Source organism: Vibrio sp. 10N.286.49.E11, from assembly GCF_041469505.1.
GTDB classification, from domain to species: domain Bacteria; phylum Pseudomonadota; class Gammaproteobacteria; order Enterobacterales; family Vibrionaceae; genus Vibrio; species Vibrio crassostreae_C.
Window position 1 is genome coordinate 1 of record NZ_JBFRKQ010000027.1, and the last position, 115,343, is coordinate 115,343.

General features: G+C 44.9%; 112 protein-coding genes and 2 pseudogenes (1 of these 114 running past the window's edge). 63 read left to right on the forward strand and 51 right to left on the reverse strand.

Annotated features, from left to right (window positions below):
* Positions 1-100: 100 nt before the first annotated feature.
* Positions 101-346, reverse strand: coding sequence for a hypothetical protein (locus AB4167_RS04605; protein WP_010432281.1), 246 nt, complete (start codon positions 344-346; stop codon positions 101-103).
* A gap of 301 nt (positions 347-647) precedes the next feature.
* Between AB4167_RS04605 and AB4167_RS04610 the strand changes: the two genes are divergently transcribed.
* The 5 genes from AB4167_RS04610 (at position 648) to maiA (ending at position 7,150) form a co-directional block, all read left to right on the forward strand.
* The gene (locus AB4167_RS04610; RefSeq protein WP_372136204.1) at positions 648-2,696 is read left to right on the forward strand and encodes a DUF3466 family protein; all 2,049 of its coding nucleotides are present in this window, start codon (positions 648-650) and stop codon (positions 2,694-2,696) included.
* A gap of 437 nt (positions 2,697-3,133) precedes the next feature.
* Positions 3,134-4,207: a 4-hydroxyphenylpyruvate dioxygenase gene (gene hppD, locus AB4167_RS04615; RefSeq protein ID WP_004732598.1), complete on the forward strand. Its 1,074-nt coding sequence runs from the start codon at positions 3,134-3,136 to the stop codon at positions 4,205-4,207.
* Positions 4,200-5,375: a homogentisate 1,2-dioxygenase gene (locus AB4167_RS04620; RefSeq protein WP_102454002.1), complete on the forward strand. Its 1,176-nt coding sequence runs from the start codon at positions 4,200-4,202 to the stop codon at positions 5,373-5,375. Before hppD ends, AB4167_RS04620 begins: the two co-directional genes overlap by 8 nt.
* Before the next feature lie 9 nt (positions 5,376-5,384).
* Positions 5,385-6,422: a fumarylacetoacetate hydrolase family protein gene (locus AB4167_RS04625; RefSeq protein ID WP_372136205.1), complete on the forward strand. Its 1,038-nt coding sequence runs from the start codon at positions 5,385-5,387 to the stop codon at positions 6,420-6,422.
* 38 nt (positions 6,423-6,460) lie between these two features.
* A complete protein-coding gene (gene maiA, locus AB4167_RS04630; RefSeq protein WP_372136206.1) occupies positions 6,461-7,150 on the forward strand; it encodes a maleylacetoacetate isomerase in 690 nt (229 codons plus the stop codon).
* Between the two features lie 82 nt (positions 7,151-7,232).
* Here the strand turns inward: maiA and AB4167_RS04635 are convergent, their stop codons facing one another.
* From AB4167_RS04635 to AB4167_RS04675, 9 genes are all read right to left on the reverse strand, one after another.
* Positions 7,233-8,246, reverse strand: coding sequence for a LacI family DNA-binding transcriptional regulator (locus AB4167_RS04635; RefSeq protein ID WP_065676062.1), 1,014 nt, complete (start codon positions 8,244-8,246; stop codon positions 7,233-7,235).
* Positions 8,242-9,114 carry an inositol monophosphatase gene (locus tag AB4167_RS04640; protein ID WP_372136207.1) on the reverse strand — a complete coding sequence of 291 codons (873 nt, stop codon included), beginning with the start codon at positions 9,112-9,114 and terminating at the stop codon, positions 8,242-8,244. Before AB4167_RS04640 ends, AB4167_RS04635 begins: the two co-directional genes overlap by 5 nt.
* The gene (locus AB4167_RS04645; protein WP_081229147.1) at positions 9,104-9,868 is read right to left on the reverse strand and encodes an MBL fold metallo-hydrolase; all 765 of its coding nucleotides are present in this window, start codon (positions 9,866-9,868) and stop codon (positions 9,104-9,106) included. Before AB4167_RS04645 ends, AB4167_RS04640 begins: the two co-directional genes overlap by 11 nt.
* Positions 9,858-10,898 (reverse strand): ABC transporter ATP-binding protein, encoded by a 1,041-nt coding sequence (locus AB4167_RS04650; RefSeq protein WP_102393371.1) that lies wholly within the window; start codon positions 10,896-10,898, stop codon positions 9,858-9,860. Before AB4167_RS04650 ends, AB4167_RS04645 begins: the two co-directional genes overlap by 11 nt.
* A gap of 22 nt (positions 10,899-10,920) precedes the next feature.
* Positions 10,921-11,733: a carbohydrate ABC transporter permease gene (locus tag AB4167_RS04655; protein ID WP_065676058.1), complete on the reverse strand. Its 813-nt coding sequence runs from the start codon at positions 11,731-11,733 to the stop codon at positions 10,921-10,923.
* Positions 11,730-12,599: a carbohydrate ABC transporter permease gene (locus tag AB4167_RS04660; protein WP_102393370.1), complete on the reverse strand. Its 870-nt coding sequence runs from the start codon at positions 12,597-12,599 to the stop codon at positions 11,730-11,732. Before AB4167_RS04660 ends, AB4167_RS04655 begins: the two co-directional genes overlap by 4 nt.
* A gap of 69 nt (positions 12,600-12,668) precedes the next feature.
* Positions 12,669-13,889 (reverse strand): extracellular solute-binding protein, encoded by a 1,221-nt coding sequence (locus tag AB4167_RS04665; RefSeq protein ID WP_372136208.1) that lies wholly within the window; start codon positions 13,887-13,889, stop codon positions 12,669-12,671.
* 167 nt (positions 13,890-14,056) lie between these two features.
* A complete protein-coding gene (locus AB4167_RS04670; RefSeq protein ID WP_102393369.1) occupies positions 14,057-15,541 on the reverse strand; it encodes a ricin-type beta-trefoil lectin domain protein in 1,485 nt (494 codons plus the stop codon).
* A gap of 254 nt (positions 15,542-15,795) precedes the next feature.
* Complete coding sequence (locus tag AB4167_RS04675; protein WP_137001623.1) at positions 15,796-17,835, reverse strand: acetoacetate--CoA ligase; 2,040 nt, start codon at positions 17,833-17,835, stop codon at positions 15,796-15,798.
* 198 nt (positions 17,836-18,033) lie between these two features.
* Between AB4167_RS04675 and phhA the strand changes: the two genes are divergently transcribed.
* The 8 genes and pseudogenes from phhA to AB4167_RS04715 all read left to right on the forward strand — a co-directional run bounded on the left by phhA (position 18,034) and on the right by AB4167_RS04715 (position 23,494).
* Entirely contained in the window at positions 18,034-18,828 is a 795-nt protein-coding gene (phhA, locus tag AB4167_RS04680; RefSeq protein ID WP_017065113.1) for a phenylalanine 4-monooxygenase, read from the forward strand.
* A complete protein-coding gene (locus AB4167_RS04685; protein WP_017065112.1) occupies positions 18,818-19,156 on the forward strand; it encodes a 4a-hydroxytetrahydrobiopterin dehydratase in 339 nt (112 codons plus the stop codon). The genes phhA and AB4167_RS04685 overlap by 11 nt, the downstream gene beginning before the upstream one ends.
* Positions 19,157-19,297: 141 nt before the next feature.
* A complete protein-coding gene (locus tag AB4167_RS04690; RefSeq protein WP_137001624.1) occupies positions 19,298-20,398 on the forward strand; it encodes a Fic family protein in 1,101 nt (366 codons plus the stop codon).
* 135 nt (positions 20,399-20,533) lie between these two features.
* Positions 20,534-21,040 carry a hypothetical protein gene (locus tag AB4167_RS04695; RefSeq protein ID WP_017066729.1) on the forward strand — a complete coding sequence of 169 codons (507 nt, stop codon included), beginning with the start codon at positions 20,534-20,536 and terminating at the stop codon, positions 21,038-21,040.
* A 217-nt stretch (positions 21,041-21,257) separates the two neighbouring features.
* Positions 21,258-21,467 carry a DUF3283 family protein gene (locus AB4167_RS04700; protein WP_008216860.1) on the forward strand — a complete coding sequence of 70 codons (210 nt, stop codon included), beginning with the start codon at positions 21,258-21,260 and terminating at the stop codon, positions 21,465-21,467.
* 96 nt (positions 21,468-21,563) lie between these two features.
* Complete coding sequence (locus AB4167_RS04705) at positions 21,564-22,280, forward strand: YebC/PmpR family DNA-binding transcriptional regulator (RefSeq protein WP_010432326.1); 717 nt, start codon at positions 21,564-21,566, stop codon at positions 22,278-22,280.
* Between the two features lie 161 nt (positions 22,281-22,441).
* Positions 22,442-22,606 (forward strand): annotated as a pseudogene (locus tag AB4167_RS04710) (LysR family transcriptional regulator); the annotation flags it as partial.
* A gap of 12 nt (positions 22,607-22,618) precedes the next feature.
* Entirely contained in the window at positions 22,619-23,494 is an 876-nt protein-coding gene (locus AB4167_RS04715; RefSeq protein ID WP_372136209.1) for an NAD(P)-dependent oxidoreductase, read from the forward strand.
* A 192-nt stretch (positions 23,495-23,686) separates the two neighbouring features.
* Here AB4167_RS04715 and AB4167_RS04720 read toward each other — a convergent pair whose 3' ends face one another.
* Complete coding sequence (locus tag AB4167_RS04720) at positions 23,687-24,367, reverse strand: hypothetical protein (RefSeq protein WP_133151240.1); 681 nt, start codon at positions 24,365-24,367, stop codon at positions 23,687-23,689.
* A gap of 356 nt (positions 24,368-24,723) precedes the next feature.
* Between AB4167_RS04720 and AB4167_RS04725 the strand changes: the two genes are divergently transcribed.
* The 13 genes from AB4167_RS04725 to AB4167_RS04785 all read left to right on the forward strand — a co-directional run bounded on the left by AB4167_RS04725 (position 24,724) and on the right by AB4167_RS04785 (position 40,211).
* The gene (locus AB4167_RS04725) at positions 24,724-25,404 is read left to right on the forward strand and encodes a hypothetical protein (protein WP_102393364.1); all 681 of its coding nucleotides are present in this window, start codon (positions 24,724-24,726) and stop codon (positions 25,402-25,404) included.
* A gap of 66 nt (positions 25,405-25,470) precedes the next feature.
* The gene (locus AB4167_RS04730) at positions 25,471-26,169 is read left to right on the forward strand and encodes an ABC transporter ATP-binding protein (RefSeq protein WP_137001626.1); all 699 of its coding nucleotides are present in this window, start codon (positions 25,471-25,473) and stop codon (positions 26,167-26,169) included.
* A complete protein-coding gene (locus AB4167_RS04735; RefSeq protein WP_372136210.1) occupies positions 26,157-27,434 on the forward strand; it encodes an ABC transporter permease in 1,278 nt (425 codons plus the stop codon). The genes AB4167_RS04730 and AB4167_RS04735 overlap by 13 nt, the downstream gene beginning before the upstream one ends.
* Positions 27,427-28,209: an outer membrane lipoprotein-sorting protein gene (locus AB4167_RS04740; protein WP_372131337.1), complete on the forward strand. Its 783-nt coding sequence runs from the start codon at positions 27,427-27,429 to the stop codon at positions 28,207-28,209. The genes AB4167_RS04735 and AB4167_RS04740 overlap by 8 nt, the downstream gene beginning before the upstream one ends.
* Positions 28,210-28,218: 9 nt before the next feature.
* Entirely contained in the window at positions 28,219-29,511 is a 1,293-nt protein-coding gene (locus tag AB4167_RS04745; protein WP_372136211.1) for a hypothetical protein, read from the forward strand.
* Positions 29,511-30,545, forward strand: coding sequence for a sensor histidine kinase (locus AB4167_RS04750; protein WP_372136212.1), 1,035 nt, complete (start codon positions 29,511-29,513; stop codon positions 30,543-30,545). Before AB4167_RS04745 ends, AB4167_RS04750 begins: the two co-directional genes overlap by 1 nt.
* Before the next feature lie 72 nt (positions 30,546-30,617).
* Positions 30,618-31,448: a LytR/AlgR family response regulator transcription factor gene (locus AB4167_RS04755; RefSeq protein ID WP_372136213.1), complete on the forward strand. Its 831-nt coding sequence runs from the start codon at positions 30,618-30,620 to the stop codon at positions 31,446-31,448.
* A gap of 239 nt (positions 31,449-31,687) precedes the next feature.
* On the forward strand, positions 31,688-34,462 hold the full coding sequence (locus AB4167_RS04760) for a M16 family metallopeptidase (protein WP_372136214.1): 2,775 nt from the start codon (positions 31,688-31,690) through the stop codon (positions 34,460-34,462).
* Between the two features lie 292 nt (positions 34,463-34,754).
* The gene (locus tag AB4167_RS04765) at positions 34,755-35,219 is read left to right on the forward strand and encodes a hypothetical protein (RefSeq protein WP_102320392.1); all 465 of its coding nucleotides are present in this window, start codon (positions 34,755-34,757) and stop codon (positions 35,217-35,219) included.
* A gap of 276 nt (positions 35,220-35,495) precedes the next feature.
* The gene (gene secD, locus AB4167_RS04770) at positions 35,496-37,295 is read left to right on the forward strand and encodes a protein translocase subunit SecD (RefSeq protein WP_372136215.1); all 1,800 of its coding nucleotides are present in this window, start codon (positions 35,496-35,498) and stop codon (positions 37,293-37,295) included.
* Positions 37,296-37,297: 2 nt separating this feature from the next.
* The gene (gene secF / locus AB4167_RS04775; RefSeq protein ID WP_372136216.1) at positions 37,298-38,251 is read left to right on the forward strand and encodes a protein translocase subunit SecF; all 954 of its coding nucleotides are present in this window, start codon (positions 37,298-37,300) and stop codon (positions 38,249-38,251) included.
* 200 nt (positions 38,252-38,451) lie between these two features.
* A complete protein-coding gene (gene rlmJ, locus AB4167_RS04780) occupies positions 38,452-39,318 on the forward strand; it encodes a 23S rRNA (adenine(2030)-N(6))-methyltransferase RlmJ (protein WP_372136217.1) in 867 nt (288 codons plus the stop codon).
* A gap of 548 nt (positions 39,319-39,866) precedes the next feature.
* Complete coding sequence (locus tag AB4167_RS04785) at positions 39,867-40,211, forward strand: hypothetical protein (protein WP_061034023.1); 345 nt, start codon at positions 39,867-39,869, stop codon at positions 40,209-40,211.
* A 47-nt stretch (positions 40,212-40,258) separates the two neighbouring features.
* Here AB4167_RS04785 and dcm read toward each other — a convergent pair whose 3' ends face one another.
* Positions 40,259-41,578, reverse strand: coding sequence for a DNA (cytosine-5-)-methyltransferase (gene dcm, locus AB4167_RS04790; RefSeq protein ID WP_372136282.1), 1,320 nt, complete (start codon positions 41,576-41,578; stop codon positions 40,259-40,261).
* Between the two features lie 115 nt (positions 41,579-41,693).
* Between dcm and AB4167_RS04795 the strand changes: the two genes are divergently transcribed.
* From AB4167_RS04795 to AB4167_RS04815, 5 genes are read left to right on the forward strand one after another with little or no spacing between them, the layout of a single operon-like run.
* Positions 41,694-43,544 (forward strand): DEAD/DEAH box helicase, encoded by a 1,851-nt coding sequence (locus AB4167_RS04795; protein ID WP_372136218.1) that lies wholly within the window; start codon positions 41,694-41,696, stop codon positions 43,542-43,544.
* A complete protein-coding gene (locus AB4167_RS04800; RefSeq protein WP_372136219.1) occupies positions 43,541-45,133 on the forward strand; it encodes an ATP-binding protein in 1,593 nt (530 codons plus the stop codon). The genes AB4167_RS04795 and AB4167_RS04800 overlap by 4 nt, the downstream gene beginning before the upstream one ends.
* Positions 45,130-46,053: a hypothetical protein gene (locus AB4167_RS04805; RefSeq protein WP_372136220.1), complete on the forward strand. Its 924-nt coding sequence runs from the start codon at positions 45,130-45,132 to the stop codon at positions 46,051-46,053. The genes AB4167_RS04800 and AB4167_RS04805 overlap by 4 nt, the downstream gene beginning before the upstream one ends.
* A gap of 54 nt (positions 46,054-46,107) precedes the next feature.
* Positions 46,108-48,048, forward strand: a complete 1,941-nt coding sequence (locus AB4167_RS04810) for an McrB family protein (RefSeq protein WP_372136221.1) — start codon at positions 46,108-46,110, stop codon at positions 48,046-48,048.
* Positions 48,035-49,312 carry an LlaJI family restriction endonuclease gene (locus AB4167_RS04815; RefSeq protein ID WP_372136222.1) on the forward strand — a complete coding sequence of 426 codons (1,278 nt, stop codon included), beginning with the start codon at positions 48,035-48,037 and terminating at the stop codon, positions 49,310-49,312. The genes AB4167_RS04810 and AB4167_RS04815 overlap by 14 nt, the downstream gene beginning before the upstream one ends.
* Positions 49,313-49,439: 127 nt before the next feature.
* On the opposite strand, the gene AB4167_RS04820 is transcribed toward AB4167_RS04815, so the two are convergent.
* The 3 genes from AB4167_RS04820 to AB4167_RS04830 all read right to left on the reverse strand — a co-directional run bounded on the left by AB4167_RS04820 (position 49,440) and on the right by AB4167_RS04830 (position 52,610).
* Positions 49,440-50,549 carry an alkene reductase gene (locus tag AB4167_RS04820; RefSeq protein WP_372136223.1) on the reverse strand — a complete coding sequence of 370 codons (1,110 nt, stop codon included), beginning with the start codon at positions 50,547-50,549 and terminating at the stop codon, positions 49,440-49,442.
* A gap of 48 nt (positions 50,550-50,597) precedes the next feature.
* Positions 50,598-51,836 (reverse strand): MFS transporter, encoded by a 1,239-nt coding sequence (locus AB4167_RS04825; protein ID WP_372136224.1) that lies wholly within the window; start codon positions 51,834-51,836, stop codon positions 50,598-50,600.
* 90 nt (positions 51,837-51,926) lie between these two features.
* Positions 51,927-52,610, reverse strand: a complete 684-nt coding sequence (locus AB4167_RS04830) for an SDR family oxidoreductase (protein WP_372136225.1) — start codon at positions 52,608-52,610, stop codon at positions 51,927-51,929.
* Between the two features lie 173 nt (positions 52,611-52,783).
* On the opposite strand from AB4167_RS04830, the gene AB4167_RS04835 reads away from it, so the two are divergent.
* From AB4167_RS04835 to AB4167_RS04850, 4 genes are all read left to right on the forward strand, one after another.
* Complete coding sequence (locus AB4167_RS04835; RefSeq protein ID WP_372136226.1) at positions 52,784-53,713, forward strand: LysR family transcriptional regulator; 930 nt, start codon at positions 52,784-52,786, stop codon at positions 53,711-53,713.
* 113 nt (positions 53,714-53,826) lie between these two features.
* Positions 53,827-54,219: a GFA family protein gene (locus AB4167_RS04840; RefSeq protein ID WP_372136227.1), complete on the forward strand. Its 393-nt coding sequence runs from the start codon at positions 53,827-53,829 to the stop codon at positions 54,217-54,219.
* Positions 54,220-54,247: 28 nt separating this feature from the next.
* Positions 54,248-54,715 (forward strand): OsmC family protein, encoded by a 468-nt coding sequence (locus AB4167_RS04845; protein WP_017065091.1) that lies wholly within the window; start codon positions 54,248-54,250, stop codon positions 54,713-54,715.
* 169 nt (positions 54,716-54,884) lie between these two features.
* Entirely contained in the window at positions 54,885-55,229 is a 345-nt protein-coding gene (locus tag AB4167_RS04850) for a ribosome recycling factor family protein (protein ID WP_017061272.1), read from the forward strand.
* Between the two features lie 144 nt (positions 55,230-55,373).
* On the opposite strand, the gene AB4167_RS04855 is transcribed toward AB4167_RS04850, so the two are convergent.
* From AB4167_RS04855 to AB4167_RS04930, 16 genes are all read right to left on the reverse strand, one after another.
* The gene (locus tag AB4167_RS04855) at positions 55,374-55,613 is read right to left on the reverse strand and encodes an RNA-binding protein (protein ID WP_017061273.1); all 240 of its coding nucleotides are present in this window, start codon (positions 55,611-55,613) and stop codon (positions 55,374-55,376) included.
* 131 nt (positions 55,614-55,744) lie between these two features.
* Positions 55,745-56,413 carry an SDR family NAD(P)-dependent oxidoreductase gene (locus AB4167_RS04860; protein WP_017065090.1) on the reverse strand — a complete coding sequence of 223 codons (669 nt, stop codon included), beginning with the start codon at positions 56,411-56,413 and terminating at the stop codon, positions 55,745-55,747.
* 311 nt (positions 56,414-56,724) lie between these two features.
* On the reverse strand, positions 56,725-56,988 hold the full coding sequence (locus tag AB4167_RS04865) for a hypothetical protein (RefSeq protein ID WP_017061275.1): 264 nt from the start codon (positions 56,986-56,988) through the stop codon (positions 56,725-56,727).
* A 246-nt stretch (positions 56,989-57,234) separates the two neighbouring features.
* The gene (locus AB4167_RS04870; protein WP_372102607.1) at positions 57,235-57,777 is read right to left on the reverse strand and encodes a DUF3833 domain-containing protein; all 543 of its coding nucleotides are present in this window, start codon (positions 57,775-57,777) and stop codon (positions 57,235-57,237) included.
* Positions 57,774-58,349 carry a chalcone isomerase family protein gene (locus AB4167_RS04875; protein ID WP_372102605.1) on the reverse strand — a complete coding sequence of 192 codons (576 nt, stop codon included), beginning with the start codon at positions 58,347-58,349 and terminating at the stop codon, positions 57,774-57,776. Before AB4167_RS04875 ends, AB4167_RS04870 begins: the two co-directional genes overlap by 4 nt.
* Before the next feature lie 3 nt (positions 58,350-58,352).
* Complete coding sequence (locus tag AB4167_RS04880) at positions 58,353-58,874, reverse strand: DUF2878 domain-containing protein (protein ID WP_017061278.1); 522 nt, start codon at positions 58,872-58,874, stop codon at positions 58,353-58,355.
* Positions 58,852-60,132, reverse strand: coding sequence for a cyclopropane-fatty-acyl-phospholipid synthase family protein (locus tag AB4167_RS04885; RefSeq protein ID WP_102428125.1), 1,281 nt, complete (start codon positions 60,130-60,132; stop codon positions 58,852-58,854). The genes AB4167_RS04880 and AB4167_RS04885 overlap by 23 nt, the downstream gene beginning before the upstream one ends.
* A gap of 105 nt (positions 60,133-60,237) precedes the next feature.
* Entirely contained in the window at positions 60,238-61,044 is an 807-nt protein-coding gene (locus AB4167_RS04890) for a DUF1365 domain-containing protein (protein WP_372136228.1), read from the reverse strand.
* Positions 61,041-62,312, reverse strand: a complete 1,272-nt coding sequence (locus AB4167_RS04895; protein ID WP_102428126.1) for an NAD(P)/FAD-dependent oxidoreductase — start codon at positions 62,310-62,312, stop codon at positions 61,041-61,043. The genes AB4167_RS04890 and AB4167_RS04895 overlap by 4 nt, the downstream gene beginning before the upstream one ends.
* Positions 62,313-62,314: 2 nt before the next feature.
* Positions 62,315-63,046 (reverse strand): SDR family NAD(P)-dependent oxidoreductase, encoded by a 732-nt coding sequence (locus AB4167_RS04900; RefSeq protein WP_017061282.1) that lies wholly within the window; start codon positions 63,044-63,046, stop codon positions 62,315-62,317.
* Positions 63,046-63,477 carry a nuclear transport factor 2 family protein gene (locus AB4167_RS04905; RefSeq protein ID WP_102320404.1) on the reverse strand — a complete coding sequence of 144 codons (432 nt, stop codon included), beginning with the start codon at positions 63,475-63,477 and terminating at the stop codon, positions 63,046-63,048. Before AB4167_RS04905 ends, AB4167_RS04900 begins: the two co-directional genes overlap by 1 nt.
* A gap of 14 nt (positions 63,478-63,491) precedes the next feature.
* Entirely contained in the window at positions 63,492-64,907 is a 1,416-nt protein-coding gene (gene phrB, locus AB4167_RS04910; RefSeq protein WP_065583940.1) for a deoxyribodipyrimidine photo-lyase, read from the reverse strand.
* The gene (locus tag AB4167_RS04915) at positions 64,904-65,851 is read right to left on the reverse strand and encodes a DUF523 and DUF1722 domain-containing protein (RefSeq protein WP_017060965.1); all 948 of its coding nucleotides are present in this window, start codon (positions 65,849-65,851) and stop codon (positions 64,904-64,906) included. The genes phrB and AB4167_RS04915 overlap by 4 nt, the downstream gene beginning before the upstream one ends.
* 174 nt (positions 65,852-66,025) lie before the next feature.
* Positions 66,026-66,706 (reverse strand): ChrR family anti-sigma-E factor, encoded by a 681-nt coding sequence (locus AB4167_RS04920; protein WP_102320406.1) that lies wholly within the window; start codon positions 66,704-66,706, stop codon positions 66,026-66,028.
* On the reverse strand, positions 66,699-67,346 hold the full coding sequence (locus AB4167_RS04925; protein WP_017060967.1) for a sigma-70 family RNA polymerase sigma factor: 648 nt from the start codon (positions 67,344-67,346) through the stop codon (positions 66,699-66,701). Before AB4167_RS04925 ends, AB4167_RS04920 begins: the two co-directional genes overlap by 8 nt.
* Positions 67,347-67,456: 110 nt before the next feature.
* Positions 67,457-68,077 (reverse strand): LON peptidase substrate-binding domain-containing protein, encoded by a 621-nt coding sequence (locus AB4167_RS04930; protein ID WP_372083731.1) that lies wholly within the window; start codon positions 68,075-68,077, stop codon positions 67,457-67,459.
* A gap of 252 nt (positions 68,078-68,329) precedes the next feature.
* Between AB4167_RS04930 and AB4167_RS04935 the strand changes: the two genes are divergently transcribed.
* On the forward strand, positions 68,330-68,716 hold the full coding sequence (locus AB4167_RS04935; protein WP_017070218.1) for a tautomerase family protein: 387 nt from the start codon (positions 68,330-68,332) through the stop codon (positions 68,714-68,716).
* 141 nt (positions 68,717-68,857) lie between these two features.
* Here AB4167_RS04935 and AB4167_RS04940 read toward each other — a convergent pair whose 3' ends face one another.
* Entirely contained in the window at positions 68,858-69,655 is a 798-nt protein-coding gene (locus AB4167_RS04940) for a DUF4344 domain-containing metallopeptidase (RefSeq protein ID WP_372136229.1), read from the reverse strand.
* A 326-nt stretch (positions 69,656-69,981) separates the two neighbouring features.
* Here AB4167_RS04940 and AB4167_RS04945 point away from each other — a divergent pair, with 326 nt between their 5' ends.
* Together AB4167_RS04945 and gltS are read left to right on the forward strand one after the other, a co-directional pair.
* Positions 69,982-70,338, forward strand: coding sequence for a YibL family ribosome-associated protein (locus tag AB4167_RS04945; protein ID WP_017060971.1), 357 nt, complete (start codon positions 69,982-69,984; stop codon positions 70,336-70,338).
* A 315-nt stretch (positions 70,339-70,653) separates the two neighbouring features.
* On the forward strand, positions 70,654-71,880 hold the full coding sequence (gene gltS, locus AB4167_RS04950; RefSeq protein ID WP_017060972.1) for a sodium/glutamate symporter: 1,227 nt from the start codon (positions 70,654-70,656) through the stop codon (positions 71,878-71,880).
* Positions 71,881-72,027: 147 nt separating this feature from the next.
* Here the strand turns inward: gltS and AB4167_RS04955 are convergent, their stop codons facing one another.
* Positions 72,028-72,684 carry an NAD(P)H-dependent oxidoreductase gene (locus tag AB4167_RS04955; RefSeq protein WP_017061511.1) on the reverse strand — a complete coding sequence of 219 codons (657 nt, stop codon included), beginning with the start codon at positions 72,682-72,684 and terminating at the stop codon, positions 72,028-72,030.
* A gap of 291 nt (positions 72,685-72,975) precedes the next feature.
* A complete protein-coding gene (locus AB4167_RS04960) occupies positions 72,976-73,842 on the reverse strand; it encodes a hypothetical protein (protein ID WP_017070219.1) in 867 nt (288 codons plus the stop codon).
* A gap of 571 nt (positions 73,843-74,413) precedes the next feature.
* On the opposite strand from AB4167_RS04960, the gene AB4167_RS04965 reads away from it, so the two are divergent.
* The 3 genes from AB4167_RS04965 (at position 74,414) to AB4167_RS04975 (ending at position 78,225) form a co-directional block, all read left to right on the forward strand.
* Positions 74,414-76,306 carry a PTS mannitol transporter subunit IICBA gene (locus AB4167_RS04965; protein ID WP_017072359.1) on the forward strand — a complete coding sequence of 631 codons (1,893 nt, stop codon included), beginning with the start codon at positions 74,414-74,416 and terminating at the stop codon, positions 76,304-76,306.
* A 183-nt stretch (positions 76,307-76,489) separates the two neighbouring features.
* Positions 76,490-77,638 (forward strand): mannitol-1-phosphate 5-dehydrogenase, encoded by a 1,149-nt coding sequence (locus AB4167_RS04970; protein ID WP_017066360.1) that lies wholly within the window; start codon positions 76,490-76,492, stop codon positions 77,636-77,638.
* 50 nt (positions 77,639-77,688) lie between these two features.
* Positions 77,689-78,225 (forward strand): MltR family transcriptional regulator, encoded by a 537-nt coding sequence (locus AB4167_RS04975; RefSeq protein ID WP_017065079.1) that lies wholly within the window; start codon positions 77,689-77,691, stop codon positions 78,223-78,225.
* Positions 78,226-78,486: 261 nt separating this feature from the next.
* Here AB4167_RS04975 and nagB read toward each other — a convergent pair whose 3' ends face one another.
* Both nagB and AB4167_RS04985 read right to left on the reverse strand, forming a co-directional pair.
* Entirely contained in the window at positions 78,487-79,287 is an 801-nt protein-coding gene (gene nagB / locus AB4167_RS04980; protein ID WP_017061516.1) for a glucosamine-6-phosphate deaminase, read from the reverse strand.
* Between the two features lie 606 nt (positions 79,288-79,893).
* A complete protein-coding gene (locus AB4167_RS04985) occupies positions 79,894-80,247 on the reverse strand; it encodes a DUF413 domain-containing protein (protein WP_017061517.1) in 354 nt (117 codons plus the stop codon).
* Positions 80,248-80,401: 154 nt separating this feature from the next.
* On the opposite strand from AB4167_RS04985, the gene AB4167_RS04990 reads away from it, so the two are divergent.
* A complete protein-coding gene (locus AB4167_RS04990) occupies positions 80,402-81,292 on the forward strand; it encodes a LysR family transcriptional regulator (RefSeq protein ID WP_017061518.1) in 891 nt (296 codons plus the stop codon).
* A gap of 183 nt (positions 81,293-81,475) precedes the next feature.
* On the opposite strand, the gene AB4167_RS04995 is transcribed toward AB4167_RS04990, so the two are convergent.
* Positions 81,476-81,679: a hypothetical protein gene (locus AB4167_RS04995; protein WP_017061519.1), complete on the reverse strand. Its 204-nt coding sequence runs from the start codon at positions 81,677-81,679 to the stop codon at positions 81,476-81,478.
* Between the two features lie 236 nt (positions 81,680-81,915).
* Between AB4167_RS04995 and AB4167_RS05000 the strand changes: the two genes are divergently transcribed.
* From AB4167_RS05000 to AB4167_RS05010, 3 genes are all read left to right on the forward strand, one after another.
* Complete coding sequence (locus tag AB4167_RS05000) at positions 81,916-83,292, forward strand: AlkA N-terminal domain-containing protein (RefSeq protein WP_017061520.1); 1,377 nt, start codon at positions 81,916-81,918, stop codon at positions 83,290-83,292.
* A gap of 25 nt (positions 83,293-83,317) precedes the next feature.
* Complete coding sequence (locus AB4167_RS05005; RefSeq protein WP_017061521.1) at positions 83,318-83,800, forward strand: methylated-DNA--[protein]-cysteine S-methyltransferase; 483 nt, start codon at positions 83,318-83,320, stop codon at positions 83,798-83,800.
* A gap of 171 nt (positions 83,801-83,971) precedes the next feature.
* Positions 83,972-84,358 carry a hypothetical protein gene (locus AB4167_RS05010; protein WP_372136230.1) on the forward strand — a complete coding sequence of 129 codons (387 nt, stop codon included), beginning with the start codon at positions 83,972-83,974 and terminating at the stop codon, positions 84,356-84,358.
* Between the two features lie 14 nt (positions 84,359-84,372).
* Here the strand turns inward: AB4167_RS05010 and nhaD are convergent, their stop codons facing one another.
* Both nhaD and AB4167_RS05020 read right to left on the reverse strand, forming a co-directional pair.
* On the reverse strand, positions 84,373-85,812 hold the full coding sequence (nhaD, locus tag AB4167_RS05015) for a sodium:proton antiporter NhaD (RefSeq protein ID WP_017061523.1): 1,440 nt from the start codon (positions 85,810-85,812) through the stop codon (positions 84,373-84,375).
* Between the two features lie 247 nt (positions 85,813-86,059).
* Positions 86,060-86,236, reverse strand: a complete 177-nt coding sequence (locus tag AB4167_RS05020; protein ID WP_017061524.1) for a hypothetical protein — start codon at positions 86,234-86,236, stop codon at positions 86,060-86,062.
* Positions 86,237-86,761: 525 nt separating this feature from the next.
* Between AB4167_RS05020 and AB4167_RS05025 the strand changes: the two genes are divergently transcribed.
* The 4 genes from AB4167_RS05025 (at position 86,762) to AB4167_RS05040 (ending at position 89,512) form a co-directional block, all read left to right on the forward strand.
* Positions 86,762-87,499, forward strand: coding sequence for a nucleoside recognition domain-containing protein (locus AB4167_RS05025; RefSeq protein WP_372136231.1), 738 nt, complete (start codon positions 86,762-86,764; stop codon positions 87,497-87,499).
* On the forward strand, positions 87,499-87,966 hold the full coding sequence (locus AB4167_RS05030) for a YjiG family protein (RefSeq protein WP_004737023.1): 468 nt from the start codon (positions 87,499-87,501) through the stop codon (positions 87,964-87,966). The genes AB4167_RS05025 and AB4167_RS05030 overlap by 1 nt, the downstream gene beginning before the upstream one ends.
* 626 nt (positions 87,967-88,592) lie before the next feature.
* Positions 88,593-88,979 carry an MAPEG family protein gene (locus AB4167_RS05035; RefSeq protein ID WP_017061526.1) on the forward strand — a complete coding sequence of 129 codons (387 nt, stop codon included), beginning with the start codon at positions 88,593-88,595 and terminating at the stop codon, positions 88,977-88,979.
* 8 nt (positions 88,980-88,987) lie between these two features.
* Positions 88,988-89,512 carry a hypothetical protein gene (locus AB4167_RS05040; protein WP_017067247.1) on the forward strand — a complete coding sequence of 175 codons (525 nt, stop codon included), beginning with the start codon at positions 88,988-88,990 and terminating at the stop codon, positions 89,510-89,512.
* Positions 89,513-89,554: 42 nt separating this feature from the next.
* Here the strand turns inward: AB4167_RS05040 and AB4167_RS05045 are convergent, their stop codons facing one another.
* On the reverse strand, positions 89,555-90,190 hold the full coding sequence (locus tag AB4167_RS05045; protein ID WP_017061528.1) for an START domain-containing protein: 636 nt from the start codon (positions 90,188-90,190) through the stop codon (positions 89,555-89,557).
* 49 nt (positions 90,191-90,239) lie between these two features.
* On the opposite strand from AB4167_RS05045, the gene AB4167_RS05050 reads away from it, so the two are divergent.
* A complete protein-coding gene (locus AB4167_RS05050) occupies positions 90,240-90,362 on the forward strand; it encodes a hypothetical protein (protein ID WP_017061529.1) in 123 nt (40 codons plus the stop codon).
* Here the strand turns inward: AB4167_RS05050 and AB4167_RS05055 are convergent.
* On the reverse strand, positions 90,359-90,835 hold the full coding sequence (locus tag AB4167_RS05055) for a YHS domain-containing (seleno)protein (protein ID WP_017067245.1): 477 nt from the start codon (positions 90,833-90,835) through the stop codon (positions 90,359-90,361). The two genes, AB4167_RS05050 and AB4167_RS05055, sit on opposite strands and share 4 nt — an antisense overlap.
* Before the next feature lie 110 nt (positions 90,836-90,945).
* Here AB4167_RS05055 and AB4167_RS05060 point away from each other — a divergent pair.
* Together AB4167_RS05060 and AB4167_RS05065 are read left to right on the forward strand one after the other, a co-directional pair.
* Positions 90,946-91,400, forward strand: a pseudogene (locus AB4167_RS05060) (helix-turn-helix domain-containing protein).
* Between the two features lie 232 nt (positions 91,401-91,632).
* Positions 91,633-92,511 (forward strand): 6-carboxytetrahydropterin synthase, encoded by an 879-nt coding sequence (locus AB4167_RS05065; protein WP_104216219.1) that lies wholly within the window; start codon positions 91,633-91,635, stop codon positions 92,509-92,511.
* A gap of 125 nt (positions 92,512-92,636) precedes the next feature.
* On the opposite strand, the gene AB4167_RS05070 is transcribed toward AB4167_RS05065, so the two are convergent.
* Together AB4167_RS05070 and AB4167_RS05075 are read right to left on the reverse strand one after the other, a co-directional pair.
* Positions 92,637-93,677 carry an acyltransferase gene (locus AB4167_RS05070; protein ID WP_372136232.1) on the reverse strand — a complete coding sequence of 347 codons (1,041 nt, stop codon included), beginning with the start codon at positions 93,675-93,677 and terminating at the stop codon, positions 92,637-92,639.
* Between the two features lie 122 nt (positions 93,678-93,799).
* Positions 93,800-94,756: an AEC family transporter gene (locus AB4167_RS05075; RefSeq protein WP_048610304.1), complete on the reverse strand. Its 957-nt coding sequence runs from the start codon at positions 94,754-94,756 to the stop codon at positions 93,800-93,802.
* A 160-nt stretch (positions 94,757-94,916) separates the two neighbouring features.
* Here AB4167_RS05075 and AB4167_RS05080 point away from each other — a divergent pair, with 160 nt between their 5' ends.
* Positions 94,917-95,510, forward strand: a complete 594-nt coding sequence (locus AB4167_RS05080) for a TetR/AcrR family transcriptional regulator (protein WP_372136233.1) — start codon at positions 94,917-94,919, stop codon at positions 95,508-95,510.
* A 176-nt stretch (positions 95,511-95,686) separates the two neighbouring features.
* Complete coding sequence (locus tag AB4167_RS05085) at positions 95,687-96,535, forward strand: alpha/beta hydrolase (protein WP_076648613.1); 849 nt, start codon at positions 95,687-95,689, stop codon at positions 96,533-96,535.
* A gap of 136 nt (positions 96,536-96,671) precedes the next feature.
* On the opposite strand, the gene AB4167_RS05090 is transcribed toward AB4167_RS05085, so the two are convergent.
* Both AB4167_RS05090 and AB4167_RS05095 read right to left on the reverse strand, forming a co-directional pair.
* Positions 96,672-99,206: a glycosyl hydrolase family 18 protein gene (locus tag AB4167_RS05090; RefSeq protein ID WP_372136234.1), complete on the reverse strand. Its 2,535-nt coding sequence runs from the start codon at positions 99,204-99,206 to the stop codon at positions 96,672-96,674.
* 398 nt (positions 99,207-99,604) lie between these two features.
* Entirely contained in the window at positions 99,605-100,069 is a 465-nt protein-coding gene (locus AB4167_RS05095; RefSeq protein WP_017065063.1) for a DUF2850 domain-containing protein, read from the reverse strand.
* A gap of 307 nt (positions 100,070-100,376) precedes the next feature.
* On the opposite strand from AB4167_RS05095, the gene AB4167_RS05100 reads away from it, so the two are divergent.
* Positions 100,377-100,658: a pyrimidine/purine nucleoside phosphorylase gene (locus AB4167_RS05100; RefSeq protein ID WP_017057600.1), complete on the forward strand. Its 282-nt coding sequence runs from the start codon at positions 100,377-100,379 to the stop codon at positions 100,656-100,658.
* A gap of 208 nt (positions 100,659-100,866) precedes the next feature.
* Here AB4167_RS05100 and AB4167_RS05105 read toward each other — a convergent pair whose 3' ends face one another.
* Positions 100,867-101,739, reverse strand: coding sequence for a pirin family protein (locus AB4167_RS05105; RefSeq protein WP_136982297.1), 873 nt, complete (start codon positions 101,737-101,739; stop codon positions 100,867-100,869).
* A 158-nt stretch (positions 101,740-101,897) separates the two neighbouring features.
* On the opposite strand from AB4167_RS05105, the gene AB4167_RS05110 reads away from it, so the two are divergent.
* Positions 101,898-102,182, forward strand: coding sequence for a hypothetical protein (locus tag AB4167_RS05110; RefSeq protein ID WP_048614058.1), 285 nt, complete (start codon positions 101,898-101,900; stop codon positions 102,180-102,182).
* 25 nt (positions 102,183-102,207) lie between these two features.
* Here AB4167_RS05110 and AB4167_RS05115 read toward each other — a convergent pair whose 3' ends face one another.
* Positions 102,208-103,398, reverse strand: coding sequence for a GGDEF domain-containing protein (locus AB4167_RS05115; RefSeq protein ID WP_136982342.1), 1,191 nt, complete (start codon positions 103,396-103,398; stop codon positions 102,208-102,210).
* 315 nt (positions 103,399-103,713) lie between these two features.
* Here AB4167_RS05115 and AB4167_RS05120 point away from each other — a divergent pair, with 315 nt between their 5' ends.
* From AB4167_RS05120 to manA, 6 genes are all read left to right on the forward strand, one after another.
* Entirely contained in the window at positions 103,714-104,052 is a 339-nt protein-coding gene (locus AB4167_RS05120) for a DUF1840 domain-containing protein (protein ID WP_017061543.1), read from the forward strand.
* A gap of 406 nt (positions 104,053-104,458) precedes the next feature.
* A complete protein-coding gene (uhpT, locus tag AB4167_RS05125; RefSeq protein ID WP_017061544.1) occupies positions 104,459-105,853 on the forward strand; it encodes a hexose-6-phosphate:phosphate antiporter in 1,395 nt (464 codons plus the stop codon).
* Between the two features lie 147 nt (positions 105,854-106,000).
* Entirely contained in the window at positions 106,001-106,609 is a 609-nt protein-coding gene (gene uhpA, locus AB4167_RS05130) for a transcriptional regulator UhpA (RefSeq protein ID WP_372136235.1), read from the forward strand.
* Complete coding sequence (gene uhpB, locus AB4167_RS05135; protein ID WP_372136236.1) at positions 106,609-108,105, forward strand: signal transduction histidine-protein kinase/phosphatase UhpB; 1,497 nt, start codon at positions 106,609-106,611, stop codon at positions 108,103-108,105. Before uhpA ends, uhpB begins: the two co-directional genes overlap by 1 nt.
* A gap of 8 nt (positions 108,106-108,113) precedes the next feature.
* On the forward strand, positions 108,114-109,454 hold the full coding sequence (locus AB4167_RS05140; protein WP_372136237.1) for an MFS transporter: 1,341 nt from the start codon (positions 108,114-108,116) through the stop codon (positions 109,452-109,454).
* A 291-nt stretch (positions 109,455-109,745) separates the two neighbouring features.
* Entirely contained in the window at positions 109,746-110,951 is a 1,206-nt protein-coding gene (gene manA / locus AB4167_RS05145; RefSeq protein WP_136982300.1) for a mannose-6-phosphate isomerase, class I, read from the forward strand.
* On the opposite strand, the gene AB4167_RS05150 is transcribed toward manA, so the two are convergent.
* From AB4167_RS05150 to AB4167_RS05165, 4 genes are all read right to left on the reverse strand, one after another.
* Positions 110,948-111,403 carry an N-acetyltransferase gene (locus tag AB4167_RS05150; RefSeq protein ID WP_136982343.1) on the reverse strand — a complete coding sequence of 152 codons (456 nt, stop codon included), beginning with the start codon at positions 111,401-111,403 and terminating at the stop codon, positions 110,948-110,950. The two genes, manA and AB4167_RS05150, sit on opposite strands and share 4 nt — an antisense overlap.
* A gap of 164 nt (positions 111,404-111,567) precedes the next feature.
* Positions 111,568-111,825: a YdcH family protein gene (locus tag AB4167_RS05155; protein WP_009846137.1), complete on the reverse strand. Its 258-nt coding sequence runs from the start codon at positions 111,823-111,825 to the stop codon at positions 111,568-111,570.
* A 201-nt stretch (positions 111,826-112,026) separates the two neighbouring features.
* Positions 112,027-113,016 carry a rhodanese-related sulfurtransferase gene (locus AB4167_RS05160; protein WP_372136238.1) on the reverse strand — a complete coding sequence of 330 codons (990 nt, stop codon included), beginning with the start codon at positions 113,014-113,016 and terminating at the stop codon, positions 112,027-112,029.
* A gap of 314 nt (positions 113,017-113,330) precedes the next feature.
* Complete coding sequence (locus tag AB4167_RS05165; RefSeq protein WP_372136239.1) at positions 113,331-114,479, reverse strand: PLP-dependent aminotransferase family protein; 1,149 nt, start codon at positions 114,477-114,479, stop codon at positions 113,331-113,333.
* A 115-nt stretch (positions 114,480-114,594) separates the two neighbouring features.
* Here AB4167_RS05165 and AB4167_RS05170 point away from each other — a divergent pair, with 115 nt between their 5' ends.
* Positions 114,595-115,343, forward strand: partial view of a GyrI-like domain-containing protein gene (locus AB4167_RS05170; RefSeq protein WP_372136240.1) — the 5' portion only. It continues 121 nt past the right edge of the window; 749 of the gene's 870 nt are visible here — the first part of the coding sequence; its start codon is at positions 114,595-114,597; its stop codon lies beyond the right edge, outside the window.

Genomic DNA, 115,343 nt, shown 5'->3' on the forward strand with positions numbered 1-115,343 from the left:
CTGATTTAGGAAACAAAGCCAATGAATAGCGAGCTGACAGGGTGCTATACCCCATCAGCTCGCATTGAATTATCACTATTTTAGGATAACCCTCTAACCATTATTGACGTCTTGGTGGTGGTGGCGGAACTTCCTCTTCCGATAGACCACCGCTTCCATCTGCGTCTAGTTTATCAAAGTCATCGGCGAGTGGACCTCTGAGCTCTTCTAATTGTAACTCGCCATCACCGTTTGCATCCATTTCTTCAAAACTTGGCATTTCTCTTGGACCTTCACGGCTTTCAGCACACGCTTGAAGCGCGAATGTCGATGTCAGTAAAAGTAATGCTGTCGTGATTTTTTTCATAATTTAATTCCTATTCGTAACCAAATATAAGTGTATTTCTTTGACGCAAATAGGTTAGCGATCAAATTAGCAGAGAAAATGGATAAATCTAGGAGATGAAAGTTAGCGTTTAACTTTAATAGGGCATCAGTTCATCAGCCCATCAAGTCAGGTTGTTTAAACCTCCATTGTTTCTACATAGTTTCCACATTTTCTATTTTTATCCTAGTCCACTATTGAACTCATGAATTTAATGCCTTTAGCAATAAAGGCAGAAAGCTATCGTTGGTATTGAAATGGATTATTTTTTAGGAGCCGTAGAATGAAGGCAATGGTAAAAAAATCAGTCGTTGTCTCTTCTACGTTGTTGGTTGCTTCTTATAGTAACGCTGCGCTTTATAGGGTGGTTTTGGAGGAATCACCAGTAGAAACTGAATCGGTGTATGGGGTCGCAGTTGAACCAGAGCTTGGTACAACGGATTGCTTTAGTACCAGTTGTGGTGACACCGACTACGCATTCGCAGGGGAAGCTCAAAATGCAGAACCAGGTTTTTCCTTTAAAGAGGAGGTCCCCTTTGGTATCGATAACACGTTCTACTATTTGGATTATGACGATATCTATAGCTACTGCACGAGCGAACTTGGCTACGCGACTTGTGAAGCTTGGAGTTCTTTATTGTGGTATGGCGATGATGATGCGGGCATTGGAGGCTTGAAAAATGAGCGTGATGCGTATTACGGGCTGAGCTATCAGACCAATTCCACGGCTTTTTATGATTCTTCTTCGCTAAGCGAGATCCCAGATGTTGGCAGCAACCCACCTGATGTGAGCAGTTATAGTTATTCCTTTGTTGATGGAACAGAGGAGAAGGTGATCACTAAAGTTGACGAGAATGGTTTTGTTCTTGGTAACACCAGCAGTGGTTACTACAGTTATAACAACCAATATATTCAGTTGTATAGGCAGCGTGGTTACTACGATACAGGCACTGAATTTACGGTTCTCCAACCTGAAGCCGATACCAGCATTACGATCAGCGATGCTGACGGCGAAGCGAATATAATCTCCCAAATGGGAAGAACGATGGCTTTTGACTCTTTCAGTTATGGAGGGGAAAGCTATGTGGTCGGAAGCGCGTCCGTTGCGACTTTTTATTACAGTGATGGATACAAAGATTATGACTCTCCGTACACATCCGACAGTGATGCTGAGGATCTAGATAATTGTATCGATGAAGATATTGAGCCTGCTTTATATCCAGAGTGTCAGAACTTTGCTTTTGCTAATCGAGCTTTTGTCTGGAATATAACCGATGCGAATGGTCCCAATGATGATGGAAACCGTTTTGCAGTATCCGATTGGGAAACCAGTTCGACCTATTACTCTTACAACGATGATGAAGCTTCAGCACAAGCGAGTGTGAGGGCTGCAACGATTTCGTCTAGAGGGACATATAGCTCTTATCCTGTTTTAGTTGGTTACAATACGGAACTAGATGATTCAGATAACTTTCTTATGCAGGCTGCTGTGTTTAGGCCAAGCAGTACGTCAAATTTCAGCGTTTCGGAAAATGCTTGGACGACGACATTTATCGCTAATGCGACGGTAGAAGTGAGTGATTCATACATTCACAGTAATTCTGTCGCAACAGACATTAATGAAAACATGATGGTTATTGGTTATGCAAAAAGAGATGGTGATTATCCGTCGGATCGTGTGTCTGATAATCGTATGTTCGTCGCTGATGCGAATGACACAACGCCAACAGCTACATTCTTCGCAAGTTTAGGTGAAGACATTTTCTTTGATAGTGCAGAAGGAAAAGCAAGTGAGATCAATAATTACAATGAAATTGTTGGTTATGTTGACGCAGAAACTCACTCTGAAGTAGACGGCCATGAAAGGAGGCATCGCGGCTTCATTTTCCCTTACAACGACATTGGTACCGATGCTGATAGACGTGCAAGATATAATGATCAAGCTTGGTGGTTAGACGACCTAACTAACGGTGGTGACTACAGTGATGCCAACAACCACTTTAGAATATTGGACGCAACCGACATTAATGACGCGGGTGTTATCTCAGGGACGGCAATACAATGTTTTGCGAGTGAAAGTAGCTCCTCTTCTATGGCTTATGATTCAACCGCACACTTTGCTTATTGTAATGATGGAGTAGGTGACGAGAGGGTGGTGGCTGTAAAACTTATCCCGATATCTGGAGCAACAAGTGAAGACATTGCTGAAAGAAGTGATGATAGCGCTGAAGATGTTGAACGTAGTGGTGCCGGTACCGGGCTATTGGTGCTTATCAGTTTAATGTCCGTGCTTTCAGTTCGCTTGAAAAAGTCTCGTTCTGTGATTGCCTAAATTGATGACGTGCTCACGAGAGAAACAACCTCTATTTGACCGTCAACCATTAAAGTAATGGGTTAGGTTTGATACTTCGTCCCATAAGAATACCGCTGGGATATGAAGCTTTTTAAAAGAGCATCACCTGTTTTGTGATGCTCTTTTTACGTTCAATATACACTTATCTCTTTCTGCTTTAGCCAAAAAAATCACTTGTAACAATTAAGTAACATCTCTTGCTTTGCTGTAAATCAAACCACCACTCTTCAATCCCTTGATAGCACTCACTTTCCTGTTGTGAGGGTTTGTGTGTAACAATTATTTTACAATTTGACGGGTTTTTAGCGTTATTGCCCATTTCCTTCGATGCATTCCAATCTTTCCGCTTGTGGGCCAAATTTAATTAAGGACAAAAATCACGTAATACAAAACCAATAGGTACAAGGAGAAAGTTCATGGTGGATACATACAACCCGCTTGGCACGGATGGATTCGAGTTTGTTGAATACACGGCCGTTGACCACAAGGGAATTGAGCAACTTAAAGCACTGTTTGTGTCACTTGGTTTTGCTGAGGTCGCCAAGCATCGCTCAAAAGAGGCTTGGCTGTATCGACAAGGTGACATCAACTTCATCGTTAATGAACAGCCACACAGCCAAGCGGAAGCGTTCGCTAAAGTGCATGGGCCATCGGTGTGCGGCATGGCTTTTCGTGTCAACGAAGCGACAGCTGCAATGGAGCAAGCATTCAAGGGCGGTGGTGAAGAGTATAAAACAGAAATAGGGCCGATGGAGCTGAGCATTCCTGCCATTTACGGCATCGGTGAAAGCCTGCTCTATTTTGTGGATCGTTATGGCAAGCAGAGCATCTACGACGTCGATTTCCGATTCTATGACGATGCAGAGCAGCGCATGGCAGAAGCGAATGTTGGCTTGTATGAAATCGACCACCTCACGCACAACGTTAAGCAAGGCAATATGGATGTGTGGTCTGGGTTCTATGAGCGTCTTGGTAACTTCCGTGAGATTCGCTACTTCGACATTGAAGGCAAGCTGACAGGCCTTGTGAGCCGCGCCATGACCTCACCGTGCGGCAAAATCCGAATTCCTATCAATGAGTCTTCAGACGACAAATCACAAATTGAAGAGTTCATTCGTGAATACAACGGCGAAGGTATCCAACACATCGCACTTGCTACGGATGATATCTACAAAACGGTGAAAACCTTGCGTGATCGCGGCATGGACTTTATGCCAACTCCTGACACCTACTATGAGAAAGTTGACGATCGTGTGAAAGGCCACGGTGAAGACACCGAACTGCTGCGAGACCTACGTGTTCTGATTGATGGCGCGCCGACCAAAGACGGCATCTTGCTGCAAATTTTCACGCAGACGGTGATCGGGCCTGTGTTCTTTGAAATCATTCAGCGTAAAGGCAATGAAGGCTTTGGTGAAGGTAACTTCAAGGCGCTGTTTGAATCGATTGAAGAGGACCAGATTCGTCGAGGAGTATTAGACGATGCATAAATGGATCTCGTTTCCTCATCGGGAGGGGGTGTGCTCTAAACAAGCGCATGCCGACTTCCCCGAAGAGGCAATTTATGAGCGAGAGGCGGGCCGAAGTGGATTCTTCGGCCCTGCCGCTCATTTTCATCACCAGCATGCCCCAACAGGTTGGTCGGAGTGGGAAGGTGATTTACGCCCTCGCGCTTTTGATTTTACGCTGGTGGAAAAAGCCAGCCAGATAACCCCTTGGGCGGTGCCTCATCTTTTGCACAACGCTGACTGCAAAATCCGAGTGTGGCGCATGGACGAGAAGATGGATTTCTTGGTGCGTAATTCTGATGGTGATGAGCTGCTGTTCATTCACCAAGGTAGCGCCGATCTCTATTGTGACTATGGTCATCTAGCCGTGAGTGAAGGGGATTACGTGATGATCCCGCGCTCAACCAACTGGCGTTTAGAGCCAAGTGAGCCGATGTTCATCTTGATGATTGAGAACACAGACGCGGCTTACTCCCTGCCAGAGAAAGGCATGGTCGGTAATCACGCGGTGTTTGATCCGGCGGTGCTCGACATACCTTCTATCAATGAGCAATTCCGCGCTCAGTATTCAGAAAATCAAACTCAGGTTCAGGTGAAACGCCACGACAAAGTCAGTGTGATCACCTATCCGTTCAATCCATTGGATGCAATTGGTTGGCATGGCGACTTAGCGGTGGTGAAAGTGAATTGGCGCGATATCAGACCGCTGATGTCACATCGTTACCACTTGCCACCGTCAGCACACACCACTTTTGTTGGCGCAGGCTTTGTGGTGTGCACCTTTGTACCACGCCCGATTGAGAGCGATCCAGGTGCATTGAAAGTGCCGTTCTACCACAACAATGATGACTACGACGAAGTGCTGTTCTATCACGCAGGTGACTTCTTTAGCCGCGATAATATTGAAGCGGGTATGGTGACTTTCCACCCGGCGGGCTTCACTCATGGGCCTCATCCTAAAGCCTTTAAGGCTGGGCAAGCGCATAAGAAAAAGTTCACCGATGAAGTCGCGGTGATGATCGATACTCGCCACGCGCTGCAGTTCTCTGACGAACTCGATAACGTTGAGAACAAAGAATATGTCTACAGTTGGCAAGACACGGGTTTGCAAGAGACAGGTTCTCAAACCATGGCTGACGATAAGAAGTAAGGGGCAAGGATGAAATTAGCAACCAAGAAAAATGGCACTCGCGACGGTCTATTGATGGTCGTAAGTAAAGATCTTAAACAATGTGTAGCTGCCACCGAAATTTTCCATGCGATGCATCTAGCGCCAACCATGCAGGTAGCATTGGATAACTGGGACAGCGTGGCTTCTCAGTTAGAAGAGTTATACACCTCGTTAAACAACGGGCATGTGACTGGCAGTGAAGTGTTTGCATCTCAGTATTGTGAATCACCTCTGCCACGCGCATATCAATGGGCTGATGGCAGTGCTTATGTAAACCATGTTGAACTGGTGCGTAAGGCGCGTGGTGCTGAAATGCCAGAAAGCTTCTGGGTTGATCCATTAATGTATCAAGGAGGCTCAGATGCGTTTATCGGCCCTCGTGACAATATCGAATTTGCCAGCGACGAGTGGGGCATCGATTTCGAGGGTGAAGTCGCGGTTGTCACCGGAGATGTGCCAATGGGTGCTAGTGCTAAGCAAGCGCACGATTCGATTCGTCTGCTGATGTTGGTGAACGATGTGTCGCTGCGTGGCTTGATTCCAGCAGAGCTCGCCAAGGGCTTTGGTTTCTTCCAGTCTAAGCCCTCTTCAGCGTTTTCCCCGGTTGCCGTTACGCCTGATGAGCTAGGTGAACAGTGGAAAGGCAGTAAGGTGCATTTACCGCTGATATCGACCTACAACGACCAGCCTTTTGGTTGCCCGAATGCGGGCGTCGATATGACTTTCAACTTTGCTGAACTAGTAGTCCATGCTGCGAAGACTCGTCCACTGTCGGCGGGGGCTATTATCGGTTCAGGCACGGTATCGAATAAGCAAGGCACTGACCACGGCACCTCAATTGCCGAGGGCGGCGTGGGCTATTCATGCATTGCCGAGGTGCGCATGATTGAGACGATTCGCGATGGCAAACCTTCGACTCAATTCATGTCGTTTGGCGACTCGATTCGCCTAGAGATGTTTGATACGGCGGGTGATTCCATTTTTGGTGCGATTGACCAAAAAGTTAGCCAATATCGAGCGTTATAACCCATATTATAAAGATTCAGCTCGAGCGAGATCATTGTATGAATCAGAACATGACACTTTACGGTTATTGGCGCTCTTCGGCCGCCTATCGGGTGCGTATTGGATTGAACCTAAAGCAACTCGACTATGAGTCTAAATCGGTGCATTTGGTGCGTAATGGCGGCGAGCAGCATGATCCACAATATCGTGAGCTCAACGCCAGTGAGTTAGTGCCTGTGCTGGTGGATGGTGAAGTTAAACTCAATCAGTCGCTGACTATTTTGCAATACTTGGATGAAAGATATTTATGTGAGAGCAGCCCAGACTCCTTGTTGATTCCCGAGCAAACACCATTGCGCTATCAAGCGTTGGCAATGGCGCAGGATATTGCGATAGAAATTCACCCTCTCAATAACCTTCGTGTGTTGCAGTATTTGGAGCGAGAGTTGTCGTGTGAGCAAGAGGCGAAAATAGACTGGCTTCACTATTGGATGAGCCAAGGTTTTTCGGCATTAGAAGAGAAGCTTTCTAAGCATCGTCAAACATACGCTGATTCAGTTTATAGCCTTACCGATTCACCATGCATTGTCGATATTTGCTTGGTGCCACAGGTGTATAATGCGCTGCGCTTTGGCGTTGATATGTCGCCTTATCCGCTGATTAACTCAATTGTCGAAGCGTGCAATCAGTTACCTGCTTTTATTGATGCGATGCCAGAGAACCAAGCGGATGCGAATGTACCGATGTAAGCGAATAGCAACAATTAACAACTGGCTTTACTGCAATAGCTTATACACAGCCTGACATTTAAGAGCCTGAATAAATGCCAAATCAGGTTCTGCGTACCTTCAATATGGGAGAAATGCGGGTGTAGGTTTGAGTACCGTGTTGATTTGACCAGATCTGGTTGAGCTTTTCCATCACGGTCTTGGCTATCTCATTGACCGGTTGGGCAATGGTTGTGAGCTGGTAACCCTGCCACGCCGCTTGGGGAACATTATCACAGCCAACGATTCTTAACTGTTCTGGCACTGGGATACGAGCGATATCGCGACAGCTGTCCAAGACGCCCATAGCGAGCGCATCTGAAGCGCAAAAAATGCCGTCAAGCTCACGAATCGCTTCTATCTCTCGAATAGCCAACTCAAAACCGGCTGAATAGCCGTAGCTGTGCGCGCACAAACGTTCAGGGATAAAGCCAAGCTGCTCTTCAACGACGTTTTTAAAGCCTTGATAGCGTTCATTTGAGGCTGACCCGTCTTGCCGACCAGCAATAAATCCGAGCTTTGTTATACCGAGGCGAATCAAGTGTTCAGCAGCAAGGCGACCAGCTTGAACATTGTCGGTTTGAACAGAGGGAATGATGCCTCGTTCGTCCGCTCGTCCCAGTGTCACAAGGGGTAGAGAGAGCTTTAGGCATTGTTCAAATCCTTCGACAGGGAGAGATCCTGCGACAGCAATTACGCCATCAACCTGATAACCAGAGAGGCGTAATATGGCTTGCTCTAAGTCCTGCTCGTGCTTAACGTTGAGTAGCATAGGCTGCTTGCCATGTTGTTGAAGTATGTTGGAGAGGATCTCAAATAAATGCGACTGATACGGGTTTGAAAAGTCGCTGATCAATATGGCTACTAAGTTTGACCGTTTTTTTTGTGCAGGGGTACTTAAGGTTCGAGCAAAGAAGTTGGGTTGATAGCCCAGTGTTTTTGCCGCCTCAAGAATTCGATCTCGTTTGTCGGCTTGAATGCTTGCACCTTCGGTAAATGCTCTTGAAACAGCGGATCGTGAGACACCTACATGCTCGGCAACATCCAGCGCGGTAACGGTCTTTTTCGTGCTATTAATAAATGGACTCCTTTCGAACTTTCTGGCTTACATCGTGGCCATCAGATGGCTGGCACAATTGTTCCAGTATTGATCCTTTGGGCCATGCCCACACTGGGCCAGTATAAGTGGTGGTGAGTGACGGGGCTACCACTAAGTCTGCTTCGGCGCAGATTAATTGGGCCGCGAGAACATCCCAAATATACACGTGTCCCATGTAGCATCCGTCCAGTTCTCCGCAGGCTACTTGTGTCATTGACCAAGCAGCGGAACCACTCACTCGAACCTGATGGCCGTTCTCAATTAGCCATTCTGTGTTGCGTAAGTAGCCGTTGGCAACCTTTGGTTGGTAATTAAGATTTAGCCCTATGACTAATTCTTTGTCTGAAAGTGGCCTTGGCCTTAAAGGGCGGGTCTCTCCATTTTTAATTTCGTAGGCTCCTTGCCCGCGACTGGCGACGACCACTCGCTTTTGTATTGGGTTTGCGATCACGCCAATACACGCGCCATTTTGGTCTAGAAAGGCGATGCTAATAACAAAGTCGCCATGCCCGTAGAGAAAATTTGTCGTGCCATCAATGGGGTCTATTACCCAGCAAGGGGCGATTAACTTCCCACCAAGCTCCTCGCCAAAGAAGTGATGCGTAGGGTAAGCGTGGCTTAGTGCTTGGCGAATGAACTGTTCTACCTCTCGGTCAGCTTCAGATACCCAGTCGTGGTGTCCCTTTGACTCCACTGACAGGTCATGTCGATTGTTGAACCATGTCATTGCAATGGTTGCCGCGTCGTTAGCTATCTGGATAACGGTGTTTAACATGACATTAAGTTCGTCACGTGATTGAACTCGATTTGGACTTGAGCAGTTTGAACCTGGTTGATTAAGCGACATTACCGTTTCCCCAATGATTGATAGCAACCAGAATCTCGTCTTCTTTTGCCAACTCGAACTCAGTACGATGATGGATTGCAATTGAAAGCGGCGAGCGTACCGCTGGTTCTATATGATAGAGTTTCCACTGACTGCCAGGTTTTACTTCAACACTGGAGAGTTGCGCCCACGATCCGTGACTGGTATGAGGTTCGATCGTCTCGCATTCAGCAAAGACTAGATCGCTCTCGCAGGCCAGTTTTAAGCTCTTCCCAGTTAATTGACCATCCCCAGAGTAGAGGAGTTGATAGCCTAGAGAGGTGGTTAAATGCAGGCTCAAATTACTGACTGCATGCTGTGTCGGTGCGGTTTGAGCATCCCAAGGTCCAATCTTCGTTAACGTTTCACTCTCACACCATTCGATCTCATAACCCAAGGCATCAACAGGCCAATGTGCAAAATGAGCTAAAGGTTCGATAATCGCCTTTTGTTCACGTTGAACAATGATTTTGATTGGTCGTGAGCGTTGCTTTGAGTCCATCCAATTGAGCAGTGTGGTTAACCCCAAGCAGTGATCGGGGTGCGAATGGGTAATGTAGATGGCATCGAGTTCATGGCAACTTATATTGCAGCGAAATAAGGCAGCTGGCACCGTTGGGCCGCAGTCAATTAATAACGAGTAATCGCGTTGCTTGACGATAACACTGGCGTTAGTATGCTCTCCATCATAAGCATCCCCAATCCCAAGTGTGTGTACCTTAAAATCATGCGGCATGAGAAACCTCGATATCGAGTACTCGTTCATCGTTGTCGTCAAACCAATGTTGCACTGAATTAGGCAGGTTGATAGGCAGAGCGTCACCCACGTCATACAGTTCATCACTTTCTACAATGAAGGCTGAACCGTTCAAATGCCCATAATAGAGACGGGCATAACCGAGCGGCTCCATGACTTCTACAGTCATTGTGCAATTTGGGTTAATGGAGTCGACACAAACCTGATTAGGGCGCAGTCCGACGGATACAACCCCTTTTGGCACTAAGCCTTTATGAGTGAGCGCCTCATAGGTGTCAGCTGGCAGAAAGTTCATGACTGGCGAGCCAATGAATGAGGCAACGAATTTGTTCTGTGGTCTGTTATACAGATCCTCAGGCGTTCCTATTTGTTCAACTGATCCTTTGTTAAGCACCACGATTTTATCCGCTAGTGTCATGGCCTCCACTTGATCATGGGTCACGTAAACCATAGTGGACTTGAGCTTCTGATGTAGTTGCTTTAAATAAAGGCGCATTTCACTGCGTAGTTTAGCGTCTAGATTAGATAGCGGTTCATCAAATAGGAAAAGTTCAGGATTTCTTACAATGGCTCGGCCAATGGCTACTCGTTGTTTTTGACCACCTGAGAGCTCACTGGGTAAGCGCTCTAGAAGGGGAGTGAGTTGCAAGCTTTCGGCTGTGGACTGCACCAATGAATCGATGGTTTCTTTGGATTCCCCTGCCATCTTGAGCGGAAAGCCAATGTTCTTTTTTACCGTCATGTGCGGATAGAGAGCGTACGACTGAAATACCATCGCAACTTCACGCTCAGAAGGGTGTACGCGATTCAAAATATGCTCGTTGAGCGTCATGGTGCCCTTAGTAATGCTTTCTAAACCAGCAATCATGCGAAGAAGCGTCGATTTTCCGCAACCTGATGGGCCTACAAGCACGACAAATTCACCGTCGTTGATGGTCAAGTTAACCTCAGGGATCACAATGTGGTCACCGTAGGTTTTATGGATATTTTTTAGTTTTAGTTTCGTCATGATTAATTCCTTATTTCAATCCCTATTTCAGGCCCATCGAAAAGCCGCGCAGCAGGTATTTCTGCATATAGCTGGCAAGAAAAAGCATAGGAACAGAGGAGATAATGCCTATCACCATAAGCTCGCCCCATGCGGTGCCGTCTTCTGTCATGAAGTTAGAAATGAACAGCGGGATGGTAAATTTGTCCGGTGTGTGCACGAAAAGAAGAGAGAATAAAAACTCGTTCCATCCCAAAATCATGGCGAAAATAGACGTGGCAACCAAACCTGGGGCACAGAGTGGAAATACAATATATTGAAGGCGTTTGAACAAGTGAGCGCCATCCATTGAGCCTGCTTCTTCAATCTCTAAAGGGACGTCACGAATGAAGCCTAGCAGCATCCAGATACAAAAGGGCAGGGTGTAAACCTGATACGCCAATACCAGCCCAAGCTTGCTATTTAGTAACCCGAATTGGTTCATTAACGAGTACAACGGAATGGCGACCACAATCGGTGGCATCATTTTGATGATTAACACCGACAATAAAAACAGGTTGTCCAGTTTGGCTGGAAAGCGGTATCGAACCAACGCGTAAGCAGCGAAGAATGCCACAATTACGGAAACCACCGTTGCAGATAGCGATACCAGTACGGTATTACTGATTAGAGTAAACAGCTCCCCTTGCCATACCTTTAGAAAGGAGTCGAAGCTCAGTGTCGAAGGCAATAATGCGGTCCCAGAATGTAAGATTTCCGCGGGTGACTTAAAGGCAGTACCGAACATCCAAATGATCGGAAGTATAAATAGGCCGGTCGCAGCCCAGACGAAAAAAATATGAAGGCGTGTATTCATTTTTGGCCTCCTTTCATTACGCGTTTCGCATAGATAAGAGTCATAGAGAGTGAGATAGCGAGCATGACCAGTGATGAGGCGCTTGCCATTCCTAAGTCAAAGAATCGGAAACCGTATTTGTAGACAAACATCGATAAGGTTTCTGTGGCGTTCCCCGGGCCTCCTCCCGTCATCACGTACACCTTGTCAAATAGCTTAAAGGTGTCTATCGAGCGTAGAAGAAAGGCCAATAATATCTGTTTCTGGATGAGCGGTAAGGTGATGTAAAACGTCGATTTCCAGCCTTTTGCACCATCGACCATCGCGGCTTCATTGATGTCTTTCGGCACAGATTGCAATCCCGCGAGAATGATGAGAAATGCCATTGGCGTCCACTGCCAAGTATCAACCATGGCAATGGCAAATAGAGCTAAGTTAGGGTTAAACAACCACTCTTGTGCAGGCAGCCCAATCGACACCAAAACGGCGTTCAGAAGGCCGAAATCATAGTGGTACCAAGAGCGCCATATAGAAGAGCAAACTAAGGTCGAGATCATCATCGGGTAGATGATAATGGGCAGAGCGAATCGTCGACCAGGAAATTGGCGATGAAACAGCAAGGCTAATGCCAAACCAAGCAGCACCTGAGCGGTTGAGGCTACCAGTGTAAAAACGAACGTGTTTTTTATCGCGGCGATGAAGAAGAAGTCATTGAAGAGTTCGCTGAAGTTCGCGAAGCCAATGAATTGATAGCCGGCACGTTCACTGTCTAAGCTGAAGAACGCATTGTAAAGTACCGACAAAATTGGGTAGACCGTGAGTAAGCCAAGCACAAGCATTGCAGGGAGCAACAAAACAGTGAGCTGCTTACGATTTTCAAACAACATACAAAAGCCTAAAAGCAGCCATCGGCATCAACGACACAGGTCAATACCGATGGCATTCATTATGAGTGATTACGATTTAACAATACGATTGATGCGAGTATGAGCTTGCTTAAGGGCTTGCTCCGGACTCATTTGCCCCATCATTGCTAACTGTAAGAAGTCACCTAAGATACTTTCCACTTCCGCCCAGTTATGGATTCTAGGACGAGCCTTACCAGTTGATAGTGCTTTGGCTTGTTGTGGATACCAACGATACTTGCTCACCACTTCGTCATCAGAGTAAATGCTGTTACGCGTTGGTGGCATGCCGTAGTCGAGAGCGAGAGCTTTTTGAATATCGGCGCTGGTTGCAAATTTTAAGAATGCCTCTGCTTCTTGCTTGTTGTTTGAGTCTGAAGGAATGGCGAGCTGCCAAATACCTAGCATTGGCGCAGGGCTTCCTACTTCTGCTGGCGGTGCCATTATCTCCATATCACCCACAACGTTGGATACGTCAGCGTTATCTAGATTTGGCACCCAGGCTGGCCATACTTCAATCGCCATTGCCGCTGTCCCTTTTTGCAGCGAATCACGTACTTCATCAGCGTTGTAAACATCGACGCCTCTCGGCGCAAATTGCTTCATTGCTAGGAAGGTTTCTAATGCTTCTACAGCCTCTTTAGAGTCGAGAGTTGAACGGCCATTCTCGTCGACCACATCAGCGCCATATCCCCAAAGTACAGGTAGGAAACCCGTCACGATAGGGTTGCCTTTTACGCCACGAAAAACCACGCCATTAGTGTCACTTGATTCACTGATGGTTTTTGCTGAATTGAGCACGTCTGTCCATGACGTTGGCTCTGACAGATCATGTTTTGCAAATTCAGCACGATTCCATGCGAACATCGCAACGTTCCCCACCATTGGCATCGCATAAGCAGGGCCGCTTGCATCTGGGTAGCGGCCAATATCAAATGACGCTTGAACAAAGTCAGTATCCTCTACTGAGCTAGACAGTGGTGCTAACCATTGATTGGTTAAAAACTCAGGTGCCCACGTATCGTCCATAAGGATCACATCGTAATGACCCGTTTGCTCACGCATAGAAAGAACCGTACTTTCATATAGTCCTTTGGTTGGGCGTTTAACCAAGGTTACCTTCGTCTCTGGCTTAACCTTGTTGTACTCACTCACTACAAATTCCATGGCTTCGCCATAGCTGCTATCGCGACTTGCAATGACCAGTTCACTTGCATTGACCAATGGTGTTGTGGCGAGAATTGCCGAGGCAATGATTGCTTTTCGGAACATGACGTTCTCCCTTTCCTTGATAAGTTGAGCGTTATTGCACGCGCGTTCAAACTAATACTTATTACCTTAGTGAAGCTAAATGTCAGATTGATGACGAAGATGTGAAACTTAAAATCGTGATGGCGAAGCGATTTTAAGCTTCACTGAAATTAGATATGGGTTAATATTTATTGGTGAGTGTCATCCCAACGAGTGACTGGTAGCAGTTTGAAGCGAGTATTGGCGTTAAAATCCTGACAGGAGTAGAGGTGCCATTGTGTTCCTGCCCCAGCCCCTTTATTGTCCATGCAGTATCCGTTACCGTCGTCACCACTAGTGTTACTGTGCCAACTAATGAATGCGCTGGTTGGTGTAATACTCCACTTTTCGCTGGTTCCTCCATCACAACTCCATAAGTGAAGGTCTTTGCCGTTCCCTGCTTTCCCTCCCTTGATATCCACGCAATATCGAGAGTTTCCTTTGGGTCTTAGCTGAGATTCAACGGTGTAAACAAACTTTTGATCCTCTGACTTTTGACACTGACTGCTGATTAGCTGAGTTCCGTTACTATATTTAGAGTCTTTGACACTTAAGCACAGCCCGGTTTGTTCGTTGTAAATCTGGAAAAAACCCGCGATTGAACGTCGTACGCCAATAAGTGGAACAGCATTACCCCAAGTCGAAATATCTTGAGGTTTAGATCTTTCTCTATTGATGAACTGCACCCCGTGGCTAACTGAAAGGTAGTTGTATTCAAATGTTTCAGGGCTAACTAGAGAGTCTCCCCAAATATGCATCATTTGCTTATTATTAGCGGCTTCATTTGCGACATTTTGGTAGTGCTTACTCTGACCCATGTTGTTACAAATAAAGCGTTGAGACTCCTCTTTTGATATCCCATTGAGTTGCCCTCCCACCTTAATATGTTCAATAGTGCTACCTTCAGGACACATGAAAGTTGATGGCACCACGCCATGTGTCTCCCATAACCAGTTCCAACCTGATCGGTAGTTTTGGTTCTTGCTCCCTATTTTTCCACCAGTGAGAACAACGATGATTTTGCCTTGAAGGTCGCGTAGTAAGGGCCAGCCAAATGTTTTAGTCAATTCACGAATGTGTTTACTGGGGTTAACTGCTCCTGCGTGTTCCGCTGCTGTTGCTGCTGGCACTAAATGCTCGTTTAAGTACGACGAGAACCGGTACTGGTGTTCGCTCAAGTAGTCACTGATCCATTTGTCAATCATGCCAACTTCATCGTAGTTCCATGCGTTAGCGGGATCCCAACTGACTTTTAGATCGATTAGAACCACTAAGGGGTATTTCGGGTTATTTTGGTTTGTCCATTGAATGATGTCATCGAAGCAATGACCCAGCCGAGTATTGCCAGCTGCTGCGCAGTTTTTGTTGCCGGGGCTTGAGGAGTGAGACACGTAAGGGCCAAACTCTTCGTGTTCCCATCTACCTCTATCGATCACATCCAATTCCACGATACCAAACCCCTGATCTAACCAATCCGTCAGCTTATCTCCATAGTCTTGGGTGTTATGTTGCTGCATGTAATAGATGTCACTGAATGTATGTTTACTTGGATCTACAGGTTCTACCTGAATGACTGATGCCAAGGCTTGAGAGCTTGCCAGTAAAGCTAGCCCTGGCCAAAATAACTTATGCATAATTTCTCCTTAATTTTTGCACGCGCGTTCACTGAGTGTTTACGTTAGAGAATATTGATGACTGATTGATTAAAGATTGGTTAAATATTGTTCGCTTCAATTAGGGGTAAAAATGAGTTGAGCAATTTGTTAGAACCGCTTAAACCTGAGTTACAGTTAATACGAAGATAAAAAAGCCCTCCACGATGTTTATTCGTGGAGGGCTTTCGTTGGAAGTTACTTTCTTCTAATTGAGAGCTTGTGAGATAAGAACACTAAAGCGAAACAACACTCTTTATCTCTTCCAAAACCTCGGCGTTAGCGATAGCCCCGAGGTTTTCTACATTTTTGCCATTGATCACCTGTTTCACAGCCAACTCCACCAGTTTGCCAGAGCGTGTTTTTGGCACGTCGCTGATCGCAAATATCTGGCTTGGCACGTGTCTTGGCGAACAAGAGGATTTGAGTTTGCTTTTGATGGCTGTCAGTAACTTTTCATCTAAACTCACACCTTGCTGCAGCTGAACAAACAGCCATACCTGTTCATTGCGGTCGATGTTTTTACCGACTGCTATCGAATCGATGATGCCGTCAATGGTGTTCACTTGCTGGTAGATCTCGGCAGTCCCAATTCTTACCCCACCGGGGTTGAGGGTGGTGTCGCCTCGACCGTAGAACAGGTAGCCACCATGCACGCTCTGTGCGACTTCATCACCGTGATGCCACACATTATCGAACCTATCCCAATAGGTGCTGTGATAGCGCTCTCCGGTGTCATTCCAAAAGCCAGCGGGGAAGTTGGGTAGGGAGTTTGTACACACCAGTTCGCCACGTTCATGATTAACCTTGTGGCCAGACGAATTGAACACTTTGATGTCGACGCCGAGCCCGGCCTGTTGGCACTCACCGCGATACACTGGCGAGATGGGATTACCTAAAACAAAGCAGCCACAAATATCTGTCCCTCCAGAAATTGAGGCTAAATGCAGGTCTTGCTTGATGTGTTTGTAGACGTAATCGAACTGTTCTGGATAAAGCACAGAACCGGTCGAGCACAGTGTTCTTAAGTGAGGAAGAGAGTGACTGTCGATCGGCGAGAGTTCTGCCTTCTCAATCGCTTCTAGATACTTGGCTGAGGTGCCAAATGTCGATACGTCTGCACGCTGTGCCAAGTCCCACAGTACATTGGGCTGCGGATAAACCGGGCTACCATCAAAGATCACCAAACAAGCACCGCTCGCGAGCGCAGATACGTGCCAGTTCCACATCATCCAACCACAAGTGGTGTAGTAGAACACGCGATCTCTCGGTTTAATATCGCAATGAAGCTGATGCTCTTTTAGGTGGTTGATGGTAGTGCCACCAACCGAGTGAACAATACACTTTGGCTTTCCGGTGGTACCGGAGGAATAGAGCACGAACAACGGTTCATTGAAGCCGACACGAGTAAATCGAAGAGGTTTTGTCTGATAGTGATTAATGATGCTGTGCCAGCTTAGAATCGACACATCATGTTCAACTTTTTTCTTCTCTAAATCGCTCTTCTCTAAGTCATTACTCGGTTTCAAATAACCGATCTCACACACCTGTTTTAATTCGTTTAAGTGTTCGATGATTTCACGGTTCTTGCCCGCCATATCGAACGTTTTGCCATTGAAGGTGTAACCGTCACAGGTGAACAGCACCTTAGGTTTCACCTGTCCGAATCGCTCAATCACACTCTCTACTCCAAAATCAGGCGAGGTCGATGTCCAAATCGCGCCTAAGCTGGTGGCGGCTAGCATGGCTATCACGGTTTGTGGCAGATAGGGAGTATACGCAGCAACTATATCACCTTGTTTCACTCCGCTATCGACAAGCCATTGCTGAACACTAGAGACAGCTTCACACAGGGTTTCCCATGTATAACTCTGTTGTTCGCCACGTTCGTTCTCAAACCAAATCGCAAGCTCGTTTGGCAACGTTTTTGCTGAATGCAGTAAGTTTTCGGCGTAGTTAACTCGAGCATTCGGAAACCACACCGCATCGCGATTCGATTTCGGCTGCTGCCAGCGGCTCCCACCTTGAGCTTTGATGGTCTCGCTTTCTGCCTTGTTAATAGAGTCTTGTGAGCCGACTACTCCACAAAACTGCCATACGTTTTGCCAAAATGATTCCGGATGTTCCACAGACCATTGATGGAGTTCGGTGTAGCTTTTTACGTCCCTATCTAGGTTTAACCCAGACTGTTCAAGGCTATCGATAAATCGGGTTAAGTTGGCATCGGCGATACGCTGCTCGCTAGGGTGCCAAATTGGCTTATTGCTCTCGTGCATTCCTTTACCTTTAACAAAAAGTTAACGATTTCAGTCTGGTATTTAGGTTTTACAAAGTCAAAAGATCAGAAAAATAAGGGTTTGTCGTAATTGTGTAAATAAAATGTTACACGATCGCCCGTTCGAAAAATCGCGCAAATTGGCGCTTATAAGGAGTGGAGATAGGCTTAAAGTGAGACATTCGAAAGGAGGTGTGTAATGACTCAATATCATTCTAAGCCCGTGAGCCAAGAGGGATGGGTTGAGTGGAGCCTCGAAGAAGACGCTATTTGGCACGACTTAGTGAAAAGGCAACTGGACGTGATTAATGACCGCGCATGCGATGCTTATTTGCACGGTTTGACCTTGCTGGATCTACCATTAGACAGAGTTCCCCAGCTGCCAGAGATAAATAAAGTGCTAATGGAAACAACCGGTTGGCAAGTTCAGCCTGTGCCTGCATTGATCGATTTCGACCGATTCTTTGATTTGCTCGCCAATAAGAAATTCCCAGTTGCGACATTTCTGAGAACGCGAGACGAGTTCGATTACTTACAAGAACCTGATTTCTTTCATGAAATTTTCGGCCATTGTGCCATGCTCACTAATGCCGATTTCGCGGCTTTCACTGAGCATTATGGAAAACTAGGCCAAGCCGCCACATCTAAACAGCGCGCTTATCTTGCCCGTTTGTATTGGTTTACGGTTGAGTTCGGTTTAGTAAAAGAAGGCCAACAACTGAAAATCTATGGCGGTGGCATTCTTTCGTCTCCAGCGGAAACTATGTATGCGTTGGGAGGGGATTTGGCCGTTCGCGAGCGGTTCGATCTGCAAACGGTTTTAAGAACGCCTTATCGTATCGACATCATGCAGCCGAAATATTACGTGATCGACGAGCTATCTGAGCTCTTTAAAATCAGTCAGGAAAACCTATTACAGCAAGCTGATCTCGCCATCGATGCGGGGTTACTACCACCACTTTTTGAACCCAAGGAACCAACACATGTTGAATGAACAAAAATGCGAAGCCTGCAGTATCGACGCGATTGCCCTAAGTGAAGATGAACAACAATCTTTACTGTTGGAGTTGTCAGACTGGCAGATCATCGAAAGAGACGGCATCCCGCAGCTTGAGAAGGTGTTCAAGTTTAAGAACTACAAGCAAGCATGGGCATTCAGCAACATAGTGTCAGAACTGGCAGAAGAAGAGTTCCACCATCCTTCGATCTTATTGGAGTGGGGCAAAGTCACCGTCACTTGGTGGAGCCACTCAATCAAAGGCCTGCACAAAAATGACTTCATCTGCGCCTCACGCTGCGATGTGTTCGCGGTGAGTGAATAGTTTTGTAGGTTAGGAGTTACTCTTGCAACCTCTGTGATGCGATTAACTCATTATTCGGCTCATAATGTGAGTTGAATAATTGCCTTAAACAGCTCATAGTATGAGTTGAATAAGTGATACTTTCGCATCATGGGGTGTAATATGTGGATTTGGCAGCAAGATAATTGGCCAAACTTTGTTTGGGATAATCAGAAAATAGGCGTGAGGTTAAGAGAAGTACGGCTTAATCAGGGCATTCTATTGGGCAAGATTACCTCACAGTCGGCAGATCAATCCCAAACCATGCTCGACACCTTATTAGCGAACATAGTCCATTCCAGTGCGATTGAGGGAGAAAAGCTTAATGCTTTCTCGGTCCGGTCTTCTTTAGCCAATAAACTCGGTGTCAGTGAAGATCGACCTTTTCCAACGACAGAACAAACCGATGGCCTAGCTGAAATTATGTTGGATGCGGTGCAGAACCTAACAGAGCCACTAGCGCTTGATAGGATCTTACATTGGCACGATAGACTGTTTCCTCAAGGCTACACCATGTTTAATCCTGTAGTCGGAGGTCAGCTACGAGGTGAAGCTCCGATGCAAGTGGTATCAGGAAGAATTGATCGTCCAACCGTGCACTTTGAAGCACCTAGCCGAGACATTCTTGATGCTGAGCTAGATACATTTATCACATGGTTTAATGATTCACTTACCGACGCTACACTCGATCCCTTACTTAGAGCTGCGATAACTCACCTTTGGTTTATCACCTTACACCCGTTAGATGATGGTAATGGTCGTATTACTCGATTGTTGACCGACTTGGCATTAGCACAGGCCGAGCAGCAGTCGGTACGTTTCTATGCGATGTCGGTGGGGATTCTCGCTAACCGCAAGCATTACTACGAGATATTGGAGCGAACCCAGAAAGGGGAACTCGATATTAGCGAATGGTTGATGTGGTTCTTAGATACGTTAGACGAGACGTTTACAGGCGTTTTCGCTGAGGTCGACCAAACTGTATATAAGACTAACTATTGGCGCAGCATCGATCAAACCAAGCTTACGGCAGAACAAGTAAAAGTGCTGAATAGGATGCTCGATGGTGATTTTTCAGAAGGTATCAATGCCAGTCAATATCAGAAAGTAGCAAAGGTGAGCAGCGCCACAGCAACACGTCATTTGAACGCTTTGATTGAGCATGGCTGCTTAGTTAAATCTGGTTCTGGTGGCAGAAGCACGCGCTATCTGTTGCCGGAGTAGGGCTCACTTCAATTTATATACTTAAAGGTGCTGAGAATGTTGGCAGTTCTTTAGCCACAGAAGGTTGTTAAACGAGCCAACTTATAGGTTAAATCTCGCTCCTTCTTTTTACTACTATTAAAATGTGCAAATACAATGACAAATGAAGAAATACAATTATATAACGATATAGTTAAGTCTGGGTTTCCTGTATTAGGGACATTATGTGGTGGTTTAGTTGGTGCAGCATCAACTTATCTTTTAACAAAGTTGAATAACGACAATGACGAAAAGAAAGACGCTCAAAAGCTGCGGAATGATCTGTTAATGAAAACTGCAAATGATGTAGCAGAATTTGAGCATTTAATGGCGATTTATACGACTACATTAGCGAATTATCTAAGAGATCAAGTCGATGACGGCTCTTTGAAAACAGCTTACCTAAATTCATTCAATAGTAATCTAACTTTGCGTAAGGCTAGAATGAATCTCCATATTCTCGGAATGGAAGCATCGTTAGAGTTATTAGAAGGGTATGTTGAGGCTACAAGAGAAGTGCTAGCTTATGGAAAGCGGTTAGATATAAAAAGAGCTATTGAACTAAATCAGAAGATATCTAAGGGTCCAATTTTATTCTATCAATCATTATCGATCGATCCTTAACGCCTTTTTGTTGTTTAGCAAGCTAACTTTCAAAACTCTGCTTTTCACTTTTTAGTTGCTCTTCACCAAACGCACTTTCCCAAACTAGCTTGACCTGCATCAGCGACTTGCTTGGTTTCTTGTCTCATAAACCCTTTCTGTTACTCATAGTATTGGTTTTATGAGGCTGCTCTATGATATATTTCTCGGCCAAGTGTATTACAGACGAAGGCTAGCAATGTCTATCAACCTTTCACTCCTTCCACCCAGCGAGAAAAATAAAATCGAACTGGATAAGCAAGCATCGTTTCTTGTATGGAAACTGAAGCAAGCGAAATGTGGCCCTGAAGCCATTGTTGAAGAAGCAATGAAGCTAGGTGACCCAGATGAAAAGGTGTGGTTTGAACAGTCTGTAGAAAAATACAAACGGGTAATGGGTGTCGCATAAACGCAGACAAACCTTGCCCAGCAGTGCTGTAGAATTGAAATGACACAGTAATTTGCTAGAATTTGCACCGTTAATTGAATCAGAGAGAAGATCCCGATGGGAAGAAGTTTTGAAGTGCGCAAGGCCTCAATGGCGAAAACTGCAGGCGCAAAAATTAAAGTTTATTCTAAATACGGTAAAGAGATTTACGTACTGGCTAAGAACGGCAGCTCTGACCCAGACATGAACCTACCTCTTAAGCACCTGATTGCTAAAGCGAAGAAAGACCAAGTACCAGCACACGTTATCGAAAAAGCGATCGATAAAGCGAATGGCGGCGGCGGTGAAGACTTCCAACCAGCTCGTTACGAAGGTTTTGGCCCAGGTGGCACAAGTGTAATCGTTGACTGTCTAACTGATAACGGCAACCGTACTTTCCAAGACGTTCGTCAATGTTTCGTTAAGACTGGCGCGAAAATCGGTGTTGAAGGTACTGTGTCTCACATGTTCGCTCACCAAGCTGTATTCCAGTTCAAAGGCGAAGACGACGAGATCATCCTAGAAACGCTAATGATGGAAGACGTAGACGTGACTGACGTTGAGCTAGAAGACGGTGTTATCACTGTATTCGCTCCAACGACTGAGTTCTTCAAAACGAAGACTGCACTAAACACTGCGTTCCCAGAGCTAACGCTAGACGTTGAGGAAATCACTTTCGTTCCTCAAACGACTACACCAGTAGCTGAAGAAGATTCTGAGAAGTTCCAGAAGTTCTTAGACATGCTTGACGACTGTGATGACGTTCAGCAGGTTTACCACAACGCTGAGCTGTAATCTTTACAGTAACAACAGTTATTAAAAAACCGAGCCTAGTGCTCGGTTTTTTTATGAACGTTATACCTGATTTTCCTTGATCATCGTTCCATAATGTACGGCTGACAAAGCGTTCTCTGGTCGCGATTTATCGCTGAACTTCATTATATTGTTCGTCTTATCCCGACATGAATCTGATTTAAGTACTCCCTGAGTATCATCGGGGTGATCGCCAAGCGTATTTAGTGTACAAAGAAAGAAAATATCAGCCAAAGGCTTTGACCCTGCTTATTGATGCACTGATTGAGAGTGTTCGATCTTTTCATAGCGATGGTTTGGTCAAATAAAAGGAGAAAGAAATGAAAGTAAGTTTTATCGGGCTAGGCGTTATGGGTTTCCCAATGGCAGGCCATCTAGTCAAAGCCGGTTTTGAAGTAACGGTATTTAACCGCACTCACACTAAAGCGCTAGACTGGGCTGATAAACACCAAGGTAAAGCGGCAGAATCTGTGGCTGAATGTGTAGCGGAAGCTGACGTGGTATTGGTTTGTGTGGGCAACGATGACGACGTACGCAGCATGACAACCAGCGAAACAGGCGCATTGGCAGCGATGAAGCCAAACGCGATTCTTGTCGATCACACTACAACGTCTGCAGTTCTGTCTGAAGAGCTTGAAGTGGCAGCGAAGCAAGCCGGTATTCGCTTTATGGATGCACCTGTATCTGGTGGCCAAGCGGGCGCAGAAAATGGCGTGCTAACCATCATGTGTGGTGGCGAACAAGCGCTTTTCAACGACCTTCAACCTGTGTTCGAAGCTTACGGTAAGTCGTCAGTTCTTATGGGTAAAGTCGGCCAAGGCCAACGCGCGAAAATGGTTAACCAGATCTGCATTGCAGGAGTGTTGAATGGCTTATCTGAAGGCTTAGTGCTTGCTGAAAAATCAGGTTTGGATATCCCAACTCTGGTTGATTGCCTTAAAAACGGCGCTGCTGGCTCATGGCAGATGGAAAACCGTGCTACCACAATGGCACAAGACAAGTTCGATTTTGGCTTTGCAATTGATTGGATGATCAAAGACTTAGGTTTCTGTCTAGATGAAGCTGAGCGCCAAGGCATCCAGCTTCCACTGACTGAAAAGACCAACAACGCCTACAAGGCACTGTCTGCCGAAGGACAAGGCCGCATGGATACATCAGTATTGATGAAAGCCGTGGTTGAAGAGACAAAGAAGTAGTCGCATCGAAGAAGCAGTAAAAGCTTCGTTTGAAAATTAAAAATAGCCGCTGATTAGCGGCTATTTTTGTTTGGTTTGAGCTCTTTTAAACGTATTGAATTTTCTGTTTGATTCCTAATTCAGCAATCTATGAATTATCAATGGGACGAAAATCGTTAAAATAGATGTCCAAAATTGATGATTTAAATGAGTTTATTCACCTTTATCGATTTGCTCTTTCTGAACTTGATTGGCTTTCTGTTTAACTGCTGATGCTTTCTCTTCGGTTGCTTTCTTGATTTGAGTTGATTTTTCAACGGCTTTTTCTGAGGCTTTTGAAGAGTAGTGTTTCAAGATTACATCTAATGCCTCGAAGCGAGGGTGAAGTTTGTAACCTACAAACATAAAAATGTTTAACGAAATGAAGCCAAGTAGTAAGGCGACAATGCCAATATTTGCGCTTTGTAGAGCTAATTCAATGATCTGTCCCAGTTCACCACCACGACGCCCCCCCATCATTTGCGCCATTTCATTTAAATCACCGATGGCTTGAAACAAGTGGTAATAAAGATACGCTAATGACACTGCACCAATGCCTTTTGCTACGATTTTTGGTAAGCCAAGAGCGCAGGATGCTGAGCCTACAATCATTAGTAAGACTATAGTGAACCCGTAGACATCTAAACCTGTAATTGATTCAGACACTCCCCACATTTTGATAGTAATTGCAGGTAAGAAAGACCCAATTGCAACGAGACCATATGATGCAGTTCCAAGTTTGTTTAGAACTTTTGGCGTTTGAGTTTCGTTAGCATTAACTGTTGTTGCTTCCATGATATTGATAAATCCATAACTAATTTGATATAAACATTGAACCATTTCAATGTGCAACAATATTGTATTAACTTTGTCTCGTATTTTAAAGCTGTAAGTGGTTATGCGAATGATTTATTTCAACAATTACTCATCGATCTCCTGAATCACCGTTTCTATTCCGAAGATTACAAAAACAATACATAGCTCCAATGTATCAGGTGTGTTTATGTCTACCCAGTATGAATAATTAGTAAATATGGGTTGTGCAAAATAAGCACGACTTTTACTGAAATACAATAACTGAATCCTATATCCCCACTCACACCGCCTCTCAACCATTCACTCCTCATTATTACCATTCGTCGCATTGGTAAAACTGCACGACAAATTCTAGTTAACCTTTCAACGTCAACATTTGAAAGGGATTAGAAATCATGACTACTTCACACTCATTTAATTCAGGCTCTACAACTTCTGTGCTTAAGCGTTCATTGCTGATTGCTCTTGTTTCGTTTGCACCGTCGTTAGCTTTAGCGAACCCGAGTTCAGACGTGCTCGATATCTACAACCAAGCGGCGCAAGGCAATGAAGACTTGGTTGAGGTGGCTTATGAACGCCTTAATGACACGCTGCAACAAGACGGCGCTACGCCACTGACTTTAGTTTATTTAGGAAGCACAGAAACCCTGATGGGGCGTGATGCGTTCTTACCTTGGAACAAGATGAAGTATGTGGAGAGAGGCTTATCAACCATTGATAAATCACTGGTGCTGCTGAAAGACGAAGACCAACCAATTCATGAACAACCCCGTGTTCAAGGGCTGCCAGATTCTTACCTAACCCGTGCAATGGCAGCGGTGACTTACACCTCTCTGCCAGACATGTTTAACCATTTCGATCGTGGTTATGACCTGTTCCTCGCGTTACTCGCGGAAGATGATTTCCAACAGCAACATTTCGCTGCGACATCGTGGATTTACCGTTACGCCATTACTGCATCGATTCGTGCTGAGGACTTCGAGCAAGCACAGGTGTGGCTTGAAAAGATGGAAAACACCGATGCTGGCAACATCGAGACAATGACGGCGAAAGCCCTAATAGCGAAAGCCAAATAGCGGTTTACTAAAGCTCATTAACAACTGCGAACGCTTAAAAATTATGGGTCAGCGGAGGACAAAGGAATGATTGAATTTAAAGATATCTGCAAAGCATATGTCACGGGCGGTCAACGTGTTGATGCATTAAGCGGGGTCGATGGACATATCCGGCGCGGTGAAATGGTGGCGTTGTGTGGCCCGTCTGGTTCAGGGAAAAGCACACTTTTGAATATTTTGGGTTTGTTGGATATGGACTATCGAGGACAGATCAATATTGATGGCCAACCGTATCCGACTGAGCAAATCGCCGCTGCGCGTTTTCGTCGTCAGTCGCTGGGTTTTGTGTTTCAGCGCTTCAATCTGGTTCCAGTGATGACGGCACTTGAGAACGTGGCCTACCCATTGATGTTGAACCAATGTTCGAAACAAGAACAGCAGACCAGAGCACAAGAGATGTTGGAGCGTGTTGGGCTAGGCGAATATGTACATCATCGCCCAGACAATCTTTCAGGTGGCCAACAGCAACGTGTCGCAATAGCCAGAGCGCTAATCCACAACCCAAGCTTAGTAATCGCCGATGAGCCGACAGCGAGCTTAGACAGCCACACTGCTAATAACGTGATCGATATTATGCACGAGCTTGGCCACGAGTTTGGCACCACCTTTATTGTTGCGACCCATGATCCAAGAATGGCTAACCGTTGCGACCGTGTGATTGAGTTGGTGGACGGTAAGTTGGTTTCTTCAGTGTCAAACAAGGAGGCAGTCTCATGGGCAAGTTAATGCAGTTTGGCTTTTTGCAATCGCTTCGCTTGGCGTGGCTTAATTTATTTAGAAACGGTCGCCGCAGTTTGTTGTCGGTGTTGATCATCGCCATCGCCGTATTTGCACTCACCTCGGCTGGAGGCTACGGGCTTTACACCTATGAATCTCTGCGTGAATCGACCGCGCGCGATACTGGTCATCTCACATTGAGCACACCGGGATATTTTGAGCAAGATGAAGACATGCCGCTGAGCAATGGTCTAGACAATGTTCAAGCCCTAACCAAGAGCATTATTGGCGACAGTGACGTGCGTGGTGTGCAGCCACGAGTCTATTTTAGTGGTTTGGTGTCTAACGGCAGCAAATCGACCATCTTTATGGGAACGGGCGTCAATGAGCGCGAGTTCGATATGAAAGGACCATTCCTTGATGTGCGCAGTGGTCAAACTCTCTCTGATGTGAAATCACCAAGATACGACAGCCAAGAGCCACAAGTGATGCTCGGAACCGACCTTGCTCGCAACCTCAAAGTGGCCGTTGGTGATTGGGTGACACTGCTCGCCACCACCAGTGACGGCGCTCTCAACGCTTTCGATTTTAAGGTTCAGGGTATCTACTCGACTGGTGTTCCTGAGCTAGACAAACGTCAGTTATACGTACACATCACCACTGCCCAAGAGCTTTTAGCGTCAGATAAAGTCAGCACCTTGTCGGTCTTTGTTTTTGAAACCAACAAGACTTCGACGGTTCAACAACGCATCCAATTGGCTTTGGACAAGCAAGTTGGTCAAGAGGGCTCAGATATTGAGATCACCCCATGGCAAGATCGCGCGTTTTTCTACACCAAGGTTAAAGACCTTTACGACTGTATCTTCGGCATCATGGGCGCAGTGATGGCATTGGTAGTGTTTGTGTCGCTGTTCAACACCATGACCATGTCGGTGACGGAACGCACTCGTGAAATTGGCACTTTGTCGGCACTTGGCAGTTACCCATCTGAAATCGTGGCGGGTTTTCTAAAAGAGGCGGGATTATTGGCTGTGATTGGTAGTGCGATAGGCGCACTAGTGAGCGGTTTAGTGTCGGTGTTATTGCTGGTGGTGGATATCCAAATGCCACCACCTCCCGGCAGAACCGAGGGTTACCCACTCAACATTTACTTCTCATTGGAATTAGTTGGTTACGCCACTTTAGGTGTGTTGACGATATGTTTGCTAGCTGCTTATTTTTCTGCTCGCAAAGGCGTGAATAAGCCAATCACGGAGGCGCTGGTTTATGTATAAATTTACTCGTTCACTCACTGTTTTAGGTTCTGTATTGGTTTTGGTTCTAGCATCGACACCAAGCTGGGCAGTCGATTCACAACAAGTCACAGAGATGATCGCCAAGGCGGATAGCTATCGCTTGAACAGCGAACAGGCGTCTAAAGTGGTTTCTCTGGTGGCGCTATATCAAGACGAGCAACTGGACAAAACCCGTGAATACAACGTCTATACAAGACCAAATCGAGAGTCATTAGTCGTCTTTAAATCAGCCGTCGAGGCTGGTCAAAAGATGCTGATGATTGAAGATAACTATTGGCTGTTGATGCCGAAATCTCGTCGACCAATTCGTATTACACCGATGCAAAAGCTATTGGGTGAAGCCTCGGTAGGCGATATTTCAACGCTCACTTGGAGTGAAGATTACCAAGGTGAGTGGGTTGCCGAGCAACAAGTTGAGATGCCGACTGGCGAGACACTCGATACCCATCACTTAAAGCTCGCGGCGAAAACCAAGGGGGCGAGTTACCAGTCGATTGATCTGTGGTTAACAGCAGACCGTGCATTCCCAGTTAAAGCGGATCTGTATCTGCGTTCTGGAAAACTGGCGAAACAAGCTTGGTTTACTGAAGGCGTGCGTGATGGATTACCAACAGTGGTGTCGATGACCTTGCTCGATAAGATTCAGCCGAGTAAGAAAACCGTGATTGAGTACCGCGAGGTGAGTGAACAAGCCTTGGCTGACAAATACTACAACCCTGCTTACTTATCGCGTAACAGCGTGTCTGGGCTGTAGGTGAGCGTCATGAAAGCTTCCAATTGCCGATTCCACATAAAGCCTTTAATCGTTACTTTCCTTGTGCTGCCTTGTGTGAGTAACACGATTCAAGCGGACGACCTGAGCTTGGCGTGGGATTGGCAACTCAGTGCAGAAGTGATTGAATCGAGAGAGTCACCATTTAGCCCTTTAGCGTCTGATAATCGTCAGTCTTTAAATGGCTTGCTGGATCTAGAGGTTGGATATAACAATTGGCTTGGTCTGTTCGCAGTTAAAGCCAATGATATTCTAAGCAATAACCCTCAACAACAAGACGCGAGCTTTGCATCGGAATTCATTGTGCGTGAGTTGTTTTGGCAAGGGGGCGTTGAGCTGTCGAATTCATTAATCGGCGACCATTACCTCGATGTGACGCTCGGCAAGGTTCGCCTCGATTGGGGTGTCGGTTATGGCTATCGACCGTTAGACATCATCAAGCCGTATCGACAAAACCCAGTGGGCATTGTCGCAGAGGAGGGCGCGGGTGTTGCCTCGGCGTCACTGTTCGATATGACAGGAGAATGGATACTGCTTTACAGTGATTCTTCGTGGACTTCTCAAGACGTAAATGAATTCGAAAAGCAAAACCAGCAACAAGGCTTTGGGCTGCGTCGTTACAACCTAGTGGGTGACCATGAGTATCAGTGGGTTGCTTATTATGACGATGTACGCCACGGCTTGCTTGGGGCGAGTTTAGTGTCGGTGTTGAATCTCGCTTGGGAGTTTCATGGCTCGGTGGTCTATCAACGACAAAGCCTTGGCTACAGCCAGCCTGATTCAATGCTTAAACCTGTTTACCTCGAAGAGCAGGGCGAGGCCTATCAAGCGTTAGCCGGATTAACATGGGCAAATGACACTGGCCATAATGTGGTGTTGGAATATTGGTTTGATAGCCGAGCGTGGAGTGATTCTGAGTGGCAAAGCGCAATAGAAAGTGCCGAGTCATTGTCGGTTAATCCGATGACAGCATTACTGGCTGGTTCTTACGCTCAAGGGTATCAACACGCCAATTTGGTTCAACACAACATTATGTTTCACTGGTCTCTGGATTCGACACATGGCTGGTTTGAAGATATCACGCCGACATTTGATGTGATGTTGTCTCCTCAAGACGGCGGCTTTATTGCGACCCAGTGGCTCAACTATCAGGCTTTAGATAATGGCAATTCATCGTTGGATTTGGAACTTGCTGCACGCTTTCTAGGCGGTAAAAGTGATTCTGCTTACGCCAACTTACCCGATAGTCATATGATTCTTTTAAATATCAAAGGACGATTTTAATGAACACTTTTTCAAACAGTAAGTTTCCATGGATTAAAAGCTTTACGCTGACCACGCTATTTTGTGTTCTTATTGCGATTACAACTCATACGATTTGGGGCGGTGGTTTAACGGTTAACCTGGCAATCAGTTTTGGCTTTGGTTACAGCGCCGTAGGTTCTTCTTTCATCTTGGTTAAGTTGTTTAAGAGGACATCTCGAACGCTTGAAGTGGGTATCTCAATGGTGATCGCGATGACCTTTGGTACCTTGAACGCGCACTATTGGTTGAACGGATATTTTGGAGCCAATATCTCGGACCTTAAATCTGTAGTCTTGCTCGGTGTGATCTTCTGTTCGGTTTGCTATTACTATTTCTACACACGAGAGCAGCAGTTACGTGCCGACAATGAATTAGAAGTGGCCAAGCGTCGCCAAGCTGATCAAGAAAAGGTGGTGGTACTCAGTCAGCTTAAACAACTGCAAAGCCAAATTGAGCCGCACTTCCTGTTCAACACGCTTGCGACCATCAATGTATTGATTGAGAGTGACAGCGCGAAAGCCAAGTTGATGCTCGAAAAACTGACTGACTTATTGCGTGTAACTCTGAAAAACAGCCGCACTGAACAATCGACCATCGCACAAGAGGTCGACTTGTTAGACGCTTATCTTAATATCCAAAAGATACGCTTGGGTGAGCGCTTAACGTTCTCGATTGAAATACACGAGATTAGCGATTTGCAGGTGATTCCACCGTTCTTGATTCAACCTTTGGTCGAGAATGCACTCACGCACGGCATCGAGCCCAAAGCCGCTGGTGGCCAAGTGAATATTCGTATTACTCAACAAGCACAGCAGCTAAAAATTGAAGTGGCTGATAATGGCGCTGGGTTGAAAACGCCTTCTGCGAATACGGGTCACGGTGTTGGGTTAAGCAATATTCGTCAAAGAATCGAAACCCTGTATGGTGATAAGGCGAGCCTAACGATTACTGAACACGCTGAAGGCGGGGTAGTCTCGACGATCTTGTTACCGTTGACTGAGGCAGCCGCCTAGAATTACAGATCAGAAAACACCGAACAGTGACGCAAAATAGACGATTTACAGTGTGAATTTAAAGGACTAACCATGAACAACCCAACAGTACAGCCGAGCGTAACGGCGATAATCGCAGACGATGAAGCACTGTTAAGGCACCACTTAGACAAGAGCCTTGCTGAGGTTTGGCCGGAGTTAGAAATCGTCAGTAAAGCACAAAACGGTTTGGAGGCGATGCAGAGTATTCAGCAGCTTAAGCCCGACGTGGCTTTTCTCGATATTCGTATGCCGGAACTGGATGGTATCTCTCTGGCGAAACAACTCAACAAGTTAGATTCACCGCCATTGATTGTGTTTATCACGGCTTATGACGAATACGCGGTCAAAGCTTTTGATCACAATGCGATGGACTACCTGCTTAAGCCAATCAATGAAGAGCGTTTACTGGCCACATGTCAGAAAGTGCAAGCGCGTCTGTCGAGCAATCAAACACAAACAGGTACCACGCCAGAACAGCCCGATATCACGGCGTTAATGGCTCAGCTTCAACAACTATCCCAGTCGACTTCCCAGCAAAATAAGCAACAGTATCTCACATGGCTCAAAGCCAGTGTCGGAGAAGACATTCATCTTATCGCTGTCGATGATGTGGCTTACTTCAAAGCGGAAGACAAGTACGTGTCTATATTTAAGAAGGGCCAAGGCGGTTCGCTAGAGGAGTATATCCTTCGCGTATCATTGAAAGAGCTGATTGCGCAGCTTAACCCGGATGAGTTTTGGCAGATCCATCGCTCAGTGGTGGTGAAAGTCTCCGCCATTGATAAGGTGAAGAAAGGACTCTCCGGTCAGATGTCGGCTTATGTGTCAGGCGAGAAGCTACCGATCAGCCGTGCCTCGCAAGCGTTGTTTAAGGGTATGTAGAGAACTGGCTGAAATTTATGTAGCTTATTGATTTTAAATAGATGTAGTTAGCGAGTCTAAAATCGATGTATTAGGCTCTTATCTAAATGCCTATTTAAATGAGCATAGCGATCTTACATAACGATTGGTGGTTTATAAAATAAAGATCTAGATCACAAAGATACTCATCAGGTTCAATATTAAATAATAATCGTTAGCTCAATCTGTATATTGTCGATGAATGACATTAAGAGGTTGTTATGAAAACATATTATTTAGCGACGGCTCTATGCCTCACCTTAGTTGGCTGTAGCTCAACATCAAAAACTACCGAAACGCCAATCCAGCCGGATCCGGCATGGACTTCAGGCCAACTAGAAAATGGCCTTACTTATCATGTTTATCCAGATCATGAAGAATCCGTATCTGTTCGTTTAGTCGTGCACGCCGGTTCGATTCAAGAGACTTCTCAACAAGAAGGCTACGCGCACTTCTTGGAACACATGGCATTCAATGGCAGTAAAAACTTCTCTCAGAACGATGTGATTCGTCTATTCGAAGACGCAGGCGCTAGCTTTGGTGCTGATATTAATGCCTACACTTCTTATGAAGAGACGGTCTACCAGTTAGATTTGCCAGATAACATCCAATTGCAGTCTGCTTTGACGTGGATGCGTGACATTGGTGATGGCCTGGATCTATCAAGTTCAGAAGTCGAAAAAGAAAAAGGCGTGGTTCTTGGTGAGTTCCGTATGGCTCGCCTCGATGATAAGTCATTCGGAGATATATATTATGATTACTTCGTTGAAGGCGGCCCGTACGAATCGCAAGATGCATTAGGGACTAAATCGTCGATCGTGAATGCTACTCCTCAAGGCATCAGCAACTTTTATCAGACTTGGTATCAACCTCAAATAGTTGAGCTGGTCGTTTCTGGTGATGTGGACATCAAAACTGTGATTCCACTTATTGAAGAAAAGTTTTCTAGCTGGGAGCGTGGCGATACGCCGAGACCAGAGAAACAGAAAACGACCTCATTCAATGAAGATGATTATGTTGAGTACGCAGGAAGAGAAGCGCCAAGCATCACTCTGACGTTTAACCGCGGTTCAAATATAGTTGAAAATCATGCTCAGCAGAATCAACGCAGGTTAGATGAAACCGCTCAGCAATTGATTCAACGACGATTAGAAGCGGTGTTCAATGATGCCGCGTTCCCGACTCAATGGATTGCATCTGATAGTTATCGAATGGGCGCTTTTTACTATTCGTCAATAAGTGTTGGGTTTCCGGCTGGAGACCGTGAAGTTATCCAACAAGATCTGCTTTCTACATTGGCATCATTGCGTGATTTTGGTGTTTCGGAAACGGATATTGCTGGCGAACTGTACTACTACCAAGACTTGCTGGATAACATCGAGCATAACTGGGATAAAATGGACAGTGTTGAACACGCGAATTACAAAGTGAGTGCGTTAGTCAATGATCGAATAGTCCAATCACAGAAAGATTATCAAGCAAGCTTGGAAGCTTTCATCGCTAACTTGAGCCTTGAAGTGATTAACGACAACATCAAGAATCTACTTTCTGATGATTACTTTATTGTTATTGGGATGGATGACTCCGAAGACAGAACCGCGATCATCAACTCTCTCGATAGTTTAAAAGCCACGTATAGCGAGGCGGGAGTTGCGCCGCTTGCGATTGGAACAGCCAGCGCTTTTGCTGTACCTAGCTCGCAAGGCGAGGTTGTACTTGCTGAACAAATGTCTATTGACCCATACATCCAAAAGTGGACGTTAAGCAATGGCATCGACATGTGGTACCTGCGTGATTATGAGGCAGGTGATGATGTTGGGGTGATGTACATGAGCCTCGGCGGAAAAGCCGCTTTGGATCCGAGCTTGTACCCAGCTGTTGAGGTTGCGTTACCTACCTTCGCTCGAAGTGGTGTCGGTGAGTTTACGGGCTCTGAGCTTTTAGCGTACTTTGATCGTGAAAATATTAGCGCCGATTCTTTCATTGGTAATACTCGTCATGGTATTGAATTTAATATCAATAAAGACGGACTTAAAGATACGTTTGCTGCGCTTTATACCTTCATAACTGCGCCTAAAATTGTTCCCGAGCAGTTAGAGGCAGTGAAACAGGAGTTTGTACAAGGTCAAGAATCTTTCTTGAGCAGCCCTGTCGGTCAGTTTGAGCGCGCAAGAAACCAGAATATCTATCGTCAAGACAGTGGCCACCTCTTTGTTGATAAAGAACGTGTTGAAGCGGTTTCTGTGGAAGACGTCGCTAATCTTCATCAGCAATTGTTTGGTCAAATGAGGCATAACCAATTGGTGATCGTGGGTGACATCGACCCAAGTGAATTAAAGCCTTTGGTTGAGCAATACTTGGCTTCGATTCCATTAGAAAAAGCTGAGGTTCCTGAATTTAAGGTGGCTTACAAGCAGCCATCTGAATCACGCATTGATTTAGCGATCAACAATGTGAATAGTGCAGAGTACATCTTACGAGTCATCTCTGAACCTGAAGCCGAAACCGACCAAGGCGTAACGGCAAAAGATATCTTCACGGAAAACTTGCTAGAACGACTGCTGGCGGCTCGTTTAGATGCTTGTATTCGTGAAGAGTTGAGCTTAGATTACTCGCCATATACGTATTCATCATCCGCAGATAGTGAGCTGAGTGGTGAGTGGGTTATCGGGGCGATGGTAGCGCCGGAGAACGTTGACCAAGTCGAAGTGGCGATCGATAAAGTGATTGCAGACCTTTTACAAGGCGTCTCTGAAAAGGAAATGCACGCAGTCGTGAAACAGTTTGAAGCGGACTTCACGCCTCTCGAGATGAGCTCTATTGACCAAGCATGGTACCTGTCTCGTTATTTACTTCATGGTTACGATATCGAAGCTTTGTCTCAAGTTGAGCGAGTGGCAAGGTCGATCACTGCGGAAGACATGAATCAACTTGTCCAACGCATCTTTGGTGAAGATAGCCGTAAGGTTAAGAACATCATGCGTCCTAAAGCCTAAAGCCTAAAGCCTAAAGCTTGAAACCAACAGAAAGAGACAACTCAAAGCCAAGCGAGCACCGCTTGGCTTTCTTGTTTTCCCACCATTCATAACGTCTATGCCTCACCTGTTGTTAAGCCGTTTTAGATCTATGTAAATCTAAATTTTGAGATCGCTTAATCGGTTGCATCGTATCATTTTCTAAAAAAATGTTTTAAATCAAGACAGCGTTTCATTTGTATTGTAGATTGACGATCTACGAGAATGTTGTTTGGATATTAGATTGCTTAAACTGGGTACCCGATTAGTCTTAATGTTGTTTTTACTGAGCTTTGGCTTAGTGAATTCTAACGGCTATTCGTTTCCTTCTAAGCCATTTCAAATATACTCGGCTCAAGAGCAATCTTCACAGAATGATCTTTGTAAACAAGCTGATACGGATAATCCGTCGAGCTACTTAGAGTGCGATAAGACTCAGTTTGGCACCGTGCCTTCTGGTGACAGTTCTAACTATCACGACACCGAATCAAGCCTTCAAGCAGCAAACTTCAGACGTATGCTCAGTAACGAGCAAGAAAGCGTGGCCGATCTTGAGCCTGCTTATCATCTACTGATTGACTTCTCTCCCCCCTCAATACTGGCTTCCCTGCTCTTCAACACGCCGTTGTTGGATTCCAAGCTGCACTGGACCAGTATTGTGAGTTCTCCGTCTTCCCGGCTTTCGGGGTGGAAAGAGGGCAACATCCAATACTCGCATTTCCGAGAACTTCTTAGCTAATCGTTTGACCCTAAATTGGTCGTATCGATGGTCGCCTAGTGCCCATTGAACTCGCCAGTTAACCAAGACAAACATAGCGACATCAGCTTTAGCATCACTATCTTTCAATCAGCTTGTTCTGGTCGTGATTAGCCATCGCTCGTGTTCGCAAAATATTAGACATACCAATCGTAGTAAATAACTGGTCACCCTAGCTGGTTAAAATGCTCGATCACTGCTTTTTTCTGGTGCTATTTTTGAGCACGTATTTACGGTGATTGGTAGAAAGAAGAGATCTTGACTGTGAAAAAACGCATTCAAAGAAAACAAATTAACCACTACTCAAAGTGGAAATACGCGGTGCTTATCGCCACTATCATCATCATGGTTCTGAGTGCTTTACCTTCTTGGTATGGCGAAGATGCATCGGTTCAAATTAACAACCGTTCTGAACAGGCCATCGATGCGAGTCAAATTACCCAATACCTTGCGAGCGAAGGCATCCAAGCCAAATCGGCATTTCAAAAAGACAACCGTTTGGTTGTGATCTTGGAAGATGCAGAGCAACAAGCGAAAGCCAAAGAGGTGCTGAATGAGCGCCTATTGGACAACGCGACGGTTGCGCTAGCGATGGAGCCAGCAGCTCCTAAATGGCTGACTGACATGGGCTTCGCACCGATTCAGTTAGGCCTTGATTTACGTGGTGGTGTGCAGTTCTTGCTAGAAGTGGACATGGAACCGGTTTACCACGCACAAGCGCAATCTGTGGTCGATGAAATCAACAGCCAAGTGCGTTATGCACGCGGTAAAGTGGTGAACAACCAAGTTGAGTTTAACTTCCGTACTGATGCCGATTTTGATAAAGCACAAAAGCTGATTCGTGAAGAGTTCCCACAATGGCAACGTGACCGTTCAGATAAATCGCTAACGTTAACTCAGTCTGAAGAAGAACAAAGAACGCTACGCAACCTAACGGTTCAACAAAACCTGCAGATCATGCGCAGCCGTATTGAAGAGCTAGGCATCACTGAGGCATCGATTCAACGCCAAGGTGAAAGCCGTATCCGTATCGAATTACCGGGTGTACAAGACCCTGCAGCCGCGAAAGATGTGATTGGTGCTACTGCTTCGCTTGCGTTCTACTCTGTGTACGACAACGCAACGCGCAATACTCAAACTCTGAAAGATTCAGATGGTAATCGTGTCGTGGTTGCTCGCAAAGCGGTGCTGAGCGGTGAACACATTATCGATGCACGCAGTGGCATTGGTGAGATGGGCAGTGCAGAAGTAAACATCACGCTGGATTCTTCTGGTGGTAAGAAAATGTCTGAGTTTTCTCGCCATAACATCGGTAAGCCAATGGCGACCGTTTACAGCGAATACAGCCGTGACAGAGCCGGTAATAGCGAAAAAACCAGTGAAGTGATCAGTGTGGCGAACATCCAATCTCAATTGGGTAGCCGCTTCAGAATCACTGGTGCAGGCAGCATGGCAGAAGCACAAGAGCTTGCTCTACTGCTACGTGCAGGTTCATTAACAGCGCCTGTTACCATCATTGAAGAGCGTACCATTGGCCCATCTCTGGGTGCTGAAAACGTAACGAATGGTTTTGCTGCTTTAGCGCTTGGCCTTGGTCTTACTCTCACGTTTATGGCGCTATGGTACCGCCGCCTTGGTTGGGTCGCGAACTGTGCATTGGTGGTTAACATGACCACGTTGTTTGGTTTGATTGCCTTGCTACCGGGGGCGGTGTTAACTCTGCCGGGTATTGCGGGCTTGGTACTGACCGTCGGTATGGCGGTGGACACTAACGTGCTTATCTTCGAGCGTATTCGAGACAAGATGAAAGAAGGGCGCAGCTTTGCTAGCTCTATCGATCGTGGTTTCGATAGCGCATTCTCGTCAATTTTCGATGCTAACGTCACCACCATGATCGTTGCTGTGGCTCTATACACAATCGGTAATGGGCCGATTCAGGGCTTCGCTCTGACACTGGGCTTAGGTCTTCTAACCAGTATGTTCACGGGCATTTTTGCTTCACGAGCGATCATCAATTTGGTTTGGGGGCGTGACCAGCGCCACGATGTAAGGATTTAAGCATGAGTACTTCAAAAATGACTATTTCAGACCGCTATTTTTCAAATAGCTATATTTCGGATAAGAATATGACTCGCCTTCGTAAGGTGATGTCTGCGATATCTATTGTGCTGTTCATGAGCTCTGTGATGCTGGTGGCGGTGAAAGGTTTTAACTGGGGCTTGGACTTCACAGGTGGTGTGGTTGCCGAGGTTCAGCTCTCTGATCAAGTCACCAAAGATGCGTTAAAAACAAAACTTGATACAGCTTTCCAACAAGACGTGCAAGTGGTTGGTATGGCAGAACAGGATCGCTGGACAATCCGTTATAGCCAACTGACAGACGCTCGACAGCCAAACTTAGTGGATGCTTTGTCTTCTGTTAGCGACCAAGTAAAAGTGCTTAACAGCAGCGTGGTTGGCCCTCAAGTTGGTCAAGACATGGTTGACCAAGGTGGCTTAGCGGTATTGGTGTGTTTCCTAATGATCATGCTGTACCTGAGTGTACGTTTTGAATGGCGTTTAGCTCTCGGCGCGCTTGCCGCGATCATCTATGACGTGACGCTTATCTTGGGTCTGTTCGCTTTTACTCAGTTTGAGTTCAACCTGACCGTATTGGCGGCGGTGTTAGCGATTTTGGGTTACTCATTGAATGACTCGATCATCATTGCCGACCGTGTTCGTGAAATGCTGCGCGGCAATCCAAACGGTGATACTGATAACCTGCTTAACGAATCGGTTAAAGCGACCTTCTCACGCACCATGGTGACTTCAGGTACAACGCTAATCACCGTATCAGCGCTTTGGCTGCTTGGTGGCGCGGCACTGCAAGGTTTCGCAATTGCATTGGTTGTCGGTATTGTCAGCGGTACGTGGTCTTCAGTGTCTGTCGGTATCACACTGCCTAAGCTACTTGGTCTACAGCCTTGTCACTACCAAGTGAAAGCGCCAGTAGAAGTTGAGGGCGAGTACCGTTAGGTTATCTATTGGTTAACAGTACGACTTAGTCAGTAACGTCAATAAGCCCTTCGTTTATAACAAAACGAGGGGCTTTATTTTTTATAAGAGTCAAACAGTTACAGAAAAGAGAGCCTATTTCAAAAAACGATGGATTGAGCAGGCAAGCCCTCATGATATGAAGTATGTTTAGATGACGTTCGTAGAAATGAGGCAAGGGAATGGAATATCGACATCAATGTCATGTAGGCGACCATGGTGATGCGCTAAAGCATCCAGTATTGAGTGCACTTGTTCAGTCATTAATGCAGCAACATTCACGCCTCAATGTTATCGACACGCACTCTGGTACAGGGTGTTATGACCTCACTACTGCACCCAGTAATCATGCTGGTGAGTTTGCTGAGGGGGTCGGGTACTTGTGGCGCAATAAGGCTTATCTTCCTCCGGCATTCGCTTCTTTTATGTCGGTACTGGAATACTACAATCCGAATCAACTTATCACGCTGTATCCCGGCTCGGCGGCGATTACCTATCAACAAGGTCGCAGCCAAGATAGCTTCTATTTTTCAGACATTCAGCAAGATGAAGCCGATTTACTGCAAACCAACATTGAGAAGTTGCAACGTGACCTGGATGTCTCTAGCAAGCTGACCATTACTGCGGGTGATGGACTTAAAGCTCTGCCTGACGATGTTGCGAAACATGACAGCCATCACCTGATTGTGATCGATCCACCTTACGAAACGGATTCCGAATATCTCGCGGTGATCGATGCTTTGGTTAAGGTCTATCAGCAGTCGGAGAGAGTCTCTGCGTTAATTTGGTATCCGTTATACACAGATGATCGAAGCTCTCTAATATTGGACCACTGTGTGACAGCGGTAAAAGATGGCTTGTTGCCAAGTCCGATAAAGTCGGAATTACGATTGCGCGATCCGAAAGGAGATGACCGCCTTATTGGCAGTGGCTTGCTGCTATTTAACCCACCACAAGGCATTGCAGGGACGGTTGCTGACACGCTCGATTATTTACATAGTCAGTTTGCAACCAATGGCGAAGGCTATTGGCAAATGAAAAGTCTATAAGCCTGATATGTAGGGGCTTTTTGGTGGATTAGTAGACACAGTTCACTAATTCACTGTTCTTTGTGTGGTTTAAATTGACCAAACGCTAACTTTTATCGATTGATTAATTGCAGTGAATCATTTAAAAATGGAATATCAATGCGCGCAAGTGCATAATGGCTCATAAGTTAAATAATTAGCCCAAATTAATATCAGATTGTGGTTTACCCCCTAAACTGCATTAGGCTCGCACTAGTCACGCGAGCCTTTCTTTTGACTGAAGGAAATGTCCACGCAGGTTCTTTTCTATTTTTATGATGACGACAGTCACAGTCATTTTATCCTCCCTTACTGTAAATGCGAAGAAGATGAAAAATGCAGGAAAGTACCTCAGTTCACTTTTTTGAAAGATGCTTACTTAGTGCTGAGAACATTTAAGTGTTTTTAACTTTTCTCCCAGAAGCTTTAGGCTATAGAAAGAACGTAAGTGAAGTATGAGGAGGTGACTCTTGATATTTGCTTTAATAGCCCCATCTATATGAAGGATAACGATAAAAGGAATGATTCTAATGATAAAAGCCCTTAGCCTGAACCCTGCATGTATTAAGACACTATCAGCTGTAGAAGCGGAGCCAAATCGCTCTAATCAGCATGAATTAAACGGCGTAACCCAACTAAAAAGTATTCTAGGTTCCGTCAAACAGTCTTTTGATGCTCGTTTTTCTATTCGAGGTCAAAATGGGTACGTGACAAGCAGTGTTACTTGGTATGACGCACGTGTAAATCATCCTACACGCTCTGAGTACCGACTTTACTTTCAAACAAATGCAGTCATGGATTTAGCTAAAGAAGGAAGCACGTTAGCATTGGGTAAGGATCCATCGGGAGATTTTTGGATAGAGTTAATCCAGTAGTTTTTATTGTAGATAAGCCCCAATAGTGGGGCTTACCTTTAAGACCTTTAGCTAGCTTGGCATTGCTCGCCCGCTAATTGGTTTGCGGTCGTGAGCGTGTTGACCATCTGTCCAGCTACGGCATGGATTACATTCATACAAACTGAGTTACCAAACTGCTGATAGACTTGGTTTTGAGAAACAGCATCAACCTTAAAGCTTTCAGGAAAACCTTGTAACCTAGCGCACTCACGGGGTGTTAGCTTACGTGGGTTTCTATTGAGATGGACTTGGTCAATGAGTATCTCTGAACCATCTTTATAGTATCGAGCACTAATGGTATTTGTGTACTCACTCTCGGCATTGAAAAGTGAATAACCAAAGCCATTGCCCTTAGTCTTATGCTCCGATTTACGTTTTTGGTGTCCTTCCCACAGCTTATCTGAGATAGTAAAACGGTCTTTACCATACTCTTTATGGTCTGCAGCCAATTCTTCTTGTGTTTGTAGGATATCTCCAACACGTGTCGGTGTTTTTGGTGGTTCAGGCCAATTGAATGTGTCATCGAAATTTACGCCTGGGAACTGGTCCTTATCAAAACCAATAATGAATACTCGCTCTCGGTTTTGAGGTGCGCCAAAGTCCCCAGCTCGTAAAACACGGACATCAACCCAGTAATTCAGCTTATCTTGCAGAGCACGGCGGGCTTCTTCACTCATCGGTACATCTTCAGGGATCTGCTGATCATGTTTTCCTTGTAAGATATCCATGATTGTTTTTAGAGTACGACCTTTATCATGTCCTCTAAGCTGCTTTACATTTTCAAGTAGGAAGGCTTTAGGTCGTTTTGTCGCTAAAATGCGCTGAACCTCAAAGAACATCGTTCCTCTGGTGTCACTAAAGCCTTGTTTTAATCCCGCTTGAGAAAAAGCTTGGCACGGAAATCCACCCAAAAGAATTTCATGATCTGGGATATCTTTAGCTTTAATTTGCACGATATCGCCATTTGGCATATCGCCATAGTTTGCCAAATACGTTTTTTGGGCGAATTTATCCCACTCAGAGGTGAAAACACAGTGGCCACCTAATTGCTGGAAAGGGTAGCGAATACCCCCAATACCAGCAAAAAGATCAATAAAACGAAAGCTGGCATCTTCTAGTTTGCCTTGCTTTAGTGGAGCATTGTCGTAAAACTTTTTCATCTCGTCTTCTAAATCGACAATCTTTGCCCATTTAAGAGGGGAAGGTTTATGTTCTCCTACTTCCCAGCCACGAATAGTTCTCTCGCCGTCTTTTCCTAATCCTATCAAATTTGCTAGCTCTCGCTGCCCTAAGCCAAGTTTCTTTCTTAACTCTTTGATATAATGGGATGTATTCAATTTGTGCACCATATTTCTCTATTGATATCCGGTTTTTACCCCGGTAATGGTTAGCACTGTATATTTGAACATAGATAATTGCAAGTATTTATCCGGTTTTTATCCTGGTAAAAAGGTGGTGAGAATGGCTTACAGAATTAACGATGGGATGGTTGAACAAGATGGAGTTTTACTAGAGGCAGAGCAGCTGTTTAGTCTAGGGCGAATTTCAGCTCATCTAGATAATGATGAAGTTGAGCTGATTATGTCAAAGCGTCCTACTCGAATCCATTTCGAATTTAAAGCGGAACCAGCCCCTCATTTTTTGCTCTTCTTTCGGGGGCAGCCATTAAACACAGAGCAAACATACTCTTTAACTAAGTATGGCTACTTTATATCTGGCGGTAAGAGATTGCATTTTGTTAGCTCTCATCTTAGTGAGCTATTAACTACTGCTTTTGGAGAACTTACCCTCCCCAAACTAATGAAACTTCTACGCACTTTGCATCTAGAAGGGTTTATGGATGAGTTCCCTTCTCATCTAATTGAAGTGCTAAGAAGCAACCAGCAAAAGCAAGCTCACCATGACAAGCTCTTTGTAAAGTCACTGTACCCCTATCAGCAAGAAGGGGTTAACTGGCTGAGTTTTTGTGCAGAAAATGGGGTTGGGACAATACTTGCCGATGATATGGGTTTAGGAAAAACTGCCCAAGTGATCGCGCTATGTTGTGATGTTTTGGAAAAGAATCCAAATAGTAAAGTATTGATCGTTGTTCCCAACCCTTTGCTTGATAACTGGGTTCGTGAATTTAACTTTTTTGCACCAAGCATTACGCCTTATCTTCATTATGGAAAAAATCGTCGTGGTGTTGCTTCTGCTTTCGATGACCATAGCGTTGTGATCACCCCCTATACGACAATGTCTTCAGATATTACGATGTTTGAAGATGTTTACTTTGATCTCGCTCTGTTCGATGAGGCGAGTATGTTAAAAAATCCTAAATCTACTCGCTCCCTCTCTGCTCGCCGTTTAGATGTTGGTGTCACTGTTGCAATGTCTGGAACCCCAGTAGAAAACAGCTTAATGGATGCATGGGCCTTAACGGACCTCGTATTTGAAGGCTTTTTAGGTGGGCAAGAGAGCTTTAAAAGTCGCTATGTGCACTCCGATCTGTCTGAAACATTGGATAAAAACTTGGAAGAGCTTGAGAGCAGTTTGCGCCAAATTACGTTGCGAAGAATGAAAAAGGATGTACTGGGTCAATTACCAGAAAAGCTCGACATACATACGGCGGTCTCTTTAGGTGAAAGTGAAAAAAACAGATACGAAGCATTGATAGATGAAATGCAGCATGATCGCCAAAATGGTGGCGGTGGCATCCTCCCATTAATAAATAAGCTTCAACAGTTTACCGCTCACCCTGCACTGGTTGAATCTACCATTCCTCACGATGTTAACTCTCTTATCAAGAGCAGCGCAAAGTTTGAGCTGCTTATGATGCAAATGGATAAAATTGCACAGGCCGAAGAGAAGGTGATTATTTTTGCCACTTTCCAAAAAGCGATTGATTTAATACAAAGCGCAATAAATGAAAGGTATGGCATATTGGCTGGAGTTATCGATGGGCGAACGCCTAACGATGAACGCCAAGCCTTGATTGATACTTTCTCTGCATCGGAAGGTTTCAACGTCTTATTGCTTCATCCAAGAACAGCGGGGATGGGGTTGAATATTACAGCGGCTACTAATGTGATTCATTACTGCCGTCAATGGAATCCAGCCCTTGAAGAGCAGGCGACAGCAAGGGCTTGGCGTAACGGACAGAAATCCGTAGTAAATGTCTACTACATGTATTACGCAGATACGATTGAAGAAAAAATTGATGAACGCATTCGCTTGAAGCAGCAGCTAAGTGACCGTGTCGTATCGGTCACTGATGATAAAGAAACAGACAAGCAGATCATGCTTGAATATTTGGAAACGTTAGGCTCATGAATAAAACAATAGAACTACCAGAAGAAGATGACTTTCGTCCCTCAGCGGCTCGACTAGTCGAGAGTTTACGTGATACCGGTTATAGCAAAGAGGCTGCATTTGCCGACATCATTGATAACTCTATTGCCGCGAATGCCACTCACATAGAGGTTGAGCTCCAATATATGTTTGGAGAGTTTAGGGTCATCATAACTGATAATGGTGATGGCATGTCAGAAGAGCAGCTTCGCAATGCTATGCGTTATGGCTCTCCACGCCGGGATAACCCTAAATCATTGGGTAAATTCGGTATGGGGCTTAAGACAGCTTCTACTGCATTCTGTCGTCGCTTGGTCGTGTTATCTCACCAAAATGGCGGCAATGTTGGACGAGCATGGGACATTGATAACATCATTAAGTCAGACCGCTGGGAGCTTGAAACTCCAGATGAAGATGAGTATTACGATTACTTTGATGCACTCAACGATTTCTCTGCAACTAGCGGTACCATGATCATTTGGGAAAATATTGATCGTTTAATAAAAGCCGGCAGTGATAAGCAAAAGCTAGCGCAAATTCAGTCGCTTGGTGAAGAGCTTTCTTTAGAGTTAAGCGCAGTATTCTTTAAGTTCTTAGAGTCTGGTGAAGTCACGATTTCGATGAAAGTTGGAGACAATCCAGCCGTTAATTTAAAAGGTTGGGATCCTTTATGTTCGAAATTTGTAACTAAGGATGGTGTGCGACCTCGAATACTGAAAGAGAGACCCGTAGAAATTGACGTTGATAATACGAGGCTTCACTTTACTGTTAAAGGTGGTGTTATCCCCTCTCTAAACGAACTTGATTCAGTTGAACAAGATTACGTACGTTATGGTCTAGATAATCAGGGGCTTTACATCTATCGAGAAGGCCGCCTTATTTGGCACGATGGCTGGCCACATCGTATGTATAAAAAGGAAAGTAAGATCACACGACTTCGAGTTGAGCTGAATTTTGGCCACGAATTGGATGATGTGTTCAGTATCGATTTTCGCAAGAGCCGTGTGATTATTCCTGCCGAAATCAGAAATGAGTTAAAGAGCCTCATTTCACCTTGGCGTCAAGAGTTGACTCAAGGGCAAGAACGCTTAACTTCTGCAAATACTAAGCGTGCGCATGGCCCTGCAGATAAAGCGATTGGTAAACATAGCAAGCCTACCAAAAACTCTGAGATTAAAGTTGATGGTGACACGGTAACAATTCGTAACAAAAAGCAGATGAAGCCGACCGTGATTGAAGGCATTCGTGTTTATGACGACAAAACTGTGCGCGTACATGAGGAGGAGTCATTACTAGGTGATTGCTTATGGGAGCCTTCATGTGATGAAGACGGTAATACATGCGTCAGCCTTGGTAAGTCACACCCTTACTTCCATAAAATGTATAACGTCTGCAAGGACAATGTCGAGGCCATGAAAGCTCTCGATATGCTGCTGTGGAGTTTATCAAATGCTGAGCACGGTGAGTTTTCTGATACTAATAAGCACACGTTGAATGGATTTCGTCAAGGAGTAAGTAACACACTACGCCACTTAAGTCTCGAACTTCCAGATGTGGAGGAAGAGGAATGAGTTACCAATATGACCTATCCGACTTTAAACGCTATTTGAATGATAAGAACTCAAAGTATCGAGTAGATGGCCTGATTTTTTGGCAGAACCGAATTCCGTTGCCGATTGATTTATTTAACAAGATATTTAATGAATCTGATCGCATCGTTACTGATTACGTTTACCAGCTAGCGGCAAGTGCGGTCGCATTTAGTCATCGAGAGCTGTTTGAAAGCACCTTTGAGGTTGCTGTAACTGACCTTCCCAAAGGTGACTTAAAGAAAAAGCATTTCGCTTTGTTAGATTGGCTCAATGAACAGTTGCCTGAACGCTCTGAAATTACGCGTATGGCTTACGAGGTCGCAGACATTCTAGGACTTGAGTCATTTTCATTTTCGATTGAAAAAGTCGCCGAAGCACTGCAGCACCAAGGTAAAAAATACGCACGTATTTTTATGCCTGAGTCGGTAAAAGCGCAATACGCTTTGATTACTGATTGTGATGGTGTCGGAACGGATAACACGGATATGTTCGGTAATATTATTGCTGACCGCTATAACATCTACCGCTCTGGTTTTAGCGATGCGCTTGCTATTATTTTCAATGCCTTATTAGAGTTTCGCATTCATTGCTCTGGCCGTGGTGAGCATTTAAGTAACTATAGAATAGTCGCTCCTCTGATCGAAGATATTGATGTTCGTCTGGCTAAAACAAGTGATGGCTCGCTATGGGAACCTGGGTATGAAGATGATCATTACATCACGCTTAATAATGAACATCCCCTTATGCGTAATTTGCCGGAAGAGCAATCAAGGCCGTTAGCTGAATGCCTGTTTTTTATGGGTGAGTTCGAGAACGGCCAGTTTTCAGATTCCAACAAGAAGCTGATAGAAAACCTACGCCAAGAGGTTTCTCGCAGCCTTTGGATTAAGCACGATTAACCTCTATGCAGCTGCTTACGGGTAGCTGCAATTGAATTTAGGGATAAGAAAGTAATGCTTTCAAAGATAAATACTGTTGGTGAATGGTATAAGAGTGAGCCGGAGTCAAGCTGGCAATTTGATGAGTTTTTATTTACAGAAGAAGCCAAGCGTGCTTTTAGTCAGCTAGATTTGGATCTTGAGATATTCGATCACTCAGCTCGAATTAATATCACAAAAAATCACTGCTATATTCCTAGCCACTATTTCTTGTATGCACTAAAGCTTCAGCCTTTAGTCTCTTTGCTTAGTAATTACATGACTGTATTTGACCAAGTGAAGAGTTCGGTAAAGACAGCTGTTAATTTTCACAACTTGATCAATAACACGTCACCGTCAAATCCTGTATTAGCTTCATTAGACACATATAGTCGAGACAATTTTTTGAGCGTATTCCGTTCAAAAGATAACCGACTAGGTGGAAAAGACATTATTAATGATGACAAAGCGAAAGGGAAAAAATATCGCACGCCAGACAGTTTTATGAATTCAATCTTGCTGAAAGCCTTACCTGTCCCTGATGCCAGCTCTGGTGTGCTTGGTGACTTGCTCTATGCATTTTCAAAATCTCCATCAGCTTACCAAGCCCTTGTAGACAACTACTCTGCAGCTATTCCATATTTATTTAAGTCAACAAGCGGGAATGATCTGCTCTTTATGATTTTGTCTACGCTGGGGTGGCAAGGTAAATTGGATGCTGAATTAAACCCATCTTCGTCAGGGTTTGCTGATTGGGGCTCAATAGATAAAGCATTCTTGTTCAGGCCTACTTCTATATCGGGTAACGCAGGATATGTTGAAGAGCCGATTCACTATCATTCCCCCTCACACCAGTATGTATATGTTAAAAAAGGCTTACTTGATTCTGATAAGCAAATAGGTGAGGTATCTGAGCTTATTTCTAAGTTGTGGAGCAACATGTCCATCCAGAAAGATGATGAGGCGTTTATCTTCAAGTCATCTCTTCGCATCGATTCTAAAGCTCCTGCGTTTACAGGCGCGACCAATACAATCTTTTATGGTGCACCGGGAACAGGTAAGAGCCATCACATTCATAATATACAGTGTGTCGATGCCGATAAAATCGTGACAGTTTTCCATCCTGACACTCAATACAGTGATTTTGTTGGTGCACTTAAACCTAACATGGCAACAGATGAAAACAGCAAACCTTATGTTGCTTACCAATTCCGCCCTGGCCCGTTTACTAAGGCATTAATCAAAGCAAAATTGCACCCGCACAAACATGTTTGTCTAGTGATTGAAGAGTTGAACCGCGCACCAGCCGCCGCAGTTTTTGGAGAACTATTCCAATTATTAGACAGAAAAGATGACGGTGAGAGTACTTACAAGATTGATGCGTCAGATCCTGACATGTTGGCCTACATCAACCAATCTCTTGGTAATGCCGGAGTAGCAAACATTAATCAGCTGGAAATACCGGCAAACCTTTCCTTACTCGCCACTATGAACAGCAGTGACCAGGCGGTAATGCCTTTAGATACCGCATTCAAACGCCGTTGGCGCTTCAAGTTTATTGATATTGACTTTTCTCACGTTGATGTCCCAAATCACGACTTTCACTTACCAACTCAAAGTGGTGTATTTAAGATTTCTTGGCCGAAGCTTGCCACAATCATTAATGATGTATTGATTGAGGCCAACGTTGCAGAGGACCGCTTACTTGGGCCCTTCTTTGTGAAAAAAGATGAAATTGAAACAGCAGAAGCAGCAAAACAGACCCTTAGCAGCAAGGTGTTTGTTTATCTTTGGGATGACGTACTTCGTCATTTAGGACATACAAAAATTTTCTCTTCTAAATATAAAACCTTCGGTAAATTATCAAGCGAATTCAACAAAAATATGGCTGTATTTAATTCGTTAATTGAAGAAAAAATTGAAAAAGAAGGTCGAAAAATTGAGGTGGCTGAGGCACCAGAAAATGCAGTTGAATAATATATTGTACTTATCTGATCGTAGTTTCCTTGAAGACCCATCGATTCCTCGAAGCGTGTTGGATGAGTTACAAAATCAGGGGCTTATTGCCCCTGATATGAGGAGGATACATTTTTGCGGAGTAGTGCCTTACAGCGATGGTGTAGCTGTTTTTTTACCACGTAACCATCTTGCATCAATAGAAGATGGTGGCATTGCTGGCTATTATCTGATCCAAGCTCTACTAAAATATTATCAAGATAAAGATAGTGGAATTTATGCTCAAGAGAACGGTACTGAAGTGATTGGTGGTCGTGCCTTATTGTTAGCGATCTCGCTCATTGATGACTATCGTGCGAATGGCCTATATGTACGTCGAGTGAAAGAGAATACAGTTAATTCTGGGAAAGTTAATTGGTCGCGTACTATTGCACGTAGTTCATCATATCCGGCTAATAGTGGACCTGTTTATTTGGAATTGCATTCATCTCGTGCTAAGTACCTTACATACTGTGAAACAGCGAAGATACATGCAGAGGTTGTTAAAGAATTATTATCAGATTATGGTTCTTTATGGTTTGGTACTTTTTCTTATTCCGACCTGAAAGTGGAGTCTCTTGTTAGTTCCATTGGGAGTACTGAAGCCAAACTCTTATATCTTGAACAGCAATTGCAGCTTAGTTATTCTGAAAGAGATATGTTTTTGATAAAATCTCTAATCAAATATCTTAGAGTAAAAAAGGGCAATGAGGTTAATTGTGTATTAATTGGTGTGCGTAAATTTCACAACCTATGGGAGTCGATGCTCGACCAGTGTTTGATTGGTAAATATCCAGTAAATAGCAAGTTACCTGTTCCTATCTACCAGACGAATGAAGGTGATTTTATTACCGTAGCTCAAAAAGGTCAGAGGACAGATACCGTTCTGAAGCATGAACAAGAGAACAAATTTGCAGTCGTCGATGCAAAATACTACAGCGCGACTTCACCATCGACTGCTCCGGGCTGGTCAGATTTAGTTAAACAGTTTTTCTACCAGCAGGCAATTCATGAGCTTGAAGGAAAAGATACTCCTGTATCTAATCACTTCATATTTCCAGGTAGCACGCAAAAACTAAAGTCTGCACATGTAGCAAAAAGAGGCGTTGATGTTCGTTCTGTAGATGAATGTATTCCTCGATATGCGACGATTCACTGTCACTATCAGGACCCAGTTCGATTATTAGAAGCTTATGTGAAATGTGAGAAGTTGACTCAATTAACTCAGGAAATATTTAATTCATAATAAAAAAGCCACATGACGTGGCTTTTGGTCTAGCTGCAAGAGCTAGATTTACTTTAATTTGGCAGAATTAGTCTATCATAGTTTTCAAGGGTTCGCTTTCAGTGAATATTACTCTCTAAGCATTCTTCTACGATGTAGTGTTGAGACTCCGCAGCGCCGGATAATCGATATAGCCTTTTTCATTGCCGCCGAATAGAGTCGCGCCATCGAGTTGTGCTAACTCACTGCCGTTTTGCAGGCGTGATACCAGATCGGGGTTGGCAACGAATGGGCGACCGAATGCGACGAGATCGGCGTAGCCTTTGCTTAACACTTCTTCGGCGCGCTCTGGTGTGTAACTGCCAGCGACGATAATGGTGTTGGAGAACAAGGCTCTTAGTTCTATACGGAAGCTTTCAGGTATGACCGGCGCGTCATCCCAATCGGCTTCTGATAGGTGTAGATAAGCGATATTACGAGCTTGTAGCGCTTTTGAAGCTTCTAAAATCGTTGGCACGATGTCTGGGCAGTTCATGTCTTTGAAGGTGATGAACGGAGCCAAGCGTACGCCTACTTTATCGGCACCTATCTCTTCAATCACAGCATCAACCACTTCGATTAGGAAGCGAAGTCGGTTCTCGCGGCTACCGCCGTAGTTGTCGGTGCGTTTGTTTGAGTTGGTTCTTAGGAACTGATCAATCAGGTAGCCATTGCCACCGTGTATTTCCACTCCGTTGAACCCTGCCTCGACTGCTTTTTTCGCTGAGTTAGCAAAATCTTGAACAACACGATCGATGTCTGCTTGGGTCATCTCTCTTGGTTGGATGCAATCCACCATGTTGCCGTTACCATTCTCATCAGAGATCCAAACTTGCGTTTCTATTGGAGCTAATGCAGAAGGTGCAATCGGTAACTCGCCTTTTTGAAAGGTAGGGTGTGATACTCGGCCTACATGCCATAGCTGGCAGAATATCGCGGCACCTTGTGCTTTTGCTGCTGTTGTTACTGACTTCCAACCTTCGATTTGTGCATCGGTATAAACGCCGGGTGTGAATGAGTAACCTTGAGAGTCATCAGAGATCTGCGTTGCTTCCGTGATGATCAGCCCTGCACTTGCGCGTTGTTGGTAATAGGTTGCCATCATGTCGTTTGGCACGTTTCCAGGTTGGCTAGTACGAGCGCGTGTCATGGGTGCCATAACCACGCGGTTTTGTAGTGCTAGGCCTTTCAGTTCTGATGCTTCGAATAATTTGTTCATGGTTTCTACCTTGTTTTAATGCTGTGATCTTTCGTTTTTTATTGGGGCTTATTTGCTTTCTGCTGGGCTGAAAATAGAGTTGCTTTGTGGCCTCCCCGCTCGGTTGGCTTTCGCAATAAGCAGCAAACCAATAACAGGGACAACAACGGCTGCGAATGGAATCATGCCTGCGCCTAGTTGGCTGTCGAGTACCATGCCGCCAAGGAATCCACCAAAGGCATTGGCTAAATTAAACGCTGAGATATTCGCGGTTGCTGCTAGCTCTTGGCCTTCGCCACCGTTGTTCATCACTCGAAGTTGCATTGCTGGAACGTTCGCAAATGATGCAATACCAAAGACAAATACCGCTGCAACGAATAGGATTTTGTTGTCTACCACAAGGCCAACTACAACCAATGACACGATCATTGCAACGGCCCAAAACATTGAAGCTTTGCCTAGGTTTTTATCTGAAGAGCGTCCGCCCAAGGTGTTACCGATGATTAAGCCGACACCCACAATCACTAAGATCCAAGTAACAGACTCTTGACCGTAGCCGGTGATGTGCATAGCGATTGGCGCAAGGTATCCGTAAAGCGTCATGAAGCCAGACCAAGCAAAAGCGGTGATTGCCAAGCTGATCAGCAGCATTGGGTTTTTGAACGCTAACAGCTGAGTTTTGATGTCTTTTGCTTCACTGTGACCAGTCGATTTGATTGACGTTAGAATAGAAATCATCGCAATCGTGCCAAGTGCAGCCACGGTAAAGAAAGTGGTGTGCCAGCCGAATTGCAAGCTAACCCAAGTTCCCGCTGGAACGCCAAGAACGTTAGCGACTGTTAGGCCTGCGAACATTTGGCCAACGGCACGACCTGCCATTTTTTCAGACACTAAGTTGGTTGCGACAACCGCACCGATGCCATAGAAAGGGCCTTGCACTAAGCCTGCGATCACACGGCTTGCCAGTAGAAGTGGATAGCTTGGCGCTAAGGCGGATAACACGTTGCCAATAATGAACAGTGCCATTAAGCCAATCAGCACTATCTTCTTATTAAAGCGCGCAAGGTAGATTGTTAAGATCGGGCCGCCGATAACGATAGCCAACGCGTAAGCACTGATAAGGTAGCCAGCTTGACCTTCTGTGATTGAAAGTGATGTGGCGATCTGTGGAAGAATGCCTGCGATAACAAACTCAGCCGTGCCGATTGCAAATGCAGCGAGTGTCAGTATCCAAACTTGGAATGGAATCTTTTCTTTATGGGTAGTTTCTTTATGGATAGTTTCTTGGTTGACGGTTTCTTGTTTCATGATGATCTACCTATGTAAATTCTTGTTTGTTAGGACGTGAGATACACGCCCTAACGATTGTTCTTTATGTCTTTGCTTCTTTGCGGAGTGTTAGCCGAGTAGAGCGCCGCCATCGATGTCGATGATTGACCCTGTGACGTATGGGTTATTAATTGCGAACAGGTAACCCATGGCTATCTCTGAAGGCTCGCCAACCTTGCCTGCGGGTAGGTTGTTTTTGGCGTTGTCGTACATGCTTGTACGAGCGGAATCGTCCATGTTTTTGTAGGCTTCCGTCATGGTTAAACCCGGGCTAACGGCATTGACTCGAATGGGTGATAGCTCTTTCGCCAGTATTTTGGTTACGCTTTCTAGTGCGGCGTTGATGGCGGTTTTTACGTAAGTACCAGCAACAACTTTGCGTGACAACATGCCAGTTGTGAAGGTGATAGAGCCGTTTGGCGTCATGTAGCGTGCGGCATGTTTGGCTACGTTTAAGCTGCCCCAAAACTTAGTGTCAAAAGCTGTCTTAGCGTCTGCGGTTGCTACGTCTGTTACTTTTCCTGCGGGAGCGGATGAGCCAGCCGTTACGACTAAGTGGTCAAACACGCCAATCGATTCGAAGTATTCACAAATCGATTTTTCATCGGTGATATCAACGCCTGTGTGTCGGCTGGCAATATGTACCGTGTTGCTCTCGTTTCTTAGTTGCATCGCTAGTGCTTTGCCGATACCTGATGTGCCACCAATGATGACGAAAGTGTGTTTCTCTTGTTTAGTCGATTCGTTAGTCATGCTCTGAATTCCTGCGTTGTTCTGTTGATGTTTGCCATTATATTTATTCGACTAAATTTGATAATTGGTTAAAATATAAATTCATTATTCGGTTAATCTGAATAGTGTGACTGAGTATTCAAATCGAGCATTAAGATCGAGAAGTAAGACGAAGAGGTGGAATCGAGAATCGTATGGATAAGTTTTCAGATATGGCGATGTTCGTCAGTATTGTTAAGCATCACGGGCTAGCAGCGGCTGGGCGAGAGTTAGGGCTTTCTCCTGCGACGATGACAGCAAGGTTGCAGGCACTTGAAGAACGATATGGTGTGAAGTTGTTAAATCGAAGTACGCGTCATGTGTCTTTGACTGACTCTGGGGAGCTGTATCACAAGGCGTGTTTGGAGATTTTAGACAACGTCAGTGAGGCCGAAAACCTGATTCAAAATGGTGTAAAAGAAGTCAAAGGCTCGCTAAAAATCGCCGCGCCGAAAGACATCGGAAAGCAGTACATTCTTCCTATACTTTCGGGGTTTTGTCAGCAGTATCCGGACGTTATTCCTTACCTGTATTTGAACGATAACCTCTCGAACATTGCTGAATCTGGCATGGATATCGTGGTCCGTTATGGTGAACTGGTCGACAGCAGTTTGATATCCAGACGCTTATCGCCAAGCCGACGTGTGTTGTGCGCTTCTCCTGAATATCTTGCCAAGCATGGAACACCGTTAACACCACAAGATTTGGTTGATCACGATTGTTTAGCCATGCTGCGCAGCAATGAAGAGCTCAAGACATGGCACTTCCAAGATCATGATATGAAGAAGTCGATTACTGTTGTTCCAAAGCGATTTTCAGACGATGGCGAAGTGATTCGCTACTGGGCATTAAAAGGCGAGGGCATTGCTCTTAAATCGGTGCTGGATGTGCAAGGCGACATCAATAACCAGCGCCTTGTGACGCTGCTTAATGGCTACATGAAGAACTTCAACACCGCGATGTCGGTATCGAGTGCCGATTTGAATGTGGTGTACATCAGCAAGAAATATCAGCCCAAGCGTATCCGGTTGTTTCTTGATTTCTTGTTTGAGCGGTTTGGCGATTTGGTTGAAAAGTCTAGTTAGATTAGCCGAGAAGCAGCGCATGACAGATCTCTCGAACTCAACACCCGGGTACGGACAGAGAACATTGAACTGGTTATGATACGACCAACATAAGGATGTGATTGGAGAGAAAAATGAAAGTCGTCGGAGATACGGTTATCCAACCTTTTCACAAGGCAACCTGCCATTGCGGTGCGGTTGAACTAGAGCTCAGTTTACCTAACGGGATAGAAAAACCACGCCGCTGTGATTGCTCTATCTGTCGTCGCAGGGGAGCGATTATGGGCTCTGTTGCACTGGACGGCATCAAGATCCTCAAAGGTGCGGAGCATCTCAAGCTTTATCAATTCAATACCAACACCGCAAAGCATTATTTCTGCTCAAACTGCGGCATCTATACCCATCATCAACGCCGTTCTAGCCCAAATGAATACGGTTTTAACATCGGCTGTTTGGAAGGGGTAAACCCTTTTGATATTGGTGATGTGGTGACCAACGATGGTGTCAATCATCCAGCTGATCGTTAATTTATTGAGCATAAAAAAGGAAGGAATTATGTCTGAATACGGAGCGATCATTCGCTGGAAAAAAGCAGAAGATGAAGTCTTTAGCGACAATCAATACAGTCGAGGTCATACGTGGGAGTTCGATGGTGGTGTCACTGTGCCTGCTTCGTCCTCTCCACATGTTGTGCCACTGCCGTTTTCGGTGGAAGCGAATGTTGATCCAGAAGAAGCGTTTATCGCGGCACTTTCTAGCTGCCATATGCTGACGTTTTTGGGCATTGCCGCAAAGCAGAAGTACGTGATCGACTCCTATGTCGATGATGCGATTGGTGTGCTGGAAGAAGATGAATCTGGCCGCTCATCGGTCACTAAGGTGACTCTGCGCCCTAAAATTGTGTTTTTAGGTACCAAAAAGCCCACCGCCAAGCAGCTCGACAAACTGCACCACTTGGCGCACAAAAACTGCTTTATCGCGAACTCGGTAAAAACGGACATTGTGGTAGAAACTAAAGCGTAAACCACACACGTTAACATCCAAAAACCGCGAGGTTGCTTAGTGCATCACTGGCGGTTTTTTTGTGTCTGTGTAATCCTACGTACGGTTTTAATTGAGTGACAGTTAGAAAGTTTTGAGAGATAGGTAGAGAGCTCTTGAATGGTAGGAATAGATTGATTAGCAGAGAGTTATGTTTAGCGTCCCATTGAATAGTTTTGTACATCGTGTGAGTGATAAAAGCCAAGTGATGGTGAATGCTGCGGAATGTGGATGTCAGTTGAAACGAGTTCGTCGTTCGCGTAATTGGCTGTTGGTCGCTCAAGAGTATCAACTCGTTGAATTTAAAACGATGTTAACCCATGAAAAAGACGGTTGGATAGCAATTGCAATCGACAAAGTGCTGCCTAAACCCGTGGTGTGTTTGGCATCTCTGTTGGCCGCTACACCTTCAATGACTGTGGCTCAGCTGGTGATGGAATCTGGATGTTCAATGGCCGAAGCAAGACGTGCTATTGATGAACATGAAGGTCTGTAGGCGTATTCAAATCGTGTGAAAAGAGAATTGCGAGCAGCAAAAAGCCCGTAACGATATTGCGCTGGAAAACGTCATATCGTTACGGGCTTTATCATCTGTGCTGCTGTTAAGCTAAGCCATGCGGCTTATGAAGCATTGAATCGATTAAGAGTTCGCTACTTTTACACGAATCGTGTTTTTGCCAAGCTTTGACAAGTTCAGCTTGTTTAGTGCCGCTTTAGCTTCTTCTTGCTCTGGCATTTCAACAAAAGCGAAGCCTTTTGAGTCGCCAGTTTCTTGGTCTAAAACTAGGCTGCACTCTTTTACTGAGCCAAACTCAGAAAATAGCACACGGATGTCTTGCTCAGAGGTAGAGCGCGATAGGTTACGAACTAGAAGTTTCATAATAAACCTTGAATATGAATTTACGCCGAGCATTGTCGCACACTTTCATGCTCACCCTCACAAATAATTACTCTAATCATTTCTTTGGTAATGTGTCGCTCTATTTACCGATTAAGCGAGCTGTTTACCTGCTAGCCGCGGTTTATCGTGATATCTGACACGAATCCATGCTCTGTGCTGGTCAACGCCTGTTGTAGCATCTGAGCGGCTTCTTGCGCGGTCATAAAGCTCGAGGTATCCATGCCTTTACCGCTTGTATTCCAAAACTCGGTCGCCATTCCTCCAGGGTAAACCGCCACGATTTTCATCGGGTGACCTTTTAGCTCCAACCTCACCGATTCGATAAAGCCTTTCACGGCCCATTTTGCCGCGCAGTAGGTGGACTCTTCCGCTTTAGCACCTTGTGCCGCCGTCGACATCACCACAGCGATGGTGACCGATTGATCTTTGTAGCGCTGTACAAGCTCGCGAATCAAAAAGATCGAAGACTCAATATTGTTCTTCAGCATGTCGCTGATGATGGTTGGATCTTGCTGTTCTATCTTACCGAAGTACCCACTGCCAGCGCTGTGGATCACCAGCTTCGGCATTTCAGGTAACGCATCCAATAACTCGCTCACTGAGTGCGGGTCACAGAGATCACACGCTTGGCTAATGGTATTCGCAGGTAGGCCTTGCGCCACTTCTGCTAAACGTTGTGCATTGCGACCTGTAATGGCTACGCGCTGAGCGTCGGCGTTAGCATATTGTTTCGCGAGAGCTGCGCCTAAACCGCTGCTTGATCCGGTAATTAAAATCATACTGTCTTCAATTTGTAGAGTTGATTCGAGATAGTAAGGGGCTAGGCTAAGATTTTCTGAGATCTATGGCTAAAGTTGATCGATAGCCTGGTTGATAGGTTGATAGGTTGATAGGTTGATAGGTTGATAGGTTAATAGGTTGATAGGTTAATAGCTTGGGTGATCGGTCGAGCGGTAAGGCTGAGCTAAGAGAGTGGGGGAAAGCCGTTAAGAATCGACGGGTTTAGCAAGAAATAACAGCGTTAAAAAACAACGAACTAACAAGTAAAAGCGCCGGCATAGAGCCAGCGCTTTTGAGTAATCATAAGTGATTATTCGTCGTCGAACTGTTTGATCGTGAACGCGTCTTCGATTCGGTTAAGCTCTTCTTGTTCTTTCACTCGCTTCTCTTCTTGCAGAGTCGCTCTCGTTTCGTTGAAACGTTTTTTCTCTGACTTAGTCAGGAATTTTACAGCTTTTTTGTTGGTCAGTGCGTAAGCAACTACGTCTTCACCTTTTTCTCTGCGGTCGTTTACGCGTTGTGAGAAACGTTCATTGTCGCGAGCTTTACGCTCCGCTGAGGTCAACTTGCTCATGCTTTAAAGCCTTTTCAATTATTCATGGTAGGGAATCTACGCTTAGCGAAACAAATGGGGACTGCTTAGTGTCAGTCTAGTCCATTTGTATGCTGGTGGCGCATCTTAGCACAATGGCTTGAGCATGCAGGTATGCTATTCGAGGGATCAAACAAAACAGCCCACAATTTTCGTTGTGGGCTGTTTCGTTACGTACTGTAGATGTAGTCATCGATTTAAAACTAAAAATCAGAAACCGCAGCTAAATTAAATCTTCTCTATGTATAAGATGACCTCTCCGACTTTAAGGCCAAACTTGGACATCTCAGTTTTGTTGAACAAGCGTTTATCGTCCATCAAGAACATCCAATCATCGAGCACCACTTCATAGGTGCTGCCGTCTACTTCAATTTCAAGATCATATTTCCAATACAGCGCAGAACCTTGGGTTTCACCATAAGCGGTTCCAACGACATCGTTGGCAGTCCCAGAATAGGTGTTTTCGCCCGTTTTGATCAGATTCCAAACGCGAGTTGAGCGCTCGCCATCAGCAAAAGAAAACCACTCTTTTATTTCTCCGTTGTCACCGTCCCAAGTCGCGATCAGTTTGGCATCAAAGCGGCGCAGTAAGCTACCAGAGCGGTCGAGCACCATGCCGTAGGCCATTAGCTCGCCATTAAAAAAGGTTTCAAGCTTGAGCTCTGGCGTAGTGTCGACATGGTCTTCTAAACTTGCAGAGCCACAGCCCACTAGCCAAGTGAGTGAAAAAAATGCCAGAGCAAATTTTGTTATTGTTGTTTTTGGATTCATTTGTTCAAACCTAAAAGTTGTTTACGAAGACCGGGTTCAGAGGTGTTTTCAGACAACCAAATCGCTAGAAACGCTTCACCGAATTGCTTGTCTTGGATGGTGCCGATCGGTTGTTCATCGAAATAAAAGCGACTCACGTTATCTTCAGCGACACGAATCGTGAGTGTGCTTCCTTCTTCCACGTTCGGCCACATCGCGTACAAGGGTTTTAACCAACGCTGAATGTTGCTGTTAGAGTAGCCAAGCTTGTTCCACTGATCTTCGGTCGCGTCTACGAGGTCTTTGCTATCGATAGAACGGTAATACTCAAGCTTCAAAGCTCGTTCGGAGTTGGTTGGAGTCGCGTAGAATTCTGCGGAGTAGAGAGTCCAAAACAGGTAACTCATTTCACCCTGACCACGTTTGTTTAAATCGTCGACAGCAGAGGCTTTAACGCTTCCGGAAAATAACAGCGCAGCAAAAATTAACGAGAGAGTAATAAAGCTTAGAAGTGTGTTTTTTGCTTGCTGATGAGGGCGAACAATACCGCACTCAGGTTTGAACGTTTGTGTCGGGTTGCGTGGATAAGCCATAAGTCACCTCGTTATTGCCATTTTAGGTTGTATTAAGTTGGAGTAGGCGGCCACCAGTAAGGGCAACAAAATCCCCCAACTTATTGCAAGGGCAGCAACTACCGATGCATCTGGCCAAGTAGTAAGAAGAGCACCTGCTTTGATGCCTCCCCAATAACTACTAGTACCTGCTACGAACCCTATGACAAACAAGATCACTTTCGAGCATTTTAAAAGCCAATTTAGGCTGTGGTTAAAACTGATTAAGAACATGATCCACAGGCAGACAAGCCACACCGGGAACCACGATTGATTAGCAATTTCAGAGTCGACGGCAAACACGCCGAAGTGGAGTAAGAGGCTATCAAGCAATAGCCCCAATGGTAATAAAATGAGTATCTTCAAATCGCTACTGCGAGTCGGTGATAGAAGGAAGTGAACCACTACAATCAGTGGTGTGACGAACGGGGCTTGCGCGGTAAAGAAAGCACTGCAAACCCAGGTCGCTTGAAACAGTACGAGATTAATAATCCAAAACCGCTTCATCTTTTGCTCCAAAGTAACGAGGTTTTCTTGCGACTACATGGTGAGTGCTGATCACGCGCTCTTTGAATGCGCCTTCACAGTAGCAGAAGTAGAAGGTCCATAAGCGTTTAAACTCTTCTGAATAGCCGAGAGACTCTAGCTCTTCCCAACTATTTTCAAAGGCGATGTTCCAATCATTCAGCGTTCGAGCGTAGTGCAGGCCAATGTCATCAATTTCTTGAACCACAAGGTCGGTGCTGGTCGCAAGGTGTTGGGTCATCACTGAAACAGAAGGTAGGCAACCGCCGGGGAAGATGTACTTCTGAATAAAGTCGACACCTTTACGGTATTTGTCGTAACGGCTGTCAGCAATAGTAATTGCTTGAATCAGCATCTTGCCTGAGGGCTTAAGTAGCGAGGAACATTTTTCAAAGAAGGTTTGTAGATACTCATGTCCGACCGCCTCTATCATCTCGATCGAAACCAACTTGTCATACTCACCAGTGAGATTGCGATAATCCTCTTTGAGCAGGGTGATTTTGTCGGTTAAACCAAGCGCTTTTACTCTCTGTTCAGCAAGCGCATGTTGGGCATCTGAAATAGTGGTTGTGGTGACATGACAACCGTAGTGCTGTGCCATAAAGATGGCTAAGCCGCCCCAGCCTGTGCCTATCTCGACCACGCTATCTTTCTCAGACAGCTCTAGTCGCTCACAGATGGTTTTCATTTTGTTTTGTTGAGCCTTCGACAAGGTTTCTGCGTCTTCGCTGTAGATAGCGGAAGAGTACTGCATCGAGCTATCTAAGAAGCGCTCATACAGCTCGTTGCCAATATCGTAGTGGGCGAGAATGTTGCGCTTGGAGCCTTGTTCGGTGTTGGCATTCTTGCGACGCAGCAAGAGGTTTTTGATGCGAGAAATCCACTGTGTCTTGTCATCAAGTTCATCCAATTGGGCTTGGTTACGAGCCATGATTTGAATCACACGCGTGAGATTTGGACTGGTCCATTTGCCATCGATGTACGCTTCAGATGCCCCGATGCTGCCGTTGATGACCACATCTCTAAAAAAGGTAGCATCATGAATCACGATTCGACCTTTTAAGTCTGCTTCTCGATCACCAAATACTGAATGCTGGTCGCGCTCAATGATCTCAAGCGTCGCGAATTGCAGGCTTTCTAAAACCTTAAAAATTAAAGCTCGATATTTACAGTTGCTTGAAACAGCAACGGCTTTAGCTTGTTGTTCAATATTGTTGTTTTGTTTGGCAAGCTGTTCCATGTAAACCTCGCTGATAACTCATTCTAATATTTTGTGCCAACTAAGCTGAGTTCAGCTCCTTGATTGGAGCGAACCCAAGCTTCAATTGAGTTCTTTCATGTGCGCTTAAGATGTTGAGTCTGGATGCGCCACAAACGGTACTTTTTTCAGGAATAATTTGAGAGCCTGATAATAAATTCCCATCACGACTTTTATCGTCATTGCGGGAATCTTGAATACCGTTCGTCTAATGTTTGTCTTAGTTACTGACTGCTTCGTCAGAGCCAGTGTCGCATCGAAAAGCTTGTCGTCTCGGCGGCTTTCGATGTGGACTAACGTGCGTTTCGCTGGTGGCTTAATTTTCCAAAAATAAGTCATGTTCAAATCCATGAACGGCGAAACGTGAAACTCTTTTTTTACCTTTAACTCTTGGTGCATGTCGATCAGATAGTAATGTCGTTGGCGCCACGGCGTGTTACTCACCTCAGCCAACATGTACTTGCAATCTCCAGTTGCGTCGTAACAGAAGAAACAGTTGATTGGGCTGAAGTAGATGCCTAAACAGCGGCACTGAGCCAGCATCGTCACACGGTTTGAATCAGACCAAACCCCACCAAGTTGTTGCACTTTGGAAGCTATACGTTGCTTAAGTGATTTTGGTTCATCCGTGGTGACATTTTCTTTTTTTTCAGCGAGATAATCCGATTCGACAAAGCGAATCGGGTTGTACCAACGAGTTCCGAACAGCGCACTGCGCGCTGTGGTTTGGGGCAGCTCATCAAGATCTAACCCCATCATATACAGCTGATAGCTGAACTCATGAGTGATGTCGCCAAAGCGGCGATGTCTGACGTTACCCCAATAGATACCGCTGAGCTCTTCACTCTTTTCGGATGCGATCCCCATCTCGGGTGTCAGGGTTTGACTGTTCATAGCGCGGAACTCGTACTCAAATCTAAACCGAAGCGTTTGGTCACATCGAGTGCACTGTGGACACCGTCTTCATGGAAGCCGTTATACCAATAAGCGCCAGCAAAGTGCGTCTGGTTTTTGCCACAGATTTGCTCACGCTTGTGCTGAGCTTCGACCGTGTTCGAATTAAGTACCGGGTGATGATAAACAAAGCTGCGAATAATTTTTTCTGGGTCGATAGCTTCGCTTTGATTCAAGGTGACACAGAAGGTGTCTTGGCTTTCGATGCCTTGCAGAATGTTCATGTTGTACGTGACACAGGCAGGTCGTTTACTGTCGCCATCCAACATGTAGTTCCAGCTTGCCCAAGCCAGTTTTCTGTCTGGTAACAAGCGAGTATCGGTGTGCAGAACCACTTCATTGCGGCTGTATGGGATCTCGCCCAGTACCTGTTGCTCTTGTTCTGTTGCATCACCAAGCAAGCGTAAGGCTTGGTCTGAGTGGCAAGCAAAGATTACTTCGTCGAAACCTTGTGCGCTGCCATCTTCAAATTCAATCGTGACGCCTGTTTCTTGGCGAGTCACTTGTTTAATCGATGTATTCAGTGCAACAGTCTTACTTAGGCGTGAAAGGATGATTTCAACATAAGAACGCGATCCCTTTGGAATCACATACCACTGAGGACGGTTCGCGATATCGAGCAATCCATGGTTGTAGAAAAACTGAATGAAGAACTTGAGCTCAAACTCTTCCATTTCTTCCAAGCTTGTCGACCAAATCGCCGCGCCCATCGGTAAGATGTAGTGCTGGCTGAAAAAGTCGGAAAATTGATTATCTCGTAGGAAACTGCCAAGGGTAACGTCTGGTGTGAATTCATTGCTTTCAAACTGAGCCTTACACAGCTTGTTGAACTTGAGAATGTCAGACACTAAAGACCAGAACTGAGGTTTGAAGATGTTGCTCCTCTGCGCGAATAACGAATTAATGCTGTGGCCGTTGTATTCAAACTTGGTCGTCGTGTTGTGGACGCTGAAGCTCATCTCAGTCGGTTGCCTTTCGACATCGAGTTGTTCTAGAAGCTGATTGAAATTCGGGTAGGTTCGATCGTTGAATACGATGAAACCTGTATCTATCGAAAACGCCGAGCCTTGATGTTCAATATCAACGGTCGCGGTGTGCCCCCCAACGTAATCATTCTTTTCGAATACTGTTACGTCGTGGTGCTTATCTAATATATGCGCGCAAGTGAGTCCAGAGATACCTGAACCAATAATGGCGATTTTCTTCATTGTTATACCATCCTTGAAGCGAGTTTTTGCCAAACTGGAGTTGGGAGCATTCTTAGTAGCTTCATCAACATGATGAATCGTCTTGGGAAATCGATTTCACTCTTTCCTTGAGCGATACCATTTACGATTCGCTGAGTTGCGGCCTCACTACTAATAATCATAGGCATAGAGAACGTATTTCGCTCGGTTAATGGCGTTTCAACAAAGCCAGGGTGCACAATTGAGACATGAATGTTGTGCGTTGCCAGATCAACCGAAAGTGTTCTGCCTAAGTAGGTGAGGGCTGCCTTTGAAGCGCCATAAGCCTCGGCTCTTGGCAAAGGTAAAAAGCTGGCGCTGGAGCTGACTAAAACCAAACGGCCGCCGGGCTTGATGTTTTTTAACCAAGCTTTAAGGGCGTAGCCAATTGAAATTAGGTTTATGTTGATGACACGCTCAAAAAGCTCGGCATCAAAATTCACTGGGTCGTCGATGTACTCACAATCACCTGCATTTAAAATCAGCAGGTCGAGCGGCTTGTCTTGGTCGAGTTCTGGGAAGTTGTGGTAATCAGTCAAGTCGAAACAGAGCGGTGAAATTGATGAATGCGCGACGTCTGTCTCATGCGAGTCAACTAAGGCTTGCAGCTTGTCTGAGTTGCGGCCACAAGCAATCACCTGATGCCCTTGCTGAGCGTAATCTTTAGCTAGGGATTGGCCAATACCAGAGGTCGCGCCTGTGATCATAATACGCATTATCGGCTCGCCCTCTTTTTGATGGATTTGATCGCGCAGCCCAGTACTGGAATGTGTTCGTACAACATAGAGCCGACGTCGAGGTAGTCTCTGTGGTAGACCACTTGACCGTCGAACATCTTAAGGTGGCTGTGCCCTTGTACTTCGATTGGCTTTTGCCCATTTAATTGCTTGTGAGCAAACTGCATCGTCCAGTAAACGGAAGCTTCGTCGTTCGCTTCGAAAGTGTGTTCGATATGAAAGTAACAGCTGGTTACTTGGGTGTAGAGGTTCTCGAAGTAGTGCGTAAGCGCCGAAATACCGCTGACATGATGCAGCGGATCTTGGAATTCAATATCAGGGTGATAAACCGTCTTAAGCACGTCGAAATTGTCGGTTCCGAGTTCTCGATACATGTTGAGAAAGTTATCAAGCCATAGAGAGTTATCCATAATATTCACTCTAATTATTTGAAGAAGGCTAAGGCTCTCAATCGTGCTTCTTTATGCTCAACGATGGGTTGCCAGTATTCGCTGTCTATTCCGTTTTTAGCGATAAAGTCATGTGGGAAATGTACATGCTTATCTGGGATATTTTGCAGCTCTGGTATGTACTTACGAATAAAAATTCCTTTTGGATCAAACTTTTCACTCTGAGTGATTGGATTGAAAATTCGGAAGTAAGGTTGAGCATCACAGCCAGTACTTGAAGCCCACTGCCAGCCACCATTGTTGGCACTAAAGTCTCCGTCGATAAGGTGCGACATAAAGAAACGCTCGCCCCAACGCCAGTCAATAAGCAGGTGCTTGGTTAGGAAGCTTGCCACCACCATTCTTAGTCTGTTGTGCATCCAGCCCGTTTCAACCAGTTGACGCATTGCGGCATCAACCAATGGATATCCTGTTTTTCCTTCGCACCAAGCTTTGAAGCTAGGATGATCGTGATACCAATCTAAACCATTGTATTTTTGCTGAAAGTTAGCACCTTTGACCAGTTTAGGGTGGTGGAACATCAAATGCTTATAAAAATCTCGCCAAATCAATTCATTGAGCCAACAAAAGGCCGGTAATTGCGTATCAAATAACAGATCGGGTTGCTGCTGAATCAATTGAATCGCTAACCAACGTGGGCTCACGGCGCCAATCGCTAAATAAGGTGATAGCCCCGATGTTCCTTTAACTGAGGGAATATCTCTCAGACGTGCGTAGTCGTTGACTTTATTGCCTAAGAAATTGGGGATCACATTGCCCAATACATCTTGGCTTAATGGCCAGCGACTCGAATCAACACGCGGAAAATCGAAATCATAGTCAGCAGAGATGGTTAAGGCTTGTAAGTCGTCAGGAAGCTGTGTTTGTGAACGTTCAGCTGACTCGACAGGAGCTGGACTGCAGATGATGCCTTTCACCTGAACTTCTTTTAACCAAGCGTTCTTAAAGGGCGTAAAGACTTTGAACATCTCGCCTTGTTTGTTGAGAACGCTACCGAGTGGCAGCATAACGTCACAATCGCTGATCTTCAGGTTTAGGCCGCTTGAAATCAGCTTTTTATCGCGAGCTTGTTCATCGACCTCTGGTTCAGAGTTAGCGTAGACGCACTTGGCATCAAGCTGCTGGCACAAATCGATGAGCTGTTTGGATTGGTCGTCAAAGTCGCTAGCTTTCAGGTGAAGCAACGTTATCCCGAATTCAGCGAGCTGGGAATCGAGTTGTTTTAGATGACGATAGATGAAATCAGCTTTGATCGGCGCAAGGTGGTGTTGCCGCCACGTTTGAGGCGTTGAAATGAAAACGGCGGTCGTTACGCCGTTTTCAACTGCCGCGACGAGCGCTGGGTTATCGTGAATCCGCAGGTCTCGTCGTATCCATAGTATGTCGCTCAATATCCGTATCTCAGTTTAAGTTCTTGAGGGTGCGGGTTTAGGTAAACCTGTGATTCTAGGTATTCGTTCGGGTATTCCATCAGGTAGTGATTGATCAGTGTCAGTGGCACTAGCAGTGGAACAACGCCCTCTCTGAATGATGCGATCTGGTTGGTCAGCTCTTGCTTGTGAGCGCTACTCAGTTGTTTTTTAAAGTAACCCTGCAAATGATGCAGCGTATTGGCGTGACTGCCTCGATTCGCGTGATGAGACAACGCCGTCATCAAGCCTTCGATGTATTGAGCCGCTAGTTCGTCGATATCTAAATCATTACCCGCTAGCAGTTTGCCTAAGCTTTTGTAACCCTCAACGTGGTGACACATGACTAGATATTTGTGGGCGCTGTGGAACTGAATCAGTTTGTGCTTGGTCACACCTTCATCCACAAGATCGAGCCATTTTTGGTAAGTGAACACTCGAGTCATGAAGTTTTCACGCAAAATGGGATCGTTAAGGCGGCCGTTTTCTTCAACGGGAAGTAACGGGTTGCCGTCCATAATTTGTTGGGTGAACATGCCTATGCCTGTCGATTCAGAGCCGCGACCATGGTGGTGGTACACCTTCACGCGCTCCATGCCGCAGGTTGGGCTTTTTTGACACACAATAAAGCCAGCAATGTGTTGGTTTTTCTTTGAGTAGTTTTGACCGAACTCGATCAGTTCGTTGGTCACATCACCTGAGCCATCAGGGCGAGAAACATGGATGATGTCATCTAGCATTCTTGTTTGACGAATGGTTGGACGAGGGGTTGGAAGACCAACAGCCATCTCTGGGCAAACAGGTTCCAATTCCACGTAGTCTGCTAGGTCGTCTGTACAAAAACGAGAGCGTTTATGACCTGTGTCGAAACGTACTTTGTGTCCAGCAACACATGCACTGATACCGATTTTGATTTTCTTTTCCATTGGCCAACTCCTTTGCTCTTGCTCTGAGCTTTTTCTTATAGTTCAACATTGCTAATCGTACTTACAGAGCTGGGTGTGTTTTTACTTTGACACCGTAGTTGTTTTTATTCAGATGTATTGACGATATACAGGATAGCTTCATGCCATCCTGTATATTTATAGCCTGCAACTGGGTTAATAGATATATTTTCCAAGTGGATTGAATAGTTGGCTCACACCTTTTGTGAAGTAAAGCGCATCACTTGAAACGGTTAAACAGACACAACCTTCTTTTGTTGCAGGTTGATGAGTGTGATTGCCATCCAACCAGATGAAGTCACCTTTGTTGTAAACGCCCATTTCGTCTTCGAAACTGCCCTCTAGAAGAAGCGTGATCTCGAAGCCTTTGTGGGTGTGGCAAGGCACTTGTCCATCTTTGTCGATGTGCAACAAGCTGGTGTGGTGTGCTTCGTCAGCAAAATCGAGTCTTGCTCGTGAAATTTTGCCTAGGTTCATCCAGTCCTTTCTCGCTACTGAGTTTAGAGCGCGAGGGATTGTGAATGTCGTGTCAGCAACAGTTACTTTCTGAACCTCTGGAGTCACTTCAACAGACTGAGAAGTATCAGCTGTGATTTGCTCTATCGCGTCAAAATCAAAGTCCATGTCGTCCATTGAGAAGCTATCTAGATCTTCACTTGAGAATACTGGCTCTGCGTCAAAAGCATTATTCGCTGCTACAGCTGTAAGCTGCTTGACTTGTTGTTGGCAGTGTTCACACAGCTCTACATGGCTAGAAACAATCAAAGAAACTGAATCAGCCAACGTGCCATCGACGAAGTCTTTCAAGATTGCCGCGTTTGGGTGATGTTTAATCATGGTCTTGTTCCCCCATGTGAACTTTTAATTTGGCTAAAGCGAGTCTCAGACGTGATTTCACTGTTCCAAGTGGGACGCCAAGTTGCTGAGCGAGTTGCTCTTGAGAGAGCTCTTGAAAGTAAACGCCTTTGACGATGGTTTTCTGAGCGAGAGGCAACTTTTCTATTTGAGTCATTACGTGTCGGCTCATCAAATGGTCACCGAATGGCAAATCTTCGCTTTGAGACTCGGCTACCATCGCATCGATTGGCCAGATATCGTCGGCTATCGTTTGTTCGGCTTTCGCTTTCACTTTGCGCAACATGTCGAATGCTGCATTACGCATTACCGTGTAGACCCAAGTGGTCGCAGCGCCTTTATCTACATTGTAGAGATGTGCTTTCTTCCAAACATTAGTCATCGTGTCTTGAACTAGCTCGTTTGCAGCAGCTTCGCCACCCAACTTACTGATACCAAAACGCTTGATCTTAGGAGCGAAGAACTTGAACAAACAGGTGAACGCCTGCTTGTCTCGGTCTGTACCAACCAACACCAGCCAGCTCGAGAGCTCTGTCGGTACTTTGTTGTCTGTAGGTACTTTGTTATCGGGAATAATGACATGCTCCTTGCCGTTCCCTGAACTTCTGCTTTCCACTTGCATAGTAACTAACCATCATGCGAATTTGATGGGCACTACGTGAAAGGAGAAAGTCGGGATCACTTTAATTTAAATTAATTTCTACTATACAAAATTATAGTGAAGAAAAGTGCTTATTGCCCCGTAATGATTTGATTCAAAAAAGGAACTAGAGACGGAAAACTGGCTGGCTCAGTAAATTCTGTTTTCTTTTCCAGTGGGATAGGCATCATTTCGAGCAATCGCGCACAGATCCATTGTGGGCTCTCAAAATCAGGAGTGGGATAGAGTGTTCTTATCGAATCGTGGTCGCGAAACAACTGAACCAAAAAAGCGGTAAACACGTTAGGCACTTTATATTCATCGGTAGGCCAGTGTGGCAACGATCTGAACTTACTTTTAATCAGGTCATCATCGTCTCGAAACGACCCATGCAATTGCACCAACTTTTCGCCTTCAACATCAATTTCTAATATTTGGTCTTCCGACATATTGAAGTCTACGATGGTCACCTTTGTTCCCCAAGAACTGAGATGATCAGAGTTAGTGTTGTCTTGAGTGGCGATAATGAAACCATCGCCCTGCGCTGCGTGAGCAACCATCGCGAGATACTTTGGCTCAAAAATGCGCAGTCTTTGCCTGCCTCCCGGTAAAAGAAAGATAGGGAGAGGAAACACAGCAAGCTTCAGAGAAGACTCTACGGGTGTTTCTGGTTCGGCGTCTGTCCGCGTGGTCTTCCTAGGTGAATTCGGCACATAGCACTCCTTAGTTCAAATGTGATTTGAGAAGATATACGCGGGGAGGGTGGTGTTCGATCAATTCGCTTCGGCTTATGTTGGCAAAGGGATAAGTATTTTGTTGCACCTGTTCATAAATTCATTGTTTTTACCTTTTCCCATACGCGTCATTAGGTAATATGTGTACAAATAGTAAGCGAATAGGTAGTCGCCAGGCGATGCTTCTATCTGACGTTCTTCTATACCTAACATCGCATCAAAGGAATGGTCATGATTGTTATTTATGGTATCAAAGAGTGCTTAAATCCAATTAAGTTGCAGCTCTCTAATGTGTTGCAGCAGTGCTTAAACAGTGAAATGGGTTTACCCGATGACAAGCGAGCACATCGGTTTGTGCCATTGGAACGAGATGACTTCTTTTACCCGGAAGGAAGAACAGAAGCCTATACCGTCATTGAGATCAACATGATGGAAGGTCGAGCGGTAAACACCAAAAAGCGCTTAATTAAGAAGATATTTTCTGAGATAGAGAAGCAGTTAGCTATCTCTCCAATTGATATTGAAATCACCATTAAGGAACAGCCATCGCACTGCTGGGGATTTCGAGGCATGACCGGCGATGAAGCTCAAGATCTGAAGTATAAAGTGAAGGTCTAGGGTTTAAGCTCTTAACTCTTAACTCTTAACTCTTAACTCTTAACTCTTAACACGTAAGACTTAAGCCAATCTATCGAGTGACGGCTTTGGAATTTGATGCCAAAGCCGTTTTCCTAGTTCTCGACACTAACCTTTAAGCATCTAAGCATCGTCACTCTTTTTTAAATACTGATGCCAATTTTCATTGATCACGTCAAAGTGCTCAACGCAGAACTCTTTTCTGTCTTTCAAATAGTCGTTTTCCACTTCATCGAGCAAGTTCTTATAGGCATCGGGATCGCTGCCATACACCAAGCATAACGTGGAGAAGTAACGCTGCAGGTCGAAACTGTGCTCGTCGATGTATTCCCCCAAGTCGTAATACTCTGGGCGGTCTTCTGACTCGAAAGCGAACATGTCTGCAGCGCTGATAGCAGCGTCGGCCCCATGCTCTACGTAGTTAAGCAGTAGCACGGTTGCTAGGTTATCAACCGCATCTTCTTCTTTACCCAATATGGCAATGTTCTGATCTTCGATATACGCATGCCCAGTCTCGTGTAGCAGGGTGTGCAGCAAGGTATCAATAGCGCCGGTTTGCGCAGATTTCCCATACTCTTTTTCGTATTGGTTCTTCTCAAAGTAATTGAGTGACTCAGCGTAAAAACTGTAAGAGATCAGTACTTGATGGGTTTGTGGATCGTAGAGTGGTCCTTCTTCCCCGCCATATTGAATGGTTAATGGCTTCTCAAACATGAAGAGTTGGTTTGATAGGTCGACCACGGTGTCATTAACGCCACTGCTTTGAATCTCTCGTTTGAGCTGCTCTTCTTCGGTATTTTGCGGTGTAGAGTACTCGACGATTAGGTTACTTTGGGTGGCTTGTTCACTAGATGCATAAGTTGTGGCAAACATTGCACTCAGGGCTAGGCTGCAGGTCAATGTTCGTTTCAATAATGTCATCGGCTATCCTTGTGATTACGTTGCGATTCAGAGTCGTGCTGGGGGTAACAACTCCAAGCTGTGTACCCTGATTTAGTTATTGCGTTAGAGTATAAGTTTAGACGGAATTTTGATGCATCGAGGACTGCAATTTTTGAAGTAGGCGCTATCCTATCAATGAATAATCCGCTTAGAGATTCGCCACAAAGAATAAGTAAGCTGAATGAGCGGTGTCGATGTGATTCGTTTCTATTGGTAATTAACAGATAAATTTCGGTTCAACACAACCCTTGTGCTATACTCCGCGCCCCAATCCGAATTGGCTTGTTTAATCTTAGGAAATTATTATGAGTGTTAAAAACGAACTTCAACAAATTAACAACCGTCTAGACAAGTGTCGCCACAAGTTAGATGCTGCTAAAACTCGTAATGATCGTCCTGTTGTTCGTCAGTTCGAGGAAGAGATTAAGAAGCTAACTAAGAAAATTGCCCAGCTTAAACACAAAGAAAGCTATGATGTGAACCAAGAGCGTAAGTCTCTGGTTGATATGCCATTTAGCCGTGAGATCACTAAGGCTGAGCAAGCGGATATGGGTAAACTTAAAAAGTCTGTTAAAGGACTCGTAATTGTTCACCCAATGACGAAGATCGGTAAAGAACTTCGCATTGAGGTTATGACTGGTTACGCACCGAAAAAATTCTAATTACCAGCGATGGTGATGAAAGAGGAGCTAGAAATAGCTCCTTTTGCTTTTTTAGGTATTAAGAAAGCAGAGTCAGCGGCATAGATACTCACGCCGTTTTCAACTTTTAGGAGGTGACTGTTGTCACAAATCCTTTTATCTCCTATAAAAGTTAACGTGCTACTAACATGGTACTAAGCGATCGCAGTAATGTGTTCGCTTTTCGAATCCACACTTTCTCTCCAGTTTGTATAAATATAGGTAGAGCAGCACAAATAATTACAGATAAAACTAGACTCATTAGGGAAGATGAGAACGTAAAAAAATAGAGGTTATATGAATCAATTAATTTCAATTGGACCACTAGAATCCTTCCTAATCGCGATTAGTGTTTTGTTTCTAGGTCATTTCGTCAATGCAAAGCTTCCGATTCTCAAAAAGTACAACATTCCAGAGCCCATTGTCGGCGGCTTGATTGTCGCTTTTGCTATTACAGCCCTGCACTTTAACGGCCTTGATCTTGAGTTTTCCTTGCCCCTGCAGAACACGTTTATGTTGATGTTCTTTGCAACGGTCGGTCTTGCGGCGAACTACACGCAGCTGATAAAAGGTGGTGCTAAGGTATTCCTATTCTTAGGGGTAGCGTCGGTTTACATCATTATCCAAAACGGTGTAGGCGTAACCTTAGCTACGGCACTAGGCCTTGAACCCTTGATGGGTTTGATTGCTGGCTCTATCACCCTTTCGGGCGGTCACGGCACAGGCGCGGCTTGGTCTCAAACTTTTGCAGACACGTTTGGCATTGCAAATACGCTAGAAATCGCGATGGCTTCAGCGACCTTTGGTTTGATCATCGGTGGTATTATCGGTAGCCCAGTGGCGCAAAAGCTGATTGATAAAAACCAGCTTGAATCTGAGTACGGCACTGGCACGCAAACACATGAACGCTTCCCTGAACTTGTTACTTACAACGAGTATGAAGAAGACAAAGTGACGGCGAAGAAGGTGATTGAAGTGTTGTTCATCCTTCTTATCTGTATCACGGGTGCGAAGTACCTAGAGCAGTGGGTGGCGACTTTTGAAATTTCTTGGTTGATGATTCCTGACTTCGTTTACGCGTTGTTTATCGGTGTTTTCATCACTAACGTGTTTGAAGTGACTAAGCTGCATAAGACTGACAGCGAAACGGTCGATATTCTTGGTACGGTGTCATTGTCACTGTTCCTAGCAATGGCGCTAATGAGCCTTAAGCTTTGGAACATATTTGACCTTGCGATTCCGTTCTTGGTTATCCTGGCGGTTCAGGCGGTTGTGTTAGGTATCTTCTCTTACTTTGTGACGTTCAAAGTAATGGGTTCTAACTACGACGCAGCGGTTATGGCAGGTGGTCACTGTGGTTTCGGCCTAGGTGCAACACCAACAGCGGTAATGAACATGGGCTCTTTGGTGAACCGTTTTGGTCCTTCACCACAGGCGTTCATGGTGGTGCCAATTGTTGGTGCCTTCTTTATCGATATCGTTAACCTGATTATCCTTCAGGGTTACATCTCGTTTATCGGTTAATGTTCGCCTTTACTTAAACGCAATGTGCTTATCGCACTAAGATGAATACAAGAAAGCCAGTCTGTTGACTGGCTTTTTTTGTTCTTGTTTATCGAGGTTTTCTTGCCTGATACCCCTGCGGTTAGGGCTCTGTCACATCAGCACGCCCTAAAGTGTTGTAACGACTTCATCAAGAGCTAGGCGCGCTTTTGGTTTGCCGTAGTTGTAGTCTTCGCCGTCTTTGTGGTAGCCGATAGCTAGAGCTACATCAACAACGTGACCTTCTAGTTCGTCAGCAAACTCTTCGCTGATCATAGCTGCATCTACACCTTCCATAGGTGTTGAAGCGATACCTAGACGAGCTAGTGTGTGCAGTGTGTTACCTAGTGCGATGTAAACTTGAGACTTAGTCCAGTTACCGTTGAAACCTGTTTCGTCTGTGTTCATTTCTGCGAATGCGTAAGCACCTAAGAATTGCTCGTACATTTCAGCTGGTAAGTGACCAGAGCTTACTTCTGTATCAGCACGCTTCGCGAATTTCTCTTTAGTGTACTTAGGATCGTGAGCAAACAGGATCGTGTGTGACGCTTCTTTCGCATGTGGTTGGTTAAACTGGAACATGTTTTCGAAAGTATTGTGGAAGCGTTGTTTTGCTGCGTCACTCTCAATGATGATGAATTTCCAAGGCTGAGAGTTGATAGAAGAAGCTGACAAGCGAAGTGCTTCTTTGATTACTTCCATGTCTTCCGCAGAGATGCGCTTTTCTGCATCGTATTTTTTAGCTGTGTAACGAGTGTTTAGATCAGTAATGATTGGATGAGTCATGTTGAATCCTAATATCTATCAATAATAAATGTTGTAGGGTTTTATGTTCAGTTACGTCAACAATAAACGGATAACCAATTTAAACGAATCTCAATAGATTGAACGTCTAAATAGTTATCGAACATGCCCCAATAAATCGAGTATCTGCGGTAGCTCAAGTCGATGGGTGTAAGATAATAGAAGAATGACTCGGGAAAAATAGCGAACATATCAAATCACTATGGTTAATAATGTCCATAATGATTCAATAAGTGTGATCTTAATGGAGGTGGAATCTCTAGATTCAGTAGCTTAATACGCTTTGATACCATATTGGCGCAATAATGGCGGAAGTACGCTGTCTAGGTTGGGGATATCTTCTGGCGTGATTTCGATTAAACCAAAACCATGCTCTTCATAGATTTTTCTCGTAGCTTCACGTTTATTTTCGGCGATTGGCGCAGAATCAGTTCCCCAGAACTGGATGTATACTTTGCCACTTGGTAGATAAAAATCGCTGATCACTTCTTTTGATATCGGAAGCGGACGCTCGTACGCATGGACCACTCCTGCCATATAAAGCCAGTTATCAATGATCAGCTCTCCCTTTGATCGAACATAATGCCCGTCTAAGCTTCGGTGCTTCGCCTCAAATTTCTGACGAAAACTGGAGAATGACACATCGGTCGAGTGGCTTTCAGCATCATGCCCTAGGAATTCAACAACAGACTGCTTTAAACGTTTATTGCGAACCAATGAGTCGTGCCATACCACGAATAAGTTTTGAGTCGCTTTGTCTTCTCTTTGTTCACCTCCGGCTTTTAAGCCTGTAGAGGTGACATGCCAACCGTCTTCTTCTTTTGTTATCCAACCAAGCTCGTTGAGCAGTAAGTTGATTTTCTTTGCGCTGAGTTGAAAGGCACTGCCAAGCTGGGTGGCGGTGAGTGTTTTTCCTGAGAATGAGTCCAAATCGATAAGCAGTTTCTCTGGCCAGACAATAAAGACACCAAACTTCTTGTGTTCGACATATTCCCCACCAAAGCTTTCTCCCCGTTCTGTGAGAATCCAACGCTCTTGTGAACGCACTATATAGCCCGCTGTTTTTAGATCGCTAAATAAAGCTTTAGCTTCTATGCCTTTTTGTTTAGCGAGTGCGGATGTGGAAATTTTGTCTGACATAGTCTTTTCTCAAATAGCGGAGTGATCAGCTGATGGGTGTTGGATATATATATGATGCGATAGCGTTGGTAAATACCATATCACATCTATCAATGCTAACTGCAGTTCAGTGGTCTATGTTTTTAGTAGAGCGTTAGGTCTCGTTTTGTATGTTTAGCAAAATGTAGCTCAACCTGTAATTAAATTACAGGTATCGCGATTTTGCTCATCTGGGTGCATATTTTATATACGTGACACGATGTTCTTTTATACGGTTTATACAGATCTTAGATGCTATATTTTATTAAATGTGACTTTAATCACATTTTATTTTTAAGTATTACAAAATAAAATGTGATCTAGATCGTGTGTTGATGATATCTATTCTCATTAATTTGGCTTTGTAATTTAAATTCATGGTGTTTTTGTGATCTAAGGTGTGCTTGTTAACCCGAAAGTGCTTTTCGTGTGTGATGGCTATCACGAAAGTTGGGCTAAGGTGCATTTTGGAAATGTTGTGATACATTTTAATCGACTTTTGAGTACACACTTTCGGTCATTTGACCAACCAATACATTACGGGGTTCTACCTATGTTATCACCAGAAGCAAAGATTAAGGTTCAAAACTTTGGTCGTTTCTTATCCAATATGGTAATGCCAAACATCGGCGCATTTATTGCGTGGGGTTTCATTACTGCACTATTCATCCCAACGGGTTGGTGGCCTAACGAAACGTTAGCATCAATGGTTGGTCCTATGATTACATACCTACTGCCACTATTGATTGGTTACACCGGTGGTAAAATGGTTGGTGGTGACCGCGGTGCGGTAGTGGGCGCTATCACAACAATGGGTGTTATCGTTGGTACTGATATCCCAATGTTCATGGGTGCAATGATTGTAGGTCCACTAGGTGGTATCGCAATTAAGAAATTCGATGAAGCTGTTCACGGTAAAGTGAAGAGTGGTTTCGAAATGCTAGTGAACAACTTCTCTGCGGGTATCATCGGCATGATCTGTGCGATCATCGCGTTCATCGTGATTGGTCCTGCGGTTAAGATTCTGTCTGGCGGACTTGCGGCTGGCGTAAACGCAATGGTAGAAGCGGGTGCACTACCTCTAGCATCTATTTTTGTTGAACCTGCGAAAATTCTATTCCTAAATAACGCAATCAACCACGGTATCTTCTCTCCACTAGGTATCCAGCAATCTGAAGAGATGGGTCGCTCTATCTTCTTCCTAATCGAAGCAAACCCAGGTCCTGGTTTTGGTCTTCTACTTGCTTACATGGTGTTTGGTAAAGGTAGCGCGAAGCAATCTGCTGCTGGTGCATCTATCATCCACTTCCTAGGGGGGATCCACGAAATTTACTTCCCTTACGTTCTAATGAACCCACGTCTAATTCTTGCGGTAATCGCAGGTGGTATGGCGGGTGTATTCACTAACGTAATGTTCGATTCTGGCCTTATCTCTCCAGCATCACCAGGCTCTATCTTCGCAATCTTACTGATGACGCCAAAAGGCTCTTACATCGGTGTTGTATTGTCAGTTATCGCAGCAACAGCAGTATCTTTCTTAGTGGCTTCAATTCTGCTTAAAACTTCAGCTCAAGATGACGACGAAGACTCTCTAGAAAAAGCTTCTGCACAAATGAAAGACATGAAAGCGTCTTCTAAAGGTGCAGCAGCAGAAGCAAACGTAAACCTAGCGGATGTAAAAGCAGTTTATGTAGCGTGTGATGCGGGTATGGGTTCAAGTGCAATGGGTGCAGGTCTACTACGTAAGAAAGTAGCAACAGCTGGCCTAGACATTGAAGTAACCAATTACGCAATCAACAACCTACCGGCTGATTCGCAAATCGTTATTACGCATAAAGACCTAACAGACCGTGCTCGTAGCACTGTGCCAGGTGCGATGCATATGTCTCTAAGCAACTTCCTAGACGGCGGCGTATACGACCAACTAGTTGCCGAGCTTGTCGATGCTCAAAGTGGTGAAGCGAAAGTAGAAGCTCCGGCTCCTGCAGCAGCTCCAGCGCAAGAAGGCAACAAGCTTGCACTCACTGACGACAGCATCTTCCTTGGCCTTAAAGCGACTCAAAAAGAAGACGCAATCAAGTTTGCTGGCGAACAATTAGTAAAACTTGGCAACGTATCACCAGAATACGTAGATGGCATGTTTGCTCGTGAAGAGCTTGTGTCTACTTACCTAGGTGAGTCTATCGCAGTACCACACGGCACAATCGAAGCGAAACAGTACGTACAAAAAACCGGCATCGTTTTCTGTCAGTACCCTGAAGGTATTCAGTGGGGCGAAGATGAAGATGATATCGCGAAGATGGTTATCGGTATTGCCGCACAAGGCGATGAGCACAACATGGTGCTGATGGCGATTACCAATTCACTCGATGATGAAGAAGCTGTGGAATGCCTACAGAACACAACAAACCCTGCTGATGTTCTACGTATTCTCAACGGAAACTAAAAAGCTCTAGTCAAGCTCCTGAGTGAAGGAGGCCGGTATCCCCCTACTGGCCTCATTTTCGGTCTTAATCTTTCTAACAAGATTCAGTCTGAATAGCTTACTGCTTAATGCCTAGGGCACATCGTCAAGGCATGTTGTTGAGCAGTTAGCTATCTAGATTCAAATATTTATAAGGTCAAAATTATGAAAGCGTTACATTTTGGTGCAGGTAATATCGGTCGTGGTTTCATTGGTAAGCTTCTTTCTGATGCTGGTATGAAGGTTACGTTTGCTGACGTAAATGAAACGGTTGTAAATGCGTTAATTGAACGCCAAGAATACCCAGTTAAGATTGTTGGCGAAGAGTGTGTTGTCGAAGTTGTTAAGAACGTGACAGCAGTAAACTCAGCGACAAGCGCAGTAGTAGATTGCATTGCTGAGTCTGATCTTGTGACGACTGCAGTGGGCCCTACCGTTCTTAAAATCATCTCTAAGTCTATCGCTCAAGGCATTGAAAAGCGTGCAGCAGCAAACAACACTGCACCAATGAACATCATCGCGGCAGAGAACATGGTTCGCGGTACTAGCCAATTAAAAGCAGCCGTGTTAGAGCACCTTTCTGATGAAATGAAAGCGTTCACTGAAGAGCACATTGGCTTTGTTGATTCTGCGGTTGACCGTATTGTTCCACCGGCAGAAGCTGGCGAGACAGACCCTCTAGCAGTAACGGTTGAAACGTTCAGCGAATGGATTGTAGATCAAACACAATTTAAGGGTGATATCCCAAACATCCCAGGAATGGAATGCACTGATAACTTAATGGCTTTCGTTGAGCGTAAACTGTTTACTCTTAACACTGGTCACCTAGTAACGGCATACCTTGGCGTTCTTGCGGGTCATGAGACAATCAAAGACTCTATTGAAGACGACGTAATCCGTGCTGAAGTAACAGCAACAATGGAAGAGAGTGGTGCTGTACTTATTAAGCGTTACGGTTTTGATCCTGAAGCTCACGCTGCATACATCCAAAAAATCCTTGGTCGTTTTGCAAACCCATTCCTACGTGATGAAGTAGATCGCGTTGGTCGTCAGCCAATTCGTAAACTGAGCCCGCAAGACCGCCTAGTTAAGCCTCTAAACGGTACATTAGAGTACGGCCTACCAAATGCTCACCTAGTAAAAGCAATCGCTGCTGCGTTCCATTACAAGAACGAAGACGACCCTCAAGCGGTTGAACTTCAAGCAATGTTCGCAGAAAAAGGCTTTGCTGAGACATTAGCGCATTATTCTGAGCTGAATAGTGACTCAGAAGTTGTTAAACTAGCGGAAGAAGCTTATCTAGCATTGAAATGATAAACCATCAAAGTGCCACACCAGTGGCACTTTCTTATTGTCGAGCCGTTATGCCAATACAAACAAGCCATGAAACTGAATTACTCGAAGCCCTTTCGGAAGCTGAGAGTGCTGGCGCCTGCCTAATGGCTGCTTATGATGCATTGGACGACACGGTAGATGCCGTATTAAAAAACATCTTTAAGAAAGACGACACTGCAATTAAGTTCGTTGTCGAGCCACTTCTCAACAGTGGTGGGCCGTTAGGCGAGATCATGATTCGTGCTAAGTTGCTACTCGGGCTTGGCGTGATCAGTAAAGAACTCTACGACGATCTTGAGGTTTTCGTTACCTTGAAAGAGTGGGCGAAAATACAGGGTGAAGACACCAGCTTCACAGAAGTTGATGTGATATTTGAGCTCAACAAGGTGCACGCGATTCAGCGTATTATGCCTATCGAATATGACGCGGAGATGGTGGAAACGATGTCTGGCCCAATGCTTGAAATGTTCTTGGGGCGACATAATCAAAAGGTGAAGTCGACGATCGTATTAGCTATCACTGACATTATCACTACCCTATGCCGAGATAACGCGCTGAGCTCTTAGCTCTAGTTTGCAGCTCTGCTTATCTTGTTTCACATCCTACATAACTTGTAGCTGTTCGTTCGTTTCAATACAAAGATTAAAATGATGGCGGTTTCTCTCGTTGGAGAAATCGCTTTGTTGTTTTTGTGCTTCTAAAAAATATCCGAAATATCTTCCCATTAAATACAAAAGCAGCAGGCACAAAAAAAGCCACATTCAGTGGCTTTTTCTATTCAAGACGCTCTCTTTATAAAAACGCCCTGCTATTCAAGACTATAGGAATTATAGGTCTTGGATGTTCTCAGCTTCTAGCTCTTGGAAGTAGCGTAGAGTCTTAACTTTTAGCTCTTGTTGAGCTGGCTCATCAGCAACGATGATAGCTTTACGGTGCATCTGTAGAGCTGTAACAGTCCACATGTGGTTTACAGAACCTTCGATAGCCATTTGAAGCGCTTGAGCTTTGTTGTGGCCTAGAGAAAGGATCATCACTTCTTCTGCATCTAGAAGAGTCGCAACACCGATAGTTAGTGCGTATTTAGGAACTTGGTTGATGTCGCCATCGAAGAAACGAGAGTTCGCGATACGAGTGTCTTCAGTCAACGTTTTGATACGAGTGCGTGAAGATAGAGAAGAACCTGGTTCGTTGAATGCGATGTGACCGTCGATGCCTACGCCGCCCATGAACAGGTTGATTTTGCCGTATGAACGGATTTTCTCTTCGTATGCTGCACAGTGAGCATTGATATCTTCAGCTTTGCCGTCTAGCAGGTTGATGTTTTCTGCTTGGATATCAACGTGGTTGAAGAAGTTCTCGTGCATGAATGTGCGGTAAGACTCTGGGTGGTTAGGGTCGATGCCAACGTACTCATCCATGTTGAATGTTACAACGTGCTTGAAGCTAACTTCGCCAGCTTTGTAAAGTTCAATTAGCTCAGCGTAAGTAGTTAGAGGTGTGCTACCAGTAGGAAGACCTAGTACAAATGGACGCTCAGCCGTTGGAGCGAACTTGTTGATTGAATCTGCGATATGACGAGCAGCCCATTTACCTACTTTAGCTTTGTTGCTTAATGGAATAAGTCTCATTGATTTTGCCCCTAGAAATAAAATTTTATAGTGTTCTGAAACATTAATTCGCATTATAAAATAAGTTATCCAGTTCCGCTATTGTTTTAGGTCAAGTTTTTGCTTTTTTCGTCGTAACTGTGACTGGAACTCTCAAAATTGCACAATTATTGTATGGATATTTGGTGGCGTTAAACAAGATTAATACGTTTGTCATATACAGCAATGTTGATCTAATTCAGCACCTGAAAGGGTTGGTGTGTTTCTATGCCTTGATACGATTATTGCAATAATGGCATCGCTCGAACCATTGACGAATTTTGGTGCATTAACGTGTTTCGAGTATAAACAAGCGTTGAGCGTATAGTTGAAACTAGAAAAATAATGATGGCAATGGAGCGCTATCGTGATAAAAGACAGGGGCAGGATGAAGAACGATGAATCTCAGTGGGATGAATACCCATAAGATTGAACGATAGCTGTGTTTTAGTCACGCTATCGCTATGAATTGTATATAAATATTGGTAAAAATGGATAGGTTGGCTAAACTTACCAATTACAAAGAAGATGTGTGTTTGAAGGCAAAAAAAAGCCCAAAGTGATGAGGTATCACTTTGAGCGATTTTACTAATCTTCTAACACTAACTCACTTTCGTATTCTTCCCTAGATACGTCGCCGCGTTTGCAGCCGTTTAGGGTGTGAAAGCGACGGCGTCCACGAGCCAGTTGAATGTACTTCAACCAAACACGCTCTAACTTGGACTTTGCCTTATGAGGGTGAGACAACACTTTAATGAAGTGTTTTTCTTCTGCATTGATTGGTGCTAGTTCACCAGTTTCAAGTGCAAGCATAGTGTCACCAAACAAGGTTAGGATTTCCTCTTCTGAAAGAGTAAAATCACCCGACTTAGCGAACCCTCTCGGGAATTTAATGGTGTCATAAAAACGTTTTTTTCCGTGTCGGAATTCGGTCTCAGACATATCAGCCTCAGTAATGTGGTTAGATAGAAATTAGTGTTTATTGCTCACGCGAAAATATTGTTAAAAGGCTAAAATAGGAAACAAAATGTTTTTGCCTTTACGATAAACAATCCTAGATCGGCTAGTTAGCAGATTTATTACAGAGATGTATTTGATGGATGTGAAAGTATTTAGAACCTTTCTTGAGGTTGCAAGGGTGCGCCATTTTGGGCGTGCAGCTGAAAACTTGTATTTAACACAAGCGGCGGTGAGTGCGCGGATCAAACAGCTTGAAGGCTATTTTGATACTCAGCTCTTCATTCGTGACCGCAATAACATCAAACTCACATCTTCCGGTGAACGTTTGATTGGTTATGCCGAAGTGATGGTGTCCACCCTACAACAAGCCAAATTTGAGCTGTCGTTAGAGAGTGGTAAAGCCTTGCAGTTAACGCTGGGCGGCACGCCGAATATTTGGGATGCGTATCTGCAAAACTGTTTAAGTGTGGTAACCGACTCTTTTGGTGGTTACGGCTTTATGGCAGAGGTGATGGGGCGCGAGCAACTGAACCGTAATTTGTTAGAACGAACCTTAGATATGGCTTTCGCGTTCGATCAGATCAAAGCAGAAGAGCTGAACTGTAAAAAAGTCGCTGACTTGGTTTTGGTGTTGGTATCAACGCAGCAAGATGATCTGGAATCTGTATTTCAACATAAGTATGTTTATGTGGATTGGGGAACGCGCTTTGGTTCTGAACACGCAGAACGTCACCCTAAAGTGCCAGCACCGTACCTACGTACCTCTACAGCCCGTATCGCCCTCGATTTCATTTTAGAGAAAGGCGGCAGTGCGTATCTTCCGGTGTCTCTAGTCGAACCTTTTATCGATTCGGGTCAGCTGCACAAGGTGAAAGGGGTTGAAGACTGGTATCTCCCAATTTATCTGAGCTACCGTAAAAGCAGTACCTCGGTTGATGCGATCATGCAGGTTGAGAAGTTGGTTAATGAGATTGACCCATCGACGGCTTACACATTGCAGCAAGCCGCTGAACAAGCACCTGAGTAACGGCATTCGCGGTAAGCAGTGGCTTTGCTGATTAGATTCAATAAAAAATGGCTCCCAACTAATTGTATAGTTGGGAGCCATTTTTGTTTTAAACCAGAAATGTACTTCTTTTCGGAACTAGAGATCGTTTCTAATTCCATAAATATCGTTTAAGCCTGGTATGTGTAGCCTTTATTAAAAGCCCTATAGGTTCATTAGATTCTCAATAGACTCTTCAAGAGAGTGTGACATGTACGAATGGATTTGATTGCCATCCGTTGCGTCAATCTCGATCATAGAAATCCCGTTGTCCGCTTTGTCTTCAAGAAAGCTTAGAGACTGCTCGACTGATTGACTGGTGAGAACCTGTTGATTTGATAAAACAATACGACATGTGTGTAGAACCATAGCCTTTTCCTTTTTATATTCGATAGGTCTCTGCATCTTGGCGTGCTAAGTACCGATCGTTGACGTTGTGAGAAGAATGCCCTCTCTAGGTTAAATTTAGTCGAATTGAATAAAATTAAAACCCTTTTTTGTGATTTATCTGACCTTCGCTTCCGAAAGTGGCTAGCGACAATGGTGGTTCACGGTAAACTTTTAGGTATCGGATCAAACGCTATGGTAAGTGGGAAGAGTACGGCATGTCGAAAAAGATCAATCACAACAGCAGCTTAACCAGTGAGCAGTGCCATTTGGCTCGATATGCACGAGATGCTCGCTTTGATGGGATGTTTTTTACAGCGGTGAAAACGACAGGAATTTTTTGTCGCCCGATTTGCCCAGCCACACCACCCAAAGAAGAAAACGTCGAATATTTTTCCCATCAAGCTCAAGCATTGAAAGCGGGATATCGTCCTTGTTTACGTTGTCGACCAGACAGCGCACCTTTTTCGCCGGCTTGGAAGGGCGTCGAAACCACTTTCTTACGTGCGATGCAGTTGATTGATAATGGCGCTCTGAATTCAGGATCTATCGTCGACCTTGCAACGCGGTTAGGTATTTCAGATCGTTATTTACGAACCTTATTCGACAATTACATCGGCGTGTCACCCAAGCAATATAGTCTGTACAGTCAATTGATGTTTGCCAAGCAGTTGCTGCACACCAGTAGCATGAGCATTACTGATGTCGGCTTTGCTAGTGGCTTCAATAGTACGCGCCGTTTTAATGATGCCTTTCAAAAAGAGCTGCAGCTTTCGCCAAGCCAAATTAGGCGAGCGAAGCCAAGTGACACTCAGAGTAATCATATTCAGCTTGGTTTTCATGGACCCTTAGATTGGAACCACTTGTTGAGGTTTTATCGACGAAGAATGATTGAGGGCTTAGAAGGCGTTGGCGAAGATTATTATAAGCGCACGGTAAATGTGAACGGGTCAAAGGGTTGGTTCAAGGCGACTTTAGCCAAAGATAACCGCTTGGATATTGAATTCGAGTTGGATGATATAAGCCAATTAAGAAGCTTGATTGCGAATATCCGCCGTATGTTTGATCTTGATGTCGATATTGCCAAGGTTGAGACGTTCTTTACGACTATCGATCCTAACTTGGTGGCTAAGAGTGGTATCCGTATTCCTGGCGTGTGGAGTGCTTGGGAGGCAGGCGTGAGAGCGATTCTAGGACAGCAAGTTTCGGTAACCGCGGCGATTGGTCAGCTTAACTTATTGGTCAAAGAGCTTTCTGATGAACATGAGAAAGCCAGCTTCCCAACACCAAAACAGATAGCGGACGCTGATGTTAGCTTCTTGAGAATGCCGGGAAGCCGCAAAGAGACCCTAAAGCGTTTTGCCGAATACATGGTCGACAATGAAGCTGAGCATCCTTCCAAATGGATTGAGCTAAAAGGGATTGGGCCTTGGACTATTCAATATGCACTGCTTCGCGGGTTAAGCGAACCTAATCATCTGTTGGTTGGTGACTTGGTGGTGAAGAAGTTTATTGAGCATCGCCCCGCCATCAACACGGAGAGTGTTTCGCCTTGGGGTAGTTACGCCACGTTCCACTGTTGGAATCAGTCTTAATCGGAATACTAAGCTAGGAGATATCATGGACAACCGTTTTACTTACTATGAGAGCCCATTGGGAACCGTGACGTTACAGGCGAACGATGAAGGCTTGCTCGGCCTTTGGTTCGAGACACATACCACCAAGCCGGAACCGTTGGGTGTTCAAGATGATAGCTTTCCGATCTTTGCATTGGCTATCGAGCAGCTTAATCGCTATTTCTCGGGCGAAGCTATTCAGTTTTCTGTGCCGATTGCAGCCAAGGGCACGCCATTTCAGCAGTCGGTTTGGCAGGCGCTGACGACCATTCCTTATGGAGAGACTTGGAGCTATGCACAACTGGCCGATGCGATAGGCAATCCGAAAGCCGTTCGTGCTGTGGGTTTGGCGAATGGCAAAAATCCGGTTTCAGTGATTGTGCCGTGTCACCGTGTGATTGGTAAAAACGGCAAACTGACGGGTTATGCAGGTGGCGTAGAACGTAAACAGCACTTATTGGTGATAGAGGGAAGAGAGCAAGACTAGCAAGCGATTTAGCCATGAGCCTGTCGAGATGCTGGCTGAATATCTCGTACTACTTAATGGTGAAGGCGAGTGGTTCTTAAAATATGACTTTGCATTAAAATCAACGCTTTCTGGGAAATATCGATTTGGTTGCATATTCTTTGACTATGTTCTCTAGGCAAGGATGCCCAAATGAATAGATTCCCCTTACTAATATCTGGCTGCAGCTCTGCATTATTGCTGACAGGTTGTTTAACTGATACCAGCCGACCTTTCGAGGTTCCACAGCTTGCTCTGTTCAAAGGTATGTATGAGAACGCAGATAATGACAGTTATCTACTTTTTGAATCCGGGCAAGTGACTTATCAAACAACGGATAATTCCGTGACTCGAACCTATCGTGTTGATGATGACTTGATCACCATTGAATTCAATTCTGGAGGCAGCCGAACTGACTCTAGACTAGTGATGCGCATTCAACAGAAGGGCGAGATGCTAACTTGCAACCAATGTCCAGCGATACAATTGAGTAACGTCTGGACACTTGTAGATAAGCCTGTGAAAGACAGTTCGAACTAGAAAAGATCTCCGAATTAAAAAAGATCGCCATTAAGCCATAGGTGTGCAGCGATACTGACGGCATAGCCAATCATGATCACTGGCATCCATTTCAAGTGGCCAAAGAAGGTGTATTTGCCATGCGCCGCGCCCATTAACGCCACACCTGCCGCACTACCAATAGATAACAAGCTGCCGCCAACGCCTGCGGTTAAGGTGATCAGTAGCCAGTTACCCATCGACATTTGAGGTTCCATCGATAACACGGCAAACATCACCGGAATGTTATCGACAATCGCAGATAAGATCCCCACCATGATGTTGGCCCAAATTGGATCCCATTGGCTATACATCACGCCAGAGGCAAGCTCCAAGTATCCCAGTAGACTCAAGCCACCTACACACATTACCACGCCGTAGAAGAACAGCAGAGTGTCCCATTCGGCATGGGACACTCTTCGAAATACATCAAAGGGCACGACTGAACCGAGTCGCTTCAATGCCCCCCCATCATTGTTGGCAATCGCCACCGCTTTTTTCTTCGCCAGTGAATTTGGTAAGGTCTTACGCAAGAAATAACCAAAGAACTGTAGATACGCCAGCCCCATCATCATGCCCATTACTGGAGGGAAGTGGAGTACGGCATGGAAAGCAACCGCAGTGCCGATGGTCATGATGAACAACAACACGATGCGTCTTGCACCGCGTTTTAATTCAACGTGCTGATGCACCGTGTCGGGTTGGGTTGTGGGAACAAAGTAAGACATGATCATTGCAGGGACGAGGTAATTCATCACTGAAGGAATAAATAAGGGAATGAATTCACTGAAGCTCACATAACCAGCCTGCCACACCATCAACGTTGTGATGTCACCGAATGGGCTGAACGCGCCGCCAGCGTTAGCGGCTATCACGATATTCACACAGGCTAGGTTAACGAATTTAGGGTTAGATCCTGCGACTTTCAGAACCACGGCGCACATCAATAGAGCTGTGGTGAGGTTGTCGGCGATCGGTGAGATAAAGAAGGCCAGAATACCGGTTAGCCAGAACAGAGAGCGGAAATTAAAGCCTTTGCCCACCATCCACGCTTGCAGCGCATCAAACAGTCTTCTCTCTTCCATGGCGCTGATGTAGGTCATGGCGACGAGTAGGAAAAGTAACAGCTCAGCGTATTCCAGTAAGTTGTGTTCGAGTGCTTGCTTAGCGACTTCAACAAGGTTGTGTTCTTGGTAGATAAAACCAATGATTATCCAGATCAGTCCTGCTGCAAGTAACACTGGCTTAGATTTTCGGAGCTTTAGGTACTCTTCCATCATCACCACGATGTAGGCGACAACGAAAATGGTCAGGGATAGGTAGCCAGCGAATGAGTTGGTGAGCTTGAGTGGTTCTCCCAACTGAGAAGTGGCAGCACCTGCTACCGAAGAAAAGAGTAACAAAGAGAGAACAGCAGAAAGCTGGATACCTAACATGGATTACGCTCCGAAGTTAATAAGTTATTAACACGGGTAAAAGAGTAGACCTAAATAACCATGTGCAGTGTGATAGATATCTTAATAATTCAATAGATTATAATGAAAGGAATAGACTGTGATGTGAACGAAATACGGTCTTACATACTCAAAATTACTGTCTTCCACACTTAAGTTAAAGACTAAAGACCAAAGAAAAAGCGCTACCGGACTCAGTGCCGATAGAGCTTATTCGAAATTGCCAACATTATGCAGCATTGAGATCAAACGTCAGTGTTTGTTCTGCTGCACATACTTCAACAGGCCAGCCATAGGATTGGTATTCAAGCGCAAGTTTGTCCGCTACTACGCGAGATACTGTTGCAGTGATCCACATGCCTTTGCCCATTACTTGATATTTAAGCGTTCTCATTTCCATAGTCATCACCGTTCTCCTTCTATATTGGCTGCGCGAAGTCTATAGCACCTCTGAGGGCTGAAATTTCGAATTAAGCTCAAATTCTTTATAAAATGGCTCACTGTTTGCGCTTGGCTCAAAACTCAATCAACTAAGGGAAAACGGTTGCGTTCTGGAAGCAAAATCACTTTTTAAGTCTCTGTATTATAATCGAATTAAAATTGACCAGAAAAACAATGTAAGAGATCTCTTACAGCATTATCAGAGATCGCACTAGGTAAAAACTTCTCACTAGAAGCCAGACTTGTGTGGCGATTGTGTGCGTTTTTGGTTGCGCTGTTGAAGCAAGATTTTTTAGTTTTGTATGTGAAATATTCTAATTTATTTAGCGTATGGTCCTGCTTTTAAATCCAAATCACAGTTTTATATGTTGCTGTGCTTCTTTTATTTAAACCGATACGCTATTTGATTTTGGTCATTAACCTTTCGCTCATTAGTTTGCACTATCTATACGTGTTCTGTTCCACATAAACGAGATGTATAGAGGTCCTTATGACTAATCCAACCAAAACCGATCGTAAAGTCACGATCGGCAGCTATATCGCACTCGCGTTCGCGATGGTGTTCTTTTCAGGCTTAATGCAGTCCAATGAATGGTATGGAGTGTTCGATTTTACAACGCTCAACGGTTCATTCGGTAAGGTCGCTTTCGATGTGAGTGAAACGGCCGATGGTATTCAAGCGGCAACGACGTCACTGCGTGGTAAAGGCGGTAGTGGTGCTCGCGACGGTTTCATTTTTGCTTTGACACTTATTCCGACCGTGATGTTTGCACTGGGTATGATCAACGTACTTGAGCACTACGGTGCACTGGATGCGGCTCGTAAACTACTGACACCTCTGCTTCGCCCTCTGATGGGTATTCCGGGTAACTCAGGCTTGGCACTGATCGCTTCTTTGCAAAGTACCGATGCTGGCGCAGCGATGACACGTCAGCTGAAAGACGAAGGACATCTGACTAAGCGTGAAACCGATGTGTTCACCATGTTCCAGTTTACGGCGGGTGCGGCGATCGTTAACTTTTTCTCTTCAGGTGCGGTGCTGTTCACTCTAACCGCGATGGATGGCTCTTTAGCGGTGACATCGTCAATTGGTTTGGCTGTCGCTGTGATGTTTATCTTTAAGTTTGTCGGCGCGAATCTGTTCCGTATTTACCTCAACCTTACTGAAGGCAAAGAAGACAAACCAAAATCAGACAAAGAACAAAAACTGGAAGAGGAAGTAGCATAATGAGCGAAGTTAAAGCAAAGAAACCAATGGTTACTGATATTTTCGTTGAAGGTGCTAAGAAAGGCTGGGTTATTGCGACTACCTCTACGGTACCGAATGTTCTGATGGCGTTTGTGATCATCAAGGCATTGCAGATAACGGGTGCGCTGGATTTGATGGGCAGTGTATTTGCTCCAATTATGGCGGTATTTGGTTTACCTGGCGAAGCGGCAGCGGTATTGATCGGTGCGTGGATGTCGATGGGTGGCGCGGTGGGCGTGGTTATCACGCTGTTTGACCAAGGTATTCTGAACGGCAACCATATAGCTATCTTGGCGCCAGCTATCTACTTGATGGGCTCTCAGGTGCAATACATGGGCCGTATTATGGGACCAATTGGTACTGAAGGTCGCTACATCCCGGTGATGATCGCGATTTCGGTATTGAATGCGTTTGGTGCAATGTTCTTGATGAACATTATTTTGTAACGTGACTTTGAACGGTTAGCTGCGAACAGCTTTCAGACGTTACAAAAAAGGAAACCCCGTTTGGCTTTCACCAAACGGGGTCTATTCTTTTCGTAGCCATCCTGCTACTGCGCGTTACTTATCTTTCAATAGGTAACTGGTGCTCCCTGCATCGTTCCTTGACGTGGCTAAATCCTTTAACCTATCCAATTCATCGCCGTCCTAGCGGTGTCCTTGCAAACTCATCATCCTGATAAGCGACTCTATCCTAGAGCATAACTTCCTTGCTGATAACTCATCCTAAGCCATCAAATCTTCATCCTGAAGATACCTAATCCGTTAGGCTTTTTCCTGTTCCTGCCAACTCCCTGTCGACATGTGTATTAAACACTGCAGAGGCTTTGCTCACAATCCACCCTAAGAAATAAATGTACCCACTGATCGAAAGAAATATGCGTGGATTCATACAAAACAAGGGCTTGGGTTTGTATTTTAGGAATTTTCTGCGAAGCTTGATTGTGATCTCTTACGTTCGGTGTGAGAGATCTCTTACAAGTACTCGGGTGCGATTTTCATTTTATCTCGGCGGGTGTTGTCGAACAGATAACAAAGAACACTGAGTAAACACAAAATAATAGGGAAATATGATGGTTACAGCACTTTACGCAGCCTTGCTGACGATCGTAATGATTTGGTTAGCAATAGAGGTGATCAAGCAAAGGCGAATCAATCTTGTTGCTCATGCTGATGGCGGTGTCGAGTCGTTACAGATAGCACGTTCGGCACAAAGTAATGCTATGGATTACATCCCAATCACCGTTATTTTGATGGGATTGTTAGAGATGAATGGCGCCGGTGTGTGGCTGATTCATGTCATTGGTGTGGCGTTTATTCTGGGGCGTGTGATTCATGCGAAAGGGATCTTAGCGAAGAACTTCAAAGGTCGAAAAGTGGGTATGGTGTTAACGCTTATCTGCATGATCTCTTTGATTGTCCTAAACTTAGCTTACCTACCTTTTGATAAAATGTTCTAGGGAGCATTATGGCGTTGCGTCTTCCTCCTGCTTGGGCGATTGTCCTCGCAGGCTTGATACTCAACATCATGGCGATTGTCATGTCGAGCTTGGTGCTCGATAAAATTGAAGCTGAGAAAGCGGAGTACAACGATCGCAAATACGGCAATGTGTACTCAATACAGCTTGCTTGGAATACGATTGAAACCCTAGAGCGCAAGCGTGAAGCGATTTTGATTCACCTTGATAAACTAGAAACGGTGCAGCCGACCACGGTTCTCGACGAAGCACTGCGTGGGCAACTTAGGCGTTGGGTGAGTAGCGAAGTGCCAAGTATCTCTTTGGCTCACTTACCGAAACTGATGATGCTGATAAACAGTGCACAAGAAGCGCAACGAACTCGAATCGATGATTACTATTTGGATAACCTGACCTTGGTTGAGTTAATCCAAAGGCTTGATGAGAAAATGGCTTTCTATAAGAACATCGCCCTGTTTCTTCAAGTATTTGGCTTGGCGCTTATCTTAGCTCGCGACCTCGCTAGAAGACCTTAATCTTTAACCTTAATGCCTCCATTTACTTATCGACTTGTATCGTTAGCGAGACTCATTTGGCAGGTTAGGGTGCTGTTGGCCTTGGTACTTTGGTAACTGTTCTTTTAGCCCCTTAAACGTGCTCAGTGCACTGCCTATCGATAACTTGTTCATCAACCAATTTGGCAAGATGCCCCCTGCGTTCGCATACGCGGTGTAGGTGATGTAGGTATTGCCATTAGTCAGCGGTTGCAGTGTCCAAAGTGCGTCCACATCGTAGATTCGAATGTACCCCGACTCTTTCGCCAAATAGTTCGACGCATCCTTTATCGACAAAACAAACTGCCCACCCTCGATGCTGTATTTTGAGTAGGTCACCATGTCTCGATCTCTGGCAGGCCACGGTGCTTTGAATTGGGTATAGACGATGTTTTCATCTTCAGATATCTGCATCAACACACGGCTTTGCGATACATTATCTATCCAGTTTGGCACGTTCTCACTGTCTTCCAATAACAGTAAAAAACCGGAGTAAGTGGTGGGCGTTTGCATCTGTGCTCGTATTTCGACCAAGCCTTCGCTGTGTGGCCTTTTATCAATCATGATGCCATCTTCACTTTTGACGAACTGCCATGGGTTGGCATAAGTCAGTGTCGATAGGGCGCAGAGGCCGAGTACCAAAATCTTAGGTAATGTCATTATTCTTCCATAAAAAGAAAAGCTTATCTGCTAGGAGTATAGAATAGAAATGGACTTAGTAGGTGTTGCCAATCGCTTTGGGTTGGCCTCTTTGGGGAAAATCCCAATGAAAACGGAAGCGTTCGGTCGCTTCCGTTTTATTCTTGGGCAATGGATAAGCGCTGTAGGCTAGAGCTTATAGGCTTCTACGGTTTTGATGGTTGTCCAGTTGCTGTTGGCGTCTTGGATGAACTCTTGTGTATTCTCCAGCCAGCGTTTCTGAACCGATTTGTCTAAGTTCAGATACAACTTTCCATCTTCCACCTTCCAAGCGAGAGGGTCGGTTTCAAACTTCTTACCCATGGCTACTCCAAACGCGCAGTAACCGCCATATTGAGGGGCATAGGCTTCTGGATTGGCTCGAAATTCATCTCTGTTTTCACTGCTCGCAAAGTTATAGATCGCATTCTTATAGGTCGCTGTGAACTCAGATGTGCCTTTTACTGGACCTTCATTGGCAAAGTAAGCGACAGGATCATAGCCTTTAATTGCGAGGTTATTGCTGTCGACACTCATATCAAGGTCTGCTGCCATTAACGAAAAGCTGGTGCCTAGTAACGCGGCCATTAGAGTGATTTTTTGACTGGTCGATTTCATGTGTGACATATCAAGTTCCTTGTCAGTGTTGGTTATCTTGTTTGAAATAATTTAGCCCACTCGTCCGGTCTATAGAGGGACAAAAGAACTAAAAACTAAGCGAATCGTTCGGAGGATGCATGGATCTGCTTTCACAACTAATGGAACACTTCTCGATACGCACTGGCGTTTTCTATTCTGGAAACCTGTGTGGAGTATCGTCATTTAACGCGCAACAAGGTAAAGAGGGCCACCTTCATGTATTGAGCGCGGGGGAGTTGAGCTTGTCTAGCGCTCACACGGAACACAGGCATTTGTCGCAGCCTTGCATTGTTTATTTGCCGAAATGGCGTCACTGGCCGCGATGTCTCGTACTCAGTTTATTGAAGCGTTCAAACGGGAAGTGGGTGAAACGCCGGGAGATTATGTGCAAAAGTGGCGAGTCTCTGTTGCTCAATCTCTGTTATTGCAAAATAAGCCGATCAATTGGGTCGCTGATGAAGTGGGTTACAATAGCTATTCAGGATTCTCACGTGCTTTTCAACATGTTGCCGGAGTGTCGCCGCGCCTTTGGCTAAAGCAAAATGCGTCGTGAAACGGCAGGCAATCCCCACCCGATTTATGGCTATTCGTATCTGGCTGGTCTATGTTTTAGCGGAAATTGTATGTAGTTTGTTCTTTTATCGGAAGAGGGTGTAAAAAGGTGGACTTTATAAGCTCGTTGTAACATCCTGCCCGTCCTATTTTATCTAGACACCAATGAGACGAAGTGCCTGCTGAACATTATTCAGCCTCCCGTATCTCATTAAAGTATTAAGGAGTTCAACTTGAACCTATTTGTAAGAGACCTTACCGTTATCGATTCTTCATACATCTGTGAACACAGAGGGGTCGTAGGAGATAGTTGGATTTTAGATGTCACCATGTCTGGTGAACTTAATGAAATGAGCATGGTGCTGGATTTTAGCAAGGTCAAAAAGCAGATCAAACAGCTTGTCGATGAGCATGTTGATCATCGTTTGCTGCTGCCAATGCAGAGCGCTGCAATTGTTCTTCAAGCGAGCAAAGCGGGCTACTCTAAGGTTGATGTGTTGCGTGGTGACAAGAGTCTTCATCTACATTGCCCTGATGAAGCATATTGCCTCATTGATGCAGAAGCGATCACCATCGAGAGTGTGACCGCACACGTTTACAATATTCTTCGCGATAACCTACCAAGTAACGTCACAGGGTTAGAGATCACCCTACGTCATGAGAACATTAATGGCGCGTTCTACCACTACACCCATGGTTTAAAAAAGCATGATGGCAACTGCCAACGCATCGCGCATGGTCACCGTTCTCCAGTAGAAATCGTGGTCGATGGTCAGCGTGACGGGCAACGTGAACAAGCATTTGCTCAGCGTTGGGAAGACATTTATTTAGGTTCTAAAGAAGACCAAGTTTCAGTTTCATCACTTAACCTGAGTGAAAACGCGAACAGTGTTAATGATGAAAGTCACTATGGCTTCCGCTACACCGCGCCACAAGGCGAATTTGAGCTAGCGATTGCTAAGAGTGAGACGGAAATTTTACCGACAGATACCACGGTGGAATTACTTGCTGGCTATATCGCGGATCAAGTTGAACCGAGCCTAGCAGAGAACCAATCACTACAAATCGTCGCTTATGAAGGTGTTGGCAAGGGCGCAATGGCGTTCCGATAACACTCCAGCGAGTGACACAGTCTCATTACTGACATGATGAAATAAAGGCAAGATAATCCGTTATCTTGCCTTTACTTTTTGTGACTCTTTAAAACTGATTTAGCTGATGATGTTAGGCACAAACACTAACGAAGCAGCACGCGTCGCAGTGGTGTTTTTTCGATTCCAACAACCAACCCGAAGCTCAACAATACGGTGCCAAAAAATACCGTAACGTCTTTTGCCAATTCCGTAATGCCTAAAACTCCACAGACATTGAACAACACGATAATGATCAGCAAATGGCTGACGTAGATACCTAGCATGCGATTTGAAATGGCGCGAACCCAAGCGTAGTTACCCATGTTTGGATTTGCTAAAAGCCACATGAACACGCCCATCCCCCATAACGCCGTGCCAAACAAGAAATCATTCATGTTGAATCCGACGTCGAACGTGGTGAGCCATGATGCCTCAGCAAAATGAATCAACATGCCTAACGCTAATAACCCCAACGCTTTAGTTGATGACACCTTCCATTGATTCTGACGAATAAGGAAACCTAAGGTCACCATTAACGTGCTAAAGAACGGGCCATTACGCGTGAAGAAAGGTGCTTCTAACCCGGTTAGCGTTGCGTAGCTGCCCGCTAAAACACCATAAACGTAAAGTACAATGGCCGCTGGTAATAGCAGTTTGTCGAGTTTCATTTCGACTATCAAAGCAATGATCAAAACTGCACAAACCAGAGCGGGAATAAACCATAAATGAACCAATCCACCCTCTAAGAAAGAGTTAAGTGGCGTGTTCATTAAGAAACCCCAATAGCCTTGGCGCTCACCTAGGTAACCAAACTCTTCTACCTTCGCGAGGTTGAATGGCATCACTAAGCAAATGATGCTCCATGCTAACCAAACCTTAAGCAGTGGTTTAGAGTAATTAATGACGGTTTGCCACGAGGAGGCAGTCAGCTTGGGCTGAATAAGATAACCGGAAATTAGGAAAAACAGAGGTACCGCAAAACGAGCGGTTTGGTTGAGTACATAACCGATCCAAGGCACTTCATCTATTTGCCAATAAGTGAGTGCCATTTGACCGTGTAAGCCAATGATCGCCAAGATAGCAATCACTCGACCCAACTCAATACTGGCGATGTGTTGTGAAGGCGTATGTTGAACGGAAGACATATCAGATCTCTAAGAAAATTTTCGTAGAATCTAACAGCCTTTTTATTGAATCAGTTAGCGCTAAATCAAGGGTTGCGACCTTTGTTTTAAGGCTTGTATTGATTATTTGAAGCCTGTCGCAGCTATATTAAATCCATTGCAGTAAGTACAAAAATACCGAGAGTACAAGTGATAAGAGAAACAACAGTAGTAAGCGCGATGATGTTAGCCGCCAGTGTTGAGTTTCCTCCCATCGCACGAGCCATAACGTAGCTTGCCGCTGCTGTTGGTGCTGCGCTCATCAAGAAGATAAGCCCGAGATCGAGCCCTTCAAATCCTAAGTACCCAGCCGCCAGTGTAATCAGTAACGGTGAGGCAATTAACTTGTAGCTAGAGGCGAACCACGTCGATAACTTTTCTTGTTTGAGCGAGCTGATGTCCAGCGACCCACCGGTACACAGCAGTGCCAAAGGTAACGTCATGTTGGCAAAGTACTGACCAGCATCAGTCACCATTTTTGGGATAGGAATCGAAAGCGCATAGAAGACGACCGCTAAGAAAATAGCGATGATCAATGGGTTCTTGGTAATCGACTTAGCGATCACTTTAATCGCTTTCGCACCAGTGTCTTCGCCTTTGGGTGTCAGTGCAATCACGGCTTGAATGTTATACAACACGGTTAGAGATGCGACATAGATAGCCGCCAATGCCACGCCTTGGTTGCCATAGATATTAGCCACATAGGCGAGGCCGATGATCGCGGTATTGGCGCGGAATCCACCTTGGACAATCACACCTTGATCTTTCGAACCTTTAAATACTAATTTGGTTGAGAAAATCGTGAACAAGAAAAAGACAAAGTTAGCGATGACGCCAAACGCAACTAACGCGCTACTGGCTGAAAAGTTGTGATTCGATTGAACAATACTCAGAAATAGCATCGCGGGTAGGGTGACTTGAAAGACCACCTTAGATGCGACATCAATGAAATTGTCATTGATTAAGCCGATTCGCTTGAGCATCACACCGAGAAACAGCATTAAACAGATAGGGCCTGTTACTGACGCCGAAAACGCAAACTGTTCCCAAAGTGTGTTCATTCTTTTTCCTTTGTTAGTCGATTTCAATTTCCTTTGAATACTGTCGCATTTTTCCACAATTCTTTGATAATACAAAATGAATACCTAGGGTTAAGTAAAAAACTTGAAAAAAAGTACGAACGTGCTAAAAATAAAGCATCAGATTTATTATTGGTGAATAATGAGCAAAGGAAAGATAACCAAAGAGTATATTTTGAGCCATGCATTTGCACTTGCGAGTGAGAATGGTCTCGAGAGTTTGACGATTGGCGAATTAGCTAAGCAGTGTGGTATGTCTAAGAGTGGCTTGTTTGCGCACTTCAACTCTAAAGAGAACCTGCAACTCTCTGTACTCGAGTATTCCAACGCCATATTCACTGAAAGAGTCATCATTCCGGCGAGAGAGTTGGGCGACGGTGATATTGAAGCCAAGCTTAAACAACTGCTCGATAACTGGCTGGGCTGGAACCACTCGTTCCAAGGCAGCTGCATGTTTATTGATGCTTGGAAAGATGCAGGCAGCGAAACCTCTGTGATTCAGAAGGCACTGCAGAAAACCATTTCAGTGTGGATTGATTACTTGACGATTCAGGTAGCAAAAGCGGTTGAAAGCAAACAATTCAGAGCCGATTTAGACCCGAAACAGGCAACCTTCGAGTTGTACGGTCTCTACTTAAGTGCGAACTTGTTCTACTCATTACGGGGCCAACAAGCGAGCCACACTCATTTTTGGAGTGGTGTAGAGCGCTTAATCGCTAGCTGGAAAGAGGTTTAGCTCGCAAAGCATCTGAGTTTTGTTTAACTAAGGCTTATAAGAAATTTTAAGAGAAGTGGCGGCAAGCAGCCATAAAAAGCGCTATCGCCATTTTTTACACTAACAAATAGCACGGTCGTTCGATTTTTAGGGCCGAGCTCGATCCGCCAATAATGATGGCGATACAAGGAACGGTCATGAGTGACAAAATCTATTTCAATACATCGAACAAATTCAGCTTCAAGCGTAGCTTGATTGGCGCTACAACCAATCTTCATTACATCCTAGCGCCGAGTCATGCAAAGAAAACGGCACGTAAACTGCTGCTCACACCGATGCGTACCGAGCAAAAAAACGCGGATCCTCAAGGGCTTATTAAGAGTGAAATCAAAGGTCGTGATGGCGTTTTGAAAACTTACTCTTTGGGTACGGGGCCCGTTTGGGTACTGACCCATGGTTGGTCTGGCACCGCGAGTCAATTCTTTCCTTTAATGGAACACATCGCTGCTAAAGGTTTTACTGCAATGGCTTACGATCATCCTGCTCATGGTGGCAGTGATGGCGTACATGGTCATATCCCAGCGTTTGTGAATGGTTTGGAAGCTGTTCTCGATTCGGTGGGTGAAGTAGCAGGTTTAGTTGGTCACAGCATGGGTACTGCTTCTGCGTTGGAATGTAAGCACGTTAAATTGGAAAACAAGCCATTATTGCTGATTGCACCTGTACTGGATTATCTAGAAAACCTATTTGGCAGCGTTGCGCGTTCTGGCTACTCAATGAAACTGTTCGAGGCGGTAGTTGGAGAAGTAGAAGAGCAGTTTAACTATCCGATTCAGTCTGTTGATCCCTATGGAAAGCTAGCGCTTCGTGAGTCTCAGACGATCATCGTTCATGATGAGCAAGACAAGTTTACTAAGTTTGATGTGTCTCAGCGTGCTGCTAATGAAATGGGTCGCGTTACTTTAATTGCGACTCAAGGACAGGGCCACGGGCGAGTAATGAAGTGCCCACAAGTATTTGAGAGCTTTGATAACTTGATTGGTTAACTTTAACTAATCAAGCCAGTAGAACGCAGGTTAAGAAAACAAACACTAAAAAGGCCAACCAGACATTATCTGGTTGGCCTTTGTTTTAGGGATTTAGTTGATGCTTAGTTGGTGTTTAGCTCAACCCTATTTTTAGTTAACAGCTTGCAGGACCAATCTCTTTCCACACGCCCCATTGGCCTGTCGTTGTTGGATCTTCACCGGTTGTCCACCATTTCGCTTCCCAAATCTTACCGCCTTGAGTCACTTGGTCGCCACCAGTGTAAACCGCGCCTGAATCCCAAGCGTTAGTACACGTACCGCCGCCTGTGGTTTTCTTTAGAACTTTCACTGAAGTAGCCGCAACCGATGTATCAGTGCCATCGCTGACCGTTACAGAGAAGTTCAGCGTTGTATCTTGCGTGTATTCCGCCGCGACAAAGCTCACTGAAGCACCTTGAACCGTTGCATCGATACCAGCAGGTACATCCCACGTGAAGGTCAATGTGTCTTGGTCTGAATCGCTTGAAGCCGAAGCATCAACCACGACTACATCACCTGCATTCACTTCAGCCGGAGCCGTAACCACAGCAACTGGTGCTGTATTGACTGGGCCTGTGTCTTTAGGAGTTACCGTTACAACAACGGTGTCAGTTGCAGTAGCGCCTTCGTTATCAGTTACCGTTAGGCTGAACGTGAGTGCTTCTTGTTGCGCGACTTCAACCACATCGAAGCTTACAACAGCCGCATTCGTGTTCGCCAGCGTTACTGCCGTGCCGCTTACTTGTGACCAAGCATAGCTCGCGATTGTACCGTCGCTGTCTTTTGAAGCGCTGCCATCTAGAGAAACAGAGGCTGGACCTTCAACTGATTGGTCTGCGCCTGCAGCTGCCGTTGGTTTACGGTTTACAGGAGCTGTTGTACCGCCAGCAAGGCCTTCATGCATTGCGTTGAGGATGTCGCCGTTGTCTGCATCAATTTCCCAAGAGAATAGACCCGCAAGGCCAAGGCTACGAACGTACGCGCCTTTTGCTTTTACAGAGCGATCATCATCAAATGTGATTAGCTGACCTGAAGTGCGGTTCCAAACGTAAGGCGCTTCTGCCATTTCGTCATAGCCATATTCGAAGCCGTTGATGCCTTGGTTATTCGCGCCAAGCATGTTTGCTTTAATGCCTTTGTAATCAATAACGCCATCTTCCCATACGCCTTGCGCAGAGCTGCCTTTCAGTTTGCCGTTACCAACGCCTGTCATAGGGTCGCTCGGATCGGTGAGTGATGATGGTAATACGCCTTCCCAACCACGACCGTACATCGCTGTACCAACCACAAGCTTGTTCGCTGGAACACCTTGCTCAAGCAACAGTTGGATGCCGTTGTCTGTGGTGTAAGCTGGGCCTGTGTATTGTTCGCCATTTTCATCAAGGCCTGTGCCATCACATTGACCAGGACGCATGAAGTTACCGCAGTTTAGTGCTGTTTGGTGACCTAACACGTTGTTCCAACCGCCGTAGAAGTCGTAAGTCATTGCGAAGATGTAATCCATGTATTGGATAGCATCGCCGTAGTTCACGTCTTCAATCTTATCGTGACCAACACCGATCGCAGAAGTGAGCTCGTAAGTACGACCGTTTTCCGCTTCTAGCTCATCTAGCATCACGCGAAGTTCTGCCATCAGTGCAATGTAAGCTGGGCCGTCATTTACAGGATCACCAAGGTCTGGAGCAGCACCGCCACCACCAGGGAATTCCCAATCGATATCCACACCGTCGTAGAATTTCCATGTGTTAAGGAATTTCTTAACAGACGCTACAAAGGTGTCACGGTTGGCTTTAGTTGTGAAATCAAAGAACGGGTCAGACAGCGTCCAGCCACCAATCGATGGGATGATCTTCAAATCAGGATTACGCTGTTTGAGCGCCATCATCATTGCGTAGTTACCCTTGATCGGTGAGCTGTATTCGTGTCCCGCTTGAGGGAAGCTTTTCTGGAAAGCCGCCCAAGGGTCATGAATCACCACTTCGTAATCGTTAACACCCTGACAAGCTGTCATTAGTGCGTTGTAGCTGTTACCGCCTACTGATTTAACTGATTCGTTCGGACCACAAATTGGGATGAAGCCATAAAGGATATGGGTTAAGTTGTCAGCGGGTAGGTTATCTACCGTGTAGTCACGGCCGTAAATACCCCACTCTACAAAGTAAGTACCGACTACCGTATTTGGATCTGTGTTGTATGACTTGTTGTTCGGATCCACATTCATCGCAAGTGGCGCTAAGTGTGCGCCATCGGTATCAGCGATCGTGATTTGAGCAGGTGCGCTCTTGCTACAACCTGTTTCATCACACGCTTCGATTTCCATCTCAAATAAGCCGCCTTGGCCATATTCGAATGAAGCTGTGGTTTGGCTGCCAGTGATTGGGCCGGTGGCCACTTTAACGCCATCAAAGTAGATGTTGTACGTGTTTCCTGACGTTCCGCTCCATTGGTTGAACTTAACGTCGACCTTCGCTTGGTCGTGATATTTCACCATCTGGTTGTAGCCAGAGGTGGTTTCCATCGCGAGTTCAATTTTAGAAAATTGCAGGTTGTTGGAACCGTACATGTCGATGCTAGGTGCTGTTGGAGCAGCTAATGCTGTACCAGATAGCGCTAGAGCAATGCTTGCAGCACAGGTATTTATACGAATCATACTATTTCTCTCATTCCTTGAAGATTACGAGAACCCAATGGCCCCATAAACGGCTCCAATCAGTTTTGAAGGAGCTTCCCAGTCAGTATTCGAGGGAGTTTTAATTTCATAACTGAAAATAAATCCGTTTTCGATGGACAACTAAAAAATTGTATCTTGTTACAATTCTGTTGCTTAATGAATGAGAGGCTGAGTCCATGTTTTATAAAATAAAACATCCTTCAGTAGGAAAACCTCACAAGTGAAAATTCACGACATGAAGTTATGAAAAGGTGCGACAAACTATAAGAAAATACTGTGGATTGAAGCTGAATCACAAAGTGAAGTATGTTGAGCGAGCGGGGTCGATCGACGGGTAAACTTGAAGACGAATGCTTATGGCAGTATGGATAAGAGGGTTATCTTTTGAATTGCTCAGCTAAGGAAGCGCGTCGTTGTTGCATGACACTATGGGTATCACCAGTCGCAGTATCTTCGTAGCCTTCTTTAATAAATTGCTGAGATGGTACGCTTGGCTCTAATCGCTTTAAGCGAGGCGAATCGTAAGTACCACTGATGGTGTAAACGGTGGTTCCAGAGCCAGTGTTGATCGTGACGATCTTCCCGTCAAAATCGAATGAGGTAGTGATAAGACGATGATTCATCATCACACCGTTTTCTGAAAGTGTCAGGATGTCGGTGTTGTAAGGTGGCGCCGCAATCTCTATCCATGTGCCATAGACGTTGCTTGGGCTGACAGATTGCTGGTGGGCTTGGTAAGCAAAATAGCCGGCGGTGAGGGCAACCATAAAGCCAGCTAATAGGAAGCCGTAGAGTAACGAGTTGGCAAATAGATCTCTGCTTTTAGTCGGCTTTTTTGCCATTATCTCTTCATTTTTCGACTGATATTGTTTTAGATTCTATTAATTAAAACCTTAGTTTGCAAAAATTGTTCTAAGAGTTAGAAGCAGGATCGAATGTTCTAATAAATGTGGTTGCGTTAGTGGTTTTTAGCCTTGCTCCTCAGTATTTACGCTATCAATGAAAGCGAACTCCAGAAATGCTTAAGCTATGCGTATTTATTTCTTGTAGGAAAGTCTCGAATTGGTTAAAACAATTATCACCTAAATTTACGCATAGGCTTACTCGGTGAGCTCAATAATTGCAATTTGAAGATAACAAGGAAGTACAATGATTAAAGAAAACACATACTTTGAAGGTGGCGTTAAGTCGTTAGCGTTTAACCAGTCTGGTGCTGATGTGAGTGTTGGTGTAATGGCGGCTGGTGAGTACACGTTCGGTACTGCGGCTCCAGAAAAGATGACCGTTGTTAAAGGTGCTTTGATTGTAAAGCGTGTTGGTGATGATGACTGGACGACATACCAATCTGGTGAGTCTTTTGACGTTGCGGGTGACTCTTCATTCGACCTACAGGTAAAAGAAGCGACTGCTTACCTATGTGAGTACTTGTAATCAGGTCTAAATTTGTTCAATCAGGCATCGTTTGTCTCTGATTTAATAGAAAAAAACCACGCTCTAGGAGCGTGGTTAAATAAGTGATAGTAACCGGCAGTGGATAGTGTCACTTGTTTTTGTAGTCATCAAATGGATGACCAAATCGTTGTTCGTTGCAAAGTATCTTCAATCTTCAATCTTCAAAGCTCAACTCAAAGCCAAGACATCAGTAAGTCTCAAACACACCGTTGTTGTAGTCTTGAATTGTTTGTTCAATCTCTTCCATCGAGTTCATTACAAACGGACCATAGTGCACAACAGGTTCATTAATCGGTTCACCAGAAAAAATCAGTACCCCTGAATCTTCTAAGCTACCCAAAGACAGCAAGTCAGCTTTGGTGAGTTGGGCAAGTTGACCTTGGTTGATGACTTTGTCGCCGATCTTAATACTGCCTCGGTACACGTAAGTCATGGCATTGTGATTAACATTAGTCCCTAACGTGACTTTTTGCCCAGAATGAGAGCGCCAATCCGCAACGCTTAATGGCACACCTGTTTTCTGTAATGGGCCTTGAGCTCGTAAAGCCTCTGAATCATCGTCGGTTTGGTTGTGCAGCTCAAACCCTCCGGCAATCATTCTTAACAAACCACTTTGTTCACTTTGATGTTCCACGATGCTTTCACTTTGGAAGTCGTGATATTGCGCCGGCTGCATTTTGTGTGTCGCAGGTTGGTTTATCCAAATCTGGAAACCATGCAGCGCGCCTTCTTCCATCATTGGCATTTCACTGTGAATGACACCACGACCTGCAGCCATCCACTGCGCGCCACCGCTGCGCAGTTCTCCAACATTCCCCATATGGTCTTTGTGTTGGAAGTGACCTTGGAGCATGTAAGTGAGCGTTTCTATCCCACGGTGAGGGTGTGGAGGAAAGCCGCCAACATAGTCTTTGCTTTCATCCGATTTAAGTTCATCAATCATCAAAAATGGAGAGAAGCACGTGTTATTAAAACCCGTGAGTCGTTGGATTTTGACACCATCACCGTCTGAGGTGGCATGCGCTGCAATCACATGATCTACTGCTCTTACATTCGTCATTTTGAAACCCTCATATACTTGAATAGCTGTAGTTTATGTAATTTGATTGAAAAAGAAGATGGCACAGCGTTGAGTGACTTATTCGAAAATCTTGAACAGGTAACAATATGAAATTATGTCTATACTTGAATAGAGAGTAGACCGCCAAGGAGGCCGCTATGGCAGTTCAGCAAAAACATGGCGAAAGGCATGGTCGGATGGGTTTTGATAACGACTTTACAACGGAGCAAAGTCAGCGTTTTACAGAAGTTGCAAACAGCGCGGTTAAACGCCGCGTCAAAAAACGTGAGATTGAAGCACCGTTTATTCAGTCGGCTAAGCAAGCTGCTTTTAAAACAGTGGTGAGGCGACCTAAAGGTAATAACCCAAACCGAACACGGCAAGTCATATGGATTATTATGATCGGGTTAGTGAGCCTTTGGCTTATGTACCTTGCAGGTTAGCAGCGCCGCTAAGTTATAGGGCTGGCTAGCGTTGACGGGTTTTTAATAGCGTAACATTGTTCCCTTCGACCTTTGCTTCAAGACAATCTTCAAGTTCAGAAGAATCTGACCCTGAGCAGGTTAGATTCATCGGTAGTTCTTCTATCAAGGTTGATACTGGGTTGTCGTGATAATAAGCGTATCGGTTTTTCCCTGAATGCTTGGCAACATACATCGCTTTATCAGCACATCTCGTCAGCTCATGTAATTCTTGGGCATCTTGCGGATACAAAGCAACCCCAACACTTAACGTCAATTCCTTGATTCTCTCGTTTGTTTGGCAGCCGCTTTCGAACAGCCCGCAGATCCTATCTAGAATGCCGTCTAGATCTTTACGAGTTGGCACATCGTAGAGCATCAGAACAAACTCGTCTCCAGCAAAGCGCGCGATGGAATAATCGTATTCATGGCTTTTTCTGTCTCTGGTTCGAATGTTGTTGCTCAAGCGATTGGCAAAATGCTGTAAGACACTGTCTCCCACATCGTGCCCGTAGCTGTCGTTAATGCCTTTAAAGTCATCTATATCCAAAAAGACCAATGCCGTAAGTGATCGCTCACTATCCACGGTGGCTAGTTTTTCTGTCGCCCAGCGTTCAAAGCTCCAACGGTTTGCCAAGCCGGTTAACTGATCTCTGTAAGCGAGATCTTCAATGCCTTCTTTATAAAGGCGTTGGATATAACTGACGGCTTTTGTGTAGTAATAAGCGGATGTGTGACACACCAAGCTCATAGTAAACAGGCTAAGAATAAACCGATGTGTGCTGTTAAATGGCAGAGAAAAGTTATTGGGCATTGCCGTAATCAAGGTGCTGATAAACAAACAAAATGAGGTGCTAAAGATGATTCCAATTCTGAAGTCATTGATAAAAATCACCGCCGCCAGAATAGGGTAGAGCCAAAGAATTCGGTCAGGAATGGCGTGACTGTACAAAAATAGGATGACCCCTTGAACCAGTAAAACACCGCTCAGGATCAATTCGGAATATTCAGGGTTAATGACTTTTCTTACGTAAAATGCATTGGAGATAGCGATCAGTGCAAAACACAATTCGAAAACCGACAGTGTGTAATGTTGGCCTTGGAAGTAAGCCCAAGTGTAGAAAATGAATAACGCAGCGGCAGTCAGTGAAAAGGAGTGGACAATTTTTTGCTTGCGGGTGGATCGTATGTCCGCCATTTCTTCTAGGTGCCTGCCGACGAGCCTTTTCATGTGATCTGTGCCAAAGTTTTTGATAATGGTGTTAATAGTAGATTAAATAACAAGCTATGCAGAGGCTTAGATGTCTATTTAGTGTGACTACTATCAAGGTTTCATATGAAAGGCTGTTCAATCAATTCCAAATAGTGATGTATATCACCGATGGTGCTGGTCATCTCTAGAAGATTAGATTTAAGCATCAAACTTGTAACCGTTGTTTGATGTTTATCTACTTGTTTTCCAGAGAGTTACTCCACATAGTTTGTAAACGACCAAAATTAAGAAAGGCTCATTATGTTAATTACCTTTAGTTGTAAAGCTCATGCTAGTGTCACGATGTTTGGTGAAGTCGGCCTCCAGTTCATCAAGATGCTTGGGCATAGCGGCTCCATCCCAGGTGCTATGGATGCTTCAGAGGTTCCTCAAGCTCTGGATAATCTACGTGCAGCTATTGCAGCAGAGCAGAGCAAGTCCGTAGAGCATGAAAATACTGATGACGACAATGAAGAAGAGGTGGTTGAAGCGCCTGTTAATATCGGTAGTCGAGCGTTCCCACTGGTTGAATTATTAAAAGCTGCCATCAAAGATGAATGTGAAGTAATGTGGGAAGACGGTAGCGGCAAGCGACTGTAGTACGATTCACGCGAAACGTAACAAGCCTATTGAATCTATTTTAATCAGAATGAATGCTGAACCAGTATCGGACACACCATGACCATGGAGTTTTATGGTGATGAACCGATACTGGTGTTTTTTTAGTGAAGTAATCCACTCGTTTCTGTTTATTTACAAGGTTCGTCAGCCCTGAAATGAGTGACTTTTGTTATCGTAATATCAATCCATAACAGACCGTAAACAAAGTGATGCTGTTCACGCTTTCTTGACTCCCAATTCTGAACTAAGAATTTTTCCTAGTTATTCTAAGACCCTCTCTCATGCGGTCGATTTTTAGACTCCTTATTATTTCACGGTCAACTAACAAACAATGTATGGCCGCAATTATGCCGTGCAGACCTCACAAAAAATAAGAGAGTTCACAATGTTAAAGTTCCTAGATCAGGTTCGAAAACCGACGCTGGATCTTCCGGTCGAAACTAGAAGAAAAATGTGGTTTAAACCATTCCTACAATCTTACCTCGTCGTGTTCATTGGTTATCTAACCATGTATTTGATCCGTAAGAACTTCAATGTCGCGCAAAACGACATGATTTCTACTTATGGATTATCGATGACGGATCTAGGTCTTATCGGTCTGGGTTTCTCTATCACTTACGGTATCGGTAAAACCGTCGTTTCCTATTATGCCGATGGTAAAAACACCAAGCAGTTCCTGCCATTCATGCTTGTCCTTTCTGGTATCGCTATGTTGGGCTTCAGCTTCAGTATGGGCGGTGGCAGTGCTAGCTTATTCTTGATGGTTGCCTTCTATGCGTTGAGTGGTTTCTTCCAAAGTACCGGCGGTCCTTCAAGCTACTCGACCATCACTAAATGGACGCCTCGTAACAAGCGTGGTTCTTATTTAGGCCTTTGGAATATGTCGCACAACGTGGGTGGCGCAGGTGCCGCTGGTGTTGCTCTGTTTGGAGCTAACTACCTATTTGATGGCAACGTGATCGGTATGTTCGTGTTCCCATCAATCATTGCGATTGTGGTTGGCTTTATTGGTATGCGCTTTGGTAATGACTCTCCAGAAGCCTATGGTCTAGGTACGGTTGAAGAGTTGTTTGATGAAGAAGTCAGCGAAGAAGATACGGCTGCTGAAGAAAATCAAATGACTAAGAAAGAGATCTTTGTTGAATACATCCTGAAAAACAAAGTGATCTGGTTGCTCTGCTTCGCGAATATCTTCTTATACATTGTTCGTATCGGTATCGATCAATGGTCTACCGTTTATGCGTATCAAGAGCTAGGTCTATCAAAAGAAACCGCGATTTCAGGCTTCACTCTGTTTGAGGTTGGTGCACTGGTCGGTACGTTAATGTGGGGTTATCTGTCAGACCTTGCGAACGGACGCCGTGCTTTGGTTGCTTGTGTATCGCTTGGCCTGATTATCGTTTCGCTAGAGTTCTACCAGCATGCAACCAGTGAGTTCATGTACCTAGCATCACTGTTTGTGCTTGGTTTCCTAGTATTTGGTCCTCAGTTGCTGATTGGTGTTGCTGCAGTAGGTTTCGTGCCTAAGAAAGCAATCAGCGTTGCGGATGGCGTGAAAGGTACATTTGCTTACTTAATTGGTGACAGCTTTGCCAAACTTGGCCTAGGTATGATTGCAGACGGCACACCTATTTTTGGCTTAACGGGTTGGAAAGGCACGTTCGCAGCGCTTGATACGTCAGCTGCCATTTGTATCGTGTTACTGCTATTCGTTGCGGTTGCGGAAGAGAAGAAGATTCGCCACGCTAAGAAAATACACTTAGCGTCTCAAAACGCGTAGCGAGTCTCACGTGCTTTATTGGTTTAAAGCACGTGAGATCATACCAATCGTTAGTTCGATTCAGTATCATCTCTATTAATAAACTTAATTTTAGATAGCTCCTGTTGGGGCTATTTTTCTTTCTTACTCTTAATTTTGGTTAATATCATGATTAATGTTGCGTTTGTTGATGACCACGTCATTGTTCGATCTGGCTTTGCTCAATTACTCAGTCTTGAAGCTGATATTACGGTCGTGGGGGAATTCAACTCTGCGGCAGAAGCGCGCCTAGGATTGCCAAGTTGTCACCCTGATGTCGTGATCTTAGATATCTCAATGCAAGACGAAAGTGGCCTGAGCTTATTGGAAGAGATTCCATCAGGCATTGCCAGTATCATGCTGAGCGTACATGACTCTCCGGCGATGGTTGAGAAGTCATTAGAGTTAGGAGCCAAAGGTTATCTCAGCAAGCGCTGTAGCCCTGATGAGTTAATCCAAGCCGTACACACGAGCGCAAATGGTGGCTGTTATCTCACGCCCGATATCGCCATAAAGCTTGCGACGCCCATGAAGAATAAAGCCTCTTTAAATCAGCTCACCCGCAGAGAAAGCGAAGTGTGTCAGTTATTGGCGACAGGGCTCGATGTAAAATCTATTGCCGTAGAGCTAGGGGTTAGCCATAAAACGGTGCATGTACACCGTGCCAATGCTATGGACAAACTCAATGTTAAGAACAACGTCGAGTTAGCGAAACTGTTTACACAAGACCAGTATTAATGCGTTCTTACCTAGCCACCTCCCTGTGTGGGGTTTTTATGGCTGGTTGTGCATGGTTCTGTTTGTGGGTTATTGCCTTCTATTTTATTAATGACCCTGAGTTAGCCATTCTGCTTTTCCCGTTTTCACTTCGATTGGGAATGACGCTGCACACTCGCACTCACTATTGGCCTGCTATCTATATTGCCGAGTGGGGGCTTGCGATCGCTTTAGCTCTGCTACTTGATGAACCTCAATGGCTGACGATACTCATCGCCAGTGGATTGAGTATTCCTGCCATGCTAATTGCCAAGCGTTATTATTCTGGTGACCAGAATCGTCACTTGTTAGTGATGGCGAGCTTAATCATGGTCACAGCATTTATTAATGTTGCCGTGGTGGGTTCTCATGTTCCGGCTGTTTACATGGTGTGGCTGGTGAGTATCACTGGCGGACTGATGCTGGTGCCGATGTGTTATCTAGTCTGGAACTACCTATTCCAAAACAAGTGGGCACCATTGAGCTCTTACTTAATCAATAATGTCGTTGAGTTCAAAATCCGTCATATTGCTTTATATAGCGTGTTGTTGGTCGCCAGTATTTTGATACAAACCAGTTTGCCTGATGAGCTAAGGCGCTTTGCCCCGTTCTGTATGGCGATCCCTATTATCTTGCTCGCCGTTCGTTACGGATGGCAAGGCGCTCTGCTTGCAACAATGCTAAATAGTGTCGCGTTGATTGCTGCTCACAGCGGAACATCCAAACTCGAAATTACCGACTTGCTCTTGTCTCTATCTGCTCAAACCATCACAGGTATATTGCTTGGTTTAGCGGTTCAAAAGCAGAAAGATCTCAACTCCAAATTGCGAAGTGAACTCTCTAGAAATCAAAACCTTTCACGTCAGTTAGTGACCGCTGAAGAGTCGGTTCGTCGTGATATTGCGCGTGAACTGCATGATGAAATTGGCCAGAACATCACGGCAATTCGAACTCAGGCGAGCATTATTAAACGCGTCGATGCCGCTGAGATGAGCGTTCGCTGTGCGGGTACCATTGAGTCATTATCTTTGAATGTTTATGACACCACCAAACGTCTACTTACAAAACTAAGACCTAAGATGTTGGACGATCTGGACCTAAAAGATTCCGTGGAACAGCTAATTCGAGAGATGGAGTTTTCGGATCACGGCGTTGATATCCAGTTAAATTGGCAAGGTGATTACTCGTGTTTGAGTGACACGCTTAAGGTCACTATCTTCAGGCTGTGCCAAGAATCTCTAAACAACGCCTCTAAATACGCCAACGCGAGCGAGATTAAAATTGAACTGATTTTAGGCGACCAAGCTGACCTTCGGATCACAGATAATGGCGTTGGTTTTACAGCGCAAGATCTTCTCAAAGGAATGGGTGTTCGTGGTATGCAAGAGCGTGTTCAGGCGCTTGGCGGCAAGATGACAATCAACGCTAATGGCTCATCTTCGGGTACCAATATCAGCGTTACATTACCCAAAGTGTGAGAACGAATATGTTTGGATTTCTGCGCTCAACAACGTCAAACAGTCATGCTCTAACAGATGATGAAGTCAATCAGAGTTATCGCTACTGGCGCCTCCATATCATGATAGGTATGTATGTCGGCTATGCTGGTTTTTACTTCACTCGTAAAACCTTTAATTACGCTGCGCCTGCAATGATCACCGATCTTGGTTTGGACAAAGGTGATATCGGCTTAATTGGCACGCTCTTTTATCTTTCTTATGGCTTATCGAAATTTATCTCAGGCACGATATCGGATCGGTCGAACCCTCGTTACTTCATGGGGCTTGGCCTAATCGCGACTGGTCTGATAAACATCGCGTTTGGCTTTTCGAGTTCGTTAGCGGCTTTTATCTCGCTATGGGTACTGAATGCATGGTTCCAAGGTTGGGGTTGGCCATCGTGTTCCAAGTTATTGACGACTTGGTATTCTCGCTCCGAAAGAGGCTTTCGCTGGGCAATCTGGAATACAGCACACAACGTTGGTGGGGCGCTTATCCCTATCCTTGTGGGTTATCTAACGCTGCAGTTCAATTGGCGAGCTGGGTTTATCTGGCCGGGTGTGATTGGTGTTTTTATTGGTCTTATCGTCTGTTGGCGTTTACGAGATAAGCCCACCACCATGGGACTTCCGACGGTAGGGAAGTGGCGCAGTGACCATCTAGAATTAGCGCAAGAGAGCCATGGGCAAGGGTTAAGCTATCGAGAAATCCTAAAAACCTATGTGTTCAGCAATAAGTACATTTGGTTGCTCGCTTTTAGCTATGTGTTGGTTTACATCGTAAGAACGGCAGTTAACGACTGGGGCAATTTATACCTCACCGAAGAACACGATTACAGTTTGATAAACGCCAACGCTGCCTTGTCTCTGTTTGAGATCGGTGGCTTTGTTGGCTCACTTGTGGCTGGATGGGGATCAGATAGGTTGTTTGGTGGTAACCGTGGCCCGATGAACATCCTGTTTGCGATTGGCATATTCCTTTCTGTTTCGGCTTTATGGCTCATGCCTTTAACCAACTTTGTGTTTCAAGCGGCTGGGCTATTCTGCGTTGGCTTTTTTGTTTTTGGCCCTCAAATGCTTATTGGTATGGCGGCGGCGGAATGTTCACATAAAGATTCTGCCGGGGCGGCGACAGGTTTTGTTGGCTTGTTTGCTTATATGGGAGCAGCACTTTCTGGTTACCCATTAGCGCTCGTTCTAGAAGCTTACGGCTGGAGTGGGTTCTTCATTACCATCTCTACTTGTGCGGCCGTTATTGGCTTGCTGTTACTGCCTTTCCTACAAGCTCAATCACCTCAGAAAAGTGCAGAAGCTCGCTCTAGCTTTTAAGGAACGATAACAAGATAGTCACTAGTGTTTGTATTCAGATGCTTGTATCGCTGCTGTAACCAGTGCGATACAAGCCGCTATCTTATTTTCGGCGCTTTCTATACGTGATATTCAAATGTGACTCTTTTCACGCTTTTCATCGGTCTCACCTGTTTCTAAGAATTTTTCCTATTGCGTCTAAGACCTCATCTCATGTGGGTTCTAGCCGAGCTCTGTAGTCTTTCTAATTATTTACGTTATTAGAAATCAGCTCTCTGAATTGTGTTCAAAGGGCTCACTACGGAAAACGCCATGTCACTCAGCCACCTCTCAGAACACTCATTTTTCCCAATGGAAAACACCATCCAAAATTATGCATGGGGGAGCATTTCTTCGATACGTGAACTGTTTGGCTTTCAGAATGAGTCACAAGAGCCGCAAGCGGAAGTTTGGATGGGAGCGCATCCAAAAGGTTGCTCAATGGTTAAGCTTGAACAGCACTTGGTGCCTCTCTCTGAGCTGATTAACAAGAATAAACCGGCCTATCTATCAAGCGATATTGCGCAGGAGTTTGGTGAGCTGCCGTTCTTGTTTAAGATCTTGGCAGCAGAAAAAGCGTTGTCTGTTCAGGTTCACCCAAACAAGCGCCAAGCAGAGGTTGGCTTTGTAAGAGAGGGGCAAGCAGGAATCCCTCTGACTGCAGGACATCGTAATTACAAAGACTCTAACCACAAACCTGAATTGGTTTACGCGATCACTGAATATCAAGCAATGAATGGCTTTCGAGAATTCGATGAAATATTAGGGTTGTTCAGAAAGTTGAATTCGAGCGAGCTGGCTGGTTTAGTTGAAGAGTTTGGCAACCACCTTGATTCTCTAGGTTTAGAGGCGTTTTTCCGTGATTTATTAACTCTGGACGACCAACGTAAACACCGAGCATTAGAGCAACTTCTGGCTTACGCAGCCGCTCACCAAGGTCAATCTGAGTTTGCTTTGGTTACTGAGCTTAGCCACCAGTACCCGAATGATATCGGTTTGTTTTGCGTTCTGCTGCTTAACTTGATCACACTACGGCCGGGTGAAGCGATGTATTTGAATGCAAACACTCCGCACGCATACATCAAGGGGACTGGGCTCGAGATTATGGCCAATTCAGACAATGTGCTGCGAGCTGGCTTAACGCCAAAACACATTGATGTCGCTGAGTTGGTTGCCTGCACAGAGTTTACACCAATCCCGTTCGAACGCTTGTTGTTAGCACCTTCAAAGTTAGGTCAATGTGATCGCTATGATATCCCAGTTAGTGACTTTGATTTCAATATTTTTCATCGCCCAAAGCAAGAAGAAGTCATCACAAGCGGTGCTGAAATTTTAATGGCGATAGATGATGATTTAACGTTAATGAGTCAGAAAGGTGAACACCTAACACTCACCAAAGGGCAATCGGTATTTATCCCAGCTTATATTGGTCATTATGTACTGAGCAGTAATGGGCGAGTGGCTAGGGCGTTTAATTAGAGATGGTGTTTGTGGTATAGATTGAGCTCCATCCCCACAAAATCATCATCTCCTTCATCAACAACGTGATAGCCAAGCGATTGATAAAAGTTAATAGCACGAGCATTACTTTTAAAACTCGATAGAGTGACTTGACTAAGTTGCTCTGCCATAGCTTTTTTATGTATGAGAGTCATGACTTGCTTGCCAAGCGAACGACCTTGGTACTGGGGGAAAATGATCAGCAAATGAATATGGTATGCGTTGTCATAAGGTTTAAAGCAGGCGAGCCCCACTCTTTTATTTTCGCGATATACCCAATGAAACCAAGATGGATGGTATTCGTTTAAAAGTCGTTGACGTTGAAAGTCGTCATCCCAGCCGAAAACGCTATCTACGTGTATGAAGATACCTTGTTTAACACACGCAAACAGTTCATCGAATTCAGAATTTGAAGCGAGTTGGAGTTGTATGTTCTCTTCTTTCATTGCCACTTTTACCGCTCCTTATCAAACGCCTTTGAATAAGCAAACAGTAACATAATTGAAGAAGCCGAATTAGCTTAGATTTGCGAAGTGATGAAACCAAAAAGCCATGCGTGATGCATGGCTAAGAATAAAGTCTTGGATTGATTTTTCTATACGATCTTAAGCGCGTGATGGCGCGTGAGCTGTTTGTGTAGCGAGTCTTTGAGCTCCATGCGTTCTACTTTGAGGTTGTGCATGCTGTCGTCATCGATAGGGCTGCCAGAGATTTCTAGCTGACGGATGTCGTAGTCGAGTTGGTGGTATTTCTGCATGTCTGCTTTGAATTTTTCGTCGTCGTGGTTGAGCTGAACAATGTCTAATTTAAGATCTGGGAAATCTAAGATAAAGGCATGGTTTTCATTGAGCATTGGCACTTCCTCTCTAGTCGAATTATTAATAGTATAGAAGTAATTTTTCGAAAGAAATGTGGTTCAAAACACAAAGCCGTAAAGCGATCAAAAAAGGGCGTAAACTCGTAGGATTATCCTCGAACTTGCGCCCTTTTGTATGTATATAGCTAACTATTTATAGTTATATGTTTAGAACTATAAGAGTTTAAAGCAGAAAGTTTACTTTGCTTTCTTACCAGAGCGTTGCTGCTCTTTGTGTGCAAGCTTCTCTTTTTTGCGTTGCTCGATAAGGTGAGCAGCTTCGCCGCCTACGTGGGTTTCGCCACGAGCATTCGACAGTTGAACTTGCTTTTCACGTTCACGGAAACGGGCTTTCTGCTCGTCGCTGTGCTTATTAATACACTTAGGGCAGCTTACGCCTTTCTCGAAGTGTTTAGAGGCTTTGTCTTCGTCAGTGATTGGCAGGCGACACGCGTTACACACATCGTAACCGCTCTTTTCTAGCTGGTGGTTTACTGCAACTCGACCATCAAATACGTAGCAGTCGCCTTCCCACATACTCTCTTCTTCAGGTACCTCTTCTAGGTACTTAAGAATGCCGCCTTCAAGGTGATAAACCTCATCAAAGCCTTGTTCTTTCATGTAGGCTGTTGATTTTTCGCAACGAATACCGCCAGTACAGAACATCGCAACTTTCTTGTGCTTCTTAGGATCAAGGTTGTCTTCAACGTACTGAGGGAATTCACGGAAGGTTTCTGTGTTTGGGTTTACAGCATTTTTGAAGGTGCCGATGTCCACTTCGTAGTCGTTACGAGTATCAACCAGAATCACATCAGGATCAGAGATCAATGCGTTCCATTCGTTTGGTTTCACGTAAGTGCCGACAACGTGGCGTGGGTCGATGCCCTCAACGCCCATGGTTACGATCTCTTTCTTAAGCTTAACCTTGGTGCGGTTGAATGGTTGTTCTTCGTTGAACGACTCTTTGTAAACAACATCAGCCAAGCGAGAATCTTGTTTGAACCATTGAAGAAGGGCGTCGATAGATTCGCGCTTACCTGCAACAGTGCCGTTGATGCCTTCGCTCGCAAGTAGCAAAGTACCGCGGATTTGGTTGGCTTCTAACACGTCAGTGAGTGGCTGGCGAATTTCTTGGTAATCATCAAGTGCTACGAATTTATACAGAGCACATACAACATATTGAGACATGGTTTTTCCTTTCTGCGAGCTGGAACGTAAATCCAGAGCGGTTGCCTTTTATGATACATACTGAGTTTGATTTACTCAGGTTTGCCCATATTGGCTTATTAAAATCCGCCGCAGTATAACCAAGCCAAGGAAGGACAAAAACCAACCAAAAGTAGGGCTATTTAGCATTGTTATTAGTGTGGCTTTTGGACTAAGAAATGCAATGAAACCGTTTTATCTGGTTCGAATTACAACACGTATTCCCAAACCAAAAAGGCCCTGCTGTAAAAATACATCAGGGCCTTGGTATTGAATCTGTCTGACTTAATCAGCGATTACGCTTGGTTAAGTACTTCCGCTAAGCGTTTCACCGCTTCTGTTAATTCTTCTGGGTTGGCGTTAGTGAAGTTTAAGCGCAGTGCGGCTTTTGCTTCATCGGCCTTTGGATAAAATACTGGGCTTGGTACAACCGCCACACCATTCGATAGCAAAGTCTTAGCTAATTCGAAGGTATCGCACTCTGGGATTTCTACCCAAATGAACATCCCGCCATCTACGGCTTTTAACACGCAATCTGCAGGCAGTTGTTTTTTTAGCTCTGAGAACAACACTTCATAACGAGACTTGTACAGTGTGCGAATGTTTTCCATGTGTACGTTGAAGTCTTCATGTTTTAGAAGACCAACAAGCAGTGCTTGCATAGGTACACTTGAGTGTAAATCCGCGCCTTGTTTGACTTTGATCAGTGGCTCAAGGTAGCTGCGTTTACCTGTTACCGCGCCAATGCGTAAGCCTGGCGATGCAATCTTAGAGAATGAACGAAGAACGATAGAGTTGTCAGGGCAGAACGAAGAAACCAATGGCAGTTCCGTACCTGTGAAACGTAGCTCACGGTATGGCGCATCTTCAATGAAGGCTACGTTGTACTTGATACACAGCTCAGCCACTTTTTGACGAGTTTCTGTTGCCCAACATACACCTGTTGGGTTGTGGAAATCAGGCACGGCATAGAACATCTTCGGTGATTGCTGTGCAAAGCACGTTTCCAGTTCGTCTAGGTTCGGGCCAAATTCAGTTTGAGACACCGTCGCAATGTTTGCTTGAACTAGGCCAAACACCTGCATTGCACCTAAGTAGCTTGGCGCTTCCATCACAACCACATCACCTGGGTCGACATACGCACGCGCAATCAAATCCAAACCTTGCTGAGAGCCAGTACAAATCATTGCCGTGTGTGATTCTGGCAATTGGTAGCTTTGTGTTAGGTGGTCAAGCAACGGGTCGTAACCGGCAGTAGAACCGTATTGGAAAACTTCAGGCATGTTCGCTAGGTTTTCTAGCGTTGGCTTCATTAAATCGATAGGGAATGTTTTCTCGTCCGGTAAACCACCGGCCAATGAGATGACATTTGGGTCACTTGCGGCTGCGAGGATCTCCCGAATGTATGAAGATTGAATCTGTTGTAATGACTGTGCGATTTCCATGTGTTGTGTCTCGTCGTTTATCGTTTTTATTCTATCGCTTGATATTACACGGCAATTGTAAAAACTAGCGTGTCCGTTTATGCTCTTAAACATGTCCATTTATGCTATTTAAACGATGTCACGTCAACACATATCGCGAATCAATGATGTCCTGTTCCATATTCACCAAGACATCAGTCAGCCTTTGTCTGCCAAAGAGTTATCTGAGATAGCGGCCTATTCAGAACAGCACTTTCATCGCACCTTCAAAAGTGTGGTCGGGGAATCGTTGCATCAATACATCCGACGAACTCGAATGGAGTATGCAGCCAACCAATTGATGTTTGATACCAGCTCGTCTGTGGTTGAGATCGCCCATAAATGTGGCTTTAGTTCTGTGTCTTCGTTTAGTCGAGCATTTAAAGCGACCTTTAATATGTCGCCCGGAGAATGGCGTAAACACGATTTACAAGTAGCAGAAAAACCCTATTTAAAAGATCTCGAAGTGGCGGCGGGCTATTTGAATGTTGCGCAGCGAGTGTTACCTGAACCTAAGATTATTGAAGTGCCTGAACGGATGGCGGCCTATGTTCGACATACGGGATATAATCGATCCATTCGCAATGCGTGGTTGATATTGAAAGCGTGGGCGAATTCAGAACAGCGTGATTTTTCAAGTCAATTTGGTTTGCATCACTCAAACCCTGCTTGGGTTGAGATGGATCAGTGTCGTTATGTCGCGTGTATCGCGATTGATGAACCGATTAAGTATCGCAGTATCGTGAACCAGATGGTGATCCCAGGAGGCTTGCATGCGGTGTTTCGACTGAATGGCCGCTATGGAGAACTGCTACCACAGATCAGTATGGTGTTAGAAAAGTGGCT

Bases quoted from the DNA above. Each gene is read 5' to 3' on its own strand.
- AB4167_RS05045 (WP_017061528.1), bottom strand. From the start codon at position 90,190: ATGACATTACCTAAGATTTTGGTACTCGGCCTCTGCGCCCTATCGACA.
- AB4167_RS04935 (WP_017070218.1), top strand. From the start codon at position 68,330: ATGATTGTTATTTATGGTATCAAAGAGTGCTTAAATCCAATTAAGTTG.
- AB4167_RS04730 (WP_137001626.1), top strand. From the start codon at position 25,471: ATGATTGAATTTAAAGATATCTGCAAAGCATATGTCACGGGCGGTCAA.
- nhaD (WP_017061523.1), bottom strand. From the start codon at position 85,812: ATGTTAGGTATCCAGCTTTCTGCTGTTCTCTCTTTGTTACTCTTTTCT.
- AB4167_RS04800 (WP_372136219.1), top strand. From the start codon at position 43,541: ATGAATAAAACAATAGAACTACCAGAAGAAGATGACTTTCGTCCCTCA.
- AB4167_RS04960 (WP_017070219.1), bottom strand. From the start codon at position 73,842: ATGTCAGACAAAATTTCCACATCCGCACTCGCTAAACAAAAAGGCATA.
- secF (WP_372136216.1), top strand. From the start codon at position 37,298: ATGAGTACTTCAAAAATGACTATTTCAGACCGCTATTTTTCAAATAGC.
- AB4167_RS04795 (WP_372136218.1), top strand. From the start codon at position 41,694: ATGGCTTACAGAATTAACGATGGGATGGTTGAACAAGATGGAGTTTTA.
- rlmJ (WP_372136217.1), top strand. From the start codon at position 38,452: ATGGAATATCGACATCAATGTCATGTAGGCGACCATGGTGATGCGCTA.
- AB4167_RS04890 (WP_372136228.1), bottom strand. From the start codon at position 61,044: ATGAACAGTCAAACCCTGACACCCGAGATGGGGATCGCATCCGAAAAG.
- AB4167_RS05035 (WP_017061526.1), top strand. From the start codon at position 88,593: ATGGTTACAGCACTTTACGCAGCCTTGCTGACGATCGTAATGATTTGG.
- AB4167_RS04815 (WP_372136222.1), top strand. From the start codon at position 48,035: ATGCAGTTGAATAATATATTGTACTTATCTGATCGTAGTTTCCTTGAA.
- AB4167_RS04610 (WP_372136204.1), top strand. From the start codon at position 648: ATGAAGGCAATGGTAAAAAAATCAGTCGTTGTCTCTTCTACGTTGTTG.
- AB4167_RS04755 (WP_372136213.1), top strand. From the start codon at position 30,618: ATGAACAACCCAACAGTACAGCCGAGCGTAACGGCGATAATCGCAGAC.
- AB4167_RS04695 (WP_017066729.1), top strand. From the start codon at position 20,534: ATGACAAATGAAGAAATACAATTATATAACGATATAGTTAAGTCTGGG.
- AB4167_RS04895 (WP_102428126.1), bottom strand. From the start codon at position 62,312: ATGAAGAAAATCGCCATTATTGGTTCAGGTATCTCTGGACTCACTTGC.
- AB4167_RS04820 (WP_372136223.1), bottom strand. From the start codon at position 50,549: ATGAACAAATTATTCGAAGCATCAGAACTGAAAGGCCTAGCACTACAA.
- AB4167_RS04660 (WP_102393370.1), bottom strand. From the start codon at position 12,599: ATGTTGTTTGAAAATCGTAAGCAGCTCACTGTTTTGTTGCTCCCTGCA.
- uhpA (WP_372136235.1), top strand. From the start codon at position 106,001: ATGATTAATGTTGCGTTTGTTGATGACCACGTCATTGTTCGATCTGGC.
- AB4167_RS04985 (WP_017061517.1), bottom strand. From the start codon at position 80,247: ATGTCTGAGACCGAATTCCGACACGGAAAAAAACGTTTTTATGACACC.
- AB4167_RS04665 (WP_372136208.1), bottom strand. From the start codon at position 13,889: ATGTTCCGAAAAGCAATCATTGCCTCGGCAATTCTCGCCACAACACCA.
- AB4167_RS05165 (WP_372136239.1), bottom strand. From the start codon at position 114,479: ATGGAAATCGCACAGTCATTACAACAGATTCAATCTTCATACATTCGG.
- AB4167_RS05095 (WP_017065063.1), bottom strand. From the start codon at position 100,069: ATGGCAAAAAAGCCGACTAAAAGCAGAGATCTATTTGCCAACTCGTTA.
- AB4167_RS05000 (WP_017061520.1), top strand. From the start codon at position 81,916: ATGTCGAAAAAGATCAATCACAACAGCAGCTTAACCAGTGAGCAGTGC.
- AB4167_RS04915 (WP_017060965.1), bottom strand. From the start codon at position 65,851: ATGGAAAAGAAAATCAAAATCGGTATCAGTGCATGTGTTGCTGGACAC.
- manA (WP_136982300.1), top strand. From the start codon at position 109,746: ATGTCACTCAGCCACCTCTCAGAACACTCATTTTTCCCAATGGAAAAC.
- AB4167_RS04650 (WP_102393371.1), bottom strand. From the start codon at position 10,898: ATGACGAAACTAAAACTAAAAAATATCCATAAAACCTACGGTGACCAC.
- AB4167_RS04860 (WP_017065090.1), bottom strand. From the start codon at position 56,413: ATGATTTTAATTACCGGATCAAGCAGCGGTTTAGGCGCAGCTCTCGCG.
- AB4167_RS04865 (WP_017061275.1), bottom strand. From the start codon at position 56,988: ATGAGCAAGTTGACCTCAGCGGAGCGTAAAGCTCGCGACAATGAACGT.
- AB4167_RS04705 (WP_010432326.1), top strand. From the start codon at position 21,564: ATGGGAAGAAGTTTTGAAGTGCGCAAGGCCTCAATGGCGAAAACTGCA.
- AB4167_RS04970 (WP_017066360.1), top strand. From the start codon at position 76,490: ATGAAAGCGTTACATTTTGGTGCAGGTAATATCGGTCGTGGTTTCATT.
- AB4167_RS05040 (WP_017067247.1), top strand. From the start codon at position 88,988: ATGGCGTTGCGTCTTCCTCCTGCTTGGGCGATTGTCCTCGCAGGCTTG.
- AB4167_RS04880 (WP_017061278.1), bottom strand. From the start codon at position 58,874: ATGAAGCGGTTTTGGATTATTAATCTCGTACTGTTTCAAGCGACCTGG.
- AB4167_RS04885 (WP_102428125.1), bottom strand. From the start codon at position 60,132: ATGGAACAGCTTGCCAAACAAAACAACAATATTGAACAACAAGCTAAA.
- AB4167_RS04675 (WP_137001623.1), bottom strand. From the start codon at position 17,835: ATGCACGAGAGCAATAAGCCAATTTGGCACCCTAGCGAGCAGCGTATC.
- AB4167_RS04830 (WP_372136225.1), bottom strand. From the start codon at position 52,610: ATGACTAACGAATCGACTAAACAAGAGAAACACACTTTCGTCATCATT.
- uhpB (WP_372136236.1), top strand. From the start codon at position 106,609: ATGCGTTCTTACCTAGCCACCTCCCTGTGTGGGGTTTTTATGGCTGGT.
- AB4167_RS04905 (WP_102320404.1), bottom strand. From the start codon at position 63,477: ATGGATAACTCTCTATGGCTTGATAACTTTCTCAACATGTATCGAGAA.
- AB4167_RS04925 (WP_017060967.1), bottom strand. From the start codon at position 67,346: ATGCAAGTGGAAAGCAGAAGTTCAGGGAACGGCAAGGAGCATGTCATT.
- AB4167_RS04620 (WP_102454002.1), top strand. From the start codon at position 4,200: ATGCATAAATGGATCTCGTTTCCTCATCGGGAGGGGGTGTGCTCTAAA.
- AB4167_RS04740 (WP_372131337.1), top strand. From the start codon at position 27,427: ATGTATAAATTTACTCGTTCACTCACTGTTTTAGGTTCTGTATTGGTT.
- AB4167_RS04735 (WP_372136210.1), top strand. From the start codon at position 26,157: ATGGGCAAGTTAATGCAGTTTGGCTTTTTGCAATCGCTTCGCTTGGCG.
- AB4167_RS05080 (WP_372136233.1), top strand. From the start codon at position 94,917: ATGAGCAAAGGAAAGATAACCAAAGAGTATATTTTGAGCCATGCATTT.
- AB4167_RS04955 (WP_017061511.1), bottom strand. From the start codon at position 72,684: ATGACTCATCCAATCATTACTGATCTAAACACTCGTTACACAGCTAAA.
- AB4167_RS04845 (WP_017065091.1), top strand. From the start codon at position 54,248: ATGTCTGAATACGGAGCGATCATTCGCTGGAAAAAAGCAGAAGATGAA.
- AB4167_RS04840 (WP_372136227.1), top strand. From the start codon at position 53,827: ATGAAAGTCGTCGGAGATACGGTTATCCAACCTTTTCACAAGGCAACC.
- AB4167_RS04715 (WP_372136209.1), top strand. From the start codon at position 22,619: ATGAAAGTAAGTTTTATCGGGCTAGGCGTTATGGGTTTCCCAATGGCA.
- AB4167_RS05160 (WP_372136238.1), bottom strand. From the start codon at position 113,016: ATGTCTCAATATGTTGTATGTGCTCTGTATAAATTCGTAGCACTTGAT.
- AB4167_RS04625 (WP_372136205.1), top strand. From the start codon at position 5,385: ATGAAATTAGCAACCAAGAAAAATGGCACTCGCGACGGTCTATTGATG.
- AB4167_RS04835 (WP_372136226.1), top strand. From the start codon at position 52,784: ATGGATAAGTTTTCAGATATGGCGATGTTCGTCAGTATTGTTAAGCAT.
- AB4167_RS05005 (WP_017061521.1), top strand. From the start codon at position 83,318: ATGGACAACCGTTTTACTTACTATGAGAGCCCATTGGGAACCGTGACG.
- AB4167_RS05090 (WP_372136234.1), bottom strand. From the start codon at position 99,206: ATGATTCGTATAAATACCTGTGCTGCAAGCATTGCTCTAGCGCTATCT.
- AB4167_RS04825 (WP_372136224.1), bottom strand. From the start codon at position 51,836: ATGAAACAAGAAACCGTCAACCAAGAAACTATCCATAAAGAAACTACC.
- AB4167_RS05020 (WP_017061524.1), bottom strand. From the start codon at position 86,236: ATGACTATGGAAATGAGAACGCTTAAATATCAAGTAATGGGCAAAGGC.
- nagB (WP_017061516.1), bottom strand. From the start codon at position 79,287: ATGAGACTTATTCCATTAAGCAACAAAGCTAAAGTAGGTAAATGGGCT.
- AB4167_RS05075 (WP_048610304.1), bottom strand. From the start codon at position 94,756: ATGAACACACTTTGGGAACAGTTTGCGTTTTCGGCGTCAGTAACAGGC.
- AB4167_RS04785 (WP_061034023.1), top strand. From the start codon at position 39,867: ATGATAAAAGCCCTTAGCCTGAACCCTGCATGTATTAAGACACTATCA.
- AB4167_RS04655 (WP_065676058.1), bottom strand. From the start codon at position 11,733: ATGAATACACGCCTTCATATTTTTTTCGTCTGGGCTGCGACCGGCCTA.
- AB4167_RS04875 (WP_372102605.1), bottom strand. From the start codon at position 58,349: ATGGCTTATCCACGCAACCCGACACAAACGTTCAAACCTGAGTGCGGT.
- AB4167_RS05070 (WP_372136232.1), bottom strand. From the start codon at position 93,677: ATGTCTTCCGTTCAACATACGCCTTCACAACACATCGCCAGTATTGAG.
- phhA (WP_017065113.1), top strand. From the start codon at position 18,034: ATGACTCAATATCATTCTAAGCCCGTGAGCCAAGAGGGATGGGTTGAG.
- AB4167_RS04870 (WP_372102607.1), bottom strand. From the start codon at position 57,777: ATGAATCCAAAAACAACAATAACAAAATTTGCTCTGGCATTTTTTTCA.
- AB4167_RS05055 (WP_017067245.1), bottom strand. From the start codon at position 90,835: ATGTCACACATGAAATCGACCAGTCAAAAAATCACTCTAATGGCCGCG.
- AB4167_RS04690 (WP_137001624.1), top strand. From the start codon at position 19,298: ATGTGGATTTGGCAGCAAGATAATTGGCCAAACTTTGTTTGGGATAAT.
- AB4167_RS04940 (WP_372136229.1), bottom strand. From the start codon at position 69,655: ATGACATTATTGAAACGAACATTGACCTGCAGCCTAGCCCTGAGTGCA.
- AB4167_RS04990 (WP_017061518.1), top strand. From the start codon at position 80,402: ATGGATGTGAAAGTATTTAGAACCTTTCTTGAGGTTGCAAGGGTGCGC.
- AB4167_RS04605 (WP_010432281.1), bottom strand. From the start codon at position 346: ATGAAAAAAATCACGACAGCATTACTTTTACTGACATCGACATTCGCG.
- AB4167_RS04700 (WP_008216860.1), top strand. From the start codon at position 21,258: ATGTCTATCAACCTTTCACTCCTTCCACCCAGCGAGAAAAATAAAATC.
- AB4167_RS05010 (WP_372136230.1), top strand. From the start codon at position 83,972: ATGAATAGATTCCCCTTACTAATATCTGGCTGCAGCTCTGCATTATTG.
- AB4167_RS04765 (WP_102320392.1), top strand. From the start codon at position 34,755: ATGTTGTTTTTACTGAGCTTTGGCTTAGTGAATTCTAACGGCTATTCG.
- AB4167_RS05105 (WP_136982297.1), bottom strand. From the start codon at position 101,739: ATGACGAATGTAAGAGCAGTAGATCATGTGATTGCAGCGCATGCCACC.
- AB4167_RS04670 (WP_102393369.1), bottom strand. From the start codon at position 15,541: ATGCATAAGTTATTTTGGCCAGGGCTAGCTTTACTGGCAAGCTCTCAA.
- AB4167_RS04920 (WP_102320406.1), bottom strand. From the start codon at position 66,706: ATGATTAAACATCACCCAAACGCGGCAATCTTGAAAGACTTCGTCGAT.
- AB4167_RS04805 (WP_372136220.1), top strand. From the start codon at position 45,130: ATGAGTTACCAATATGACCTATCCGACTTTAAACGCTATTTGAATGAT.
- AB4167_RS04760 (WP_372136214.1), top strand. From the start codon at position 31,688: ATGAAAACATATTATTTAGCGACGGCTCTATGCCTCACCTTAGTTGGC.
- AB4167_RS05085 (WP_076648613.1), top strand. From the start codon at position 95,687: ATGAGTGACAAAATCTATTTCAATACATCGAACAAATTCAGCTTCAAG.
- AB4167_RS05115 (WP_136982342.1), bottom strand. From the start codon at position 103,398: ATGGCGGACATACGATCCACCCGCAAGCAAAAAATTGTCCACTCCTTT.
- AB4167_RS05120 (WP_017061543.1), top strand. From the start codon at position 103,714: ATGTTAATTACCTTTAGTTGTAAAGCTCATGCTAGTGTCACGATGTTT.
- AB4167_RS05140 (WP_372136237.1), top strand. From the start codon at position 108,114: ATGTTTGGATTTCTGCGCTCAACAACGTCAAACAGTCATGCTCTAACA.
- AB4167_RS05025 (WP_372136231.1), top strand. From the start codon at position 86,762: ATGACTAATCCAACCAAAACCGATCGTAAAGTCACGATCGGCAGCTAT.
- AB4167_RS05110 (WP_048614058.1), top strand. From the start codon at position 101,898: ATGGCAGTTCAGCAAAAACATGGCGAAAGGCATGGTCGGATGGGTTTT.
- AB4167_RS04750 (WP_372136212.1), top strand. From the start codon at position 29,511: ATGAACACTTTTTCAAACAGTAAGTTTCCATGGATTAAAAGCTTTACG.
- uhpT (WP_017061544.1), top strand. From the start codon at position 104,459: ATGTTAAAGTTCCTAGATCAGGTTCGAAAACCGACGCTGGATCTTCCG.
- maiA (WP_372136206.1), top strand. From the start codon at position 6,461: ATGAATCAGAACATGACACTTTACGGTTATTGGCGCTCTTCGGCCGCC.
- AB4167_RS04900 (WP_017061282.1), bottom strand. From the start codon at position 63,046: ATGCGTATTATGATCACAGGCGCGACCTCTGGTATTGGCCAATCCCTA.
- AB4167_RS04640 (WP_372136207.1), bottom strand. From the start codon at position 9,114: ATGTCGCTTAATCAACCAGGTTCAAACTGCTCAAGTCCAAATCGAGTT.
- AB4167_RS04645 (WP_081229147.1), bottom strand. From the start codon at position 9,868: ATGCCGCATGATTTTAAGGTACACACACTTGGGATTGGGGATGCTTAT.
- AB4167_RS05050 (WP_017061529.1), top strand. From the start codon at position 90,240: ATGGACTTAGTAGGTGTTGCCAATCGCTTTGGGTTGGCCTCTTTGGGG.
- AB4167_RS04975 (WP_017065079.1), top strand. From the start codon at position 77,689: ATGCCAATACAAACAAGCCATGAAACTGAATTACTCGAAGCCCTTTCG.
- AB4167_RS04855 (WP_017061273.1), bottom strand. From the start codon at position 55,613: ATGAAACTTCTAGTTCGTAACCTATCGCGCTCTACCTCTGAGCAAGAC.
- AB4167_RS04965 (WP_017072359.1), top strand. From the start codon at position 74,414: ATGTTATCACCAGAAGCAAAGATTAAGGTTCAAAACTTTGGTCGTTTC.
- AB4167_RS04725 (WP_102393364.1), top strand. From the start codon at position 24,724: ATGACTACTTCACACTCATTTAATTCAGGCTCTACAACTTCTGTGCTT.
- AB4167_RS05155 (WP_009846137.1), bottom strand. From the start codon at position 111,825: ATGCTCAATGAAAACCATGCCTTTATCTTAGATTTCCCAGATCTTAAA.
- AB4167_RS04745 (WP_372136211.1), top strand. From the start codon at position 28,219: ATGAAAGCTTCCAATTGCCGATTCCACATAAAGCCTTTAATCGTTACT.
- AB4167_RS04945 (WP_017060971.1), top strand. From the start codon at position 69,982: ATGAGTGTTAAAAACGAACTTCAACAAATTAACAACCGTCTAGACAAG.
- AB4167_RS04685 (WP_017065112.1), top strand. From the start codon at position 18,818: ATGTTGAATGAACAAAAATGCGAAGCCTGCAGTATCGACGCGATTGCC.
- hppD (WP_004732598.1), top strand. From the start codon at position 3,134: ATGGTGGATACATACAACCCGCTTGGCACGGATGGATTCGAGTTTGTT.
- gltS (WP_017060972.1), top strand. From the start codon at position 70,654: ATGAATCAATTAATTTCAATTGGACCACTAGAATCCTTCCTAATCGCG.
- AB4167_RS04810 (WP_372136221.1), top strand. From the start codon at position 46,108: ATGCTTTCAAAGATAAATACTGTTGGTGAATGGTATAAGAGTGAGCCG.
- AB4167_RS04995 (WP_017061519.1), bottom strand. From the start codon at position 81,679: ATGGTTCTACACACATGTCGTATTGTTTTATCAAATCAACAGGTTCTC.
- AB4167_RS04850 (WP_017061272.1), top strand. From the start codon at position 54,885: ATGTTTAGCGTCCCATTGAATAGTTTTGTACATCGTGTGAGTGATAAA.
- AB4167_RS05100 (WP_017057600.1), top strand. From the start codon at position 100,377: ATGATTAAAGAAAACACATACTTTGAAGGTGGCGTTAAGTCGTTAGCG.
- AB4167_RS05030 (WP_004737023.1), top strand. From the start codon at position 87,499: ATGAGCGAAGTTAAAGCAAAGAAACCAATGGTTACTGATATTTTCGTT.